We start from the raw sequence: 114989 nt of genomic DNA, 5'->3' as shown, positions 1-114989 counted from the left end.
GTTTGCCCCGCGCCTGATGCCGGTACAACTGGATAGTGACGGCGGTGCCGCACTCAAGGCGCAGATCGAGGCGCTGGGCGTCGGCGTGCATTTGTCACGGGCGACCCAGGAGATCGTCGCCGGCGAACAGTACCGCTACCGGATGAATTTCGACGGCGGCGAGTTTCTCGAAACCGACCTGATCGTCTTCTCCGCTGGCATTCGCCCGCAAGACCTGCTGGGACGCAACAGCGGCCTGGAGATCGCCCCGCGCGGCGGCATCGTCATCGACAGTCACTGCCAGACCAGCGACCCGGCCATCTCGGCCATCGGCGAATGTGCCTCCTGGAACGGCAGCGTGTTCGGCCTGGTCGCGCCGGGCTACAGCATGGCGCGCAACGTCGCCACGCGCCTGGCCGGTGACACCGCCGAGACCTTCAACGGTGCCGACATGTCGACCAAGCTCAAGCTGCTCGGGGTCGATGTCGGCTCCATCGGCGACGCCCACGGCGCCACCCCGGGAGCGCGCAGCTACCGTTTCATCGATGAGGCCAACTCGGCCTACCGGCGCCTGGTGGTCGATGCCGAAGGCAAGAAAGTCATCGGTGCGGTGCTGGTCGGCGACAACAGTTACTACGACACTCTACTGCAATACGTGCAGAACGCCATTGCCCTGCCCCAGGACCCGGCGGGCCTGATCCTGCCGCTGAGCGACGGTGCACCGGCTCTTGGCGCCGATGCGTTGCCCGAGACGGCGACCATCTGCTCCTGTCACAACGTCACCAAAGGCGCGATCTGCTGCGCGGTCGACGCCGGCTGCAGCGACCTGTCCGAACTCAAGGCACAGACCAGGGCCGCCACCGGCTGTGGGGGCTGTAGCGCGCTGCTCAAGCAGGTTTTCGAACACGAACTGGTCGCCCGTGGCGTAGCCGTCGACAAGAGCCTGTGCGAACACTTCGCCTATACCCGCCAGGAGCTGTACGCGATGGTGCGGGTGGGCGGCATCGAGACCTTCGAGGAACTGCTCGCCCGTCACGGCAAGGGCCACACCGGCTGTGATATCTGCAAACCGGCGGTGGGGTCGATTCTCGCCTCGTGCTGGAACCGGCCGATCACCGACAAGGCGCTGGTGCCGCTGCAGGACACCAACGACACCTTCATGGCCAACATGCAGAAGAACGGCACCTACTCGATCATCCCACGGATCGCCGCCGGCGAAATCACCCCGGACAAACTGATCGCCCTCGGCGCGGTGGCGAAGAAATACGACCTCTACACCAAAATCACCGGTGGCCAGCGTATCGACCTGTTCGGCGCACAATTGCACGAACTGCCGCAGATCTGGGGCGAACTGATCGAAGCCGGTTTCGAGACCGGCCACGGCTACGGCAAGTCCCTGCGCACGGTGAAATCCTGTGTCGGCAGCACCTGGTGCCGTTACGGCGTACAGGACAGCGTGGCCATGGCCCTGCTGCTGGAGAATCGCTACAAGGGCCTGCGCGCGCCGCACAAGTTCAAGCTGGCGGTATCCGGCTGCACCCGTGAGTGCGCCGAGGCGCAAAGCAAGGACATCGGTGTAATCGCCACCGAGAAAGGCTGGAACCTGTATGTCTGTGGCAACGGCGGCATGCGCCCACGGCATGCCGAACTGTTCGCCACCGACCTCGACGATGCGACGCTGATCCGTTATGTCGACCGTTTCCTGATGTTCTACATCCGCACCGCCGATCGCCTGCAACGCACCTCCGTGTGGCGCGAAAACCTCGAAGGCGGCCTCGACTACCTCAAGGCGGTGATCATCGACGACAGTCTGGGCCTGGCCGCCGAGCTGGAAGACCAGTTGCAACTGGTGGTCGATCGCTACGAATGCGAATGGGCCAATGCCATCAGCGACCCGGAAAAACTCAAGCGCTTCCGGACCTTCGTCAACGACCAGCGCAGCGACCCGGACATCCATTTCGTCAAGGAGCGTGCGCAGCGCCGGCCGGTGCGCGCCGATGAACTCAACCTGATTCCCGTCCACGAGGAGGTGCTCTGATGGCCCAGCCAACCGCACAACACCGTATTGCCGATGACGTTCAATGGCAGGCGGTCTGCCGCCGCGAAGACCTGGTGGAAAACTCCGGCGTGGTGGTCTGGTTCCACTGCGCCCAGGTCGCGCTGTTCTACCTGCCCGATGGCGCCCAGGGGCGCACCCTGTATGCGATCGACAACCATGACCCGCTGTCCGGCGCCAATGTGATCGGCCGCGGTATCGTCGGCCATATCAAGGGTCAGCCGGTTATCGCCTCACCGCTGTACAAGCAGCATTTCAGCCTCGAGGACGGCAGTTGCCTGGAATACCCGGAGCAGCAGTTGCGGGTCTGGCCGGTGCGCTGGACGGGCGACGCGGTGGAAATCGCGGTGATCTGACGTCTGTCGGGAAACCTGGCGAACTGTCAGAACTGACAGTAGCCAAAGTTGCCACAGCGACCTCTAATGGACGCTTGGCAGCTGTATCCATCCGGATTGCCAGTGAGACAGGTGTTGCCCAGGCAATACCTGCCACTTACCCGTCACGATGGAGATCACGACGATGGATCACGCCACACTCCCCGCCCCCCACATTCCAGCAGCGCTGGAGAACTTTCACTACCCGCAACACAACCTTCTGCCCATCGATGCCCTCACGTCCGGCCTCGCCCTGGACATCGAGACCGCCTGGCCCGATGCGGCACAAGGCGGCCAGGTCGATCACCTGACCCTGCTCCATACCTCGCCGGCCGGCAGACTCCACGAACTGCCCCTGCCAATGCCCGGACCAATCCACTTCCCGCTCAGGATATGGTTGCCCTATCAGTATCTGCATGAGGAAGGGATCGCCAAGGTCGCCTTCAAGGTACGCAACCATGCCGGCGCCCTCTTCGAATCGGAAACGGCGAGCTTCACCCTCGACGGGCGTGTACCCAATAACGGCCTGGCCGGCAGCAAGCCTGTGGTGGATGACGAGGTCAGCTCAGGGCCAGGTGTGACCCAGGAATACCTGCGCAAGCATTGCAATTGCGTGAAGTTTCGCATCGATCGTTATCCCGGGCAGACCATCGGCGACCGGATCGGCCTCAGGCTCGGCGGCGCCAATGAGCCGATCCAGAGCTATGCACTGGTGACCCGGGTCGATCACGACACCGTCATTCTGCTCGATGCAGAGTACTTTCTGGATAAGCCCGACGGCGTACACCTGGCTTACTACAAGCTGTTCAGCCGGGCCGGCAAGGCGGGAGACAATTCGAAGGGAACGTTTATCCGCATCGACCTCGGCCCGCGTAGCTGAAAGACGATCCAGGTGCCACCCGGTCCCAGTAGGGACGGAGGATGGCTCTTACTGAGCCGCCACCGGCCCGGTGGCACCGTCCCAGCCGCCACCGAGGGCAGCGATAAGCTGCACGCTGGCGAGCAGGCGGCTCTGCAGCAGGCTCAGCACGCTACGTTCGTTGCTCAGCGCGGTGGTCTGTACACTGACCACATCCAGATAGGCGATCAACCCGGCCTTGTACTGGTTTTCGGTCAGGCGCAACGATTCCCGTGCCGCCTCCAGCGCCTGTTGGCGTACCACCGCCTCGTTCTCCATGACCTTGAGCTGCACCATGTAGTTTTCCACCTCGCGGAAACCATCGAGCACGGTCTGCCGATACTTGGCAACGGTCTGGTCATACAGCGCCTCGCTCTGCTGCACTTGCGCCGAACGCTGACCACCGTCGAACAGGGTCATCGCCAGTTTCGGCCCCACCGACCAGAAACGGTTCGGCAGGCTGATCCAGTCAGCGTAGGTACTGCTGCTGTAGCCGCCGGACAGGCTCAGGGTCAGGTCCGGGTAGTAGGCGGCCTTCGCCACACCGATCTTGGCGTTGGCGGAGATCACCGAGCGCTCCGCCGAAGCCACATCCGGGCGCCGTTCGAGCAGTTGCGACGGCAGCCCAACCGGAATCTGCGGCAACGCCGGGACATCGCGGGTGGCCGCCAGCTTGAAGTCGGCCGGCGCCTGGCCGGTCAACACGGCAATGGCGTTCTCAAACTGGGCACGCTGCCAGATCAGGTCGATCAGATCGCCCTGGGCACTTTTCAGTTGGGTCTGCGCCTGGGCGATCGCCGCCTTGCCCGAAACACCGAAACGGTACTGGTTCTCGGTGGATTTCAGCGAACGCTCATAAGCTTGCACCGTGGCTTCGAGCAAGCGTTTCTGCTCATCGATCACCCGCAGTTGCAGGTAGTTCTGCACCAGCTCCGACTGCTGGCTCAGACGCATCGCAGCCAGGTCGGCGAAGCTCGCCTGGGCGCTGGCCTGGTCAGCTTCCAGGCCACGGCGCAGCTTGCCCCAGACATCGGCCTCCCAGCTCACACCCAATTGCGTGTTGTAGGTGTCACGAATCCCGCTCGAGGCACTGCTGAGGCTCGAGTTGCTGCTGCCGGTACCCTGGCTGGAACGGGTCTTGCCCGCGCTCAGGTCGACGCTGGGAAAGAACGCGCCACGGGAGCTGCGGACCAACGCCTGAGCCTGGCGGAATTGCGCCTCGGACTGCGCCACGGTCTGGTTGCCGCTGTTGAGCTTGGTCACCAGGTCGTTGAGCACCGGGTCACCATACAGCTCCCACCAGGCGCCACGGGCCAGCGAGTCGCTGGGCTGGGCCTGGCGCCAGCCGCTGGCTTCCTTGTACTGCGCGGGTGTGGTGGCTTGCGGGCGTTTGTAGTCCGGGCCGATCGCGCAGGCGCTGAGCAGCCCGCACAGGGCCAGGCTCAGCAGGCGCGAGCCACGCGCCAGTTCCAGGCGTTGCGCCGCCCGTGCGGTCGCATTGCAACGTGAATGGTCAGTCATAGCGGAGTTTCCAGAGCACCATCGGTACGTACGCCGCGCCAGGCATTGAAACGATGGCGCAGGCGGTCGAGATAAAGGTAAACCACCGGGGTGGTGTAAAGCGTCAGGACCTGGCTGAAGATCAGCCCGCCAATGATGGTCAGGCCCAGCGGCTGGCGCATTTCCGCACCTTCGGCAGTGCTGAGCAGCAGTGGCAAGGCACCGAGGATCGCCGCCAGGGTGGTCATCAGGATCGGCCGCAGGCGCAGCAGGCAGGCCTCACGGATCGATGCCAGCGGTTCGAGCCCCGAATGCCGCTCCAGTTGCAGAGCCAGGTCGATCATCAGGATCGCGTTCTTTTTCACCACACCGATCAGCAGGAACAGCCCGAGCAGCGAAATCAGGCTGAACTCGCCGCCCAGCAGGTAAATGCTGAGCAAGGCGCCGACCCCGGCCGAAGGCAGGGTGGAGAGAATGGTCAGCGGATGAATATAGCTTTCATAGAGAATCCCCAGCACCAGGTAAACCGCCACCAGTGCGCCAAGAATCATGAATGGCTGGCTTTTCTGGGTGGCGGCAAAGGCATCGCTGGTGCCGGCCATCTTGGCGATCACGCTTTCCGGCAAGCCAACCTTGGCCACCGCGCGTTCGATGGCGGCCGTGCCCTGCTCCACCGTCACCCCCGGGGCCATGTCGAACGACAGGCTTTGCGAGGCGAACTGCCCTTCATGGTTGACCTGGTCGTCCTGCAGGCTGTTCTCGTAGTGGGCGATGGCCGACAACGGAATGCGCTGGCCATTGCTGCCGATCACATTGACCTGGTTGAGGGTTTCCGGACTCTGGGCGTACTTGGGATTGACCTCCATCACCACCTCGTACTGGTTCAGGCTGTCGTAGATGGTGGAAATCTGCCGCTGGCTATAGGCGTTGTTCAGCACGGCAGTGACCATGCTCATGTCGACGCCGAGGCGCTTGGCAGTGTCGCGGTCGACCACCAGGGTGGTCTGCTGGGCGCCCCGGCCTTCACGGGCGTCGATGGCGGTCAACTCGGGCAACGCCTTGAACGCCGCGACTATCTTGGGGTACCACTCGCGCAGGGCCGCCAGGTCATCGCTCTGCAGGATGTAGGAGTACTGCGAGGTGGTCTGCTCGCGACCGCCGCCGAACTGCAGGTCCTGGTCGGCCATCAGCATCAGCCGCGCACCGGGGACCTTGGGCATCTCGTCACGCATGCGTTCGATGACTTTCTGCGCCGAGATATTGCGTTCCTTGATCGGCTTGAGGCGCACCAGCATGACGGCGTTGTTGGTGCCGTTGTTGCCACCGATGAAGCCAGCCACGCTCTGCACCGCCGGGTCGGCCAGGACCGCCTTGCGGAAGATATCCATCTTCGGTTGCATCACCCCGAACGACAGCCCGTCATCGCCGCGCACAAAACCGATCAGTTGCCCGGTGTCCTGCTGAGGCATGAATGTCTTGGGCACCACCACGTACAGGGCGATATTGACGCCGATGGTGATCAGCAGGCTGAGCAGGGTCAGCCGTCGATGCCGCAACACCCAGTCCAGGCTGTCGGCATAGACGCTGACCATCCGCTCGTTGACCCGTTCGCTCCAACGCTGCAGGCGCGTCTGCACGCCCTTGGCATGGGGCTTGAGCCAACGTGCGCAGAGCATCGGCGTGAGGGTCAGCGACACCACCAGCGAGACGATGATCGACGCCGCCAGGGTGATGGAGAACTCGCGGAACAGGCTTTCGATGATGCCGCCCATGAACAGGATCGAGAGAAACACCGCCACCAGCGAGACGTTCATCGACAACAGGGTGAAACCGACTTCCTTCGCCCCGAGATAAGCCGCCTTCATCGGCGCGATGCCCTCGTCGATGTGCCGGGAGATGTTCTCCAGCACCACGATCGCGTCGTCCACCACCAGGCCGGTGGCGAGGATCAGCGCCATCAGCGACAGGTTGTTCAGGGAAAAACCGTAGAGGTACATGATGGAGAAGGTGCCGATCAGCGACACCGGCACCGCCAGGGTCGGGATCAGCGAGGCGCGGAAGTTGCCGAGGAACAGGTAGACCACCAGCACCACCAGGGCCACGGCGATCAACAGGGTCATCTCGGCTTCATGGAGAGTCGCCTTGATCACCGGCGAGCGATCCATGGCCAGGTTGAGCTTGACGCTGGACGGCAACACCGCCTGCAACGCCGGCAACTGGGCCTTGATTTCGTTGACCGTCTCGATGATGTTGGCCCCGGCCTGGCGGTTGATCACCAGCAGCACTGCCGAATCATTGTTGAAAAAACCACTGTTGTAGCGGTCCTCGACGCCGTCGCTGATCTTCGCCACATCGCCCAGGCGCAAGGCCGCGCCGTTCTGATAATGGATGATCAGCGGCTCATAATCCTTGGCCTTCTCCAACTGGTCATTGGCCTGTATCTGCCAGTTGCGCTGGTCGTCTTCCAGCGAGCCCTTGGGCCGGCGCACGTTGGCGTTGGCGATGGTGGTCCGGACATCGTCCAGGGCCACGCCGTACTGGTTCAGTGCCTGCGGTTCGAGTTCGATCCGCACCGCCGGCAACGAACTGCCGCCGATCTGCACCTCGCCCACGCCCGGCACTTGGGACAGGCTCTGGGACAGAATGGTCGAGGCCAGGTCGTACAACTGGCCTTTCTGCAACACGTCGGAGGTCAGCGACAGCACCATGACCGGCGCCTGGGACGGGTTGACCTTCTTGTAGGTCGGCATGCTGCGCATACCACTGGGCAGCAGGTTGCGCGAGGCGTTGATGGCCGCCTGCACTTCCCGCGCCGCGCCGTTGATATCGCGGTCCAGGTCGAACTGCAGGATCACCCGGGTCGAGCCCTGGCTGGAACGGCTGCTCATGGTGTTGACGCCAGGGATCACCCCGAACGAGCGCTCCAGCGGCGTGGCCACGGTCGAGGCCATGACTTCCGGGCTGGCGCCCGGCAGGCTGGCCTGGACCACGATCACGGGGAAGTCCATCTGTGGCAGCGGCGACACCGGCAACAGGCCGAAGCTGACGCCGCCGAGCAGGACAATCGCCAGGCTCAGCAGCATGGTCGCTACCGGCCGACGGATAAAGGGTCCGGAAAGGTTCATGTGTCCGCCTGCTCCAGACGGCTCGGATGCCGACCCCAGCTCCGTCCCAGACGGTCAAAGAACAGATAGATCACTGGCGTGGTGAACAGCGTCAGCACCTGGCTGACCAGCAACCCGCCAACCATCACCAGGCCCAGGGGCTGACGCAGCTCGGCACCGGAGCCGGTCGCCAGCATCAGCGGCACGGCACCGAACAGCGCTGCCAGCGTCGTCATCAGGATCGGCCGGAACCGCAACAGCGCCGCCTGGTAGATCGCCTGCTCGGGCGCAACGCCCTGATTGCGTTCGGCGTCGAGAGCGAAGTCGATCATCATGATCGCGTTCTTCTTGACGATACCGATCAGCAGGATGATGCCGATGATGGCGATCATGCCCAGGTCATTACCGCTGAGGATCAACGCCAGCAAGGCGCCGACCGCGGCCGATGGCAGGGTCGAGAGGATCGTCACCGGATGAATGTAGCTCTCGTAGAGTACGCCAAGCACGATGTACATGGTCACCACCGCCGCCAGGATCAGCAGCAGCGTGCTCGACAACGAGGCCTGGAAGGCTTCGGCAGCCCCCTGGAACTGGGTCTGCACGCCGATCGGCATGCCGATGTCATGCTTCACCTGGTCGATGATCTCGACGCCCTGCCCCAGCGCGATGCCTGGTGCCAGGTTGAACGACATCGTCACCGCCGGGAACTGGCCGATGTGGGAGATCGCCAGTTGCGCCTGGCGCTCCTCGATCCGCGCCAGGCTCGACAAGCGAACCTGACTGCCGCTGGTGGTCTTGACGTGGATCTGGTCGAGCGCCGCCGGGCCGATCCTTTCCCCGGCCTGGGCCTGGAGCACCACGCGGTACTGGCTGGCCTGGGTGTAGATGGTGGAAATCTGCCGCTGGCCAAAACCGTCATACAACGCATCGGTAATGTCAGAGACCGCCACACCGAGCCGCGACGCGGCATCCCGGTCGATCACCAGGTACACCTGCAGGCCCTTGTCCTGCAGGTCGCTGGCGACATCGGTCAGTTCCGGCCGCTGGGCCAGGGCGTCGAGCAGCTTGCCGCTCCACTCGGCGAGCAGGTCGGCGTCTGGCGAGGACATGCTGAACTGGTACTGCGTGCGGCTGACGCGGTCTTCGATGGTCAGGTCCTGCACCGGCTGCAGGTACAGGCGGATGCCCACCAGTTTGTCCAAGTTCGGTTGCAGGCGCGCGATCACCTGGGTCGCGCTGAGATCACGCTCGCGATGGGGTTTGAGGTTGATCAGCAGGCGCCCGCTGTTGAGCGTGGTGTTGTCGCCATCGACACCGATATAGGACGACAGGCTCTGTACCGCCGGATCAGCCAGAATCACCTTGGCCAGTTCCTGCTGGCGCTGGCTCATGGCCGCGAACGACACCGACTGCGGCGCTTCGGAAATGCCCTGGATCACCCCGGTGTCCTGCACCGGGAAGAAGCCCTTGGGCACGATCAGGTAGAGGAACACGGTCAGCGCCAGGGTACCGACGGCGACCAACAGGGTCAGCGACTGATGCTTGAGCACCCATTGCAACTTGCGGCCGTAGGACTCGATCAGCCAATCGAGCCAGGCGCCGCTGGCGCGGTAGAAACGGCCCTGCTCTTCTTCCCTGGGTTCACGCTTGAGCAGGCGCGCGCACATCATCGGCGTCAGCGTCAGTGATACCACCAGGGAAATCAGGATCGCCACCGCCAGGGTGATGGCGAACTCACGGAACAGCCGCCCGACCACATCGGCCATGAACAGCAGCGGAATCAGCACCGCGATCAGCGACAGCGTCAGCGACACCAGGGTGAAGCCGATCTGCTTGGCCCCCTTGAGCGCAGCCTGCATGGGGCTGTCGCCTTCCTCGATGAAGCGCGAGATGTTTTCCAGCATGACGATGGCGTCGTCGACCACAAAACCGGTGGCGATGGTCAGGGCCATCAGCGTCAGGTTGTTGACCGAGAAGCCTGCCAGGTACATCACGCCGAAGGTACCAATCAGCGACAGCGGCACCGCCACCGAGGGGATGATGGTGGCGCTGGCTCGGCGCAGGAACAGGAACGTCACCATCACCACCAGGGCGATGGCGATCAGCAGTTCATGCTGCACGTCGGTGACCGACGCGCGGATGGTCTGGGTACGGTCGGTCAGCACACTGACATTGATGCCTGCCGGCAGGTTGTCGGTGATGCTCGGCAGCAGCGCCTTGATCCGGTCCACCACTTCGATCACGTTGGCCCCTGGCTGGCGCTGGATGTTGAGCAGCACCGCCTGGTTTTCATTGGCCCAGGCCGCCAGGCGTTCGTTCTCCGCGCCATCGACGATCTGTGCCACGTCCTTGAGACGCAACGGCGCGCCGTTCTTGTAGGCGAGGATCAGGTCGGCGTATTCCTTCGGCGAGCGCAACTGGTCGTTGGCATCGAGCATCGACACCCGGGTCGGACCGTCGAAGTTACCCTTGGGCTGGTTGACGTTGGAGGCGCCGACCAGCGTACGGACGTCGGACAGGTTCAGGCTGTTGGCTGCCAGGGCTTCGGGGTTGACCTTGATCCGTACCGCCTGGCGCTGGCCACCGGCGATGCTGACCATGCCGACGCCGCTGATCTGGGCGATCTTCTGCGCCATGCGCGTATCGACCAGGTCGTTGAGCTTGGGCAACAGCATGGTTTTCGAGGTAATCGCCAGGGTCAGCACCGGGGTATCGGCCGGGTTGACCTTGTTGTACACCGGCGGTGCCGGCAGATCCTTGGGCAACAGGTTGGTCGCGGCATTGATCGCAGCCTGGACCTGCTGTTCGGCGACATCCATGTTGATGTCGAGGTTGAAACGCAAGGTCAGCACCGAGGCGCCGCCGGAGCTGGTGGAGGCCATCTGGGTCAGCCCGGGCATCTGTCCGAACTGGCGCTCCAGCGGTGCGGTGACCGCACTGGTCATCACGTCCGGACTGGCGCCCGGGTACAGGGTCATCACCCGGATCGTCGGGTAATCGACCTGTGGCAGCGCCGACACTGGCAGCAAACGGTAGGCGATCATCCCGGCCAGGACGATCGCCAGCATGCTCAGGGTGGTCGCTACCGGGCGGAGAATGAACAGCCGCGAGAGATTCATGCGCCGACCTTTTTCGCCTTGGCCTCAGCCGGTGCATCCTTGGCGCCGTGCAGGTGCTCGGCCGGCGAGGTCGGGACCTGCTGGCTGTCATTCACCACTTCCACGTCACTGCCATCCTTGAGACGGTCGGTCCCTTCGAGCACCATCCGGTCGCCAGCGGCCAGGCCCTCGGTGACCACGGTGACGTTGCCGTCGCTGGAGCCGACCTTGATCGGACGGATCTTGACCTTCTTGTCGCCGTCCAGCGTATAGACGAAGGGACCATCGGTACCGAACTGGATCGCCGCGCTCGGCGCCAGCACCACGTTCTTCAGGGTATCGGCGAGCAGGTGCACGTTGACGAACTGGTTGGGGAACAGGGTCTGTTCCTTGTTTTCGTAGAGCGCCTTGAATTTCAGGGTGCCGGTGGTGATATCAATCTGGTTGTCCAGGCTTTGCAGTACGCCGGTGGCCTGCTGCTTCACGTCACCGCGATCCCAGGCTTCGGCTGGCAGATGCGCGCCGCTGCGGAAACGGGGCAGTACCACGTCGAGGTTGTTCTCCGGCAAGGTGAATACCACGCTGATCGGCTGGGTCTGGGTGATCACCGCCACGGCCTGGGTGTCGTTGGCCGCCAACAGGTTGCCGACGTCCAGTTGGCGCAGGCCCAGGCGTCCGGAAATCGGTGCACGGACCTTGGTGAACTCCAGGTTCAGTTTTGCCGCATCGACTGCGCCCTGGTTGTTCTTCACCGTGCCCTGGTATTGCAGCACCGTCGCCTCGGCGGTATCGAGGGTCTGCTTGGCGATACTGTCTTCGGCATACAGCCCGCGATAGCGCTGCAGGTCGACCTGGGCATTCTTCAACTGGGCCTGGCTCTGCAGCAAGGTACCCTGGGCCTGCAGCAGGGCGCTCTGGTAGCTGCGCGGGTCAATCTCGGCCAGCACATCGCCGGCCTTGACCATCTGCCCTTCCTGGAAGTTGATCTTGACCAGTTGCCCGGCCACCTGCGTGCGCACATTGACGGTATTGAGCGCAGTCACGGTGCCCAGCGCCTGGTAATAGAGCGGGAAGTCGCCAATGGTAGCCGGTGCCACACGCACCGGCACCGGGCCGGTGGCGGCGCCGAAGCCTGGGCGCATCATGCCTGTCTTGCCGGTATGCCCGGCCGGTTTGTGTTGGGCCTTGTTCGCACCCGCCGGCCAGAAATGCCAGCACAGCGCCGCGATGATCAACAAGGTGAGCAGGCCAAACAGCCAACGACGGGATTTGCGGGGAGCAGAGGATTGCATGGAGTGATCAACCATTGTGGGCGAGTGCTTCTTCCTTAGGAGCCTGAAAGATAAGCACTCAGAGGTTTCATGCAAAGGGCCTTTACCGGCAATTTACCTTTGCATGACGTTCTTCGACCAAGACACTGAAATGCAAATGAAAACGGCCTGGACAGGGACAGGCCGTCAAGCATTGCCAGGTCGCTTACTGCAAGACAGCGAGGGCGGCGGCGTAGTCGGGTTCCTGGCCCATATCGGCAACCAATTCGCTGTGCAGCACCTGGTCCTGTTCGTCGAGTACCAGTACGGCCCTGGCGGTGAGACCCGCGGTTGGGCCGTCGGCGATGGCTACACCGTAGTCTTGCATGAATCGGGCGCCGCGCAAGGTCGACAGGTTCTGGACATTTTCCAGGCCTTCGGCACCGCAGAAACGAGCCTGGGCGAACGGCAGGTCGGCGGAAATGCACAGCACCACGGTATTGCTCAGTTCATTGGCGTGGGCGTTGAAGGCGCGGACCGACTTGGCGCAGGTCGGCGTGTCGATGCTCGGGAAAATGTTCAATATCTTGCGCTGGCCGGCGAAGTCAGCCAGAGAGACGTCAGCCAGGTCCTTGTTCACCAGGGAAAACCCGGGCGCCCGGGTTCCGGGACGCGGCAGCTCACCGTTGACCTGCACCACTACGCCTCTGCGCGTCACTTGAGCCATGAAGTCTATCCTTTTGAACAGTTGCAGAAGAAAGGTTGAAGTTAACCACGATATGCCGCCGACACCTACGTCCGAACACAAATTGTCACAGCCACGCAAGGATCCCGAAGGCCCAGGCCAGAGCGGCCCATGACCAGGCACCGCAGTGTGACAGTTGAAACGGGGTCAAGGTTTCAGGCCCGCTTCGCGCGCCCGCGCGGGCAAGCCTGCTCGCCACAGGGTTCGAGTCCGGCACAAACAAAAACGGCCTGGACAATGCCAGGCCGTGGGTGACTTGCGTCGCCGCTTACTTCAATACAGCCAGGGCTGCGTCGTAGTTCGGCTCGTCAGCGATTTCACCGACCAGTTCGCTGTGCAGGACATTGTTGTTTTCGTCCAGCACCACCACCGCACGGGCGGTCAGGCCTGTCAACGGGCCGTCAGCGATGGCCACACCGTAGTTTTCGATGAACTCGCGACCACGCAGGGTCGACAGGTTCTGGACGTTTTCCAGGCCTTCGGCGCCGCAGAAGCGTGCCTGGGCAAACGGCAGGTCAGCCGAGATGCACAGCACCACGGTGTTGGCGACATCGTTGGCCTGGGCGTTGAACTTACGCACCGAGGTGGCACAGGTCGGGGTGTCGACGCTTGGGAAAATGTTCAGCACCTTGCGCTTGCCGGCAAAGCTTTCCAGGCTGACGTCGGCCAGGCCGGCGTTGACCAGGGAAAAGGCCGGAGCCTGGGTGCCGACCTGAGGCAGTTGGCCGTTGACCTTGACCGGGTTGCCTTTGAGGGTGACTTGAGCCATGAGCGAAATCCTTCCAGAAAATATTTGAAGAGGCCGAAGTTAAGCACGAAAGCGTCAGTCGACCTATGGGGGACCCACAAATTCGCACACCTTCGAGGGTGCGGCAAATCTGAAATACAACTTTTACTTGTAGGAGCTTGCGCGCAAAGCTGCCACCTATGTCCCGGGTACGCCCTAACGGGCGTCCTGTACCGGATAACGCTACAAACAGCCTATCCATGCTTCACAAAAACCCATATCAGTGCACCTCAGAGCGTGACAATACAGGATAAAAGCCTGATCCGTATGAATGAGACATTTCTGAGTCTGTTTTGTTTCTGCAGCAATTCCTACAGTCCTCCCCTGCCAGGCCAGGGTGGCCGGGCACGATCTGGCAACCGTGGAAGACTTGACCATGAGTACAGCAGCAAACGCAGAAGCCTATAACTACAAGGTGGTCCGACAATTCGTCATCGCCACCGTGTTCTGGGGCGTGATCGGCATGGCGATGGGGGTGCTGATCGCCTCGCAACTGGTCTGGCCCGAGATGAATCTGGACCTGCCCTGGACCAGCTTCGGTCGCCTGCGGCCGCTGCACACCAGCCTGGTAATCTTCGGCTTCGCCGGCAGCGCACAGTTCGCTGCCAGCTACTATGCGGTCCAGCGTACCTGCCAGGTGCGGCTGTACAGCGACACCCTGGCCGCGTTCACCTTCTGGGGCTGGCAGGCGGTGATCGTGATCATGTTCATCAGCCTGCCGCTGGGCTATACCACCACCAAGGAATACGCCGAGATCGAGTTCAGCGGCGCGGTGTGGATGGCGCTGGTCTGGGTCGTCTATGCCATCGTGTTCTTCACCACCGTGGTACGCCGCAAGACCCGGCACATCTATGTCGGCAACTGGTTCTTCGGCGCCTTCATCCTGGTGATCGCCATGCTGCACGTGGTCAATCACCTGTCGATCCCGGTGGACTGGTTCAAGTCCTACCCGGTCTACTCCGGTGCAACCGATGCCATGGTGCAGTGGTGGTATGGACACAACGCCGTGGGCTTTTTCCTCACCACCGGCTTCCTCGGGATGATGTATTACTTCGTGCCCAAGCAGGTCGGCCGGCCGGTGTATTCCTACCGCCTGTCCATCGTGCATTTCTGGGCGCTGATCACCCTGTATATCTGGGCCGGCCCGCATCACCTGCACTACACCGCCCTGCCGGACTGGGCACAGTCGCTGGGCATGGCCATGTCACTGATCCTGCTGGCTCCGAGCTGGGGCGGCATGATCAACGGCATGATGACCCTCTCCGGCGCCTGGCATAAGCTGCGCACCGACCCGATCCTGCGTTTTCTGGTGCTGTCTCTGGCGTTCTACGGCATGTCGACCTTCGAAGGTCCGATGATGGCGATCAAGACCGTCAATGCCCTGTCCCACTACACCGACTGGACCATCGGCCATGTGCATGCCGGGGCGCTGGGCTGGGTGGCGATGATCACCTTCGGTTCGCTGTACCACATGATTCCCAAAATCTTCGGTCGCGAACAGATGCACAGCGTCGGCCTGATCAACCTGCATTTCTGGCTGGCGACCATCGGCACGGTGCTGTACATCGCCTCGATGTGGGTCAACGGCATCACCCAGGGCCTGATGTGGCGGGCGGTAAACGAGGACGGCACCCTCACCTATTCATTCGTCGAGGCATTGGTGGCCAGCCATCCCGGGTTTGTCGTGCGGTTTGCCGGTGGTCTGTTCTTTCTCGGCGGCATGTTGTTGATGGCCTACAACACCTGGCGCACGGTGCGGGTCGCCGACCACACGGTAGCCCGGCAAGCGGCACAAATTGTCTGAATGCCCAGAGCGAGGAGGATCGTACGATGCTGGAAATCGGTTTGAATCTGATGGCGGTGGTTTCGCTGTATCTGGGCATCAGCTACTGCCTGCGGGACCAATCGGAAAAGAGCCTGGACGAGGCCAGCCTGATGCTGTTCTCCGACGATCCGGAGGTGGCGCAGCGGGTTGAGCAGGCGACGGGCAAGGTGGTGCCGGCGATGGTGGTTGAGGAAAGGCCGCCTGAGAGTTGGGCACACATGGATATGTAGATTCAAGGCTGTGGTGCCTGGGCGGGCCTGTTCGCGGGCAAGCCCTGCGCCTACACGGAGCCTGCCAGACGCCTGCGGTACTGCCCGGGCGTCACCCCCAGCACTTTGCGAAAGGCGCTGCCCAGGTGCGACTGCTGGGCAAAGCCACAATCGAGGGCGATCTGCGCCAGCGACCGCTCGCCACCCTCGATCATCCGCCGTGCCGCCTGCACCCGCACCTCCAGCAGATAGGCATGGGGCGTCATGCCAATGGCCCGGGTGAAGTCGCGCAGGAAACGTAGCTCCGACTGCCCCTGCCCCGACGCCAGTTGGGCCAGGCTCAAGGGCTGGGCGAAATCCTCGGCAAAACGACGCAGCACTGCCGTGAAGTTCGGCGGTGCTGGACTACCGAGCGGAACCAACTCGCCCAACCGGACAAACTCCAGCGCAACCGCTTCGAGCATCAGCGGATCGCAACCCGGCTCCAGCAACAGCCGGCGCAGCTGTCGCCCCAAGGCAAAACCCCGCGTGTGTCCGGGACTCTCCAGCCGCTGCTGGAGCGCCGGGCGATCATCTTCGAGCTGCCAGCGCACCAACAGGTACTCGCCCCCTTCAGCGGACTCGGAAAACACCTCGATACCCGGCGGCGTCAGTGCCAGGGTGCCGGGACGGGTGTCGAAATCCACGCGCCGGTCGGAGCCGATGGCATGGACACCGCGCTGAGACTCCAGGGCGATGCCCAAGGTCTGCCATTGCACTGGATCGCGCCCGCTATAGGCTGAGCGCGGCAAGAGTTGCAGGCACAGGCGCCCGTCCAGCAGGCGCCGGGCAGGCATCGCAAGCTCACCGACCGGTTGTTCGCGCATCTGAAATTTCCTGATAGATCACCATTGCCGCCAAGCCGCAGACTGCCTGCACACCCGTGATCGAAAGGAACACCACATGCGCACCATCGGCCTTATCGGCGGCATGAGCTGGGAGTCCAGCGCCGAGTATTACCGGATCATCAACCAGCAGGTCCGCTCCCGACTCGGCCCGCTGCGTTCGGCGGCATTGTTAATGTACAGCGTCGACTTCGGCCCTGTCGAACAGGCCCAGCACGCCGGGCGCTGGGACGATGCAGGGCTGATCCTGCAGGACGCCGCGCGACGCCTGCAAGCCGGTGGCGCCGAATGCGTGGTGCTGTGTACCAACACCATGCATCGGCTGGCGCAGCAGATCGAGGGCGCCGTGAGCATCCCCTTCCTGCATATCGCCACACCGACCGGCCAGGCCGCCCTCGCCCGCGGCGCAACGCGGGTCGGCCTGCTCGGCACGGCGTTCACCATGGAACAGGACTTCCTCAAGCAGCGACTGGTGGCCCAGGGACTGGAGGTACTGATTCCCGAAACGGAGCAACGCCAGGCCGTCCATCGAATCATCTATGACGAGCTGTGCGTGGGCGTGATCAACGAGCAATCGCGGCAGCTGTACCAACAAGTGATCGAGGGGCTGGCGGCGCGAGGCGCCGAGGCGATCATTCTCGGCTGCACTGAAATCGGCTTGCTGATCAAACCCGAGCACAGCCCGCTGCCCTTGCTCGACACCACCGAGCTGCACGCGCTGGCGGCGGTCGATTTCGCCCTGGGCAACTGAACCCCACAAATCTGTAGAACACCTTGCAGGAGCCGGCGTGCTGGCGATAGCGCCATACCAGCAGACAAAAACGTTGACTGACCGGTCGCTATCGCCAGCACTCAGGCTTCCACCAGAGGCCTGTGAAGTCAGTCCCGACCCCAACCGTTCAGCCCCGGTTCAGCTATAACCGGCAAAATCTGTTTAGTAATGAGTATCATTATGTTACAAATTACCATCCACTTTTACTAACGGGCGCGATTTCCGAATGCTGGTTCCCTTTCTGATCATGCTGCGCGAAGGTATTGAAGCCGCGCTCATCGTTGGCATCATTGCCAGTTACCTCAAGCAGACTGGCCGTGGCCAATGGATGCCTGCGGTGTGGATCGGGGTCTTTCTCGCCGCCGCGCTCGCGCTGCTGGTCGGTGGCGGCCTGGAGCTGGTCAGCGCCGAATTCCCACAGAAGCAGCAGGAACTTTTCGAAGGCATCGTCGGCCTGGTCGCCGTCGGCATCCTCAGTTCGATGGTGTTCTGGATGCGCAAGGTCGCGCGCTCCATCAAGCATTCCCTGCACGTGTCCCTCGACCATGCCCTCGCGGCCTCCAAACATCAGGTCTGGGCCCTGATCGCCATGGTGTTCTTCGCCGTCGCCCGCGAAGGCCTGGAAACGGTGTTCTTCCTGTTGGCGGTGTTCCAGCAGAGCGAAGGCCCGGGCGCACCGATCGGCGCCCTGCTCGGCCTGATCCTGGCGATCCTGGTCGGTTTCGCCATCTATACCGGCAGCATGCGCCTGAATCTGGCGCTGTTCTTCCGCTGGACCGGGTTGTTCATTCTGGTGGTTGCCGCCGGCATCCTGGCCAATTCGGTACAGGCCCTGCACGAGGCCGGCCTGTGGAATCACCTGCAGGATGTGGTCTTCGACATCAGCGCGACGTTGCCGATGGATGGCCCCGCCGGTTCGATCCTGGCCGGCATGTTCGGCTATCAGGATGCACCGACCGTCAGCGTACTGAGCGCCTACCTGCTGTACCTGGTGATCGCCCTGGTGATGTTCTTCATCCCGGCCGCCCCCCTGGCCCCCAAGCACACTTCTTCCGTTCCCAACCAGTAAGGTTAACCATGTCCAACCCTGCAACTGGCAAACCGCCCCAAGCCTTGCGCTGGGCGGTAGCCGGCTCGGTGATCGTGATGATCGCGGCCGGTGGACTGTTCTACTACGCCTCGCAACTGGCGGCGAGCAAGCGTCAGAGCCATCACAACGAAATCACCGTCAACATCCTAGCCCACAGTTGCGACCCGAACGCATTGACCGTGCCGGCCGGACTGAACAGCTTCCGCATCGTCAACCAGTCCGACCGCGCGGTGGAATGGGAAATTCTCGATGGCGTGCTGGTGCTCGAAGAGCGTGAAAACATCGCGCCGGGCCTGAGCCAGGTGATCAATGCCAACCTTGCCCCCGGCGATTACGCGATTACCTGCGGCCTGTTGAGCAACCCGCGCGGCACCCTGCATGTGACCCCCACCGCCGCGTCGGAAGCCGCTGCCAAGGCCCGGCCGTCGATGACCGCCTTCATTGGTCCGCTGTCGGAGTTCCGCGTCTATCTGAGCACCCAGGGCAGCGCGCTGATCAAGGCGGTCGACGCCCTTCAGCTGGCGATTGCCGCCGGCGATCTGGCCCAGGCCCAGGCGCTCTATGCCCCGGCCCGCGCCGCCTATCAGGGCCTGGCTCCGGCCGCCCAGCGCTTCTCCGAACTGGACAATGCCATCAACGCCCGCGCCGATTACTACGAAAAACGTGAGCAGGACCCAGGCTTCGGAGGTTTCCATCGCATCGAATACGGCCTGTTCCAGCAGCGCAGCGTCGACGGTCTGAAACCGGTGGTCGAACGCCTGCAAGCCGATGTGACCACCCTCAAGCAGCAATTGCTGGCCCAGTCGCTGCCACCGGAGCAACTGGTCAGCATCGTCGCCCGCAGCATGCGCAGTCTCGCCGACACCCGCGCCAGCAGCGGCGAAGAGGAACGCTACAGCCATGTCGACCTGAACGGTTTTGCCGGCAACCTGCAGGCCACGCGCAAGGTCATCGACCTGCTGCGGCCCCTGCTGGTGAAGTCGGCCGCCGACCTGCTGCCCCAGCTCGACAGCGCAGCGGTAGCCCTCGATGCGCAATTCAACAGCCTGCGCAGCGGCGACGGCTACGTCACCTATGACACCGTCAGCGCCGAAAAACGCAAGCAGATCAGCGACAAGGCCAAGGCTCTGGCCGATGCACTCGATGGAATCGATCCCGCCCTTGGCCTTTCCGGCCTTTAACCAGCAGACGAACCAAACATGAGCGATTCATCACAGCGCAACAACGAATTTTCCGCTGACCGCCGCCGCGTTCTGCTGGGCATGGGCGTGGCCGGTGCAGCCATCGCCGGCAGCGCCCTGAGCTGCCCGGCCATGGCTGCTGCGCAGGCACAGGTCACCCAGGCTCCGAGCAGCGACAAGACCCAGGACCACCACGATTTCCACGGCAAGCACCAGACCGGCATCGTCACCCCTCGCCCGGCCGCCGGCATGCTCGTCGCATTCGACGTCCTGGCCAGCGACCGCAAGGAGCTCGAGCGCCTGTTCCGCACCCTCAACGAGCGCATCGCCTTTCTGATGAGCGGTGGCGCGGTGAAACAGGTCGACCCGAAACTGCCACCGCTGGACTCCGGCATCCTCGGCCCGGTCGTGACCCCGGACAACCTGACCATCACCGTGTCGGTGGGCAATTCACTGTTCGATGAGCGTTTTGGCCTGGAATCGGTCAAGCCCAAGCGGCTGATTCAGATGGTCGGTTTTCCCAACGATGCACTGCAACCGGATCTGTGCCATGGCGACCTGAGCATCCAGTTCTGCGCCAACACCCCGGACACCAACATCCACGCCCTGCGCGATATCGTCAAGAACACCCCGGACCTGCTGCTGGTGCGCTGGAAGCAGGAAGGCAGCGTACCGCCGCAGGCACCGACCAAGCCGGGTGAACCGGCCCAGAGTGCACGCAACTTCCTCGGTTTCCGTGATGGCTCGGCCAACCCGGACTCCAACGACAGCAGCGCCATGGACCGCATCGTCTGGGTTCAAGCCGGTAGCGACGAGCCGGCCTGGGCCGCCAATGGCAGTTACCAGGCCGTGCGGATCATCCGCAACCTGGTCGAACGCTGGGACCGTACCCCGCTGCAGGAGCAGGAAAGCATCTTCGGCCGGGAGAAAACCACCGGAGCCCCTATCGGCGGCAAGACCGAAGCCGAAGTGCCGGACTACAGCAAGGACCCGGAAGGCAAACGGATCAGACTCGACTCCCACATCCGCCTGGCCAACCCACGTACCGCCGAAACCCAGCGCAACCTGATCCTGCGCCGGCCGTTCAACTACTCCAACGGGGTCAGCAAGAACGGTCAGCTGGAAATGGGCCTGCTGTTCATCTGCTACCAGTCAAACCTGGAGCAGGGTTTCATCACGGTCCAGACCCGGCTCAACGGCGAGCCACTGGAGGAATACCTCAAGCCGATCGGCGGCGGTTATTTCTTCACCTTGCCAGGAGTAACCGGCGATCAGGACTTCATCGGTCGTTCGCTGCTTTCTGCAACACAACAAAAAACCAAGGCTTAACCCTTAACTCACCTGGGAAATGCTCATGAAGAAGTCGCCTCTTGCTTTGTTGCTGGCCGTCGGCCTGCTCCACACCCCGCTTTCGGCTCTCGCGGCCACAGCCCCCCTGGACCTCGTCGGGCCGGTTTCGGATTACAAGATCTACGTCACCGAGCAGCTCGATCAACTGGCCAGCCAAACCCAGCAGTTCACCGACGCGGTGAAGAAAGGCGACCTGGCCACCGCCAAGAAGCTCTACGCACCGACTCGCGTCCACTACGAGTCGATCGAGCCGATCGCCGAGCTGTTCAGTGACCTTGATGCGGCCATCGACTCGCGCGTCGACGACCACGAAAAAGGCGTCAAGGCCGAGGACTTCACCGGTTTCCACCGCCTGGAGTACAGCCTGTTCTCCGAGAACACCACCCAGGGCCTGGGCGACCTCGCCGATGGCCTGGACAAGAACGTGAAAGACCTGCAGGCCCGCGTGGCCGGTCTGACCTTCCCACCAGAGAAAGTCGTCGGTGGCGCTGCCGCCCTGCTCGAAGAAGTGGCCGCGACCAAGATCTCCGGCGAGGAAGACCGCTACAGCCACACCGACCTGTATGACTTCCAGGGCAACATCGACGGCGCGAAGAAGATCGTCGACCTGTTCCGTCCGCAGATCGAGAAGCAGGACAAGGCGTTTGCGGCCAAGGTCGACAAGAACTTCGCCACCGTGGACAAGATTCTCGCCAAGTACAAGACCAAGGACGGTGGTTTCGAGACCTACGACAAGGTCAAGGACGCTGACCGCAAGGCCCTGGTTGGCCCGGTCACCACACTGGCTGAAGACCTGTCGACCCTGCGCGGCAAGCTGGGCCTGAACTGAGGTTCTGCTCCAGGCAGTACACTGCTGCCTGGAGCTGCACGTTCGTTCCATGGGCACTGCCCATGTGGGAGCCGGCTTGCTGGCGATCCGCCGAAGGCGGCCAGTCAGGAAGACTAGGGTGCCAGACGCCTAGCTATCGCCAGCAAACCGCCTACCCCACTGGATCAGAGCATCCGATAGAGCAACCGCTCGATCTTCACCCTGCTCACCCGCCGCAGGAACTTGCCCACCGCCTCAGGGTAGTCGAGCAGCGTCTCCAGATCACGGAAACTGCCGATCCGCCGGGTATTTTCCATGATCAACTCCAGCTCCCGGGCCCGTACATCCAGCAGTTCGCTGCGCGGATCATCGATCAGCAAGGCGTTTTCCAGATCCAGCCGGAACGCCCGCGGATTGAGGTTGTTGCCGGTCAGCAAGGTGTAGCGCTGGTCAACCCACATGCCCTTGAGGTGATAGGTGTTGTCACCGTCACGCCACAGATGCAGGTTGAGCAACCCCTTGTCGATCGCCGCCTGATGCCGCTTGGCGAAACGCCGCAGGCTGATTTCATACAGGTACGGCAGCGCCGCGATCACCTTGAACGGCTCGCTTGGCGGAATGTAGAAGTCGTTGGCGGTCTTGTCGCCGACGATGATGTCGATCTTCACACCACGCTCCAGCGCCCGGTTGATCTCCCGGGTCACCGCCAGCGGCAGGTTGAAGTACGGCGTGCAGAGGGTCAGTTGCAGTTGGCTGGCGCCGATCAGTTCGCAGATCACCCGACTCAACGGGTTGTTCTTGCCCAGGCCGAGCAACGGGCTGACCGACAGATTGAAGCTCGGCTCGCCGCCGGCACGGGTATCGTACTGGGCGCTTTTCAGCCGGCTGCGCAGGTCGCCGATACCGCCACGCAGGCTGCGGGTGGTCGGCAGGCTCGGCAGATCCAGGCGGCAGACCGCATGGGAAGCCAGCAACTCCTTTTGCACCAGCCCTTGCATCGAATCGGCCAGGGCCTGGTTGTGCAACAGGTGGTAACGGTCGAAACGGTACTTGTCGAACTTGTGCAGATAAACGTTATTCAGGCTCGCGCCGCTGTAAATCACGCAGTCATCAATGATGAAGCCCTTGAGGTGCAGCACGCCGAACAACTCGCGGGTCTGCACCGGTACACCGTAGATCGGTACCTCGGTGTCATGAGCGCGGGTCTGCGCCTGGTACCAGGCGCTGTTGCCCGGTTGCTTGGCCGCACCGATCAACCCGCGCTGGGCACGCAGCCAGTCGACCACCACCACGATCTCCAACTCTGGTCGGGCCGCCTTGGCCGCATGCAGGGCATCGAGGATTTCCTGCCCGGCCTCGTCTTCCTGCAGATACAGCGCCACCAGGGTGATGCGCTGCCGCGCCGCAGCAATCCGCTCCAGCAGACAACGCCGGAACTCGGCGGCCGAAGGCAGGATGGTCAAGGCATCGGCAGTCATTGGGAAGCTGCGCAGTTTGGGCAACAGGGAGCGTTTGAAGAGCAACGGCATAGGGCTCGCTAAGGGTCGAATGCGGAAGGCCCATGAGCTTACACCATGCCTTGCCTGTGACGCTCGTCTTCGAACAGGACATTACCGCCAACAGCGAGATATTCATCCCATTGCGGCGATAAATAAAACAAATGAGCTCTACCCCTTGTAACACGCTACAACTTCACCAAAATAATGGCCCTCTGATATCAATCCTGCGTTTACGCTAAGGAAACCTGAAATGCCCCGCTCTCTGACAATCGCCAAACGCCTTGGACTGGGCTTTGGGCTGGTGCTTTCGCTATTGACCCTGGTGACCCTGATCGGGGTCAATCGGGTCGGCCTGATCGACTCGACGTTGACCGATGTCAGTGACGACAGCGCGGTCAAACAACGTTATGCAATCAACTTTCGCGGCAGCGTGCATGACCGTGCCATCGCCATCCGCGATGCAGTGCTGGTGCGTGACAATGCCGGCCTGCAGAACCACCTCGGCAATATCGAGAAGTTGAACGCCGACTATCAGGCTTCGGCACAACCGATGGACGCGATTTTCGCCAAAATGGGGGCTTCGGACGCCGAACGTCGTCTGCTGGACGACATCAAGAGCACCGAGCGCACCACCCTGGCCCTCACCGCCCGCTTGATCGAGCTGCGCCGACAGGGCGACATGGACAAGGCCCAGGCCTTCCTGCTGTCCGATATTTCCCCGGCCTACAAGGAATGGCTCAAACGCATCAATGCCCTGATCGACTGGGAGGAAGCCTCGATCGGCAAGCAACTGACCGAAGTACGCACCACCGCCAGCCACTTCGCCACGCTGATGCTGCTGGTCACCACCATCGCCGTATTGCTCAGCGTGCTGGTCTCGGTGCTGATCATCCGCAACCTCAAGTCGACACTTGGCGCCGAGCCGGAAGTCGTCGCCGACGCGATCCGTCAGTTGGCCAACGGCCAACTCGACGGTGTGATCGAAACACGTCACCCCAACAGCGTCATGGGCGCACTGAAGACCAGCAACCGTCACCTGGCCGAAACCATCACCGAGGTTCGTGCCGTGGCCCATGATCTGATCGGCTCGTCCTCGCAACTGCAGGCCAGCTCCGACAGCAACAGCGAACAGATGCGCCTGCAAACCGGGGAAACCCAACGCATGGCCACGGCGGTCAACCAGATGGCGGCCACGGTGCATGAAATCGCCGCCTATGCGCAAAATGCCGCACAGGCCAGCAACGCCGCCGACCACGCGGTAGAAAGCGGCAAGCAGGTGGTGCAAACCACCGCCAGCGATATGCAGCGCCTGGCCGAAGTGCTCGATGAGGCCGCCGAATCCGTCGGGCGTGTGTCCCATGACAGCCAGGCCATCGAAAACGTGGTCGCAGTGATCAACTCGATTGCCGAGCGCACCAACCTGCTGGCGCTGAACGCTGCTATCGAAGCCGCCCGCGCCGGTGAGGCGGGACGAGGTTTTGCCGTGGTGGCCGACGAGGTCCGCTCGCTGGCGACCCGCACCCAGGACTCGACCCGGGAAATCCGCGAGATGGTCGGGCAGTTGCAGTCCGGCGCTGGCAAGACCGCCGAGATCATGCGCAACAGCCGCGAGATGGCCCAACACACCGTCGAGCAGACACGTATTGCGGAAAATGCGCTGATCCGCATTCGGCAGGAAGTCGGTGCGATCAACGACATGAACGCGCAGATCGCCAGCGCCTCCACCCAGCAAGGGGTTGCGGCCCAGGAAGTGAACCAGAACATCACCCGCATCCACGATGCGGCCATGGAAAGCTCGGTGGGCTCCAATCAGGTCGCCCTGTCCAGCCGGGAACTGTCGGCGCTGGCCGATAACCTGACGCGCAAGGTGAGTTTCTTCAAGGTCTGAACCCCGCCCTTTCGGTTGCCAGGGACGGCAACCCACCTGCCAAGGGTTTATTTCGACACAGGGATTGACCAGAGAGAACGATCGTTCTACTCTCTCTCCCATGAACGAAAATACGCCGAACCCGACCCGTGACACCCTTCTGGATACTGCCGAGCAGTTGATCTACCAAAGTGGCATCCACGCCACCGGAATCGATCTGCTGGTAAAGACTTCCGGTGTTGCGCGCAAAAGTATCTACAAGCACTTCGGTACCAAGGACGGCCTGACGGTCGAAGCCTTGCGCCGGCGTGACGTGCGCTGGATGCAGTGGTACCGCGACGAGGTCGACAAGGCCGCCACCAGCGGCGAACGCCTGCTCAACCTGTTCAGCGTGCTGACAGGCTGGTTCACGTCCGAGGGTTTTCGCGGCTGCGCCTTCATCAATACGGCTGGCGAAACCGGCGACCCGCAGGATCCGATCCGCCTGCTGGCCAAGGAACACAAACAGAAACTGCTCGACTACCTCGTCGAGCTCTGTGAAGCACATGGCATCGACGATCCGTTGGTGGTTGCCCGGCAACTACTTATCCTGATCGACGGCGCCATTACCGTGGCACTGGTCATGGGTGACCACGGTGCAGCCGATAATGCGCAATGCATGGCGCGGAAGTTATTGGCGCTGTAACAGCGACCTGCCGATCAAGGCCGAGGAACGCAAGTTCCACTGGCCGCTGGGGCGTCGTCCCGATGATCATCCAAGCCTGTCGGACCTCGGCCTGTAAGGCCGCAACGACTATCAGCGGTCGTTCGCATGCTCCGGCGTGTGAACGACCTGAAAATATTTCTACCGGCCCATGAATAAATCCGCAACCTGGCGTGTTCAATCAACAACCAGCGAGGCATGTTGTCCAGCGCTCGCCTGGAATCATTGACTGACATCCCGAATAAAAATCGACGCCCAGGCGTTCTCCTTGCTGCTGACATCGGAGCCTTACACCATGAGCCATCGCAAAAACATTTTCAGCGTTCCTTTCCTGATTGCCAGCTGCCTGGCGGCTTCGTTGTCGAGCACCCTGGCATTGGCTGCCGGCGATACTCCGCAGCCACCCAAGCCCAAGTGCACCAGCCAGCAGGTGTGGAACCCGAAAACCAACAAGTGCGAACCCCTGGTGAGCAGTCGCGCCAGTGATGACGACCGCGCCGACTATGCCTACAGCCTGGCCAAGAACCAGCAGTACCAGGAAGCGCTGAACGTACTCGACACACTGAACAACCCCAACACCGCCAAGGCGCTGAACTATCGCGGCTACGCGACCCGCAAGCTGGGGCGTACCGACGAAGGTATCGACTATTACCTGAGGGCGGTAAAGCTCGATCCAAACTACGCTCAGGTACGCGAATACCTGGGTGAGGCCTATGTGATCAAGGGCCGTCTGGATCTCGCCCAGGAACAATTGCAGACCATCAGGTCGCTCTGCGGCACCCAGTGCGAAGCCTATGAAGACCTGGCCGATGCTATCGCCCATCCGATCCAGGGCTGATCAGCGATAGACGCGGAGGCTGCCATCGCCAGCGACAAGGAAATCCGAGCCGAACTGGGCCAGCACCTGACACGCCTGTGGCGTTACGCCCTGCTGTTGTCCCGGCAACGACATCTCGCCGAAGACCTGGTACAGGCCACCTGCGTACGGGCGCTGGAGCGTGCTGAACAGTTCGTGGCCGGCACTCGCCTGGATCGCTGGCTGTTCAGCATCCTGCATTCGATCTGGCTCAACGAGATCCGCTCCCAGCGCGTACGCCGGGGTCAGGGCCAGGTCGATGCCGACGAAGTGCTGGCCTTCGACGGCGAGCAGGTGGTGCAAACCCATGTGCTCGCTGCACAGGTAATCCGGCGCGTCGATGCACTGCCCGAAGCCCAACGCGAAACCGTGTTCCTGGCCTATGTTGAAGGCCTGTCGTACAAGGAAGTGGCTCACATTCTAGAGGTGCCGATCGGCACGGTCATGAGCCGACTCGCCGCCGCACGCGCGAAACTGGCGGAGAACCCGCCGCTGCGTGCCGTGCCCACCTCAACCAGCGGAGAACGGCAATGACAGACCAGTTTTCTCACCACATGCCATCCGATGAGTTGCTGGTGGCGTTTATCGACGACCAGCTGGATGCCGAGGAACGGGCCAGGGTGGCCGTCGCCATTGCCGAGAACCCCGCGGTCGCCGCGCGTATCGACTGGCTGGGCCGCAGCAGCATGCCCTTCCAGCAAGCCTACGATGAGTTGCTGGAGCAAGCGCCGCACAGCCGCCTCGCCGACATGCTTGAAACGCTGGGCGCGCAGCCGGCAAGACCGTCGATGAGTCGCCGCAGGTTCCTCGCGGTCGCAGCCGGGTTCATGGTCGCGGGCGTTGCCGCCGACCGGTTGTTCCAGGTCTGGCAGGCACCGAAGGAACAGAGCGAGGCCACTTGGCGCAGTGTGGTCGCCGACTACATGACGCTTTATACCAAGCAGACCCTGGATAACCTGCCGAACGATGAAACCGCGCAGCGGGCGCAGTTACGCACCCTCGACAAGGACCTCGGACTGACGCTGGAACCCGATCAGGTGCTGCTGCCGGGGGCTCAACTCAAGCGTGCACAGATGCTGGAATACGACAGCGAGCCGATAGCCCAGTTGGCCTATATGGACACGCAATACGGGCCGCTGGCGTTGTGTATCACCCGGGCGCAGAAAGGTACGCGACCGCCGACCGAGGAAGTCCGCCGAGGCATGAACGTGGTGTTCTGGGTCGGCCAGACTCATGCCTATATGCTGATCGGACGCAACCCGGCAGCCGAACTGCATGTCATGGCCGATCTTCTTCGCCAGCGCTTCGCGACCTAGTGGCTTGTGCAGCCAACTCGCACACTCCACCATGCCCTGGGGCTTTTGCTCATGGCTGCGCAGCCAACAGCCTACCCCTGATGCCATGGAGCGCTTACGACATCCTGCAGTAGCTGCAGACACCCGTAGCTGCGCCATGCTTGTATGCTCGGTAGCCAATCGAATTCGACAGACGAGGACATGCCCATGCCCCATCCCGCCAGCCTGCCCCTGAACGACCCACGCTGCGCCCTGATCGTGATTGATGTGCAGAATGACTTCATCCCCGGCGGCCGCCTGGCCGTCACCGGTGGCGATGAGATCGTGCCGCTGATCAACCAGTTGGCCAGCCGTTTTCGCAATGTGATCATTGCGCAGGACTGGCACCCGGCCGGGCACGCCTCGTTCGCCAGCAGCCATCCGGGGCGCCAACCTTTCGAGATCGTGCAACTGGCCTATGGCACCCAGGTGCTGTGGCCCGACCATTGCCTGCAGGGCAGCCACGGCGCCGAACTGCATGCCGACCTGCAACTGCCCCATGCCCGGCTGGTGATCCGCAAGGGCTGCAATGCGCAGATCGACAGCTATTCGGCATTCGTCGAGGCCGACCGCCGCACGCCGACCGGGCTGGCAGGCTACCTGCGTGAATGCGGAATCGACACCGTGTATCTGGTCGGCCTGGCCCTGGACTATTGCGTCGCCTGGTCGGCGCTGGATGCACGGGCGGCGGGATTCACGACCACCCTGATCCCCGATGCCTGTCGTGCCATTGACCTGGATGGATCGCTGAAGCGGGCCATGGAGGAGATGGAGGCTGCCGGCGTGCAATTCATGAACGCCAAGGCGCTCATGTCCCTGTAAGGATGCTCAGGCCATGACGGCCTATTCACCACCGGGTATGCGTCGTGCACCTACTTCCCGTACGACACCTTTTCTGTAGGAGCGTGGCTTGCCCGCGGACAGGCCCGCAAGCCCAGCCCATCCGCCACAAGGGCTTACGGCGTGCCAGGCAGTGCCCTAGCCTTTTGCCGCATGGGCCTGCTGCACCGCCGCATGCACACTCAGCTCACTGAGGGTGACCGCAGACAAGACCTCCTCAGGCAACCCCAGCAGCGCCTGATGCGCCCCGTGCTTGAGCCGCGCCAACAGCAACTGCTTACCCTCGCCCTTGAAGCGCACGATAAAATCCTGCAAGGCCTCGATACTGGTCCCATCCAGATCCGGCGACTCCTCCAGACTCAGAATCACCGCGCGGACCTGCGATCCCTGCTGACGCGCCAGGCGCTGCACACTGCGCAGGATCCGTTCGGCATTGGCGAAAAACAGCGCCTCGCCCGGGCGCAGGATCAACACACCTGGCACCTGCCGCGCCTGCGGATGCAGTTGGCAGTCGACAAAATCGTGCCCGTCGGCCAGATGCCCGAGTACCTGCACCACCGCCGAGGACATCTGCCGCAGCATCAGCATCAGACTGATTGCCACCGCCGCCAGCAGACCATCCAGCACACCGAGCAACAACACCGCACCTACCGCACAGATCGCCAGGAAACGATCGCGCCGCCAGACGAAATAACGCTGCAGCGGTTCCAGGCTGACCGCCCGGGCCAGCGCATGGATGACGATCGCCGCCAGCACCGGCTCCGGTGTCAGCGCGATCAGTGGCAGCAGGGTCGCAACGATCACCAGTACCACCAGCGCGGCTACTACGCCGGCGCAACGTGAAGTCGCCCCAGCGGCTTCGTTGGCCGACGTCGCCGAATACCCGGCACCGGCCGGCATGCCGTGGAACAGTCCGGACAACAGGTTGGCGCCGCCAAGGACCAGCAGGTCGCGGTTGGAACTGACCCGATCACCATGCTTGAGGGCAAAGGCGCTGATGGAACCATAGGACTCGGCATACAGGATCATTACCAGGGCAAAGCCCAGCTCCACCAGCTTCAACCAATCGGAGAAACCCAGGCGCGGCAGCGACGGTACCGCCAGTTGCAGGTCGATGACGCCAATCAGGTTGATGCCATGGCTCGGCAGGTCCAGCCATTTGCCCGCCGCAACGCCCAGCATGACCACCAGCAGACCACCCGGCACACGCCGAAACCGTCCGAGCAGCGTCAGCAAGACCAGCGCCACGATCGCGACCGCCGCCCCTGCCCAGTTCCAATCGGGCAGTTGCCCGAGCAGCTCCGGAACGAAACGGATCAGGTCGCTGTGTTGCGGGTGCACATCGACAATGCTCGCCAACTGCTTGAGGATGATGGTCACCGCCAGACCGAAGGCAAAACCCCGCAGCACCGGTTTGGCGATGAACGAGGTCATGCTGCCCAGCTTGAACAGGCCGGCGAGCAGGAACATCAGGCCGGTGATCAGCACCAGGCCGATGGCCATGGTCAGGCGCAAGGCCATGTCGGGACCCGCCACTGACAGCGTCGCCGCCGCCAACACGGCAGCCGACGACGAAGTGGCCGAGACGATTGCAAAACGACTGGTGCCAAACAGGCCGTAGCAGAGCAGCCCGGCAAACAGGGCGATCACCCCGGCCTGGGGCGGCAGGTTGGCGATACTCGAATAGGCGACCGCCTCCGGCAACAGCAAGCCGGCAATCGACAGGCCGGCGACCAGATCGGGGCCCAGACGACGCGGTTGGACGGGTGCAGCAGCGATATTTTGCAGGGAGGGTTCACGCATCGATGGGCCCAGTCCATCCAGGCAGGCAGCGGGCATTTAGCTTGCGGGCGACCTCTTGCAGGCCGACGGTGACTGGGGTGAGGTGCAGTTTTTCCAGCTTGGCACTGATCAATTGCGGTCGTGCACGAACCATCGAGCGTCTCCTGACAAACGAACTGTCTGCAAGCTTAACGCCGATTCGTTTGAAGGACACCATCCTCCTGTGGCGAGCAGGCAAACCCGCTCGCCACCACTCAGCGCGCCGCCGCCAGTCTCCAGACGCGGGCGATATCTCGCGCCCGAGCCGACAGCAGCACCGCCGCATCGGCACAAGCCTGCTCCAGGCTCATCGGCCCGGAAGCCAGGGCGAAGGCCGCATCGACTCCGTGCTGATACATCTGCTCGTAACCTTCACCCAGGGTGCCCGCCAGTACGATCACCGGCACGCCATGTCGCTGGGCGATCCGGGCCACACCGAAAGGCGTCTTGCCACGCAAGGTCTGCGCATCAAAACGGCCTTCGCCGGTGATCACCAGATCGGCGCCCTGCACCGCCTGGTCCAGGCCGACCAGCTCGGCGACCACCTCCACTCCCGGCCGGAACTGCGCGCCGAAAAAAGCCTTGGCGGCAAACCCCAACCCGCCGGCCGCGCCACTGCCCGGTTCGTCACGGACATCTCTGGGCAACTGTTGGGCGCACAGATCGGCAAAGTGGCCGAGCGCGGCGTCCAACGCTTGCACCTGGGTGGGTGAAGCACCCTTTTGGGGACCGAAGATCGCCGACGCGCCGTGCTCGCCACACAAGGGATTGTTCACGTCAGCGGCGATATCGAAGCGCACTTCGGCCAGGCGTGGGTCGAGCCCCGCGGTCTCGATGCGCCCCAGCCCGGCCAGGGCCAGGCCGCCACGGGCCAGCGTGCGGCCCTGAGCGTCGAACAACCCCAGGCCGAGGGCCTGCAAGGCACCGGCGCCGGCATCGTTGGTGGCACTGCCGCCAATGGCCAGAATGATCCGCAGTGCCCCGGCATCGAGCGCCGCACCGATCAACTGGCCAGTGCCATACGTGCTGGTGATGCAGGCATCCCGCTGGCCTGGCGGCACCAACTGCAAACCGCTGGCTTCGGCCATCTCGATGATCGCCGTGCGGGTTTGCGGCAACCAGCCCCAGTGGGCCTGCACCCAGGCCCCCAACGGTCCCTGGACGCTCTCGGTGCGCAGTTCGCCCTGACAGGCGGCGAGTACCGACTCCACCGTGCCCTCGCCCCCATCGGCCATGGGATACTGCAGCAGTTGCGCCTGCGGCAGTACCTCGGCCAGCCCCTGGGCAATGGCCTTGGCGACACCGTCGGCACTCAGACTGTCCTTGAAGGAATCAGGGGCGATGATGATTTTCATGGGGGCTTCTCCGGTTCTTGTAGCGTCCATGCTGCCAGCAGCAACCGCGAATGACGCCTGTCCGCTGCACAAGCATTGGGCGGCTTTATTGGGCATTCACACAAACCCCAGGGCTCACGCCTGCGGCAGCAGTTGTACCCCCAGGTACAACGCCAACATGCCATCGAGCCGCATCGGATCGACGCCGCTGAGTTCGGCGATCCGTTCCATTCGGTAGCGCAGGCTGTTGCGATGGATGCCCAGGGCCTCGGCACAGGCCTGGCTCTGGCCGTCATGTTCGCACCAACTGCGCAGGGTCGAGAGCAACTGGCCGTTGCTGTCCTTGGCCAGCACCTTGTGCAACGGCTTGAGCAGTTCCTCCAGGGCATCGTCCGTGCGATAGCGCCAGAGCATCACCGGCAGTCGATAACGGTTGAGCGGCAACACGCGGCTGCTCGGCAGCACCTCACGGCCATAACCGAGCAGGTCGCTGACCCGCCGATAGCAGCGACGCAACCCTGCCAGACCATCGGCCTGTCCTCCCACCGCCACCCGCAAGACCTGCCAACCGAGGCCGTCGAGCTTTTCCAGCAGCCGCTGTTCATCCAGCACAACCGTCGCCGGGCGACACCAGAGTAGCGATACCGGCGAAGCACTGAAGCACCAACTGTCAGGGTAACGCGACTGCAGCCAGGCGATCAGCGCGTCAGTCGCCTGCCCCGGCTCCAGCTCGAACAGACAGGGAATGCGTGACAGTTGCGGCTTGAGCCCCAACTGCCGGGCCTCGTCGACCAGCCGGGGGGAGTCGCCACCGTCGCCGAGCAGCAACGCCAGCAGATCGTCGCAACGTTGACGCCGCCACTGCTGCTCGGCTTGCTGATGGCGTTGCCCCACCAGCATCTCGGCCGTCATGCGCACCAGTTCGGCATAGGTGCGTAACTGATCCGGATCGCCAGTGATGCCCAGCACACCGATCAAGCGCTGGTCATGCAGCAATGGCAGGTTGATCCCGGGCTGCACGCCCTTGAGGCATTTGGCCGTCTGTACGTCGATCTCGACGACCCGCCCATTGGCCAGGACCAACTGCGCACCCTCATGGCGGGTGTTGATCCGTTCCTGTTCGCCGCTGCCGAGAATCAGCCCCTGGCTGTCCATGACGTTCACGTTGTAGGGCAGGATCGCCATGGTACGGTCGACGATATCCTGCGCGAGGTCATGGTCCAGTTCGAACATGGAGGATGGATCCTTGGTCTGGATTGTTCAGTGGCACAGGGTACACCGACAAACCCTGTGCGTTGGCACAAAGACAGCGGCGCCGGGGTGGCCGAGACTCACAGGGCGAGCCACGTTACCCTTGCCTCGCGAAAAATCATAATAAAGAGAGACCGCCATGTCACAGAGCGCCGCGTTGCCCCAGGCCACCGCTGACTTGAAAAATGCCGTATACAAGCGCATCACCCTGCGCCTGATCCCCTTCATCTTCATCTGCTACCTGTTCAACTACCTCGACCGGGTCAACGTTGGATTCGCCAAGCTGCAGATGCTCGACGCCCTCAAATTCAGCGAGACGGTCTACGGCCTTGGCGCCGGGATCTTCTTCATCGGCTACGTCCTGTGCGGGGTGCCGAGCAACCTGGCGCTGAGCCGGTTCGGTCCACGCCGCTGGATCGCACTGATGATGATCACCTGGGGGGCGCTGTCGACCTGCCTGCTGTTCATCACCACCCCGACCGGGTTCTACACCCTGCGCCTGTTGACTGGCGCGGCAGAAGCCGGCTTCTTCCCAGGCGTCGTGCTATATCTCTCGCAGTGGTTCCCGAGCTTTCGCCGGGGCCGCATCATGGCCCTGTTCATGTCGGCGATTCCGGTTTCGGGCCTGCTCGGCAGCCCCTTCTCCGGCTGGATTCTCAATCACTTCGCCGCAGGCCAAGGCGGCCTTGCCGGCTGGCAATGGATGTTCCTGCTGCAAGGCATCCCCACCGTACTGCTGGGCGCGGCGGCGTTCTTCCTGCTCGCCGACACGTTCGCCCATGCCAAATGGCTGACCGCCGAGGAGCGCGCAGTACTGGAGGCCGACCAGGCCGAAGACGCGGCGAACAAACCCAGGACCGTCAGCGACTCGCTCGGCGAAGTGTTCAAGAACCCGGCGATCTGGGCGTTCGGCCTGATCTACTTCTGCATCCAGAGCGGCGTCTACGCGATCAATTTCTGGCTGCCATCGATCATCAAGAACCTCGGCTTCAGCGATAACCTGGTGATCGGCTGGCTCAGCGCGATTCCCTACTTGCTGGCAGCGGTGTTCATGTTGTTCGTTGGCCGCTCCGCCGACCTGCGCCAGGAGCGCCGCTGGCATCTTGTCGTACCGATGCTGATGGGCGCGGTTGGCCTGTTGATCGCGGTGAACTTCGCCAGTTCGCCGGCCATTGCCATTGTCGGCCTGAGTATCGCGACCATGGGCGCCCTCACCGGTCTGCCGATGTTCTGGCCGGTGCCGACCGCGCTGCTCAGTGCTGGCGCTGCGGCGGGTGGCCTGGCGCTGATCAACTCGATGGGCCAGATGGCCGGTTTCCTCAGCCCCTATCTGGTGGGTTGGATCAAGGACAGCACCGGCTCCACCAACGCCGCGCTCTACGTGCTGGCCGCCGTGATCGTCGGCGGCAGCCTGCTGGCCCTGCGCGTGACGCGCGGCCTGCGGGCGCAGTAACGCGCGAGATCGGCAGGAAAGGACTGGCAGGAAAATTGAGGGATTGCTCAACGGCGGGCTTCTGGTATCTGATTGACGACTTTCCCTCAGCGTAAAAGGACGTCAATCATGAGCTATCGCCTCCTCGGCCAGTCCGGGCTCAAGGTTTCCACCCTGACCCTGGGCAGCATGATGTTCGGCACGCAGACCGATACCGAGACCTCGTTGCGCATCATCGACAAGGCCTGGGACCAGGGTGTCAACTTCATCGATACGGCGGACGTCTACAATGCCGGGCGCTCGGAGGAAATCGTTGGCGAGGGCGTCGCCCGCCATCGCCACGACTGGATCATCGCCTCCAAGGTCGGTTTCGGGCCGGCGGACGGTACGCCGAACCGCAGCGGCCTGAGCCGCAAGCACATCTTCAATGCCATCGAGGCCAGCCTCACCCGGCTCGGCACCGATTACCTGGATATCTACTACCTGCACCGCGAGGATCACGACACGCCGCTGGAAGTCACGGTATCGGCCATGGGCGACCTGCTGCGCCAGGGCAAGATCCGCTACTGGGGCTTGTCGAACTACCGTGGCTGGCGAATCGCCGAGGTGATTCGCCTGGCCGAACGGCTCGGGGTCGACCGGCCGGTGATCAGCCAGCCGCTGTACAACATCGTCAACCGTCAGGCCGAAATCGAGCAGATCACCGCCGCCGCGGCCTACGGGCTGGGCGTGGTGCCCTACAGCCCATTGGCCCGTGGCGTGCTCAGCGGCAAGTACGCAGCGGATGTGACGCCGGATGCCAGCAGCCGTGCCGGTCGCCAGGACAAACGTATCCTCGAAACCGAATGGCGTCTGGAATCCCTGCAGATCGCCCGGCAGATCCAGCAATACACCCAGGCTCGCGGCGTGGGCATCGTCGAATTCGCCATTGCCTGGGTACTCAACAACGCAGCGGTCAGCTCGGCGATCGTCGGCCCGCGCACCGAGGAGCAGTGGGACGGCTACACCAAGGCACTGAGCGTGCAGATCAGTGCCGAGGATGAGGCATTCATCGACTCGCTGGTCACCCCGGGCCATGCCTCGACGCCTGGGTTCAACGATATCGGGCACTTCGTTTCCGGGCGACGACCGCTTGGGCGTTGAGTCCCTGTCGGGGCGAGAGACACACGCGTGCTCGCCCCTTGTACCCAAACGCTGGATAAATAGTGCCGAACGCGCCATCCTGCGCGCCTTTTTCAACGCGGTGAGCCGTTGCCGCGCCTGACACAGCAAGGACCCTCCCATGCAAGACCAGCCACTGAACGACGCCGACTTCGAATTCATCGAGGACATGCTGCTCAAATACGGCGACGACCACTCCGTCCTCAACCCTTCCGAACTGGACGGCTACCTGAGCGCCCTGGTGTCCGGCCCATTGCCGATCGATATCTCGGTCTGGTTCCCGGCCATCTGGGGCGATCAGAATCCGAACTGGGAAACCCCACAGGAGTGCAAGCGCTTCATCGACCTGAGCGTGCGTCACATGAACGCGCGGGCGACCCAACTGGCCACCGACGTCCAGGCGTTCAAGGCGCGCTTCGAGGAAACCGAGCACCAGGGCCAGCCACTGGTCCTGGCCGAAGAATGGTGCTTCGGCTACCTGCGCGGCATCGGTGTCAGCCAGTGGCCGGAACTGCCAGTGGCCCAGGCCCGATGGCTGGACGCGATCACCCTGTGCGCCGAACAGGACAACTTCGAACTGCCGGCCGACTTCGACGTGGTTCTGCATCGCCAGCGCGTGGCCGCCATCGAACCCGCTGTGCGTGGTTTGCATGATTATTGGCAGGCGCAGCGGTAACTCGCCAGCGCCGGATCAAGGCCTTGCCTCAGTCGTCGCAATTATCAGTTGATAGCTAAAAGCCACCAATTGATAATCCTGCCCCCACTCGACTCACGCAAGGAAATGCCGTGAAAAAAGCGCTACTGATGCTCCCCCTGCTGGCATTGCTGCTGCAGGGGTGTGGCATGACCATCACCCGTTACGACCCCAACTTCGATAACGTGCAGACGCTCAAGCAACACCTGCCTCTGCAATCGATCAGCGAAGCGAAGGTCACTGCCGCACCGGGCCAGGGGTCATTGACCGTTCGGACCAACCCTATTCGTTCACCCAGTGGCAGCATCAGCCAGCATGTTCAGGACGCAATCACCCAGGAACTGCGCCTGGCTGGCCTGATCGACCCGCAGGCGCAACGCCAGTTGAATGTACTGCTGGTCAAAAACGACCTGACGGCTGGCGCGGTCACCGGCACGGGTGTACTCGCGGCGCGCTTTACCCTGCTCAAGGTAGGTCAAGTGACCTACGATGCGACCCAGGAAGTCCACAGCGAATGGAGCAGCAACCCGATAGGCGCGGTTGCCATTCCAAATGCGGCGAACTCCTACAACCCGTTGGTACGTGACCTGCTCAAGGCACTGTATAGCGACCCGCTGTTTATCCAGGCCTTGAAATAAGAGGATCAGGCCCGAGGCGTGAAGCCCAGGGCCGAGTATTTGAGGTTGTTGCTCTCGACCAACTGCTTGAGCAACGCATTGACCTGGCGGCTGAAGGTGTCGTCCACCGCAGCCTTCGGCGTCTTGCCCGCCAGCGGAATGAACCAGATGCCGATCCAGGTGTTGATCGCATCATGGTTGCTGCTGTTGCTCAGGGCCTGCCCTTGTGGGTCAAGCACTTCGAGGCTCATGGTGTACTGGTCGGTCGCCAGCGCAGGGATGATGGTGAACGTGAACCCGCTGATGAATGCCATCGCCAACTGGCCACCGCCGGGTGGATGGTTGTAGACCTTCAGGCGCAGGTTGTAATCGCCAGGCTGCTTCTGGAACTCGTCCAGGGTCACCCGCCCGAACAGGCCGGAATCGGTCAATGCCTTCTGCAACTGCGGCTTCAGCGCGTCACGCGCTTGTGGAATTTCGATCGCCGACGCGTTCTTCGGCTCGCCCTGGTAGAAATCGAATTTGACGAACACATTCGGCTTGTTCGCATAGGCTGCCATGGACGGCATCTTGACCGGAGCCACTTCATCCTTCGTGAAACTGGCGCAACCACTCAACGTAAGCGCCAGGGCCAACCCCAGCATTTTCCCGATTTTCATTCCCGCGTCCTTAGTCAACTCTCAGAAACGGCTCCATCATCGGAGTCGCTGCGGCGGGATTCTAGAGAGTCAGAGGCAATATCAGAAGGCCATACGCGAGAAAATGTCGGAATGTTTCGTGGAGAAGCCAGACAGCGTACGCAGGCCAAACCCAAGCAAACGCTGTTCCACAACACCCGCGCGCTTGAATATTCATTGATGACATTATTTCTAAATATTTCTTCACTTAGCGATTCTGTCATCAGACAGAAATATTCCCGGCATTAAATCGCTGGCTATCTGACATGTGGAGTCTTCCACTCAACCCAGTGCCTCGAGGTATTGCCGTGATTGTGCTGAGCAAAAAACGTTTGTCGGTCCTGTTGGCCTCTCTCTGCCTGAGCGGCATCGCCCATGCCACTGACGTAACCGGTGCCGGCTCCAGCTTTGTCTATCCGGTGCTGGCCAAGTGGTCCCAGGACTACAGCAAGGTATCGAGCAATCGCATCAACTACCAATCCATCGGTTCGGGCGGCGGTATCGCTCAGATCAAGGCCGCAACTGTCGACTTCGGCGCCTCCGACGCCCCGCTGTCGGCTGACGAACTCAAGGCCGCCGGCCTCGGCCAGTTCCCCAGCGTGATCGGCGGTATCGTGCCGGTGATGAACATCGAAGGCATCGCGGCCGGCCAACTCAAGCTCGACGGCGAAAGCCTGGCGAAGATTTTCCTCGGGGAAATTACCACCTGGAACGATCCGGCCATCGCCGCCCTCAACCCGGGCCTGAAACTGCCCAGCGGCAAGATCACCGTGGTGCACCGTTCCGACGGTTCGGGTACCTCGTACAACTTCACCAACTACCTGACCAAGGCCAGCGACGCCTGGAAGTCCAAAATTGGTTTCGGCACCACCGTGCCTTGGCCGGTGGGTGTTGGCGGCAAGGGCAACGAAGGGGTTTCGGCCTACGTGAAGCAGATCAAGAACTCGATCGGCTATGTCGAGTACGCCTACGCCCTGCAGAACAAGATGACCCACGCCCAGTTGAAAAACGCCTCCGGCAAGTTCGTCCAGCCTGATGCCAAGGCGTTCCAGGCCGCTGCCGATACCGCCGACTGGGCCAACGCCCAGGATTTCAACCTGATCATGACCAACGCACCGGGTGACGCCGCCTGGCCGATCACCGCCACCACCTGGATCATCATGTACAAGCAGCCGAAGAACGCCGAGCAAAGCCAGGCCGCCTTCAATTTCTTCAAGTGGTCGCTGGAAAACGGCCAGCAGCAAGCCGCCTCGCTGGACTACGTGGCCTTGCCCGACTCGCTGGTCAAGCGCATCGAAGGCTACTGGACGTCTGACTTCGCCCACTGATCCGCCCGCCTGAAACCGCCCGTCATCCGCGCCTGCGGGTGACGGGACTTGAGCAGAGTACTAATGAACGACTCCGTGCAGCCTCTGGCCCTGGCCAGCTACAGCAGCGACGCGACCACTGAACAGCGGGCCGCCCGCGACCAGCGGCACGACCTGTGGTTCAAGCGAACCCTGTTCGGCGCCGCCATGCTGGTGCTGATCCTGCTGGCCAGCATCGCGGCCTCCACCCTGTGGGGTGGCAGCCTCGCCTTCAAGACCTTCGGTCTCGACTTCCTGACCAGCACCGAATGGGATGCGGTCAACAATCACTTTGGCGCGCTGGTACCGATCTACGGCACCCTCGTGACCTCGTTCCTGGCCTCGCTGATCGCGGTCCCCGTGAGTTTCGGCATCGCCATCTTCCTCACCGAAGTCGCGCCACCTTGGCTACGCATGCCGGTGGCCTCGGCGATCGAGTTGCTGGCCGGGATCCCTTCGATCATCTATGGCATGTGGGGCCTGTTCGTGTTTGGCCCGTTCATGGCCGAACACCTGGCCCCGTGGATCAACGACTACCTCGGTGCGCTCCCGGGGGTGGGCCCGCTGTTCCAGGGCCCGCCGCTGGGCATTGGCATGCTCACCGCCGGTATCGTCCTGGCGATCATGATCACGCCTTTTATCACCTCGGTGATGCATGAGGTGTTTCGCAGCGTGCCCACCACCCTCAAGGAGTCGGCCTACGCCCTGGGCAGTACCACCTGGGAAGTGGTCTGGGACATCGTCCTGCCGTACACCCGCTCGGCGGTGGTCGGCGGCGTGTTCCTCGGCCTCGGTCGGGCCCTGGGCGAGACCATGGCGGTGACCTTCGTGCTGGGCAACGCCCAACAGTTCTCTGCGTCGTTGCTGATGCCGAGCAGCTCCATTGCCTCGATCATCGCCAACGAATTCAGCGAAGCCTACACCGACCTGCACCGCTCGGCGCTGATCGGCCTGGGGTTCCTGCTGTTCATCGTCACCTTTTTCGTCCTGGCATTGGCGCGACTGATGCTCATGCGACTCTCACGCAAGGAAGGTCTATGACGGGCAACGAACGGCTGTACCAAACCCGCGCCCTCAAGAATCGCTTGGCGCTGATCCTGAGCTGCGGCGCCACGCTGTTCGGTCTGAGCTGGCTGGTGTGGATTCTGCTGACCACTGTCATCAACGGCTTCGCGGCGCTCAACCTGCGGTTGTTCAGCCAGATGACGCCGCCACCGGGCACTGAAGGCGGCCTGGCGAACGCGTTCTACGGCAGTGCGCTGATGTCGCTGATCGCCCTGCTGATCGGCACGCCGATCGGCCTGATGGCGGGTGTCTGGCTGGCCGAGTTCGCCCGGCATTCGCGCCTGGGCAGCGTGGTACGGTTCATCAATGACATCCTGCTGTCGGCACCCTCGATCGTGCTCGGCCTGTTCATCTACACCGGGGTGATTCTGCCGATGAACATCCTCAGCAACCACCAGGTCGGCTTCTCTGCCCTGGCCGGCGCGCTGACCCTGGCACTGCTGGTGATTCCGGTGGTGGTGCGCACCACCGACGAAATGCTCCAGTTGCAACCCTCGACCTTGCGCGAGGCCGCCCTGGCCCTGGGCGTGCCGCAGTGGAAGCTGACCGTGCAGATCGTTCTGCGCGCGGCCAAGGCCGGCGTGATCACCGGGGTGCTACTGGCCCTGGCGCGCATCACCGGCGAAACCGCCCCGCTGCTGTTCACCGCCTTCGGCAACCAGTTCTGGAGCAGTTCGTTGCTCAAGCCGATCGCCAGCGTGCCGGTGGTGATCTTCCAGTACGCCATGAGCCCGTTCGACGATTGGCACTCGCTGGCCTGGGCCGGCGCGCTGGTGCTGACCCTGTTCGTGCTGCTGCTCAGTTTGCTGTCCCGATTGATCCTTTTGCGTAATAGGCTGACCTGATGAAGATCCGTGACCTTGCCAGCGAGAACACCAAGATCCGTGTTCGTGGCCTGGAGTTTTTCTACAACAACCAGCGGTCGCTGAAGTCCATCGACCTGGATATCCCGGAGAAGCGCATCACCGCCATCATCGGCCCCTCGGGCTGCGGCAAGTCGACCTTGCTGCGGGTCTTCAACCGTATCTACTCGATGTACCCGAAACAGGAAGCCCGTGGCGAGGTGTTGCTCAATGGCGAGAACATCCTCGCCCCCGGCTACTCGATGAACCGCCTGCGCAGCCATGTCGGCATGGTGTTCCAGAAGCCGGTACCGTTCCCGATGTCGATCTACGAGAACATCGCCTACGCCGTGCGCCACCATGAGAAATTGTCGCGCCACGAGATGGACGAGCGGGTCGAGCAGGCCCTGCACGGCGCAGCACTGTGGAACGAGGTCAAGGACAAGCTCAAGCAGAGCGCGCAGGGTCTCTCCGGCGGTCAACAGCAACGCCTGTGCATCGCCCGCACCATTGCCCTGCGTCCGCAGGTGCTGCTGCTGGACGAACCCACTTCGGCCCTCGACCCGATTTCCACCGGCCGTATCGAACAGCTGATCACCGAGTTGAAGGAGCAGTACACGGTGATCATCGTCACCCACAACATGCAGCAGGCTGCGCGGGTGTCGGACTATACGGCGTTCATGTTCATGGGCGAACTGATCGAGCATGACATCACCGACTCGATTTTCATGCACCCGAAAATGAAGCAGACCGAAGACTACATTACCGGTCGTTTCGGCTGATCGAGCCCTCTCGTCGTCGACCCGGCGAGGGTTCCATGCCACGGCCAAAGGCTGCTTTAATGAGTCGATTGCGTTGATCCGGATCGCGAACACCACGGGTCAGCGCCTGAAACCACTCGAAAGGTAGCCCACGATGGAACGTCTCACCGCGAAAGACTTTGCCCCCGAACTGCTGGAGCTCTACGATTTTTACGTCCACGGCAAGATCAACCGCCGAGAGTTTATCGATCGTGCAGCCAGGTTCACCCTCGGGGCAATGGCCGCGACCAGCGTGCTGGCGGCGCTGAGCCCGAACTATGCGCTGGCCGAGCAGGTGTCGTTCACCGACCCGGATATCGTCGCCGACTACATCACCTACCCCTCGCCCAAGGGCCATGGGCAAGTCCGTGGTTATCTGGTGCGTCCGGCCAAGGTCACGGGCAAGGTGCCAGCGGTGGTGGTGGTACACGAAAACCGTGGCCTGAACCCCTATATCGAGGACGTTGCCCGGCGCGTGGCCAAAGCCGGTTTCATCGCCCTGGCACCGGATGGCCTGTCATCGGTCGGCGGCTACCCCGGCAACGATGAAAAAGGCGTGGCGCTGCAGAAGAGCGTCAACCCCGAAAAGTTGATGAACGATTTCTTCGCCGCCATCGAGTGGTTGAGCAAACATGACGCCACCACCGGCAAGGTCGGCATCACCGGTTTCTGCTACGGCGGTGGCGTCGCCAATGCGGCGGCCGTGGCCTACCCCGAACTCGGCGCGGCGGTACCCTTCTATGGCCGCCAGCCCAAGGCCGAGGATGTGGCGCGGATCAAGGCGCCGCTGCTGTTGCACTACGCCGAGCTGGACAAGCCCATCACCGATGGCTGGCCGGCCTACGAGCAAGCCCTCAAGAGCGCCGGCAAGACCTATGAGGTGCACATCTACCAGGGCGTCAACCATGGTTTCCACAATGACTCGACGCCCCGCTACGATGAAGCGGCCGCCCAACTGGCCTGGGACCGCACGATAGCCTGGTTCCGCCGCTACCTCGCCTGACCGCCCGGCTTCATCACAGTCGAAAGCGATCCACCGATTGCGACAGTTGCCCAGCCAGGCTGGACAACTGATCGGTGCTGGTCGCCGTCTCGCCAATGACCCGGTTGTTGCCGGCGGACATGGTGGCGATCATTTCCACCTGATGGGCGATTTCGTTGCTGGCCAGGCTCTGCTCGCCAATGGTCCGCGAAATGTCATTGACCAGTTGCCGGGTGCTGAGCGTCGCCTCGAGAATCTCGCTGATGGCGCGTTCGACCTCGGCGGTCACCGCCATGCCCTTGTCGACCTGGGCCACCCCGGCCTCCATGCTGTTGACCGCCTCACGCGTACTGCTCTGAATGCGCAGGACCATATCGGCGATTTCCTGGGTCGAGGCGCTGGTGCGCCCGGCCAGCCCGCGTACCTCGTCGGCCACCACGGCGAAGCCGCGCCCCTGTTCACCGGCGCGGGCGGCCTCGATGGCGGCGTTGAGCGCGAGCAGGTTGGTCTGGTCGGCAATGCCCTTGATCACCTGGATGATACTGAAGATCGCCTCGGACTCCTTGTCCAGCGTGCGAATGACCTGCGCCGAATGTTGCGCCGAGCGGGCGATATCGTCCATGTCGCGGACCACCTGGTGAATCACCCGCCCCCCATTCTTGGCCAGCGCCTCGGCCTGGTTGGCCATGTTCAGTGCGTGTTCGGCGTGGCGGGTGATTTCCTCGATGCTCGCGGTCATTTCGCTGGCCGCCGCGGCCATGGTACCCGCCGCCTCGCTCTGTTGCTGGCTGCTGCCGGCGACCTGGTGGCAACCGCCGCTCAATTGCTCGCTCATGTCATTGACGCCATGGGCATTGCTGCGCACCACCTCGATCATGCTGCGCAAATCGCGCTGCATGGTCGCCAGGTTGCTGATCAGCCGGCTGGCCTCGTCCTGTTGCCGGGGCTCGTCGATCCGGGTGCTCAGATTGCCATGGGCGATGTCGGCAGCGATGCGACTGGCCACCTGCAACGGGCCCATGATGCTGCTGATCACCCAGCGGCCCTGGAGCAGCAGCAACAGCAGGCCGGCGACCAGGACGCAGAGCAGGATCAGGTTGGCGTGGCTGATGGTCTGCCGGGTGCCATCTCCACTCGTTTTTGCGTTGGACTCGATCAGCTCGCTGAGGCTGGCCATCTCCTCCTCCAACTGGCTGAACGCACTGTTGAACGAGCCCAACTGCTGCTGGGCCCCGTCCGGGTTGGAAAGGGCCACGTCGACGATATGCTCGGCCGCGCCGACGTAGGTTTCCAGGCTCGGCTTGATCTTGCCCAGCGCCGCCTTGAGGGTGTCGTTGACCGGCAGTTTGAGGTTTTCGTCGAGCATCTCGCGAAAGTGCTTGGCGTGCTCGGCCAGCGCATCACGCACCTCGGCGCTGCTGCTGGCGCTCTTGCCCAGGCCCACCAGCATTGCCGACAACACATCGGCACGCAGGGCATCGTGCATCATGTCGGCTTCCAGATGATTGCGCAGCAAGGTCATGCTCACTTCGCTCTCATTCGTCGCCGACGCCATCCGCATGTTTCCCACATAACCCACCAGGCCCATGAGCAGGACGGTGAGCAAACCACTGCCGATCAGCAGGTACAGACGCAATCTAATGGACACGATACGGACCTCCGCCAGCACTCGAATACCGATCGGCGCACGAAAACAGAGGCGTGCCGACACTCTTTGAGGTATTTAAGCCTATTTTCGCGGTTTGGCCGACCCTCTCCTGCCATGAATCGTTCAACACCGAGTTATTTCGCTTTATCGTCACGGGGCTTATAGAAGAGGAATTTGCCGGTTTCGGCGGTGCAGATGTACTGCTTGGCCCAGTCCGGGCTGACACTACGATCATGGAAATACATGGCGCCGTGGGTGCGGTCCTTGAGTTGCTGGTTGAGCGCCTTGCGGGCAATTTCCTTGGCGAGCGCATAACGGTCTTCTTCCTGGACATCGTCCGAGCGGCCGTCGCACCACCAGGAAAACTGGCAGGCTTTCTTCTCCGAACCCTGCTTGACCACCTCGCAGATGGTCCCGGGAAAACCATCGTGGCCGAGACGGTTGAGCACGACACTGGCAACCGCCTCCATATCAGCGGGCTGGCCGCCCTTGGCTTCCCAGTAGATCGTTCGCGACAGGCAGGTGATGGTATCGGCCACCGCCGCATCACCGGCCGGATCGACCACCTGCGTCTCGACCTTGGTCAAGGTCGGCGCCTTGGGCTCCGCTGCCGGGCTCTCTTTCTCGGCGGCCTTGTGTTCCAGCGCCTCGGCCTTGTCGATGACGACCGCTGGCTGTGGATCGGAGGAAGCAGCGGCGGCCAGTGCTGCTTCGCAGGTAAAGGCAACAACGAGACACGCGGCTATCCAGTCGAGGCGCATGATCGAATCCTGTTGAATACACCCTGCCCGCAATGATTACCCTGCCACGGCCGGGCAGTCGATCCGGGGTGGGCTGGCAGGTTCGACAGCGCGCCAGGTCAATCATTCCACAACCGGTTTCACACAAAAGGCCTTGCCTGTACCGGGGGGCTATCGCGCATCATGTGCGCAGTTCGTTCGAGGAAGATGTCCATGCGCGCCCTGTTTTCCACTTTGCGTCTTACCCTTCTCGCACTGGGGCTGGCAGCCAGTGCCAATGCCCTGGCCGGCGATGAAACGCAATTGCTGCAATCGATCAACAGTTACCGTGGCCAGATACAGCGCTGTGGCGGCCAGGCCTCGCTGGAGCTGCCACCGTTGGCGGCCGACCCGCGCCTGATCCTGCCGCCCGACAGCCCGGGCGACCTGCAACAGGCGCTCACGCGCGCGGCCTATCCGATGGTCAATGTGCAGGCGATCAGCCTGTCCGGCCCACGGGATGCCGAGGCGGCGATGAAGGCGGTTCGGGAGAGTTTCTGCCGGGTGGTGCTGGATCCGCAGTTCGTCGACATCGGCGTCAGCCGCCAGGGCAACGACTGGCGGATCGTCCTGGCACGGCCGCTGCTGACCGCAAAACTGGCAGACTCCCAGGCCGAGGGCCAGAAGCTGCTGGAGATGATCAACAGCGCCCGCAGCCAACCGCACCAATGTGGCAGCCAGTCGTTTGCCGCCAGCGCACCACTGACCTGGAATGCCCTGCTGGCGAGCGCCGCCGAGGGGCATAGCCGCAACATGGCCAACAACAACTTCTTCGACCATCAGGATCGCGAAGGCCATACCCCAGGCGACCGGGCCGAACTGGCAGGTTATATCGCCCAGCAGATCGGCGAGAACATTGCCGCCGGCCAGGACAGCGGGCGCAAGGTGGTCGACGGTTGGCTGGCCAGCCCCGGCCATTGCGCCAACCTGATGAACCCGCAGTTCCACGAACTGGGCGCCGCCTATGCGATCGACCCGAAGAGCGATTCGGGCATCTACTGGACTGCGCTGTTCGGCACCCAGCAATAACGCCCCTTAACCGAGACGCGCCAGGACCAGTGCGCTGGCCTGGCGCGTCATCTGGTCGAGGTGACGGTCGCGCTTCTTCTCGGCCTCGGCCATCGCCTTGCGACCGTGCTGCTGCAGCAGATACGCATGGATCTGCCGGACCTCCTTCGAGGCGTAGATCGGCGCTACGTCGATAACCGCGATGAGCCCATCGGTGCCATGGTCACGGGTGTTCATCAGCACCTGTGGGCCACGGGCAGCCAGTACCTGGAAACCCATTGCTTCGAAATACGGCACCTTGCCTGCGGCGCAGGCCAGTTCGGCGTGAGAATAGTGCTCCAGCATCCGCCCCAGCATTGCCCGGGCGATACCCTTTCGACGGCGGTCGGCCTGCACGGCCATATAGGCCACGGCGCAGGCGTCGGGATCGTCCTTGGCCGGCAGGTACAACAGGAAACCGAGTACTCGCGAAGGGTCCTCGTCATCCAGCGCGACGATCAGTTCCGTCGGAATACCCGTGCTGCCGCCCATGGCCTCCAGATAGAGATGCACCTCGTAGCCGACCCCGTATTGATAGAGGTTGTACAACGGATTGCTCGGCGGCAGCGCGACCATGCTGATATCGGTGAAATAGTCGACCACCATTTGCAGGATCTGGCTCTTGATCGACTCTGGGGGCGGGGTTTGCAGGCGGGTAAGCGTGAACATCGACAATCGGGCTCCAGGCATAAGCGTGTCCGGGCTTGGCCCGGACCGCACAGTGTACCCCCTTTGTGGCGAGCGGGCTTGCTCGCGCCGGGTTGCGCAGCAGCCCCAAGCCCGGCGATTCATTCTGTCAGGCACAACGCGCTAAAGGATCCGGGCTGCTCTGCAGCCCAGCGCGGGCAAGCCCACTCGCCACATGAACCGGGTAGCGGCATCTAAGAACGAAAAGTAATTAATTCATAAATAATCAGTATTTATCGTTATTAAGGCAACCACGTACTCTCCGCTCATACCGACACTGGAGAGTCCCCATGCAGCCGACCAATACCGTCATTGACCTTGCCCGCTACCGCAAGCGCAAACAGGCGCAACAACTGGGCCGGGCGCTGTGGGAGCTGTATGCACGCAGCGCCGGCCAACAGGCCTTTCAATGGGCCCAGGGCGTTCGCGCCAGCGAGACCCGTCACGCGTGAGTGCCCAGGATCCTTCGCGGTTCCTGGCCAGCGTCGATGAACCGACCCTGGACCTGAACAGCCTGCCAACCCTCGACGAAGACCCGATCTGTGAACGGGTCGCCGAGAACCTGCAACGCCTGCGTGGCAAGCACCTCCTCTCCCTCGACGCCCTCGCCCGCCAATGCGGGGTCAGCCGGGCCATGCTCGCGCAGATCGAATCAGGGCGCAGCGTGCCGTCGATCAAGGTGCTGGCCAAGATCGCCAGGGGCCTGAAGGTCTCGGTAGCGGCCTTTCTCGAACACCGCGCCTTCGAGGGCGTTGCCGTCCTCCCGGCGAGCCGGAGCAAGCGCCTGGTCAGCGCCAATGGCACGTTTGTCAGCCGGGCGCTGTTTCCATTCGACGTGGCCCGCCAGTCGGAATTCTACGAACTGCGCCTGAGCCCACTGGGCGAGGAGGAATCCGCAGGCCATGGCGCCGGCGTCCAGGAAAACCTGGTGGTGTCCCAGGGGGTACTGGAAATCAGCGTCAACAAGGAGCGCTACCTGCTCTCCCCTGGCGACTCGATCCTGTTCTACGCCGACCAGCCGCACCGCTACCGCAACCCGGCCGACAGTGAGGCGGTGGCCTACCTGGTGGTGACCCACCCGGAACGCCTGGATTGAACGAACAGGCATGAAAAAGCCCGGCATGGATCGCTCCAGCCGGGCTTTTCTACGATCGTGCAGTCGATCAGCAGGTGCAGCACATCAACGGCATGCCGTTGCAGCTCATCATCATCGGCATGCCGCAATCGTTCATCAGCTTCATCATCAGGTTGCAGCAGCTTTTCATCATGTCCATGTTCATGCCGGCCATCGGCATGAGCTTGCAGATCATGTGGTCGCCTTGCATGGAGCATTCCATCACGCACTTCATCGATGGCATCGGCATCCCCATCATGGGCATACCCATCATCGGCATCGACATCATGCCGTTCATCATCGGCATCGCCATGGCGGCCTGGGACATGCACATCATGCTCATGTTGGCGCAATGCATCATCATCGGCATGCCGCAGTCCATCATCATCTGCATCATTTCAGCGTTGTTCCTGAACATCGCCATGTCCATGCCCGCCGCCGGCATCATCTTGCACAGCATGCCGTCATCCATCATTTCGCAGGTCATGGTCGCCATCATCATCGGCATCCCCATGGCCGGCATCATCGGCATGGCATTCATCGGCATTTGCATCTGCATGGCGTTCATCATGGTGAAACTCCCTGATCTTCGATAGTTGGATGAAGCTGATGGAGGCGGATTCTAGGGATTGCCGAACGCACGACAAGCCGTTGACCGAACAGCAGAACCGGCTGCCAGAACGGCTTTTGCGCTGTGCCTTGCAGGCAGACAACCGCTCTGGCAACAGTTCAATCACTCCAGCAGACGATCAGGAGAGTCCAGCAGCGCTTTATCAGCAATGGATATGCCTTCAGGCGCTATACAAATAACCGAAAGAAATAATCAGTCTAAGCAGTGGGAAAAATCTCAGCGTCGATGGGCCATCGAGCGCACCAGACGATCCCCCAGGCTCTGCACGCCCTGCACCAGAATAACCAGGATGACCACCGTGACGATCATCACCTCGTTATTGAAGCGCTGGTAACCGTAGCGGATCGCCAGGTCGCCCAGGCCGCCACCACCAATCACCCCGGCCATGGAGGAAAAGCCGATCAGCATCACCAGGGTCAGGGTGACGCCAGCGAGCAACGTCGGTAGCGCCTCGGGCAGCAACACCTTGAAGATCACATGACGGATATCACCCCCCATGGACAGGATCGCTTCGATCCGGCCCTTTTCGACCTCATCCAGTGCGCTCTCGACGAGGCGGGCAAAGAACGGAAAGGCGCCGATGGTGATGGGCACCACCGCGGCGGTACTGCCCAGGGTAGTGCCGACGATCAGCCGGGTCAGCGGGATCAGCGCAATCAGCATCACCACGAAGGGCAGTGACCGCCCCAGGTTGACCAGCGCCGCCAGGCCGCTGTTCAGGCGCGGCAGCGGATACAGGCCGTTGCGGCGGGTGATGAACAGCAACACCCCCAGTGGCAGACCGATCAGCAGGGTGAACACCCCGGCCAGCAGCACCATGTAGATCGTTTCGCCGGTGGCGCTGAGCACCAGTTGGAAAATCTCGTTCCAGTCGATCGTGCGGTTCATAGCATTGCCAGCCTCAGGCGCGGCGTGCGCACTTCTTCGTCGAAATGCGGTTGTACCGCCGGGCGCAACGAACGCCCCAATACCGACTCAGGGTCGGCCAGCAAGCGCGATAAAGGGCCGGCTTCAAGCAGCCGGCCGTGGGCCAGGGATGCGGCGTGATCGCAGATCGACCGAACCACATCCAGTTCATGGGTGATCAGCACGATGGTCAGGCCCAGGCGGCGGTTGATATCGCGCAGCAGTTGCAGGATCGACTCGGTGGTTTCCGGGTCCAGCGCGCTGGTGGCCTCGTCCGACAGCAGATACGCCGGGCGCGCCGCCAGCGCGCGGGCAATGCCCACCCGCTGTTTCTGCCCGCCGGACAATTGTGAAGGAAACGCCTCGGCCTTGTCCGTCAGCCCCACCAGTTCCAGCAGTTCGCTGACACGAGCCTCGCGCTCCGCCTTGAGGGTGCCGGCGATCTCCAGCGGCACTGCGACATTGTCGAAGACATTGCGCGAGTGCAGCAGGTTGAAGCCCTGGAAGATCATGCCGATGCGCCGGCGTTGTTGGCGTAGCTCACGCTCGGACAACGCGGTCAGGTCCTGGCCGTCGACCACCACGCGCCCGGCTGTTGGCCGTTCGAGCAGATTGAGACAGCGCAGCAAGGTCGACTTGCCGGCGCCGCTACGACCGAGGATGCCGTAGATCGACCCATCCGGAATACTCAGGGACACCTGGTCGAGCACCGACGGGTCATCGCCATAACGCTTGCTCAGTTGCTCGACGCTGATCATTGAGCGATGCCCACCACCTTCACCGGGATCACCGACCCCGAATAAGTATCGTTGATGAACTTCGCCACCTGCGGCGAAGCCAGGTCCTTGGCCAGTTGCCTGATGCGCGGGTCATCCTGTAACGCCGGCGTGGTCACCACGATGTTGGCGTATGGGTTGTTGCTGGCCTTCTCCAGCCCCAGGGCATCCTTGGCCGGCGACAACCCAGCCTCCAGCGCGTAATTGCCGTTGATCACCGCCAGGTCGACATCATCCAGGGCGCGAGGTATCTGTGGCGATTCGATTTCGAGGATCTTCAGCTGTTTCGGATTATCGGCGATGTCCTTGGGCGTGGCCTGGTCGGTGGCCGGGTCGTTGAAGCCGGGCTTGAGCCTGATCAGGCCATGGTCCTGTAGCAAGTACAGCGCACGGCTGAGATTGGTGACGTTGTTCGGTACGGCCACAGTCCCTTTTTGTGGTACCTGGTCGAAGCTCGTGTGCCGGTGTGAATAGATGCCCAGTGGCTCGATATGCACGGTCGCCGCCACGGCAAACTTCTGACCCAGGGCCTGCTCCTGGGAGTGCAGGTACGGCAGGTGCTGGAAGTAGTTGGCATCGACATCGCCGTGGGCCAGCAACTCGTTGGAGTTCACACCGTTGGGGATCTCGATGACCTTGAGATTCAGTTGCGGGTCGATTTTCTGCACATAGGCGAGGATCTGCGCGTGGGGCACCGGATCGGCTGCGACGCGTAACGGTTCGGCCGCCTGTATGGAGAAAGACGAAGATAGCCCGGCCCAGACCGCCAGGGTCAATGCGGTTTTTTTCAACATGCTGAGTGTCCTTGATCGAGTGACGGGTCAGGCACTGACGGCCTGGTTTGCCAGTGCATCGGCGTAGAAACGCTGGGCAACATCGGGGTGCGAGCGCAGGCGGCCCTTGAGGTAATTCCAGCCAACGTCGCGAAACAACGGGTTATCCGGGTCGCTGGCCGGACCGCGGGCCTCGCGCAACAAGGCGGTCGGCAGTGGATAGAGCGGCACCACCGCATCCAGTTGCGCACCGAGGAAGAAAGCGATCGACAGCCGCTCGCTGCCGGCCGGCGGTGACTGCACGCGATGTACCGTGGCACGAAGATAGCCGTTGGTGGCCAGTTCCAGCAGTTCGCCGATGTTCACCACCAGTGTGTTGTCCCGCGGCAGCGCATCGATCCAGCGGCCTTCTTCGACTTCCACCTGCAAGCCGGCCTGCCGGTCCTGCAGCAGGAAGCTCAGGAAACCGGAATCCTTGTGGGCACCGACCCCCTGCCTGCTCTCGTTCGCGGCGCGACCGGGGTAGCGGATCAGCTTGATGTGCTCGTTGGGTTTGTCGCCATACAGCGAATCGAAGGCGCCTTGTGGTAGCGAAAGTGCCTCGGCGAAGGCGCGTAGCAGGCGCAGCGACATCCGGGTCATCGCCTGCTGCCACTCCAGCAGCAGTGGCTTGAGCTGCGGCAAGGCCTGCGGCCACAGGTTCGGCCCTTGCAGACGCGCCCAGGTCGGTGTGTGTTCGTCCACTGCAAGGGCCTGGCGCTCGGCACCGACATCGAATTGCTCGCGAAAATCCGGCTGGCCCCGGGTGATCTCCGAGGCGGCGCGGTTGTAGCCTCGAAAATGTGGCGAATGGATCATGCCGACGGCGGCCTTGTCCTCCAGGGGCAAGGCGAAGAACTGCCGGGCATGCTCCTGGACCTGCCGCAGCAGGTCGCTGTCGACGCCATGGCCGGTCAGATAGAAAAAGCCGACATCCCGTGCGGCATGACGCAGTGCGTCGAGAAATGCCTGGCGCCGTTCGGCGTTGCCATCGAGCGCCGAGAGGTCCAGCAGCGGTAATGCAGTGATATCCAGCGGCTGCGGCATGTTTCACTCCCTGTGATCGGAACGGATTCATCGTTCAAATAAAACTATCTGATCTTAAAAAACCTCAATAAATACCTTTTTAGAATTAGCTTAGTTTCACTACAACCTGGCTGGTCGTAGCTCAGGTGAGTGCGTCTGTTTTGCTTCAGGTTCCCTCGGACGGCTCTGGCACGCGCGTTACAGAGATCCCCTGAAAAATCGACTTATTCCTAAAAGACCTTAATACATTCTTTTATATTCTTTTGTTGCCAAGCTGTTGGGCTGCAAGACTCAGCGCCGAATCATCCATCAAGTGTTGAGACCCTATGAAAAAACTGACTGCCCTCACTGCCCTCACCCTCGCGGTCCTTTCAGGCCTGGCCCACGCCGACCGCCTGGAAGACATCAAGAAATCCGGCGTATTGCGCGTCGCCGCGTTCGACAGCAACCCACCGTTCGGCTTCATCGACGCCAAGACCAAACAGATCGAAGGTCTGGACGTGGACTACGCCAAGGCCATTGCCGACAAGCTCGGCGTGAAGCTGCAACTGCAGCCGACCAACCCGGCCAACCGCGTGCCACTGCTGGTGGCGAACAAGGTCGACCTGGTCCTGGCCAACTTCACCATCACCCCGGAGCGTGCCGAACAGGTCAACTTCAGCACGCCCTACTTCAGTTCCGGCCAGCAGTTCCTGGTCAAGAAAGGCACCCTCAAGTCCCAGGACGAGCTGAACAAATGGCGTGTCGGCGTCGACAAGGGCACCGTCAACGAAGGCGTACTGCGCGAGAAATTCCCCGGGGCCAAGGTCGTCGCCTATGACGACACGCCGTTCGCCTTCACCGCTCTGCGCAACGGCAACGTGCAGGCCATCACCCAGGACGGTCCGAAACTGATCGGCCTGCTGGCCAACGTGCCGGACAAGGACAAGTACGAAGTGCCGCCCTTCACCATCTCCAACGACCTGATCGGCGTCGGCATTCCCAAGGGCGAAACCGCACTGACCAACGTGGTCAACCAGACCCTGCTGGAGCTGGAAGCCAAGGGCCAGGCGCAGAAGATCTACGACACCTGGTTCGGCCCCGACACCAAGACGCCGCTGGCCCGCCTGTACAAGATCGGCGACAAGAGCTGATCGTCCGCTGCGCGCACCCACAGCCTGCCCGGTTTACCGTGCAGGCTCTTTGTTTTCTGGATGGACACCCTGATCGATGTTTGGTGAATTGCTTGGCCCGCAGTACCTGAAATGGCTGTTCGATGGGTTTGTCCTGACCGTGGCGCTGTCCGTGGTGGTCTGCCTGGTGGCGACCGCCCTGGGCTTTCTGGTGTGCCTGGCGCGGCTGTCCGGCTCGCGCTGGCTGGCCTGGCCGGCACGCAGTTACCTGGCGCTGCTGCGTAACACCCCGCTGCTGGTGCAACTGTTCTTCTGGTACTTCGGTGTCACCGCAATGCTGCCCGAAGACCTGGTGAGCTGGCTCAACCTGCCCCATGACGTCAGCATCGCCGGTGTGACCCTCACATGGCCGTCCTTCGAGTTCATCGCCGGTTTCTGGGGGCTGACGCTCTATACCTCGGCCTTCATTGCCGAAGAATTCCGTGCCGGCGTCGCCTCGGTGCGTGCGCAACAACGCGAAGCCGGCCTCGCCATGGGCCTGCGCCCGGCGCAGGTGTGGCGTTACGTGGTGCTGCCGCAAGCCCTGCGTACCGCGCTCGGCCCCCTGCTGGGACAATACATGAACGCCCTGAAGAACTCTTCGCTGACCATGGCGATCGGCCTCGCCGAACTCTCCTACGCCTCGCGCCAGGTCGAAACCGAGACCTTCAAGACTTTCCAGGCGTTCGGCTTCGCCACCCTGCTCTACATCTTCAGCATTGCGCTGATCGAAGCGGCGGGTCAGTGGATCCGCCAGACCCGGCGTTATCGCCAGGGAGCGGCCTGAGCCATGGACTTTTCCGTCATCACCGACAATCTCGACTACTTTCTGCTCGGCGCCTACCCCGACGGCCCCTTGGGCGGCGCAGCACTGACCCTGGTGCTGAGCGTTCTGTCAGGCGTCAGTGCGGCCCTTCTCGGCCTGGTACTGGGCATTGCCCTGAGCACGCTCAAGGGCTGGCCCAAGGGTATCTTGATTGCGGTACTGGGTTTCCTGCGGGCCATCCCGGTCCTGATGCTGATCTTCTGGAGTTACTTCCTGCTGCCGATCCTCTTCCACTTCGATATTCCGGCGCTGTTCACCGTGGTCTGCGCCCTGTCGCTGATCGGCGGCGCCTACCTGGCGTACTCGGTCCACGCCGGCATCCAGAGCCTGCCGGCCGGCCAGTGGGCGGCGGCGCGAGCCCTGGGCATGCGCCCGGTGCAGGTCATGCGGCTGATCATCCTGCCCCAGGCCTTGCCGATCATGTTGCCGTCGTTTCTCAACCAGTGGATCTCACTGATCAAGGACACCTCGCTGGCGTATGTGATCGGTGTGGGCGAACTGTCGTTCGTGGCGACGCAGGTGAGCAACCGGGTGATGATTCATCCGACGGAGATTTTTCTGTTCGTGGCGTTGGTGTATTTCGTGTTTTGTACCGGGCTGGATCTGCTGGCGGGGGTGCTGACCAGGAATAGCTCAGAGGTAGGCCACCGCTAAGTGAGCACCTGCTGCGCGATGGCGTGATCTGCTTGGATGCAGCATGACGAAAACGACGTGCAGACGGCGAAATATTGCCTATCGTAAAAAAGTCTCCACTGGACGAAGAGAGCCTTACCATGGACATCGATACGCTGTTTTCGCAGTTGCACAGTCTTCCCAGCATTCCCCAGGTTGCCCTGGAATTGGTCCAGCAATTCGACAACCGTAACGAAAGCCTCGAAAACGTGGCGCGCAACATCGAGCGCGACCCGGTGATTGCCGCCAAGGTGCTGCGCCTGGCGAACTCGGCGCGCTTCAAGGGCGCACGCGAGTCGGCCAGCATCGAGGACGCCGCCATGCGCCTGGGCTTCAACGTGCTGCGCACACTGGTACTGGCTTCGGCCGTGACCGGGGCGTTCAAGTCGGCGCCGGGCTTCGACCTCAAGGTATTCTGGGGGCGCAGCTTTCAGGTCGCCAGCATCAGCCGGTTGCTGGCACGCCAGGCCGGACTCGACGCTGAAGTGGCGTTCACCTGCGGGGTGATGCACGACATCGGCGAGCTATTGATCCAGACCGGCGCACCGGACTACGCCGCACGTATCCGGGGCGCCAGCGGTACCACCAGCCGTGCGGCCAGCGAAAACCAGCAACTGGGCTTCGGCTACCCGGAAGTCGGCGCAGAACTGGGTAAGCGCTGGAACCTGCCGCTGACCATCCAGTCGGCCATCCGCCACCAGGCGCAGCCGCACCTGGCTCCAGAAGGCCAGCCCTATGCGCGGATCATGGCCCAGGCCATGGAAATCTGTGATGCGCTGGAACAGCACGGCGGTCCGAGTGCCGAGGCACGCAATACCCTGGGGGGCCCGCTGTTCGACGGCGTCGACCTCGACGCGCTATTCGACAAGCTGCCCCAGGTGCTGGAGCAGGACAAGGCCTTCGCCGACTTCCTCGCCTGACCGTCAGGCCAGGGCGGCTGGGCGGAAGCTCAATGCCCGCAACGAAAAAGGTGCCAGGCAGGGCTGGCACCTGCGCAAGGCCCGACGGCCAGGCTTTGTATCAACGTGCCACCCGCTCCGTCCTGGTAAACCGCCAGAACAGCCAGCGCCCGACACTCACCACCCAGACCAATGCGGCCACCAGCCCCACTCCCAGCAACATCCCCGCTACACCGGTATGGCTGATCAGTTTGCCGGCGATAAAGGGGAACCCGAACACCCCCATGAAATAGGACAGGCTGAACAGCAACAAGGCCTGGGCGGTCAGCCCCGGGGGCGCCTCGTTGGCCGCCAGGCCATTGATCACCGAGTAGTTCAGGCCATAACCGACGCCCAGCAGCGCAGCCGTCAGCAGGTAGCCAAGACTATCGTGCACCCACTCACCGAAGCCGATCACCGCGATCAGCATCAAGCTGGTCAACACACAGGAGGCCAAGAATGGGTTGCGCTGGACCACCCACTTGGCAATCAGCAATCGACAGACAATCGCGGCGCCCATGAAGCCGATGAAAAACAATGAGTAGTCCAGCCCGAGACTCGTCGCGTAACTGGTCTGGAAGCTACCCATCACGCCGAAGACCGCGCCACCCAGACCAACCATGAGAATCGACAGGCCAGAGGGCGAGCGCATCACCTGTGCCGTCGCTTTCAGGCTGATCTGTACCCGCTCGTTTGAGCGCATCCGCGTCTCTTCCCGGGCCCCAAGCCGCCAGAAGTACCACCCGCCCAGCACGGCGGCAACCGCAGCGAAGGCAAAGGCCGTCTGCACCGGCAGACCAGCGAATCCCGCCAGCTTGCCCAGCAAAGGCCCGCTGCCGATGCCGCTCAGCATGCTACCCGACAGCAGCGCAAAACAATGAGTACGACGCGACGGCTCGACCATCGCCGCCACCATGATCGGCCCTACCGTGTAGAACAGCCCCCAACCGACACCCAGGATGAAACCGCACGCCGACAAGCCAATACCGAGCCCCGGCACGACGGCAAATCCCGCTGAGGCGATGACCAGGCAGACCGCGCCAAGGGCAATGCAACGAGGAGCGCCCAAGCGCTGCAGCACATGTCCGGAGCCGAGCACGGCAATCAAGGTGCTGACCATGGCCACGGCAAACACCTGGCCCGCCTCCCGTTCGCTCGCACCGAAGGACCTGACCAATAGCGACAACAGGAACGTCGCCCCATAGGCAATGGACAGGAGAAAGCAGGCCACGCAAAACAGGCCGAAGCGGTGAGCCGACGTGCCGGTCGAGGGAGCAGTCATTGGCGTTTTCCAGACGTGAGGAGAACGTCTTTCTAGCACGGCAAGATTCAGGGATGGTTATGGGATTGCTGGAGTTGACTAAGACAATCCTGCATCTGAGCAGGAGGCGGCAGAGGCCACTCACTCAAACGTCAGCACGTCACAGCCCTTGGCCTCGAGCATCTCGGCAAACGTCGGCAGCCGGGCCACGAAATCCCGTTCGAAGGCCAGATAATGATCCTGAGCCGGCAGATAGCGTATGGTCGGTTCGACCCGCGGGATATCTCTGGACGACAGCTTGAGCACCTGGTTGCTGCTCTGGTTCCAGAACCAGGCGCGGGTCCGCGTGCCGAAGGTGTTGGATTGATAATTGAGCACCCACCAATCACCGTGCCCACGACAAGCCTGGACCTTGCCGTGGAACGTGCGCAACGTGATCGTGCGCTTGGGCTGCGTGACGAAATACTGCGTCTGCTGACGCACCTCACTGCCAAACCCGTCCAGTACCGCCTTCGCCGTGCGGCCGGTCACGAAATTGAAGCGCCACGCCTCCAGAACCCATTCCGCCCACCCCGAATCCTCGAGGTTCTGGCGCTGGCCCTGGTCGAACAACAGCACTTCATCATTCCCCAGATACAAGCAGGACGCCCAGTCTTGAGCACCTTTTGCCGGCATAGGCCGGGCAGGCATGGCCTGGCCCGGTCGATCCTCATCCCAGATCCAGCACGACGGCCCGTTGTATTGCATGAACAACAAACGGCGGGGGCCGATTTGCAGGATTGCCACATCATTCGGGTGTTCGAAAATGACTTCGCTGGACTCCTCGGTGATTCGCCAGATACGCGTCACAGACTCCGGCTCGTAAAGGCGTTGACGTTCGAATATCCGCCAGTCCATTACCAGGGTGGCCCCCTCGAATTGCGGCCAATCCCTCCCGGGAATGCCGAAAGGCTGGATCACATGCCCCCGGCAGGTTTCATAGCGGAACAGGTCTTCGCCGCTGCGATCACCGATCTTGACCCGCCGCTTCCATAGGCTGCATTCAGAGCTCGCATGGATGAGTTGCAGGTCCGCCCCGTCCGCACCATCGGTTCGATGCTCGAGCATGTCCTGCTCGGTCGGCGGCCACGGGTTGTAGTCAATCAGCAAGCACAATCCGCTTTCTTCGTCCTGCTCGGTGATCGAGGCCCAGCCGTTACGGTAGTGGTTCTCGTCAACATAGGTGGACCCGGGGTAGTTGTGCACCTGCGCCAGCCAATTCAGCTTGCGGCGTTTGGCTGGGGTCTTTTTAACCTCGGGTACGGTTGATTGTTGCGGCTCGATTAATGCCGCAGTGAGCCTGGGTTCACTGCGAGCCTTCTGCCAATACCGGGCGAAAGCCTTGCGCTGGTCGATGGGAATAATGACCGGCCGATAGTCATCGGCTTCGGCATCCAGGTTCCACAAGTCGTACCCCTGCTGCGCGAGGAGCGGTGCCAGAGCCTCCAGGCAGACCTCGACCATTTCGTTGGACAACTCGTCCAGCAGCGTCTCGAACTGTGCGCCTGCAAATACGCTGATCTCGGGATAGTAATGCTGGAACAGCGCGAGCAACTCGCCACCTGGTATTTTCCAATCGACATGAAGCCGCGGATCGAAGTCGAGTTGCATCTGCGGCCTTCCATTGCGATTGGGTAGTTGCGCATCTTAGCCAGACGCCCGCAGGCTCGCCTACCGGGTGAAGGCGACACCGTTCACAAATACCCGATGACACCCACCAGACCCGGGTTCACGGTGCGCCCCTTCCTCGCTCCGTGGCCGGCAACTCCCGGCTCGGCTCCTTGGGGCCGATAAAACACCAGAGCACCAGGCCCGCCAACGGCACCCAGATGAGCACGACGATCCAGAGCCCCTTGGTCCCGGCGCTACGTCCGCTCTTGAGCACACTTCTGATCGCCCACAGTTCGACCAGCAACAACAGCACCGCCAGAGCGATCCAGACATATTCGATTTGCATGGTTTTCCTCCCGTTTGTCTTGCGTTGGGTCGCAGCCATTGGCGAGGGTTCATTCGGATTTCGTGAGCGATTCAAACGTCTGTGCCACTTCAGTGCGAAAAACAACCTGCAGCAGCGGAATTTACAGCGCACCCGCAGAGAGATATCCTTCTGCCATCTATGAGAATCAGACTCATTTCTTTTAAGGCATTTCCTTGACTCGTCATCCCCACTCCCCCGCGCCTCTCTACAAGGACAGCGAAGCAGGTGCTTACTCCAAACCCCGCATTTTTCTGCACTGGCTATCGGCTGTGGTGATTCTGTGGGCAACCTTCAGTGGTTTTGGCGTGACATTCATGGATCGACAGGCCCCGTTAAGGCAATGGGTCGAGTCGCTCAACCCCCAGCTCACCAGCCTCTTCATTCCGTTTTTCGCCTGGCGTCTGTGGCTGGCGATAAAAGCTCCCGCGCGCCCTGCAAATGCTGGCCTGCAGGCACGCCTGGCGCGGCTCGCGCATGTGACGATCTATGCCACGGTGACGGCCGTGTTGGTCACGGGGGTGCTGATGATGAATCACCCGGTGGAAATGCTCGATCTGTTCGAGCTGCCGCAGTTGGTCCACTCCAGATCCGCGCTGGCGCAGTTGCACCAGGAACACCATGTGATGTGCGCGCTGCTCGGCGCCTTGGTTGCACTGCATCTGCTGGCGGTGGTGCAGCATCAGGTGATGGGACGGTCGGTATTGGGCAGGATGCTCAATCGCCAGGTTAGCGATCCGCAGGTGCGCTCGTAAGGTTTCGACACACCCCTTGCAGGTCGACAGGTATTCTCAGCCGTCTCTCATTCCAAACGCACTGGCCAACCCCTTGCTTCCCTTGGGCGTCAGGCTCAAGGCGCGGGAATCGAGATGGCGATTGACCCAGCCGCGCTTGAGCAGCAGTTCCAACAATGCAGCCCCCAGCGCACCGCCGATATGCGGAGAGCGCTCGCTCCAGTCCAGGCACGGATAGGCCAGGCGCCGACGCTGACGAGACACCGCCTCAACGTCGATCCCCAATCGGACAAAGGCACTGGCGCCCTGCTCCGTCAGGCAATAATCCTTGCCTGCGGCCTCGATCCAGTTTTCCCGCAATAGAGCGTCGTGCAGCCTGACGGCCACTTCTCCGGCAATATGGTCGTAGCACGTCCTGGCCTGTCGCAGGGCTGACGGGGTTGCCGGTTGAAACGGCGCCACATCACGGGCGCTGATCGCCAGCAGCGCCTCCAGGGCCCGGGCCACCTGAGGGTTGGCCAGGCGATAGTAGCGATGCCTGCCCTGGACCAGCATTTCGACCAGGCCCTGCTCGCGCAGACGCAGGAAATGCCCGCTGGCCGAGGAGGCGCCGATATCAGCCACTGCCGCCAGCTCCGTCGCCGTGCGCGCATGTCCATCGAGCAGGCTGCAGAGCATCCGCGCGCGGGCCGGGTCGGCAATTGCGCCAGCCACCGCCGCCAGCGATAGATCGGTCGCCTCTACATCCATAGTTCACTGCTCCACGAAGTATCCCTGTCAGTACTCATCATACTCGGCGCAAATCAATTGAAGGGATACATTCATGCAACCCGCGAATTTCTTTGGCCGAAAGGTCGTGGCGGCAACGTTCCTGATGGCGGTGTTCGGCTGGGGTATCGGCTTTTATGGTCCACCGATTTTCCTCCACGCGGTGATCCAACGCACCGGCTGGCCACTGCCGCTGTGTTCGGCGGCGGTCACGCTGCATTTCCTCGCGGGGATCCTGGTGGTAGTGAACCTGCCCAAGCTTTACAGGCGTCTGGGGCTGCCCGTCACCACCGTATCGGGTTCGGTGTTGCTGGGCGTCGGCATCTATGGCTGGTCCATCGCCGCACAGCCTTACCAGCTGTTTATCGCCGCCACCTTGAGCGGCCTGGGTTGGGTGACACTGGGCGCCGCGGCCGTGAACGCCATCATTTCCCCCTGGTTCGTGCTCAAGCGCCCAGCCGCCCTGGCGATGGCCTATAACGGTGCAAGTATCGGTGGCGTGGTGTTTTCGTCGGCCTGGGTGTACCTGATCGAGCGGATCGGCTTCAGTCACGCAGCGCTCGCGATCGCCATACTCTCGATCACGACCCTTGCAGTCCTGGCACTCACGGTATTCAGGTTCCGTCCGGAAATGCTTGGGCAGTATGCCGATGGTGCCGCACAACCGCCCGTGCAACCCACTGTTGCCCCGTTGGCCATCGATACCCCGCTGTGGCGCGATCGCCGCTTCGTCACCCTGGCTGCGGCCATGTCGCTGGGACTGTTCGCCCAGATCGGGCTGATCACTCATCTGTTCCTCATACTGGTCGAGCATGTCAGCGAAACCCGTGCCGGGCTGGCGATGGGCCTGGCGACGGCAAGCGCGATCGTTGGTCGGTCACTGGTGGGTGGGTTGATGCCAGCGGGAGCAAACCGCCGTAACGTCGCTTGCCTGAGCTACGGCTGCCAATTGCTCGGCTGCCTGTTGATGAGCGGATTGGGCGCCTTCCCCGAGTTGCTGTGGGCCGGTGTCATCCTGTTTGGCGCGGGCATAGGTAATGCCACCTCCTTGCCGCCGCTGATAGCACAGGTGGAGTTTCCAGGCCAACAGACCCAACGGGTGGTCACGCTGATTGTCGCCACGGCACAAGGCTGCTATGCCTTTGCTCCGGCATTGTTCGGTGCATTGAAAAGTCAGGTCGGTACGCAACAGGGTGAACTTGTCCTGCTGGGCAGCGCAGCGGCAATTCAGGGATTGGCGATACTGGCGCTGGTGTGGGGCAAGGCCAAGTCTGCGGCGTTATCCAGATGAATATCAGCGTTTTCTTAAAGAAAGAACGAGTGTCCTTTAGGCGATATCCACGGACTTATTGGCGTTAGTCGGCAAGCAGCATAACGGTTAAAGTGCCATGACTGTTTCTGCTTCCGGATAACGCCCGATGACCCGTCCTCGTTTCCTCCCCGACAACTTCACCCTGACCCTGATCGGCGTGGTGACCCTTGCCAGCCTCCTGCCCGCCAGTGGTCAGGTGGCGGTTGGCTTCGGTTGGCTGACCAACATCGCCATCGCCCTGCTGTTCTTCCTCCACGGTGCCAAGCTCTCCCGTGAGTCGATCATCGCCGGGGCCGGCCACTGGCGCCTGCACCTGCTGGTCTTCGGACTGACCTTCGTGCTGTTTCCACTGCTGGGCCTGGCGCTCAAGCCGCTGCTCTCGCCGCTGATTGGCGATCAGTTGTACATGGGCATGCTCTACCTCTGCGCCCTGCCCGCCACGGTGCAATCGGCGATCGCCTTCACCTCCCTGGCCCGGGGTAACGTCCCGGCGGCCATTTGCAGCGCCGCCGCGTCCAGCCTGTTCGGCATCTTCCTCACGCCGCTGCTGGTGACCCTGCTGCTGAACGTGCATGGCGACGGTGGCTCAACCATCGACGCCATCGTGAAGATCAGCATACAACTGCTGCTGCCGTTCATTGCCGGGCAGATCGCCCGACGCTGGATCGGTGCCTGGGTCGGCCGCAACAAGAGCTGGCTGAAGTTCGTCGACCAGGGTTCGATCCTGCTGGTGGTCTACAGCGCCTTCAGTGAGGCGGTAAATGAAGGCATCTGGCACCAGATCCCGCTCAAGGACCTGGCCGGACTGGTGGTGGTCTGCAGCGTGGTACTGGCCCTGGTCCTGCTGGCGTCGACCCTGCTGGGCAAGGCGTTTGGTTTCGACCAGGAAGACCGCATCACCATCCTGTTCTGCGGCTCGAAGAAGAGCCTCGCCACTGGCGTACCGATGGCCCAGGTGCTGTTCGCCGGCAGTACCATCGGCGTGCTGATTCTGCCGCTGATGCTGTTCCATCAGATTCAGCTGATGGTCTGCGCGGTGCTGGCCCAGCGGTACGCCAAGCGTCCGGAGTCGGTCGCGCAACTGATGGGCCAGGTCGATCCCTGAGTGCGGCCCCAGGTCGCCTGACTCACGACTCGAGTCAGGCAGGCCCTTGCCGAGTCGGCGACAGCAGCGCAGCATGTGCCGCATAAAACCCGCTGCCATGAGGAAATTCCATGCTCCTGCACCTGTCGACCTGGGCCGAGATCGGCCAGTTTCTCGAACGCAGCCGTACTATCGTCGTGCCCATCGGCTCCAACGAGCAGCACGGTCCCACCGGCCTCTTGGGAACCGACTGGATGTGTCCGCAAATCATTGCCTACGAGGCCGAGAAAAACGCCGATATCCTGATCGCGCCGACCTTCAACATCGGCATGGCCCAACACCACCTGGCGTTTCCCGGCACCATCTCGCTGCGACCGTCGACCTTCATCGCCGCCATTGGCGACTGGGTCCGCTCACTGGCCGGCCATGGCTTCGAGAAAATCCTCTTTCTCAACGGCCACGGCGGCAATATCGCTTCGATCGAAGCAGCCTTTTCCGAGTTGTATGCCGAAGCGAGCTTCGCCAAGCGCCACGCCGGCTACGCCCTGAAGCTGTGCAACTGGTGGGATCTGGAAGGTGTCGGTGAACTGGCCCGCGAGCAGTTCCCGACCGGGCACGGCAGCCATGCCACGCCGTCTGAGATCGCGGTGACGCAATGGGCTTATCCGGAATCGATCAAGTCAGCCGATTACTCGCCGCAGATCGGCAACACCGGTCCGATCCGCGAAGCGCTCGACTTTCGGGCACGCTTCCCGGATGGCCGCATGGGCTCCGATCCGGCCCTGGCCAGTGTGGAAAAAGGCGGCGAGCTGGTGCGCCTGGCCGCGCGAGGCCTGGTACGGGAAGTGGAAGCGTTCAGCCGCGAAGCACTTCCCAAATAGTATTCAGCTCGCTGGTTCCCCTCTCGCGCGGAGGTTAGTCAGCCGTCTCACCATAGCGGTCAAGCCTGCGAATCGACCACACAGGCCACTAAATAACGAAACGGGCGACCAGTGCGCTGAGGTCCACCGCCAGGCGCGACAATTCGTGGCTCGCGACGCTGGTCTGGTTCGCCCCGTCGGCCGACTGCGAGGCCAGGTCGCGGATGTTCACCAGGTTACGGTCGACCTCACGGGACACCTGCGCCTGCTCTTCCGAGGCACTGGCGATCACCAGGTTGCGCTCGTTGATCAGGTTGATCGATTGGGTGATCTGCTCCAGCGCCACACCCGCCGCGCGGGCGCGCTCCAGGGTGTCCTGGGTGCGCTGGTTGCTCTGCTGCATCGACTGCACGGCTTCGCCGGTGCCATTCTGGATACCCGCCACCATTTTTTCGATTTCGCGGGTCGACTGCTGGGTCCGGTGGGCCAGGGCCCGTACTTCATCGGCCACCACCGCGAAACCACGCCCGGCTTCGCCAGCCCGGGCCGCTTCAATGGCGGCATTGAGCGCGAGCAGGTTGGTCTGCTCGGCAATCGCCCGGATCACATCCAGCACCTGACCGATATCCCGTCCCTGAGTCGCCAGGCCTTCCATCAACGCCGACGTGCCCTGCACATCGTGGGTCATGGCCTGGATCGCCTCGACGGTTTCCACCACCCGGTCACGTCCCGCGCGAGCGGCCTGATTGGATTGCTCGGACGCCTCGGAAGTCGAAACCGCGTTGCGCGCGACCTCTTCCACGGCGCTGGTCATTTCGTTGACGGCAGTGGCGGCCTGCTCGATCTCGTTGTTCTGCTGCTGCAGGCCCCGCGAGGCTTCTTCGGTCACGGCGCTGAGTTCCTCCGCCGCCGAGGCCAACTGCGTGGCCGAACCGGAAATCTGCTCGATGGTCTTGCGCAGGTTGCCTTGCATGGTGGCCAAAGCCGTGAGCAAGCGCGCCGGCTCATCCGTGCCCTCGACCAGAATCGGCTTGGTCAGGTTACCGCTGGCAATGATTTCGGCGGTTTCGATGGCAGTCCTCAACGGCGTGACGATGCTACGGGTCAGCAACCAGGCCAACAACACGGTCAACAGCCCAGCAATGATCGCCACACTGATAATGCCAGTACTGGCTATATCATATTGCCTGCCAGCCTCGTCTGAGGCGGCCTTGGCAGCCGCCTTGTTGAAGTCCACCAATTGATTGAGCTGCAAGCCCATCTGATCGGTACCGGCCTTGATCTGGGTGTTGATCAGGTTGCGTAACTCATCGAGCTTGTTCTGCCGGGACAACTCCAGCATGCGGTTCTGGTCATTGAGGTAGGCCTCGAGCGTGGCGCTAAACTCCTTGTACTTGGCCAACTCCTCTCCCGCCGACGGCAGGTCGGCGTAGTTCTTCTGATCCTTGCGCAGCTTGTCCACCAGGAACGTAATGCGCGTTTCGGCTTCCTGCAAGGCCGCCGGCTCGCGATTGGCCAGGACACGAAAGGACAGGATACGCATACGCAGCACCCCCTCAGTCAGATTGCCGAGGTAGCCCACGCTGGGTAGCTGGTTGGTCTGCATATCGATCGATGCCTGACGGATCACGGTCATGCGGGTGTGCGCAAACACGCCCAGCACAATTACCAGCAAGGCGATAAAGGCAAAACCGAGAAAGGCCCGAGGGGCGATATTCATAGTGCGTAGCGACATGGGAAGCTCTCTTTCAGCAATGAAGCGATCCGCATCCATGCCATCTCTCTGCCGGGGGCTATCACCCGACAGTTTCAACGCCATCCGCTAGAACGCCATGGACTCTGATTAGCGATATCGGCAGGGCTCTAAGATTTATATAGGACAAAAATCAAAAATAGCCAAGTAATTACAACTAGCTGAGAACCGTTATCTATGACGTTGGAAATATGGCTACTTGAGGATAAAGAATCGATTCAGCCACTGTAACTAAATAACAAAACAAAGATGATTGGGATCCCACAAACGCGCTGCACCCTAGCCTCTCAAGCGAATAACCCAGACTCGGCAAGTCATGTATCTGCGCTTGCCATGTCTCCTTGAAAACCGCTCTTCGCTCGAAAACATTTCTGATAGACCCTAGCGTCCCTTCAGCGCTGCGGCCACCAGCGACAATGCCTATCTCGCCATTGGCCGATGAGTGGTGTATCTGAATGAAAGGAATCAGGCAACGAAAACGCGTCAATTTATCCTTGGCCCCTCGGCTGGCTTAGAGCGCGCCGGGGTTTTACCGTGATGGGTCATACTCAAGTAGTGAAGCGTTACCCACAACAACTCGGACGCGGTGCAAAGAGCGAAAGCCCTCATTAATCATTGTTTCTAAATTTTTTTATATTTAGAATTTAAAACCCTGCATCGAAAACCCACAGCCTCTCCTGCTGCAGAACGTTGTCGTCGAACAAGGAGTGTTCGCCTGAGCAAGAGTTACGACATCAGTCAAGCTACAGAAAAAACAATCGTCGACCGGGCTGAAAAAACGCTTCTGGCGGTGACAGGCGAATGCTATTTTTAGCACTCGGCCTTCAGCACAAGGCCAGGTTGGACCATGAGGTCCTTCCGTTCCTACCCGCGAGCAAAAGGAAGCGCTCAATGACACAGGTGGGCACCATGAGCACATTTTTCAGCAAGGTCACGTTTCCCAATGCCTGCCAATTGATGCGCTGGCATTTCCATCCGTTGGGTTTCGAAGCCAGCATGGATGCTCCGCGCAGCATGATTGCCCGGTTATTCGACCGAGCCAGCGGCGAGACGTTGATCGCCATTGCCGGCATCCCCTGTGCGACGGTGATGAATGCGGCCGATGTGGAGCGCATCATCGAAGCGATCGAAGCCGAACTGGAGTCCTTCGTGCCACCCCAGAACCTGCAGATACTGGCCTGAACCGACGCTGCGCAAGCCGGCGGGCTGGCGCCGTCGTTCACTTCGTCCGTAAATCAGCAAAAAATGCCTTGCCCGTGGCAATTCGGTCAGATGCCTTGGGCGCATTGGCTGCCTGGGCATCCACCCCCTCCAGGTACCAGTAGCAGTGCTTCACCGCCCGGGTGATCCCGACATAGGCCAGGCGCAGAATCTCGTCCTTCTGCGCGCTGTCGTAAGGCTCGGCATCACCATCCTTGCCCAGCCCGGCCATCCGGTAGACCTGGTTCTTGTAGGGAGAGCGCGTCAGGTGCAGACAGTCACCCAACAGGAACACCGCATCGGCCTGCAAGCCCTTGGCGCTGTGATACGTCAGTAGCTTGAGCCGCCGCTGTTCGAACGGCAAGCTAGAATCAACATTAATTACAGGCTGAATATATTTTTCAATCAATAACTTATCGATACTTTTTCGAAAAAGCATTAACACGCTATCGCCCTGTCGATAGTGCTCCGCCAGGCGCTTGCCCAACGCCTCGTCATCCCGATCCAGAATGTTCACCGGCAGCAGCTCCTTCGGTTCACCGGCAGCCTTGGCTTTCTTCCCGGCGATGGCTGGTGCGGCGCGCACAATGTGCTCGGCGGCATCGATGATGTGCTGGTGGCTGCGGAAATTTTCACTGAGCATCACCCGGGTGGTCGATGGCGACGCAAACTCCTTGCCGAACTCCATGAAGTACTGGGGCGAACTGCCGCGCCAGCCGTAGATCGACTGCCAGTCATCACCCACGCACAGCAGCGAAGAATGCTGGGCACCACGACCGACATGCAGGGCCGGGCCACGACGCCGGATCTCGCGCAGGCTGGCGCGCAACCAGGAGACAATCTGCGGTGAAACATCCTGGAATTCGTCGATCATCAGATGCGAGAGCGGCCGCAGCAACTCGTCGCTGAGCAGCGCCTGGTTTTCCGGGTTGTTTTCGCCGAACAGCGAGAACATCCGGTTGTAGCTCATGATCGGCGGTGACTGCGCCAACAGGTGCGCTTCCAGCGCCTTCCAGAACAGGCTCAGGGCCTCAAAGAAGAACCGGTCCGGATCGTCCTTGGCGAAACTCATCTGGCCAACGGCCACACTGACATCGAGACCAAGGTTCTCGATGAACCCGGCCGCCATGACAAAACAGTCGAGCAATGGCGCCGAGGCGAGTTCACCCTTGACCCGATAATCAAACCCCGGACCCGCCGTGGCGTCACCTCCAAGGGAAGATAAAACCCGCTTCGCCGACTCATAACTATCAAGCCATATCAATGGTTTACGACAGAAAGCTTGAAACAGTGTGCGCTTTACCGCCCACTCCGCCCGCACCGAAAGACGTGAGCCCGGTCGGCTGATCTGCGGATTCTCACGCGGATCGAAGCCCAGGACCACCCAGGCGTCCAGCTCGGGGATGTAACCATGGCAATGAAATGGCGAGCCGTTGATCTCCAGCGCCTCGCGGTTCGGCTCGATACCCTGGATCGGCCAGGCGCCGGCGCGAAACCACAGGTCTTCAATGGTGTCGCACAGCTCCTCGTCACGCCGCGAGGCCAGCTCGGTCACAGCCATGCGCTTCTGCACATCCGGGTGATCCTGCTCCAGCTCCTTGAGTTGCAGGGCATGCTTGTACAGCGGCGTGAGGAGCTCGCGAAAACGCGGATTGTCGCGGTGCAGACGGTGGTAGCAGGCGTTGAGCTGCTGACGCTGGGCATCGTTGATCCGCAGATCGAAGGGGTTGCTGTCACCTCCGTCATCGTCACCCACGCTCCGGGCGCCAAGGTTCTCGAACGCCTGCAACTGGGCAAAACCCGGCAGTCCCCGAACCATCGGCAGAATGCGCGAGTGGAAGGTCCGGACCACCTCCCTGGCTTCGCGCAGGCCGAGCGGACGCCCCCACAAGGCAAAAATCTCGATCAGCTTGGCGATGAAGTCCTTGCACGACTCACGGGTAAAGGTCACGACGGTCAGCGAGTCGAGTTCAAAACCCAGGTAATGGGTCAGCAACAGGATGCGCAGCACCAGCGAAGTGGACTTGCCTGCACCGGCCCCGGCGATCACCGACGTTGAAGGGGTATCACTGAAGATCATTTTCCACTGCGCCGCGCTCGGCTGCGCATGGGCGGGCAACAATCGGGCGACGTCGGCCTTGATGCGCTTCTTGAGGTCAGCGCCCAACGGCAGACGCCAGTCATCGAACAGGTTGTCATCGACCCCGGGAGCCCGGTGCTCCACCGGGCGGGTATCGCGGATCAGCAGGACCTGGCGACCTTCCTCCAGGCCTTCGGCGTGCCCTTCACGGTAGCCGTACTCCACGCCGGCACTGTGACCGCTGCGAAAACCATCCGCCTGGCCTTGCAGCCAGGAGGCCACATGCTGCGCGCGCAAACGACTCAGGCCACCGCCCAGCAGGCGGGCCATCAGCCGCTTGAACAGTGGCAACTGTGCCAGGGAGGAAAGTTCGGCAGGCGGTTCGGGGTCGTATTGCGACACGCTGGCTCCAAGTCTGGGACGGTCCGGGTGAAAGGCTTATGGTCGCCTGATTAGCCACACAGTTCTAGTCAATTGCTTTTCAATCAGCCATTTAGATGACGAACTGAAAGTGCGGACATCACTCTGCCATCGCCCATACATCTACTAATTAGATGATAACGAGGAATAATTTACGCTTTTTATCGATATTGATCTGACAGATCATGACCCCATCAACCCACGATCAACGTCCTGCCCTGGCCCGGCGCCAGCCCATGACGAACCTGAACAGGAGAAGAATCATGCTGCAACTTCGACCCTTCAACAGCCTGGGCGGCGCTCATCATGGCTGGCTGGACGCTCACCACCACTTTTCGTTCGCCGAGTACTACGATCCGCAACGCATGCACTGGGGCAACCTGCGAGTCTGGAACGATGACGTGATCGCCCCTGGCACCGGTTTCCCGAAACACCCGCATCGGGACATGGAGATCATCACCTATGTGCGCGAAGGGGCGATCAGCCATGAGGACAATCTGGGCAATAAAGGTCGTACCGAGGCCGGCGATGTGCAGGTGATGAGCGCAGGCACCGGGATCGCCCACAGCGAGTACAACCTGGAAGCGACGCCGACCAGGATCTTTCAGATCTGGATCATTCCGGAACAGGCCGGTGCCGCGCCTTCCTGGGGTACCCGACCGTTTCCCAAAGGGGAACGTGGCGAAGGCTTCGTGACCCTGGCCAGCGGCAAGGCTGGCGATGAACACAGCCTGCAGATTCGCGCCAATGCCCGATTGGTGGCGGCCAACCTGAAGGCTGGCGAAAGTGCCGAATATCACCTGGGCAGCGACCGCCGGGCTTATCTGGTGCCAGCCAGCGGAGTGATCGAGGTCAACGGCCTGCGGGCCGAGGCACGCGATGGTGTGGCCGTTGAGAAAGAAGAGGTGTTGCGGGTCACTGCCGTACAGGACAGCGAGATCATTCTGGTGGATGTGGCTTGAGGTAGGCGAGAGGTGGATTGGGGCTAGAACACCGGAATCAGGATTAGAGCCGGGATTGTGGCGAACGGGCTTGCCCGCTCACCACAACAGCCCGCACCAGGCACCTCAGCACCAGCACCAGCACCAGCACCAGCACCAGCCATCATCAAGCCGGGGAAATCGCTCCGTCCACCAGTACCTGGGCTTCTTCCACCAGGCGCTGGAGGTGATCGGCGCCGATGAAGCTCTCGGCGTAGATCTTGTAGATGTCCTCGGTGCCCGATGGGCGCGCAGCGAACCAGCCATTTGCGGTCATGACCTTCAAGCCGCCGATCGCCTGTTCGTTGCCCGGCGCGTGGCTGAGGACCTGCTGGATCGCCTCTCCCGCCAGTTGCGTCGAACTCACCTGCTGGGGCGACAGCTTGCCCAGCAGCGCTTTCTGCGCCGGCGTGGCAGCGGCATCGACCCGCACGGAGAACGGCTCGCCCAACTCGTCGGTCAGACCACGGAAGATCTGGCTCGGATCACGACCGGTACGCGAAGTCATCTCCGCCGCCAGCAGCCCCGGAATCAGGCCGTCCTTGTCGGTGGACCAGACGCTGCCGTCCTTGCGCAGGAACGACGCACCGGCACTCTCCTCCCCCCCAAAACCCAGGGAGCCATCGAACAGGCCATCGGCGAACCACTTGAAGCCCACCGGCACTTCGTACAACCGGCGACCCAGGCGTGCCGCCACACGATCGATCAGGCCGCTGCTGACCACGGTCTTGCCGACAGCCGCATCGGCGCGCCATTGCGGACGGTTCTGGAACAGGTAGTCGATGGACACCGCCAGATAGTTGTTCGGCGCCAGCAGACCACCGGACGGGGTAACGATGCCATGGCGGTCATGGTCGGGGTCGCAGGCGAAGGCCACGTCGAAGCGTTCCTTCAAGCCGATCAGGCCCTGCATGGCATGGCTGGAAGATGGATCCATGCGGATCTTGCCGTCCCAGTCGACGCTCATGAAACGGAATGTCGGATCGACCTGGGTGTTCACCACTTCCAGGTTCAGCTTGTAGTGATCGGCGATCGCCGACCAGTAGCGCACACCGGCACCGCCCAGTGGATCGACGCCCAGGCGCAGGTTGGCGCTGCGGATGGCCTCCATGTCGATGACGCTAGCCAGGTCGGCGACATAGCGGTTGAGGTAGTCATGCCGGTGGGTAGTTGCAGCCTTGAGTGCACGCTCGTAGCTGATGCGTTTCACCCCGGCCAACTGGTTGCCCAGCAGTTCGTTGGCCTTGGCCTCGATCCACTTGGTGATATGGGTATCGGCCGGACCGCCATTGGGCGGGTTGTATTTGAAACCGCCACTTTCCGGCGGGTTGTGCGACGGGGTGATCACCACGCCGTCCGCCAGGCCGCTGGTACGACCCCGGTTGTAGCAGATGATGGCATGGGATATCGCCGGCGTTGGCGTGTACTCGTCACCCTCGGCGATCATGGTTTCCACGCCGTTGGCGGCGAATACTTCCAGGGCACTGGCACCGGCCGGAGTGGACAACGCATGGGTATCGATGCCGACGAACAACGGGCCGTCGATGCCCTGGGCCTGGCGGTACAGGCAGATGGCCTGGCTGATGGCCAGAACATGCCACTCGTTGAAACTCAGTTCGAAGGAACTACCCCGATGTCCCGACGTACCGAAGGCGACACGCTGGGTGGAGATCGTCGCATCGGGTTGGCCGGTGTAATAGGCCGATACCAGTCGCGGGATATCTACCAGCAACTGTGCCGGTGCCGGTTTGCCCGCAAAAGGACTGAGTGTCATGCAAAACCTCTGGAAATGAAGGGTACGGGGAAAAGCGCGCAGTTTACTGGCAGTTCGACACCGCCGGTAAGCTATCTATCCCATGGCGGGAAAGATTTTTATGCCGGACGCCCCCTCCGGGAAAGGGAGCGCGAGAGGGAGAGTCGGGCGGCAAAGCGCTGGCGTCAAAACGCCCGCGCCCGCACCTGGTCATGGCTGGCGCCTTGCCCCTGTACCAGGTCATGACGAAGCTTGGCGATCAGTTCGGAAATGGCCCGGCTACTGTCGAGCTTCGAAGCTCGGATGCCGGTGACCAGCAGGTCCACCCGCTCGGACTTCCTGTCGAACACCCTGACGGTGAGGGACTCATCCGCCCCGACGCTGCACTGGCAGCGCGTGGGCAGAAAACTGCTTTCGATGATATTGCGTAATTCCAGCGACGATAGCGATAGCATGGCGACTCTCTCCGTTATATGAGACTGCCAGTTTCTTGACCGGGACGGTCATCGACCGCCTGCGGGTTCCTCAATACAGCACAAGCCCTGCACGGGCCATCGCCTTGTCCTATCCTGAAAGGCGAAGACCTCATCACAGACTAAGCCGTTTACCCGGGCACGTAAGCACTGTTCGTCCGACAGGCACACCGCTGGTCGAATTAATAGCGAAATGCCGCTATCCAGCTGACAAGAAAAACCCTTTGCCGAGACGCCATTTGCCCTTATCTTCGCCAGTTGTTTGCGGATCCGCCGTGAGCACATCACGGACCACCCCAGTTGTACCATTCCACCGAGGGAGCGATCCCTCCTGACCAGGGCACAGAAAGCTCATGAATTCGACGACTCTCGCCGCCACACTCCTGCTGGCCATGACCACTGCCGCCGGTGCGGTCGCCGCCGACAAATCGGACCTGGCGCCCTTCCCCAAGGCGCAGGACGGCTTCACCCGCACGGTGATCCGCGTACCGAAGATGACCAAGGACTCCGATCACCGGGTCGAAATCATCGCTGGCAAGGTCATGCCCGTTGATTGCAACCAGAAACGTCTGAGCGGCAACCTCGACGAGAAAAACCTGGAAGGCTGGAGCTATTCCTACTATCGCCTGGAAAGCGTCAGCGGCCCGGTTTCCACTCTGATGGCCTGCCCACCCGGCACCAAGCCGAAGAAGGACTTCGTCCCGGTCGTCGGCACCGGCTACATGCTGCGCTACAACAGCAAACTGCCGCTGGTGATCTACGCTCCGGACGACGTGCAGATCCGTTATCGGATCTGGACCCCATCCAAGCTGATCAAGAAAGCCGTCAGCGAGTAATCCAGGCACTGTCATGCGGGAACCGCCTGCGGCCTGACCAGGGCCGCACGTTCGACGACGTGACGCAGGCTGTCGAAGTTGATGTTGGCACCGGAGTTGATCGCCACCAGTGTCTGCCCCTTGACCGCACCCAGCGCCACGTACTTCTTGATCCCCGCCACTGCCAATGCACCCGACGGTTCGGTGATCGAGCGGGTGTCGTCGTAGATATCGCGAATGGCCGCGCACAGTTCGTCGTTGCTGACGGTGATCACCTCATCGACATGCCGCCGACAGATCTCGAAGCCATAGGCGCCGATCTGCGCCACCGCGACCCCGTCGGCGAAGGTTCCAACCTGGGGCAGCACCACCCGCTCGCCGGCCAGCAAGGCCATCTGCAAGCAGTTGGAATGTTCCGACTCGACGCCGATGATCCGCACCTGCGGCCGCAGGTATTTGACGTAGGCGGCGATTCCGGCGATCAGCCCGCCGCCACCGACCGGCACGAAGATCGCATCCAAGGGCCCTGGATGCTGGTTGAGCAGCTCCATCGCCACCGTACCCTGGCCGGCGATCACGTCAGGATCATCGAAGGGCGAGACGAAGGTAGCGCCCTGCTCCTGCGCCAGAGCCAGGGCATGCGCCAGAGCGAAAGGGAAACTCTCGCCATGCAGTACGGCGGTGGCGGCGCGACTGCGTACGCCCTGCACCTTCAGTTCCGGCGTGCTGGTGGGCATGACGATTGTCGCCTTGATCCCCAGGGTGCGCGCCGCCAGGGCCACGCCCTGGGCATGATTGCCCGCCGAAGCGGTGATCACGCCGCAGTTGCGCTGGGCTTCGCTCAGTTGCACCAGCTTGTTGTAGGCGCCACGGATCTTGAAGGAAAACGTCGGCTGCAGGTCTTCACGCTTGAGCAGCACCTGATTACCCAATACTTCGGACAAGGCCGGAGCTTGCTGTAATGGCGTACAAATCGCCTGATGGTAGACCGGGGCCGAAAGGATCTTGCGCACATAGCGGCCCAACAGTTCGGTATCGGGGTCACAGGCTTGGCGGGCGGTATCGGTATTCATCAGGCTCTCCGGGTTGGGCAGTGAACCTCGGAGACAGAAACAACAAACCCGCCTCGGAGGCGGGTTTGGGTAAAGAGATGCAGCTCAGCCCGCCGGATAAGGAATGGCGATAATAATGATGCTTGGCTGAGGCAGAACGTGGGCGTAGGTCATTGTTCGAAATTATCCGGGCGTGACGGACAAGTCAATGCCGAACATTCACTGCGGCTTGTCTGACATATACGAAACATATACGCTTCGTATATCAATTTTCCGTGAGAAGCCCATGGGTATCGTCAAGATCTCCGATCAACTGCATGAGCAGATCCGCATGGCCAGCGCCGCCATGGACCGCTCGATCAACGCCCAGGCCGAGTTCTGGATCAAGCTCGGCCTGCTGGCCGAACTGAACCCGCAACTGGGCTACAACGACCTGGTCAATCGCCTGCTGCTGAACAAGGATGATCTGATCCGGGGGCGCAGCTGATGTCCGTCGGCCTGATCAAGAGCGAAGCCGAACTGGCACTGATGCGCGAATCCGGGCGCCTGCTGGCGCAGGTCTTCAGCCTGCTCGATGGCCTGGTGCTCACCGGGATGTCGACCCTGGAACTGGATCGACGGGTCGAGGCCTTTATCCGCCAGGAGTTGCTCGCCCGTCCGGCCAGCAAGGGCCAGTACGACTACCCCTACTCCATCAATACCTCGATCAACGAGGTGGTCTGCCACGGCATGCCCGATGCCCGGGCGATCCTGTGTGACGGCGATATCGTCAATATCGATATCACCCTGGAAAAGAACGGTTTCATCGCCGACTCCAGCAAGATGTATCTGGTCGGCGCCGTCAGCCCCAAGGCCCGGCGCCTGGTGGACAAGACACTCGAAGCGCTCTGGGAAGGTATCCGCGTGGTCAAGCCCGGTGCGCGCCTGGGCGATATCGGCCACGCGATCCAGAAACACGCCGAAGCCAATGGCTACAGCGTGGTCCGCGAATACTGCGGCCACGGCATCGGCCGGCAGATGCACGAAGAACCGCAGGTGCTGCACTTCGGCCGGCCGGGTACCGGCATGATTTTGCGCGAAGGCATGGTCTTCACCATCGAGCCTATGCTCAACCAGGGCAGCGCCCGCACCCGCGGTCTGAAGGACGGCTGGACCGTGGTGACCCGAGACGGCAGCCTGTCGGCGCAATGGGAACACACCGTGGCCGTCACCCGCGATGGCTTCGAAGTGCTGACCTTGCAACCCCCTGATACCTGATGCTTGATGCCTGGCACGATCCCTGTAGGAGCCGGCCAGGCACGGGGCCCAGGTGCCCTACTATGCCCAGACCACCGAGTTCACCTGCGGTCCGGCCTGCCTGTTGATGGCGATGGCCGCCTTGCAACCTGAGCGCAAGGCCACACGGCGCGAGGAGGTACAGATCTGGCGCGAGGCGACCACCATCTTCATGACGTCCGGGCATGGCGGCTGCCGCCTCACCCATTCCAAGGCCCCGCACTGGGTGATCGTCACCGACTGCGACGAGGAGTTCGTCTACCTCCATGACCCGGATGTCGACCATAGCCAGCACCGCTAGCCGCTGGACTGTCAGCACCTGCCGGTGAGCCGCAGGGAGTTCGACAAGATGAGCGCCTTCGGCCACCGCAAGCTGCGGGCCGCAGTGATCCTCTACTCCAGACCCACCTTGTAGAGAGCGCCGTCCTCGGCGTCGGTCAACACATACAGATAACCATCCGGCCCCTGGCGGACGTCGCGCACCCGCGACTTAAGGCCACCGAGCAGGCGCTCTTCATGGATGACCTGGTCGCCATCGAACTGCAGGCGGATCAGTTCCTCGGCGGCCAGGGCGCCGACGAACAGGTTGTGCTGCCATTTCGGGAAGCGGTCGCTGTCATAAAAAGCCATGCCGCTCAATCCAGGCGACTTTTCCCAGACATGATGCGGCGCCACCGTGCCCTTGACCGTCTTGCCCTGGGCTTCGGGGATGGGCAGCAACGAGTAGTTGATACCGTGGGTCGCCAGCGGCCAGCCGTAATTCTTGCCACGCTCGATGATATTGATTTCGTCGCCGCCACGGGGCCCGTGCTCGTGGGTCCACAGGGTGCCGGTCCAGGGATTGAGGGCGGCGCCCTGCTGGTTGCGGTGCCCGAAAGACCAGATTTCGGGACGCACGCCGGGCTGGCCGACAAAGGGGTTGTCGTCGGGAACCCGACCATCGGGGAAGATCCGCACCACCTTGCCTTGCAGCTTGTCCAGGTCCTGCGCGGTCGGCCGCTCATTGTTTTCGCCCAGGGCGATGAACAGGTAGCCATCGCGGTCGAACACCAGTCGCGAGCCGAAATGGTTGCCGGTCGACAGTTTGGGCTCCTGCCGGAAGATCACCTTGAAATCGACCAACCGCGTCCGATCTTCCGACAGCCGCCCGCGCCCGACCACGGTACCGGCCTTGTCACCCTCGCCACCGCCCTCGGCATAGGACAGGTAGACCAGACGATCCTCCTTGAACGACGGCGACAGCACCACGTCCAGCAATCCCCCCTGGCCCTTGGCCCAAACCTTCGGAACACCACCCAGTGGTGCCGAGAGCTTCCCATCGGCACCCACCACCCGCAGATTCCCCGGTCGCTCGGTCACCAGCATGCCCTGTCTGTCCGGCAGAAATGCCAGCGCCCAGGGGTGCTTGAGGCCGCCGACGACCTCGGTCGCGGTGACCGGCCCCAGCTCCGAGCTGAACGTCTGCGGCGCAGCGAACGCCGCCTGTAACGGCAGGCTCAACAAGGCGCTGGCACAGAGGGTCGCTATCAGATTTTTTCGCAACATGGACAATTCCTTATGGACATAAAGCGGGCCACGGCAACGATCATCGCTGCGGGTTCGGAGTACGGGTACCTGGCTGGATCGGCACCGCCATCGGCGCCTGCTGTTGACGCGGGTAACCGTTGCCGATCGCCCCGTTCTCCAGGGTCGAGGGGCGTGGCGTCGGCACGGTATTGGGCCCGCGAACCGGCGGGGTAGCAGGTTCCGAACCCTGCCGGCTGTTCGGGTTGGCACGGCGGATCGGGCTGTTGTAAGGGTTGTCGGTGTTGGGCAGGTTCTGCGCCAACAGCAACGCGGCAGAGCCGGGCGCGTCGCCGGCAACGTCCAGCGGCGCGGCGCCGACGGGAATGGCGACGGCCAGAAGGCCGGCGGCCAGCAAAGGGGTCAGACCCGGTATTGGGCTGTTCATGAGGCCTCTCCTGCAAATCGGATTCATCCGCGACGGGCGGACATCTCACTCCTTTTCTTGGATAACACCCTAGTGCCCGGGTTCGAATCTGAGGAAAATTTCATATGACAGAATGCTTCAGCACTGCCCCCGGCTCGCTGTCATCGAAAAGCCTCGCTGAAAAGCCTCGCTCAAACCCTCCAGCCTACGCGCCTTTTACCCAGCGCATAACCTGTCATTGTTGACAGTTATCCCGGCAATTTTTTTCCGTTATAACGCCAATGACAACACCCATTCCGAGCGCATGGGGCCCTCGGAATGCGTCGTGGTGACTTTGCCCTGTCCTTTTTTAAAGGATGAACGCAATGACCCGACGTCAACTCGTCCACCACTGCGCCCTGCCCCTGCTGATGCTGGTACTGCAGGACTCCCGAGCCGCCTGCGACCTGACTCCGACCGCCGGCGACGACCATTTCGTCTGCGACAGCGGCACCGCACCCGGCGTCGTCGACACCCAGGGCAACAACAGCCTGGGCATGCCTTATCCGGGCACTGGGACCATCACCGGCAACGTGGTGTTCGGCAACGGCAACGACAGTGCAACGATCGCCAGTGGCACCCTCGAAGGCAACCTCGACCTGGGCAGTGGCAACAACCGCTTCAACATGAGTGGCGGGATCATTCGTGGCACCCTGACCGGCAGCGCCCAGGCGACCATGAGCGGCGGCTCGATCGGCCAGGTCGACCTGATCAATGACAATAACCGCTTCCAACTGCAAGGTGGCGCCATCCTCGGCAACCTGGTCAGCGCCGGGGCCAATGACGTGGTCATGGTCACCGGCGGCACCATCGGTAGCGTGACCCAGTCCGCCGACATCATCACCTCGGGCGGCAACAACCAGGTATTGATGAGCGATGGCACGGTCTATGGCGAAATCCATACCAGCAGTGGCGATGACTTTTTCAACTGGCGCGACGCCGGCATCATCCATGGCGCCATCCTCATGGGCTCCGGCAACGACCGCGCACTGATCCAGAACCTCCCCGAGGCCGCGCTCTCCAGCACGCCCTCGCTCGACGGCGGGCTGGGCAACGACAGCCTGGTGTTCGAGAACAGTAATCCGGGAACCGGAGGGCGCTACGTGCACTGGGAGTCCGTGGCGCTGACCGATCACTCGGCCATGATCCTCAACGACAGCCTGGTGCTGGGCGACAGCGGCACGGGCAGCGGCCACCTGGACATTGACGCCAGCAGTAGCCTGAGCAGCAGCACCGGCCTGATCAGAGCTTTCGACAGCAACCAGAACGCCACCCTGAACAACAGCGGTACGATCTACCTGACCGCTGGCGGCGCCCAGGCCTCCGACCGGCTGACGGTCATCGGCAACTATGTCGGTAACGGCGGCAGCCTGAAGCTGCACAGCGTCCTCGCTGGCGACGACTCGCCCTCGGACCGGTTGGTGGTGTCGCGGGGCAGCCTCTCGGGGAGTACCGAGATCAATGTCGCCAATCTCGGCGGCAACGGTGCCGAAACCCTGCAAAACGGGATACAGGTGGTGGAGGCCAACCAGGGCGCGACCAGCAGCGACGGTGCGTTTCATCTCGGCGGCACGGTCTCGGCCGGCGCCTTCGACTATTTCCTCTACAAGGGCGGCGTCACCCCAGGCACCCAGAACAACTGGTATTTGCGCTCCAGCGTGACCGGACCGGTGGTGCCGTTGCCCGAGCCGGAAGGCCCGGTGACCCCGCTGCCCGGACCGGAAGGCCCTCTGCTGCCGGACCCGGAACCAGGCGAAACCATTCCCTTCTATCGACCCGAGGTCGCCGTCGATGCGTTGGCCGGCCCTGCCGCCGCCCTGCTGGACCAGGCGGTCCTGGGCAACTTTCACCAGCGTCAGGGCGACCAGGCGCTGCTCAGGAACAACGATCAGAGCAACGCCGGCTGGCTGCGCACATTCGCCAGCGACGTGCGCCAAGGCTGGTCGGGCGACGTCGCGCCAGGCCTGGAGGGCCACGTCTGGGGACTCCAGGCCGGGCACGACCTGTACGCCACCAGCGATGATCGCGGCAACCGCTACACAACCGGGCTGTTTGTCAGCCATGCACGGCTCCAGGGCAGCGCGCGCGGCTTCGTCGATGGTTTCCAGAACACCCGGGCCGGTACTCTGCGGCTCAACAGCGACAGCCTGGGGGTCTACTGGTACCTGATCGCCCCCAACGACGCCTACCTCGACGCCGTGGCCATGGGCAGCCGCTACCACGGCAGCGCGCGCTCGGACCGCCAGTTGAAATTCGATATCGCCGGCCATGGCCTGACCTTCTCGCTCGAAGGCGGTTATCCCTATCCCTTGACGACCGGCTGGGTGCTCGAACCCCAGGCGCAGTTCATCGTCCAGAAGGTTTTCCTGGACAACGACAACGATGGCATCTCACAGATCAGGCCGGACTCCCGGGACTACTTCAAGGGCCGCCTCGGCGTACGCGCCAAGGGCGCGATACAAACGGGCGGCGTACCTCTGGAACCCTATGTGCGCGCCAACTTGTGGCACACCTTCGGCGGCAGCGACACGCTGAGCTTCGATGGCTACCCGATCAGGACCGAGCACGGCGCGAGCAACCTGGAGCTGGGCGGCGGCATTCTGGCCCGACTGAGCCGGGACCTGAGCGTGTATGGCGGTGTCGACTACACCAGCCATATCGACAGCCACCAGCAGGAAAGCCTTTCGGCCAACCTGGGTGTCAGGCTGGACTGGTAGTGCACACCCTGGCAAGACCGATGGGCCTTCCGTACGTCGCAATTACAGGGCCTGCAACGCAAGAATGCCGATATCGGTTGTGTTGGCTTCCTGAGTCCATCAGGATAATGGTGTTACGACATTTATCGCCGCAAGCCTGCTGGAACCACCGAGAGACGCCTGAGCGGCGCCATCGGCGGGCACCGCCACCTTTCCGGATGATGAGCACATCAGACCCAAATGTGGAGACTGCCCCATGTATGACCGCTCGATGGAAGCGCATGAATTCCTATCGCCCGAAGAACGCTCGGCCATTGCGGAGATCGAGGCGAGCACCAGCGTGCTGCGCCTGGTCACCCGAATGACCCAGATGAGATTCGCCGCCATCGCGAAATTCACCGACACCGAATGGGTCACCTCTCCGTCTACGACCCGGAACACCTGGGAATCGAGCCCGGCGAGTGTGCCCTGGTCGAAACCACCATCTGCAACGAGTTCAAATTGAACCCGCAAGCACTGCTGATCCCCGAAATCAGCAAACATGAGCGTTTTGCCGTCAAGCCGATAGTGAAACGCTTCGAGCTGGAAAGCTACGCCGGCGTGCCGATCTTTCTGCCAGACGGCAGGATGTACGGCGCCCTGTGTGCCCTCGACTCCCGCTCGGTACCCCTTGAAGACCCTGATATCGGGGAAACGCTCGGGCTGTTCGCGCGCCTGATCGGTTGCATCTTTTTCGCCAACCTGACGGGACATGGGCCCGTGCAGAGCCGCTGAGTGGCACTGCCGTGAACCGGGGTGGCGCTGGAGTTTCTGCCGATCAATAGGTTTACGGCAATGAACTGCCGTCCTACTTATGCGACAATAGGCTCAATGTCCGGCTTCAATCCCGCATTTATCGCCCAACCGCTGGGTCACAGCATGCAGATGCTGCTGTCGACCTGTGCGCGTTGGCTCAACTCGGGCTCCGACTGGCAGGCGCCTGAGACGCTGAAGATTGATCCGAAATGGATCCGCATCTGCGAAGACGAAACGCAAGTTATTGATAGGTAAAGTAATTGATCTCCACAGCTAACATCACCATGCAGTTCGGCGCCAAGCCGCTCTTCGAGAACGTTTCGGTCAAATTCGGCGGCGGCAACCGCTACGGCCTGATCGGCGCCAACGGTTGCGGCAAGTCGACGTTCATGAAAATCCTCGGTGGCGAACTCGAGCCGTCCGGCGGCCAGGTCATGCTCGAGCCGAACGTGCGCCTGGGTAAACTGCGCCAGGATCAGTTCGCCTACGAAGAATTCAGCGTGATCGACACCGTGATCATGGGTCACGAGGAACTGTGGAAGGTCAAGGCCGAGCGTGATCGCATCTACTCGCTGCCGGAAATGACCGAAGACGACGGCATGGCCGTCGCCGAGCTGGAAACCGAGTTCGCCGAGATGGACGGCTACACCGCCGAATCCCGCGCCGGCGAGCTGCTGATGGGCCTGGGCATTCCGCTGGAACAGCACTTCGGCCCGATGAGCGAAGTTGCACCCGGCTGGAAACTGCGGGTATTGCTGGCCCAGGCACTGTTCTCCGATCCGGAAGTGCTGTTGCTCGACGAACCGACCAACCACCTGGACATCAACACCATTCGCTGGCTGGAAAACATCCTGACCCAGCGTAACAGCCTGATGATCATCATTTCCCACGACCGGCACTTCCTCAACAGCGTCTGCACGCACATGGCCGACCTGGACTACGGCGAGCTGCGCCTGTTCCCGGGCAACTACGACGAGTACATGACCGCGGCCACCCAGTCGCGCGAGCAACTGCTGTCGGACAACGCCAAGAAAAAAGCCCAGATCGCCGAGCTGCAGACCTTCGTCAGCCGCTTCTCGGCCAACGCCTCGAAAGCCAAGCAGGCCACCTCCCGCGCCAAGCAGATCGACAAGATCCAGCTGGCCGAAGTCAAGCCATCGAGCCGCGTCAGCCCGTTCATCCGCTTCGAACAGACCAAGAAGCTGCACCGCCAGGCCGTGACCCTGGAGAACATGTCCAAGGGTTTCGACGGCAAGACCCTGTTCAAGAACTTCAGCTTCACCATCGAAGCCGGCGAGCGCGTGGCGATCATCGGTCCCAACGGTATCGGCAAGACCACCCTGCTGCGTACCCTGGTGGGTGAACTGGCACCGGATGCCGGCAGCGTGAAGTGGACCGAAAGCGCGGAACTGGGTTACTACGCCCAGGATCACGCCCACGACTTCGAGGACGATGTCAGCCTGTTCGACTGGATGGGCCAGTGGACCCAAGGCGAGCAAGTCATTCGCGGCACCCTGGGCCGCATGCTGTTCTCCAACGACGAGATTCTCAAGTCGGTCAAGGTGATTTCCGGTGGTGAACAGGGCCGCATGCTGTTCGGCAAGCTGATCCTGCAAAAGCCCAACGTACTGGTGATGGACGAACCGACCAACCACCTGGACATGGAATCCATCGAAGCCCTCAACCTGGCCCTGGAAAACTACCCGGGCACGCTGATCTTCGTCAGCCACGACCGCGAGTTCGTTTCGTCCCTGGCCACCCGCATCATCGAACTGAGCCCGAACGGCGTGGTCGACTTCAGCGGCACCTATGACGACTACCTGCGCAGCCAAGGCGTGGTGTTCTAAAAACGGGCTCCAGTCGCAAGCAGTCTTGTGGCAGGCCCGCCCGCCACAAACTGCCTATATCCATCAGGCCCAGCTCTCACCCACCAGGCCCTCTTCTCCCCATATGGCAGGAGAAAATTAGTTAGCCTGCTTTCCTTTATCCTGCCATCCCGCCATGATGAAGCTCTCCAACCGCCTGCCCGCGAACGAGCCTTCATGCCTGCCCAGCCACCACCCCGCCAGCCCGGCAATGTGACCGTTACCCTGCAAATCATCTCCATCGTCTTCTATACCTTCATTGCCTTCCTCTGCATCGGCCTGCCGATCGCGGTGCTGCCCGGTTATGTGCATGAACAGTTGGGCTTCAGCGCCGTGATCGCCGGCTTGACCATCGCTTCGCAATACCTCGCCACCCTGCTCAGCCGGCCCATGGCCGGGCGCATCGCCGACAGCATCGGCACCAAGCGCGCGATCATCTATGGCCTGACGGGGATTTTCCTCAGTGGCGGGTTGACCCTGCTGTCGACGCTGGTCGAGCAACTGCCCCTGACGAGCCTGATCATCCTGATCGTCGCGCGCCTGCTGCTGGGCATCGCCCAGGGCCTGATCGGCGTCGGCACCATCAGTTGGGGGATCGGCCAGGTCGGTGCCGAGCAGACCGCGCGGGTGATTTCCTGGAACGGCATCGCGTCCTACGGCGCCATCGCCATCGGGGCACCACTGGGGGTGCTGATGGTGAGCGAATATGGTTACGCCAGCCTCGGCATCGCCCTGTCGCTGCTGTCTGCAGGCGCCCTGCTGCTGATCCGCAACAAGCCTTCGGTGCCGGTGATCCGGGGTGAGCGCCTGCCGTTCTGGGCGGTGTTCGGCCGCATTGCGCCCTACGGCGCCAGCCTGACCCTGGCCTCTATCGGCTATGGCACGCTCACCACCTTCATCACCCTGTTCTATCTCAGCCGTGGCTGGACTGGCGCCGCCTACTGCCTGACGGTATTCGGCAGTTGCTTCATTCTCGCGCGGTTGCTGTTCATCGGCAGCATCAACCGTTTCGGCGGTTTCAAGGCCGCCATTGTCTGCATGAGCATCGAAACCCTGGGGCTGATCCTGCTCTGGTTGTCGCCGTCCACCGGCGTCGCCCTGGCCGGTGCCGGCCTGGCGGGATTCGGCCTGTCGCTGGTATATCCGGCCATCGGCGTGGAGGCCATCCGGCAAGTGCCGACCAGCAGCCGTGGTGCGGGGTTGAGTGCCTACGCGGTATTTTTCGACCTGGCACTGGCCATCGCCGGCCCATTGATGGGGGCGGTCGCCTTGAACCTGGGGTATTCGTGGATTTTCTGTTGCGCCGCGCTGTTGTCGATCATTGGCCTGTCGGTCACCGTGCTGCTGGCACGGCGCCCGACAGGCCAATGACTCACTGATCGGCGGTCTGCATGCCGCCGCGGTTCGGCACGCTGAGGGTCTTGCTGAAGAAGCGCCCGGCCTCGGAGATCAGGTCGCGATGGATATCCGCGCGATTGACGCCCTCGGGGTCGGTACACAAGCCCGGCGTGGCGTGCAATTGCTCCTCACTGCACGGCGCCATGAACACGAAGTGTCCAGCACCGGCGATCAGCTTGAACTGCGGTGCCACCGGCAGCTTGCGCGCCAACGCTGCAGCGTTCTTCTCGGGGAACACCAACTTGTCGCCATCACCGCTGTACATCAGCACCGGCACATGCACGTCCGCCAGCGTATGCCGCCCGAACATCAGGCCCAGCGGCGCCATCAGCATCAGCGCATGCACGCGGTGGTCGGCGACCGGCTGCAGGTCATCACGGTCGACGATCAACTCGCCCTTGGTCGTGCAGGCGTCCTTGTCGTCGGGAAACTCCTGGCAGTAACGCCGCAGGCGATCGAGGTTCGGCTGGGCTCCGGAAAGGATCAGGGCGGTCTCGCCACCGGCCGAATAACCAATCACTCCAACCTCATCGGCTTCCACGAACGGCGACAGCATCGGGTCGCCCAGGGTCGCGGTGATGGCCTCGGAGATCTGCATCGGCCGACCGTAGAGATTGCTCAGAGTGCCCAGACGGCTATGGTCCTTGTAGTTGTCGCCAGGATGCAGCACCGCGACCACAACGAACCCCTTGCGCGCCAGCGACGTGGCCAGGTCGTGCAGGGCCAGCGGCGTGCCCGTGTTGCCGTGGGACAGCATCAGCAGCGGATAGCGACCGATGGCGACCCGCGAATCTTCACTGGCCTGGACGGTATAACCACCGATCCGGCTCCACTGCTCACGCGCAGTGGAGGGATAAAAGGCAATCGCCTTCATCGGCTGTTGATCCAGCGGGTCGAGAAACGTCAGGCGATGAAACCCGACGCTCCAGTGCGCTGCAGGGGCCGCCTGCACCGTCATGAGGCTGCTGCCCAGACAAATAAGTAGTACTGCACAAAGACGCATCATGAGGATGCCCACCTTTGCTGCGTGATTAACACACCAATTCTCTGCAATTCCTTGAGACTGAGGCCTGTACACCTGACCCCGACCAATTCTTCAGTGTTTTCCAGAGCGCCCTTGCCGATAGCATCTGCACAAGCCGAGCCAAAACACGACCCGCCAACGCAAAAAAGCAAAAAACTCCGTACTCCGATCACTGCTTAATGATCAGAGTACAGAGTTTAGTGTTTGTTACCGGAAGTTTCTTGCCCGTTTACGAAAGCTTTACGCAGCAGCGAACAACGTGCCACTGATCAGCGCCTGCGCGTCGCTCATGGCCTTGGTACGCACTTCTTCACCATAACCCAGACCGTGAGCACGGACGAACTCGATGTCGGTGATACCGAGGAAACCGAACAGTACCTTCAGGTAGTCTTCATGACCCACGCCGGTTGGCAGGCCGACATGCAGACCACCCGCAGTGGAGACGATCACGACTTTCTTGCCAGCGGCCAGGCCTTCAGGGCCATTTTCGGTGTAGCGGAAGGTCTTGCCGGCGACCACGATACGGTCGATCCAGGCCTTGAGCTGGGTCGGCACACTGAAGTTGTACATGGGCGCGGCGATAACGATGGCATCGGCGGCCAGGAACTCTTCCAGGGTCGAAGCGCTCAGTTCGGCTTCGTGGCGCTGGGCTGCATCGTGCAGCTCAGCGGCGGTGCCGCCGGCGGCCAGGGTCAGGCTGGAAAAGTGGCTGATGGCATCGGCTGCCAGGTCACGGTAGGTCACCACGTTCGAAGGCTCGGCGGCCTGCCAGGCCTTGACCACGCTTTGGCTCAGTTGGCGCGAAGCCGAGTTGTCGCCCAGGATGCTCGAATCGATATGCAAGAGTTTCATGTGGGATCTCCAGGTGAGGATCGCCACCCGGCGATCGAATTGGGATAATCCTACGTGCATAACGAATAAATGATTAGCTGCTCTAAATGCGATAGATTGTCCTATAAATAGAACGACTGGATTTTCACACGATGCAAGACCTCAACGATCTCTACTACTTCGCCAAGGTCGTGGAAGCCGGTGGTTTCGCCGCCGCCGGGCGGCTGCTGGGGATTCCCAAGTCGCGGCTGTCGCGACGCATCGCCGAACTGGAGGAACGCCTCGGCGCCCGCCTGCTGCAACGCACCACCCGACAGTTGAAGCTGACAGCGGTGGGCGAACGTTATCTGCGCCATTGCCAGGCCATGCTGCTGGAGGCGGAAATGGCCGACGAGGCCGTCGCCAGCATGTCCAGCGAGCCCCGAGGGCGGCTACGGGTCTCCAGTCCGATCGGACTGGCGCAGGAACTAATGCCCTGGGCCATCTCCAGCTTCCTCGCGGCGCACCCACTGGTGCAACTGGAGATGGTCATGGTCAACCGCCGAGTCGACCTGATCACCGAGGGTATCGATGTGGCCCTGCGGGTTCGCGAACACGGTGATGAAGACCCCCTGCTGGTCACGCGCCGACTGCGCCAGGCACAGACGTTCATGATCGCCACGCCGGATTTTCTCCGCGAACACCCGATCAACAGCCTTGAAGACCTCAAGGGGGCGCCCGTCCTCGGCGCCCTGGAGGCGGATCGGCTGGTACACCTGAGTCTGCTGGATGAACGCGGGCAAAAACGCGAACTGGCCCTCGAAGCGCGGCTGGGCGTCGACGATTTTGTCGTACGCAAGGCCTGTGCCCTCGCCGGACTGGGCTTCACCGTACTGCCCATGCTGTACTGCGAGGAAGAACTGGCCAATGGCACCTTCATCCGTATCCTGCCGCAGTGGTCGTTGCCGGGAGGCTGGTTGCAGGCGGTCTATCCCCATCGACGCGGGGTGTTGCCGGCCCTGCGGGCCTGGCTCGATCATCTGGCCGAAGCATTCAACGGTTGTGGAGACAGGGCGCTATGAAGGCATCAACGATGGACGCGGAGGCAGTGGCACGCTTGTGCCTCGAACTCCCCGGTGCCAGGGAAGACTACAAATGGGGCGGTGTACGGGTATTCTCGGTCGCCGGGACCAAGATGTTCGCGCTGCTCAACCTGAGCGGCGACACCTTGTCGTTCAAGGTCGACAAGGAACTGTTCCTCGGCCATGTCGACCGACCTGGAATCCGCCCTGCGCCCTACCTGGCGCGGGCGTTCTGGATCACCATGACGGCGCCCTACCCGCTGGGCGCCGAGGAACTGCGTGAGTTGTTGCGTCGCTCACATCAACTGGTGGTCGCCAAGCTGCCCAAGCGCAGCCAGGTGGGCCTGCTGCTATAGCACTGTCAAAAAAAGGACAGGTGAGCCCCGAGAAACAGCCAATCGATCCAGAACACCTGGTGCAGCAGGACAATCAGCCAGAACACCAGTTGGAACGACAGCTTGCGGGTCTTATGGCGGAATATCTGCTGGGCGAGCAACGCACCTGGCCAACCGCCCAACAGTTCGGCGCCGTGCAGGATTTTCTCGGGTATGCGCCAGGCGTCGTTGCGAGCCTTGCGCTTGTCGTTCCAGTAGAGAACGAACGCCAGCAGGCTGGCGCCGCCGTAGCCCCATAACGGCCAGCTCGTCCCGCTAGCCAGCCACAGGCGCACCATGCCGAAACCAGGCAAGACGCACAACAACAGCCCGGCCGCGATCTTGAGCCTGAGGTAACGTACCCGCCCGGCAGGAACCGGTCGAGCGTTATCGCGATTGCCCGGCTTGCTCATCCCTTGGTCGACCAATCGACCCAGCCGAACTGCCAGGTCGCCAGGATCACCAGGCCGAAGACGATACGGTACCAGGCAAACGCCGCGTAGCTGTGACTGGCAATGAACTTCAGCAGGCCCCGTACCGCGATCATCGCGAACACGAAAGACGTCACGAAGCCCAGCGCAAACACCGGCAGATCGGTCATCTGAAACTGATGGCGGAAACCGTAGCCGGAATAGACTGCGGCAGCGACCATGGTCGGCATGGCCAGGAAGAACGAGAACTCGGTGGCGGTCTTGCGCGACAGGCCGAACAGCAGGCCGCCGATGATCGTCGCGCCCGAACGGGAAGTCCCCGGAATCATTGCCAGACACTGGGCAAAACCGACTTTCAAGGCGTCCTGCCAGCGAATCTCATCGACCGTTTCAGCATGCACCGTATGCTCGCGACGCTCGGCCCAGAGAATGATCACCCCGCCCACCACCAGCGCCGAAGCGACAGTGATCGGGTTGAACAGGTAGGTGGCGATCACCTCCTTGAACAACACCCCGAGGACCACCGCCGGCATGAACGCCACCAACAGGTTGACGGTAAAACGCTGGGCACTGCGCTGCTTGGGCAAGTCCCGGACCACGCTGAAGATCTTCTGGCGAAACTCCCAGACCACCGCGAGGATCGCGGCCAGTTGGATGATGATGTTGAAGGCGATTGCCCGCTCACCACCAAAACCGAGCAGATCCGCGACAATGATCTGGTGGCCGGTACTGGAAATCGGCAGGAACTCCGTCAAACCCTCGACAATACCCAGTATCAACGCCTGGGCGGCGGTCCAAAGATCCATCACTCCCCCTCAAGGCCCGCTTCTGCGGGGCCCTACAAAAATCGAAAACCGCGAATCGCTGCTCTGGCGATACGCTTGCAAGTCTGTCCTGCAACCGTCGGTAAAACCTGAAAATGCCTGAAAAATCAAACATCAACTCAGGTTTTCCGAGATTGGGCCGAAATCCTATCAGACATGTCTGTTTATCGCTGCCTCGATAGTAGCCATCAGGAGGCTGGGCAGCGACGGCAAAACCTGTTGGTATGGGCTTGCGGCAGTACGACAACAAAAAAAGGGAATGGTGGTTTATGAAAAGCTTGCGCAGCGTGTCAATCAGCCGGCGTTTGTGGCTCATCCTGGTTCTGGCGGTGGCGCTTCTGCTGACCCTGGGCCTGTTGATGCTCAAGCAGATCCACGACGACCTCTATCAGGCCAAGGCGCAGAAGACCCAGCACGTGGTCCAGACCGCCAGCGGTATCCTCGATTACTACCATGGCCTGGAAACCGCCGGCACCCTCGGTCGCGAGGCCGCGCAGAAGCAGGCACTGAGCGCGATACGCGGCCTGCGCTACGACAAGAACGATTATTTCTGGATCAATGACCTTCGGCCCGTGATGGTCATGCATCCGGCCAATCCCAAGCTCGAAGGCCAGGACCTGTCCGGGGTCAAGGACCCGGACGGTTACGCACTGTTCAACGAAATGGTGACCCTCGCCAAGGCCAAGGGCGGCGGCATGATCAACTATCGCTGGCCGAAACCCGGGGCCAGCGCTCCGGTACAGAAGACCTCCTATGTGCAACTGTTCGAACCATGGGGCTGGATCATCGGTTCCGGCGTCTATATCGATGACCTGCAGGCCGAGTTCTACGACCAGGTTCGCGACGCCTCGCTGATCGGCACGGCCATCGCCCTGCTGCTGGCCGTGCTGGTGTGGCTGATCGGTCGCAGTATCGTCAGCCCGTTGCAGGAAGCGGTACAGGCCATGGCCAACATCGCCAGCGGCGAAAGCGACCTGACCCGCACCCTCGACACCCACGGCCAGGACGAAGTGACGCAACTGGCCCGCCACTTCAACGCGTTCACCAACAAGCTGCGCGGCGTGGTCAGCCAGTTGCAGGCCTCGGCCAGCGAACTCGGCCAATCCTCCGGCGACCTGGGCAGCAACGCCCTGCAGGCCCAGGCACGCAGCCAGCAGCAGTCACAGCAGATGGAAATGGTCGCGACGGCCATCAACCAGGTCACCTATGGCGTGCAGGATGTCGCCAAGAACGCCGAGCAGGCCGCCAGCGAGGTACGCGATGCCGAAAACCAGGCCCGCCAAGGCCAGTTGAACATCGACAACAGCCTGCAGCAGATCGACCAATTGTCCGCCACCATCGCCCAGGCGGTCGAAGTGATGCGCACCCTGTCCGCCGAAAGCACGCAGATCGGCGGCGTGCTCGAAGTGATCCGCTCGATTGCCGAACAGACCAACCTGCTAGCCCTGAACGCCGCCATCGAGGCTGCACGGGCCGGGGAACAGGGGCGCGGTTTCGCGGTGGTGGCCGATGAGGTGCGTCTGCTGGCCCAGCGGACACAGAAGTCCACGGCGGAGATCCAAGCGATGATCGAACGCCTGCAAAACCACTCCGAGGCGGCGGTGAAAGTCATCGGCGAGAGCAGCCGCGCCTCGCAGCAGACCATCGAGCAGGCCGGGCTGGCCGGTGAAAGCCTGACAGCCATCGGCCAGGCACTGCGCAACCTCAATGGCCTGAACGCGTCTATCGCCAGCGCCACCCTGCAACAGTCCCACGTGGCCGAAGAGATCAACCAGAACGTCACCGAGGCAGCGAACCTGTCCCACAGCAACGCCGTCGCGGCCGAAAAGTCGAGCGCCGACAGCGACCGGCTCAGGGGGCTGAGCGAACAACTCAACGAGCTGCTGCGCCAGTTCCGGATCTGATCAGGTCATGGGCGGAGCCTGTTCGCGGATGAATCCGCGAACAGCGCCCTGAAACCCAGTGCACCGCCCAAGGCATCCCTCCAGGAATCCTCCCTTCCCTTGCCTACTCTGGGTACAATCCGCCCCTTTCCTGTCGATCCAGAGGTATCCCCATGTCCGGGCTTGAACTGTTTGCCGCCGCCCTCGGCGTGATCGCCGTCTGGTTGACGGTCAAACAGAATCCCTGGTGCTGGCCCATCGGCCTGGTCATGGTGCTGCTGTACACCTGGATCTTCTTCGATGTGAAACTCTACTCGGACATGCTGCTGCAGGTGATCTACGCCGTGCTGCAACTCTATGGCTGGTGGCAATGGACCCGCGGCGGCAACGTACGCAACGGGCTTGAGGTGTCCAGCCTCGGCCCGCAAGCGTTGTTGACCGGGCTCGCAATGGGCGTACTGGGCAGCCTGTTGCTCGGCGCGGCCATGGCCACCTGGACCGATGCCGCGCAACCCTGGCTCGATGCCGCGCTGACGGCCTTCAGCCTGGTCGCGCAGTGGTGGATGGCACAGAAACGTATCCAGTGCTGGCCCTTGTGGATCGCAGTCGATGTGATCTTCGTCGGCCTGTTCATCTACAAGGACCTCTACCTGACCGCCGCCCTCTACGGCCTGTTCACCCTACTGGCCGTGCAGGGCTGGCGCGAATGGCGTACCCATCCGGTGCCGCAGGCATGAAGGTCGTGGTACTGGCGGGGCCCGAGTCCAGCGGCAAGAGCTGGTTGTCCGAGGCCCTGCAGGCACAGTTTGGCGGTCTGCTGGTGGGGGAATACGTGCGCCACTTCATCGACCACCAGCAGCGTGACACCTGCCTGGCCGACATTCCCGCGATCGCACGTGGGCAGTTGGCCTGGGAAGACGAAGCCCGCGCGCAACAACCGTCATTGCTGATTCTCGATACCCACCTGCTGAGCAATATCCTCTGGAGCCAGACCCTGTTCGGCGACTGCCCGACCTGGCTGGAACCCGCCCTGCTCGCCCGGCATTACGACCTGCACCTGCTGCTCGACCCCGAGGGCATCGACTGGACCGATGATGGTCAACGCTGCCAACCTGGCCTTGAGGAACGTCGCGCCTTCTTCGAAGCCAGCCGGCAATGGCTGACACGCCACCAGCAGGTGGTCAAGGTCATCGGCGGCGACTGGCAGCAACGACACCAGCAGGCCATGCAGGCGGTAGAGCAACTGTTGGCGCAGTGACCACAGGCGTCCCGCCCCACGCCGCAAACGTGGTGGTTTGCCCCGCACAGTGTCCTTCATGCCCCCCAGCACCGCTGTAGGCAAGCAATCTCAGTGGCTGTGAACCATTCCCCGGGCCGCGCTGGCACGTCATGCCAAAGGCGCGACCCAATGTCACCTGTACGTGAGAAACGTCAAAGGGCAAAGTCAGCCAATCATCGTCGTGCGCCGAAGCCTGGTTGAAGTCGATGAAAAAAAGTTGAAAAAAAATTTATTTCCTGTGTGACCTGATACCCCTCAGCGGGCATCAGTACAAGTAACCAGCCGCGACGGTGCGCCCAGCCGACGGTTGACCACATTGTTTGGGCATACTTGAGAGAAGACCCCCATGAACGCCCCGCTCCGTTTCAACGAAGCACTCCTGATGGCCGGCAACGCTTTCAAACCTTTCCAGTGCGTAGCCTGGACGGCACAAGACAAAGGCGACCTGAGCCTGACCGTCATCGATCGCACCAACAACAGCATCGACCGCCGGCAGATCTCCTGCAGCGACTACTCGAACCTGACGCAGTTGAAATCCCTGCTGGAACAGGCACGTGCCGAGCTGAGCAAGAAAGGCTACGACTTGCAGCCCTGGACGTTCTCGGCCTGAGATCGTTAAAAGCTTCGCGGACAAACCCTGCGCCTACAATGACCAAGTCAGACGTACATCTTCATGTACGCCGCCATCTCTGTAGGAGCAGGGCTTGCCCGCGAAGACGAACGAACAGGCACCACAGTCGTCACTGCAGTCAAAGCCTCTCGATATGCCGATAATCGGCCCCCAGTTCATGGGCCAGTTGTTGCGCCCGCCCCAGCCGAATAGGCCCCTTTTCCAAATCGACCAATAGCACCGGACAATTGAAAGGCGCCAATCCGGTCCAGGCTTTCAAACGCCCATCGGTCAACACCAGTACTCGCTGCTGCTCCTGGGCAAAACGTTTCTGCCGTACCGCCAGCCAACGACCGGCCTCCTGCAAGGCCGCGAGCAATGGCGTTCCTCCGCCCGCCCCCAGGCCGTCCAACCACTCCGCCATGGCGCTGGAGGCCTTCAGCCCCTGCACCTGCCACTGCGGCCGACTGCCACTGGCTGTCAATAACGCCAGTCGCGCACGCTGGCGATAGGCGTCATCGAACAACTGCGCCAAAAGTCCCTTGGCATCGCTCAAGGCCCGATGCCGACGAGTAGAAGCCGAAGCATCGACGATCACCAGCCACAACTCATGGGGCGAACTGCTGCGCAGATGAAAACGCAGGTCGCGGCGGGTCTGGGGGCGCCCCCCGAGCAAGGTCTCAACCCAATTGATTGCCCCGCTCATCGCCGCCCGGGCCGCGCCCTGGCGCCCTCTGGGAACCTCACCTGCAGCGTTTCTGGCATTCGCCCCCGGCTTTAATCGAGGGCGAATGCCTAGGGCTTTTTTGGCCAGTTCGGAATGTCCCGCCGAGCACCTACCACCATGGCCTTGGCTGGCAACTCACCCCATTGCCCTTGAGGCTGCTCCGTACCCTGGGCCGGATCGGGCTGAGTTTCAGGCGTGCTGGCAGGACTGCTCGCCGAGGTCGCTGGCGAAGGCTCACGACGCCGGTGACGCAAGGCAAACTCGGCAACCGCCTCGATGTCCTCATCGGCGATCTGCCGCGCGCCACGCCAGGCGGCATGGGCCCGCGCCGCGCGCAGCCAGACCAGGTCAGCCCGCAGGCCATCGACCCCGGCGGCAAAACAGCGTTCACTGATCGCCGTCATCGCCCGCTCATCCAGGTCAATGACCGGCAACAGCGCCCGCGCCCGCTCGCAACGCTCGCGCAACGCCTGTTGTTGCGTCTCCCACTGGACACAGAAAGCTTGCGGGTCGCTGTCGAAATCCAGCCGACGACGAATGATCTGCCTGCGCTCGACCGGTTCGGGCTGGCCACTCAAGGCGACATTCAGGCCGAAACGGTCGAGCAATTGCGGCCGCAACTCGCCTTCCTCGGGGTTCATCGTGCCAATCAGCACGAAGCGCGCCGGATGGCGATGGGAAATGCCGTCGCGCTCCACCAGGTTGGTGCCACTGGCCGCCACATCGAGCAGCAGGTCCACCAGGTGATCGGCCAGCAGGTTCACTTCATCGACGTACAACACACCGCCGTCGGCCTTGGCCAGCACGCCGGGAGAAAACTGAGCCCGCCCCTCGCCCAGCGCGGCATCCAGATCCAGGGTGCCTACCAGGCGTTCCTCGGTGGCGCCCAGCGGCAAGGTGACGAACTGTCCGCTGGCCAACAGGTCGGCCAGGCCACGGGCCAGGGTCGACTTGGCCATGCCGCGCGGACCTTCGATCAGCACGCCGCCGATCTTCGGGTCGATGGCGGTCAGGCACAGCGCCAGTTTCAGCGCATCGGCAGCGACCACTGCCGACAGCGGGAAATGCGGGGTGTCACTCATGGTGCATGTACCTCAGGAATCTTCTTCAATATCCAGCAGCAGGTTTTCCAGCGCCTCGCGGTACTTCCCCGGCTCGCTCCACAGCCCACGCTGCTGGGCTTCCAGCAGACGCTCGGTCATGTCACGCAGCGCATGGGGATTGTGCTCTCGGACGAATTCGCGGGTCTGGGCATCCAGCAGATAGGCATCGGCCAGCAACGCGTACTGGTGATCGTCGATCAGGTGGCTGGTGGCATCGAACGCGAACAGGTTGTCGACCGTCGCCGCCAGCTCGAAGGCGCCCTTGTAGCCATGGCGCTTGACCCCGTCGATCCACTTCGGGTTGGCTGCCCGGGAGCGGATCACCCGGTTCAACTCTTCCTTGAGCGTACGGATCTTCGGCAGGTCGGGCTGGCTATGGTCGCCATGATAACTGGCGGCGGTTTCGCCACTGAGGCTTTCCACGGCGGCCAGCATGCCGCCCTGGAACTGGTAGTAATCGTTGGAATCGAGCAGATCGTGCTCGCGGTTGTCCTGGTTCTGCAACACAGCCTGAACCTGGCTCAGACGCCGGGCGAACAACTCCCGGGCCGCCGTGCCCTCGTCGGAGCCGCCGTAGGCATAGCCGCCCCAGTTCAGGTAGACCTCGGCCAGATCCTCACGGCTCTGCCACAGACGCCCGTCGATGGCGTTCTGTACGCCAGCGCCATAGGCGCCCGGCTTGGCCCCGAAGATCCGCCAGCCGGCCTGGCGCGCGGCCTGCTCGGCATCCAGCCCGTCGTTCTGCAATTGCTCACGTTCCTGACGCACGCGGGCGGCCAAGGGGTTCATGTCCTCGGGCTCGTCCAGCGCCGCCACCGCCTGCACCGCCGCGTCGAACAGCCGAATCAGGTTGGCGAAAGCATCACGGAAGAAGCCGGATACCCGCAAAGTCACATCCACCCGAGGGCGATCCAGCAGGCTCAGTGGCAGAATCTCGAAGTCATCGACCCGTTGGCTGCCGGTGGCCCAGACCGGGCGCACGCCCATCAAGGCCATGGCCTGGGCAATGTCATCGCCGCCGGTGCGCATGGTCGCCGTGCCCCAGACCGACAGGCCGAGCTGGCGCAAATGATCGCCGTGATCCTGCAAGTGCCGCTCGAGAATCAGGCTGGCCGACTGGAAGCCGATGCGCCAGGCCGTGGTGGTCGGCAGGTTGCGCACGTCCACGGAAAAGAAGTTGCGCCCGGTGGGCAATACGTCCAGCCGCCCACGGCTCGGCGCGCCGCTCGGGCCGGCCGGGACGAAGCGCCCGTCCAGAGCCGCGAGCAGACCGTGCATTTCCGCCGGGCCACAGGCATCGAGCCGTGGCGCCACCTGTTCGAGCAGACCCGCGATAATGCTGCGCACCTCGGCCCACGCCTCGTTCTGCGGCAACTCGGCAAGCCCGGCCAGGGCCTGTTCGATCAGCGTCGCAGCATACAGTTCCAGGCGCTCGCGACTATCGCCAGCGGTGCGCCAACTGGCCTCGCTGATGGAGACCAAGGCCTCAGGACGGGGTCCAGCCCAAGGCTCGGCCAGGGCACAATCGAGCGGGTCGAAGCCCAGTTCGAAAGCCTTGGCCAGCGCCCGCAACAGGCTCGATTGGGCGCCGCGTCCATCACCACGGGGAATGCGCAGCAGGGCCAGCAAGGTATCAATGCGCAAACGGCCCTGCGGCGACTCGCCAAACACGTGCAGACCGTCACGGATCTGCGACTCCTTGAGGTCGCAGAGATAGGTGTCCAGGCGCGGTAGCCAGATGGCTGCGTCGGCGTCGCTGTCGAGCCCCACATCCAGTTGCAGCTCACGGTCGATCTGCGTGTCGCGCACCAGTTTGAGAATGTCTCTCTGCAATTCGCGGGCGCGGCGCGGGTCGAGCAGTTGCGCCTCGTAGTATTCGTCGGCCAGCAGTTCCAGGTCGCGCAGCGGACCGTAGGTTTCGGCGCGGGTCAGCGGCGGCATCAGGTGGTCGATGATCACCGCCTGGGTCCGACGTTTGGCCTGGGCACCCTCGCCCGGGTCGTTGACGATGAACGGATAGATATTCGGCAGCGGCCCCAGCAGTGCATCCGGCCAGCAGTTTTCCGAAAGACCGACGCCCTTGCCCGGCAACCATTCGAGGTTGCCATGCTTGCCGACGTGGATCACGCCATGGGCGCCATACTGCTGGCGCAGCCAGAAATAGAACGCCAGGTAGCCATGGGGTGGTACCAGGTCCGGGTCGTGGTAGACCGCACTCGGGTCGACCTGATAACCCCGGGCCGGCTGGATGCCGACGAACGTCAGGCCCAGACGCAACCCGGCGACCATCATCCGCCCGTCGCGAAACATCGGATCGTTTTCTACAGCGCCCCAACGGGCCAGGACCGCCTGGCGATTGGCCTCGGGCAGTCGTTCGAACTCTGCCTGGTATTCCGCCAATGCCAGGCTTTGTTTGCAGGGGCGCAGGTCAAGGCTGTCGAGATCGTTGCTGACCCCGCCGAGCAGTTCCTGGATCAGAGCGGTGCCGCTCGCCGGCAGCTCGGTCCCCACCGGATAGCCCTGTTTCTGCAGTGCCCGCAGGATGTTCAGCGCCGCCGCCGGGGTGTCCAGGCCGACACCGTTACCGATGCGCCCATCACGGGTCGGGTAGTTGGCCAGGACCAGGGCAATACGTTTGTCGCCATTGTCCAACCGGGCCAGATCGACCCAGCGCCGGGCCAGGGCGGCGACGAAGTCCATGCGCTCGGGCTGGGCACGGTAGCAGACCACGTCACTCTGGCTGCGCTCGCTGCGCCAGGCCAGGTCCTTGAAGCTGATCGGTCGGCTGATGATCCGCCCGTCCAGTTCCGGCAAGGCGATGTGCATCGCCAGGTCCCGCGGCCCCAGGCCCTGCTCGCTGGCTTGCCAGCCGGGCTCGTTGTCCTGGGCACAGATCGCCTGGATTACCGGGATGTCGCGCCGGAACGGTCGCAGGTGCGGCGCCTCGGGAGTCGACTGGGCAAAACCGGTGGTATTGAGGATCACCGCTGCCGAAACCTCGTCCAGCCAGTCCTCGACCACCGCCAGACAGCCGGGCTCCTTGAGACTGGCCACGGCGATTGGCAACGGATTCAGGCCGGCCGCCTGGAGCCGCTGGCAGAACACATCGACAAAGGCGGTATTGGCCGCCTGCAGGTGCGAACGATAGAACAGCAGCGCCGCCACCGGCTGCCCGGTTTGCCACTCGGCGCGCCAGTCAGCCAGTTGCGCATCGACCCGCTGCGGGTAATAGATCGCCGTACGAGGCAACGCCCGGGGCTCCTGCCAGGGGTAATCGCGCCCCAGCCAGCCGCTGGCCAGGCAGCGAAACAACTGCAGCGCGTTGCCCAGGCCGCCCTGACGCAGGAAGTGCCAGAGCCGCTCGGCCTCGGCTGCCGCCACATTGCCCAGGGCGCTCAGTTCCGGGTCGGGCCGATCATCGCCCGGGACCAGGATCAGCGTCACGCCACGCTCGGCCAGTTGCACCAGGCGTTCGATACCGTAGCGCCAATAGCCGATACCGCCATGCAATGACAGCAGGATCACCTTGGCGTGTTGCAGCACCTGGTCGACATAGAGGTCGACCGAGGCATGATTCTGGACCTGCATCGGGTTTGCCAGACGCAAGCTGGGATAATCGGCCGGCAGTTGTTGCGCGGCTTCGGCGAGCAAGGCCAGGCTGGAATCGCCGCTGCACAGGATCACCAGCTCGGCAGGGGTTTGGCCAAGGTCGGCAATGTTGTCGTCCGACACGAAACCGCCGGGCTGGGTCCTGAGCAGGTGCATGGGGTCAAGCCGTCAGCGCGGCGCGCAGGGTCGATTCGAGCAGCGTGGCGTCGAGTTCCTGGCCGATCAGCACCAGGCGGGTGACGCGCGGCTCGTCAGCGCCCCAGGCGCGGTCGAAGTGCTTGTCGAAACGGCTGCCTACGCCCTGGATCAGCAGGCGCATCGGCTTGTTCGGAATCGCCGCGAAACCCTTGATCCGCAGAATGCCATGCTTGATCACCAGTTGCGTCAGGGCATCGAGCAGCAGACTTTCGTCAGCTTGTGGCAGGTCGATGGAGATCGAGTCGAAGGCATCGTGATCGTGGTCGTCATGATCGTCGCCGTCGTGGTGATGATCATGGTGACTGTGGCGACCGTCGATGTGCTCTTCGGAGCCGGCTCCCAGACCGAGCAGCACGTCCAGCGGCAGGCGACCGCTGCTGGCCTCGACGATTTTCACTGCTGGCGGCAGTTCCTCGGCGACTTCCAGGCGCACCCTGGCCAGGTCTTCGGCGGCGATCAGGTCAGCCTTGTTGAGGATCACCAGGTCGGCGCTCGACAACTGGTCGGCGAACAGTTCGTGCAGCGGCGACTCGTGATCCAGGTTCGGATCGAGTTTGCGCTGGGCGTCCACCTGGTCGGGGAACGCGGCGAAGGTGCCGGCGGCCACGGCCGGACTGTCGACCACGGTAATCACCGCATCGACCGTGCAGGCGCTGCGGATTTCCGGCCACTGGAAAGCCTGGACCAGCGGCTTGGGCAGCGCCAGGCCGGAGGTTTCGATGAGGATATGGTCAAGATCGCCACGCCGAGCCACCAACTCGCGCATCACCGGGAAGAACTCTTCCTGCACGGTGCAGCACAGGCAACCGTTGGCCAGCTCGAACACACGGCCAACCGCCTCTTCTTCGGTACAACCGATGGAGCATTGCTTGAGGATTTCGCCGTCGATGCCGAGTTCGCCGAACTCGTTGACGATCACGGCGATGCGACGGCCCTGGGCATTGTCCAGCATATGGCGCAGCAAGGTGGTCTTGCCCGAACCGAGGAAGCCGGTGACGATGGTGACGGGAAGCTTGGCCAGTGTTTTCATCGGGATGCCCCTTGGCAAAATAGCGGGCATACGGGACGAGAACCGCCGCCCGGAACAGGCGCGGATAGGTTCGCCACCGGATCACCCCGCCCGGTTTAAGTGAAATTCTGTGACGAGGCAGGTCTCCTGGCTCGCGGTTGGGTGTCGGCAGTCGCTCGATCACCGGGTCTTGCGCCTTCCCACCCCGAGGGGCAGTGGCCAGGCAAGACACTCGTACCGCTTACAGTTGCGGGGGCAGCCGCGGCTTGCCGCGTTCCCATCTTAGCTTCGGCCGGACGCCGAAGAACCTCGAAGCTGCAAGGCTACGCAGTGCGCGGGAACAGGTCAATCTCGACGGCCGCTGTGGTTTAATTGCGCCCCTTTCTCCCGCCCTGCCCGTTTCAAGGAATCGCTGCCCATGAGTGCCACCGACACCACCACCGTCCTGGTCATCGGTTATGTCTGGCCCGAGCCCCGTTCCTCGGCTGCGGGTGGGCACATGATGCAGATTCTCGAGAGTTTCCTCGCGGCGGGCTGGCACATCACCTTCGCCAGCCCGGCCAGTGTCGGCGAACACAAGGCCGACCTGCGCAGCCTGGGCATCGACGAACAGGCCATCGAACTCAACAACAGCAGTTTCGACACGTTCATCAGCGCCCTGCGCCCGGACGTGGTGCTGTTCGACCGGTTCATGATGGAGGAGCAGTTCGGCTGGCGGGTCGAAAAGCACTGCCCCGACGCCCTGCGCGTGCTGGAAACCGCAGACCTGCAAAGCCTGCGCGATGCCCGCCAGCAGCAGCTCAAGGAACGCCTGAAGGCCGATCAGGACCCGAATGACTTCAGCGCGCTGTTCGCCCCGGACCTGCCGGAAGTCTTCGAGTTGATGAGCTATACCGACCAGGCCCAACGGGAAATCGCGGCGATCTACCGTTCGGACCTGAGCCTGATGATTTCCGATGTCGAGATCCGCTTGCTGACCGAGCAGTTCCGACTACCGCCAGCGCTGCTGCACTGGTGCCCGCTGATGCTCGAGCCACCTGCTGCGTTCCGCCCCTTCGAGGAGCGCGCGCACTTCCTGAGCATCGGCAATTTCCGTCACGCGCCGAACTGGGATGCGGTGCTCTGGATGAAAACCACCCTCTGGCCGTTGATCCGCCAGCAGCTGCCAAGCGCACAATTGCATGTCTATGGCGCCTATACACCGCCCAAGGCCACCGCACTGCATAACCCGGCCCAGGGTTTTCACGTGCTGAACTGGGCCGAAGACGCCCTGGAGGTGATGAGCGCGGCACGCATCTGTCTGGCACCGCTACGCTTTGGTGCGGGGATCAAGGGCAAGCTCGCCGATGCGATGCTCTGCGGAACGCCAAGTATCACCACGCCGATCGGCGCCGAAGCCATGCACGGTGATCTCCCCTGGCCCGGTGCTATCGAAACCACTGCCCAGGACCTGGCCCGCGCCGCTGTCCGGTTGTACCAGGACCCACAGGCCTGGCAACAGGCCCAGGCCGACGGCCAGACGCTGCTGGCCGATCGCTACGAGCGACGCCAGCACGGCCCGGCGCTGATCGAGCGCATCCAGCAATGCCAGCAGCAGTTGGCCCGGCATCGGCGCGACAATTTCACCGGGGCGATGCTGCGTCACCATCACCACAAGAGCACCCAGTACATGGCCCAGTGGATCGAGGCGAAGAACCGCAACGCCTGAGACTCAGCTCGGCGGCGCAAAAAGCCTGGCGACCTCGATCAGTTGCAGGACCTGGCCCGGCGCCAGGACCAGAGCCGATCGCGGCGGCAATAACCGGCCTTCCGGCGAGCGCGCGGTTTTCCGGGAGAAGTTCACGGTGATCAACGTGCCGTCGCTGAACGCGGTGCGCTGCACCTGACGATCGTCCGAGAGCACCTGGAAATCACTCAGGCGTTCGGTGAACAACCGCTCGTGCAACGGCCGGAACACCTTGTCATAGGCACGGATGAACGGCAGGTCGCGCGCCAGCACCTGCGCATTGAGGTGATACAACGGCGGCACCATGTACAGCAACTGCAACAGGGCGGTGGTTTCCTTCTCGCTGGAGAACTTCAGCGAGCCATATTCCCAATGGTGCGTGCTGACCAGGCTGTCGTGGAACACCAGTTGATACAGCGGCAGGCGAAACTGCGCCGAGGTGACGATGCGGGCCAGCGACGGTTTGAGTGGCACCGGCTTGAAGTACAGATCCGGGGTTTCCGGCGGCCAGTAACCGCCCCGGTAAAAAGGCGATTGCTTGTTCTTGCCGACATCCGGGTCCATCCAGGCAAAAGGCTGGGTGGCGATACCATGGCTGTAGGCGATGCCAGGCACATAGAAGGCTATCCCGCCCTCGCTGCCCGTCACCAGGTCCAGTTCATCGCTGGGGAAGCGCAACCGGCGCCAACGCGCCTCGGCATCCTCGCGCTCGCTGGTCTCCTGCCCTGGCGTGTAGTCCTTGAGTTCGGGGCCGGCGGCATCGACATCGAGGAAATAACTGTTCAAGCGTGCCGCGCGCGCAACCGCACTGATGCGTTTTTGTGCATAAGGTTCGACGGCGCGGGAATTGACATAGACGCCTCGGCCATTGAAACCGCGAATCTTTTCACCCCGACTGTCGCGATACCCCGCCGCCGCCAGCTCGTCGCCCATCTGCGCCGTGGCCCAGGTCGCCCGCAGGTTGGAGGGGTGCGCGCTGCCATAGCTGTCATACACCGCCACCAGATAACCCGAGGCCTTGGCCGCCGCCACTGCCTCCGGGTGCCAGAGCGCATCGCGCCAATCGTCCGCACCCAGCCAGGCTTTGCTCAGGCCGGCCTTGCGCAACGCCTCCACGGTATCGAGCGACAGACCGCCACCCCAACGACGCGGTTCGGCCAGCCAGGGGCCGAACGCCTCGACCAGGCGTACGCGGATCATCTGCCCCCAGGCCACATTGGCCGCCGGATCATGGTTGCCGGGCAACGGCTCGACCGGTTTCAGCGGTAGCACCGCCTGCAGCGCGGCGTTGAGGGCGCGGGTCAATTCGAGCCGGCGGAAGGCCGAGACACCAGCCTGCCAGTTCGCGACCTCCTGCAACGCCGATTCGAAGCTCTCCCGTGCCGACGGATCGAATCCGGCCCACAGCTTCGACGCCAGATGCCGTTCGTCCTGTCGGCGCGCGGCGAAAAACCTCAGGAACGCCGGCCAGTCGGTGATATCCGCGGCCTTCAGCGGCCCGGCATCCCACAGGTAGATATGCGGCGCACCGCCAAGCCTCGCGATCTGCGGCTGGCGGGTGATCTTCTGCTTCAGCGAGAGTAATCGGTCATGGGTTTGCAGCCACTGGCGATAGAACCGCGCCCCGTACAACGGGTCTGCGGGTCCGACCTTGATGGTGACCGTGAACGGCGCGCCCTTGGCCAGCCGATTGAACTCATGGCTGATCCGCGGCAAGGGGCGCGAATCCTGCTCGAACAGGCCGAAACGGGTATCGAAGGGGGTCTCGATCAACCAGGTAATCGAATGATCAGCCCGCAGTTCGCTCCAGAAGGGCATCGACAGCAATGCGTTCAAGGCATCGGGTTCATAACGCCGCACCAGCCAGTCCAGCCACTGGCTGTCGTCAGTGGGCACATAGGCGCCCTCGCCGAACGGCAACGCATAGGCCTCGATAGCCTTGGCCTCAACCGGCCGTGGCCACTCCAGCAGGCCCGGCTGGTCGGCGCGGATGGATAGGCGCAGGGCATCCTGCTCGATGCCGGCCTCGACCTGGAATCGATCGTCGCCGTTGCTGATGTGCCAACGCAGCCCCCTGCGCGCGCTGGCCCGTGCGGTATCGGGAAAGGCCGCGGCACTCAGCAACGAGACTTGCCCATCGGCACGACGCAAGGTCACTGCCAGGGTTGCCGGATCGACGCTGAACACCCCGCCACTGTAGGGCAGTTCGACCAGCGACTGCGCGAAAGCCCAGGGACTGGTCAGGCACAAGACCAGGGTCAGGCACAGACAGCGAAATCGATCAATTTCCAGTAAAGGGCGCATGGCATTCCACGGAGGACTCTCAAAAGTGTTCAGAGCCTGCGGACACTAAACGACAACGCCCTCCTTCTCCGTAAGAACGTTCTCTTAGACGCACCGGAAATATCGCCAAATCACTGCCACCGCGCTCTATCCTACGAATTCAGCGGACGGCGCAGCAGGTAAGTGTCCATGATCCAGCCCTTGCGTTGCCGGGCCGCCTCACGCAACTCACGGATCTGTCCCTGCACCTCCTGCAGCTTGCCGCTGACCAGCAACTCGTCCTCGGTGCCGAGATAGGCGCCCCAGTAGATATTCAGAGTCTGATCGGCGAACTGACCGAACGCGCAATGGGCATCAAGCATCACCACCACGTTGTCCAGATCTTCTGCCTGCAGGCGCCGGCCCGTGGTGATACGAATCGGCTCGCCGATCCGATTCAGCGGGACCCGGTGGCGGGCCGCCAGCGCCTGTACGCTGCTGATGCCGGGAATGACCTCGACTTCGAACGCCGGGCCGCCCAGCGCCATGACCCGTTCCAGGACCCGCAGGGTGCTGTCGTACAGGGCAGGGTCGCCCCAGACCAGAAAGGCGCCGCACTCATCCTCGGCCAACTCCTCATCGATCAGCCGGGCGAACAGAGCGGCACGCTGCACATGCCAACGTTCGACACCCGCCTCGTAGGCGTCATCCTGACCTTCGCGCAGCGGATCACTGACCTGCACCAGGCGATAACCCGGCTGTTCGATATAGCGTTCGCAGATATCCTTGCGCAGCCGCACCAGTTCCTCCTTGGCCCGCCCCTTGTTCAGCAGGAAAAAGACCGAGGCGCGGTTCAAGGCCTTGATGGCCTGTATCGTGATCTGCTCCGGGTGGCCGGAACCGATGCCAATCAATAGAACGCTCTTCACCGTTTCGCTCCTGGAATAGGGCTCAAAGACGCAGGCCAGAGTGCCTCAGCTTATCCGAAGCCTGGCGCAAGGCTGGTAGCCAGCCGACGAAGGAGGCATTATCGGCTCGCGATAATAATAAAAGCGCTTGCCATGACTCGAACAGCCCGCATCACCGATCCCTCCTATGAGTTGATGGACGACCACAACGGTCTTTCCATCATCTACCGTCAGCATGGTTTTCCCTGCCCGCTGGTGCGTTGGCATTTCCACAAGGAATACGAACTGCATCTGATCGTCGCCAGCTCCGGCAAGGTCTTCATCGGCGATTACATCGGCAACTTCTACCCGCAGTCGCTGTTTCTCACCGGTCCCAACCTGCCCCACAACTGGATCAGCCAGGTGGCCGAGGACGAGGTGGTGCCCAAGCGCGACATGCTGGTCAACTTCACCGATGAGCTGTTCGAGGAGGGTCATCAGATCTTCGCTGAACTCAAAACCCTGGCGCCGCTGCTGGAGCGCGCCCAGTACGGCATCGAGTTCCGCTGCAAGGACACCATCGGCCAGGCCGCGCAACTGATGCATCGCATCGCCGACTCTCAGGGCGTGACGCGCCTGGGACACTTCCTGATCCTGCTGGAACTGCTCAGCAGTTGCGACGATTACCAGTTGCTCTCCGGTGTCACCACCCCGCAACTGGCCGACGAACACAATATCGACCGCACCAACCGCGCCGTGGACTACATCTTTGCCCATTACGCCCGGGAGCTGCCACTGGAAGAAGTCGCCGACTACCTGGGCATGAAACCCACCTACTTTTCCCGGGTGTTCAAGCAGGCCACGGGGCGCTGCTTCGTCGAGTTCGTCAATCGCCTGCGTATCAGCAAGTCCTGCGAACTGCTCGCCGATGGCGACAAGCCCGTGACCGATGTGTGCTTCGAATCCGGGTTCAACAACATTTCCAACTTCAATCGGCGCTTCCAGCAACTCAAGGGCATGACACCGTCGCATTATCGCCGCCTGGCGGTGCAACGTCTGACCGAACAGAACCTCGGCTGAACCCTCCGGGCGTCCCACCGGGGGCGCTCACAACAGATTTTTCCGGAAAATCTGTACTGATTTACCCCCACCACCTCTCCCACGCTTGCGCCCACACGCGGCGCTACCGCTGTTTTGCGCGCTATCACGAACCCCATCGAGTGCAAAAAAGTATCGATTGCAGTGTCATCAAGGATTTGTCTGCGCGGCGATTGAGGGCTGTAATCAGCCACAGATTCTTCCTCGACACCGGAAGAGACAAAAACAATAAACCGACCTTCGATCGCCACCGCGCGCAAGAAGAGGAGTGTTCGATGAAAGCCATTGCAAAAGCTCTGCTCGTCTCCACCTGCCTGACCATCAGCGGCGTCAGCCTGGGTGCCCAGACCCTGACCATCGCCACCGTCAACAACAGCGACATGATCCGCATGCAGAAGCTGTCGAAGACCTTCGAGGCCGAACACCCGGACATCAAGCTGAACTGGGTGGTACTGGAAGAAAACGTCCTGCGCCAGCGCCTGACCACCGACATCGCCACCCAGGGCGGCCAGTTCGATGTGCTCACCATCGGCATGTACGAAGCGGCACTGTGGGGCGCCAAGGGTTGGCTGGAACCGATGAACAACCTGCCCGCCGCCTACGACATCGACGATGTGTTTCCCTCGGTACGCGACGGTCTTTCAGTCAAGGGCACCCTATTCGCCCTGCCGTTCTATGCCGAAAGCTCCATGACCTACTACCGCACCGACCTGTTCAAGGACGCTGGCATCAGCATGCCCGAGCGGCCGACCTGGGAGCAGATCGGCGAATTCGCCGCCAAGCTCAATCATCCGGACAAGGAACAATACGGCATCTGCCTACGTGGCAAGGCCGGCTGGGGCGAGAACATGGCGCTGATCACCACCGTTGCCAACGCCTATGGCGCGCGCTGGTTCGACGAGAAATGGCAGCCGGAATTCACCGGCCCGGAGTGGAAGAATGCCCTGAACTTCTACGTCACCACCATGAAGAAATCCGGACCTCCCGGCGCGTCTAGCAACGGTTTCAACGAGAACCTGGCGCTGTTCAACAGCGGCAAGTGCGCGATCTGGGTCGATGCCAGCGTCGCCGGCTCATTTGTCACCGACAAGACCCAGAGCAAGGTCGCCGACCATGTCGGCTTCACCTACGCGCCGCACCAGGTCACCGAGAAAGGCTCGGCCTGGCTCTACTCCTGGGCGCTGGCGATTCCCACCAGTTCCAAGGCCAAGGACGCAGCGAAAACCTTCAGCAGTTGGGCCACGTCCAAGGAGTACGCTGCGCTGGTGGCCAAGGCAGACGGGATCGCCAACGTGCCACCGGGCACCCGAGCCTCGACCTATAGCGAAGCGTACATGCAGGCCGCACCGTTCGCGAAAATCACTCTGGAATCGCTCAAGGCCGCCAACCCGAAAGACCCGAGCGTCAAGCCGGTGCCCTACGTCGGGATTCAACTGGTGACCATTCCCGAGTTCCAGGCCATTGGCACCCAGGTCGGCAAGCTGTTCTCCGCCGCGCTGATCGGCCAGACCACGGTCGACCAGGCCCTGGCAGCAGCCCAGCAGAGCACTGAGCGCGAGATGAAGCGCGCGGGCTATCCCAAGTAGACGCTGACCTGCAGTAGCAGGACTTACCCGCGAAGACCTCGGCCCAGGCAACACGCTATGCCGGGAACACCGAGTCGCCCCCTTCGCGGGCAAGCCCTGCTCCTGCGGCAAGACCTGCTCCCTGCCTCCAAGCGGTTTTGAACACCATGAATAGCACCTCTGCAAAAGCCCATATGGACATTCCCCAGCCGCTGCGCAAAAGCCGTCTGCGCAACCCCGGCTGGTTTCTGGTCAGCCCCTCGGTCGCCCTGTTGCTGCTCTGGATGATCGTACCGCTGGGCATGACCCTGTACTTCTCGCTGATCCGCTACAACCTGCTCTATCCCGGCGAAAACCAGTACGTCGGCCTGGAGAACTTCAGTTACTTCCTGACGGACTCGGGCTTCCTGCCCGGCGCCGCCAATACCCTGTTGCTGGTGGGCAGTGTGCTGCTGATCAGCGTGGTATTCGGCGTACTGATCTCGGCCCTGCTGGAAGCCAGCGAGTTCCTTGGCCGGGGTATCGTCCGGGTGCTGCTGATCTCGCCGTTCTTCATCATGCCCACCGTCGGTGCGCTGATCTGGAAAAACCTGCTGTTCCATCCGGTCTCAGGCGTGCTTGCTGCGCTCTGGCGGCTGTTCGGCGCCGAGCCGGTGGACTGGCTGGCGCACTACCCGTTGCTATCGATCATCATCATCGTCTCCTGGCAGTGGCTGCCCTTCGCCATCCTGATCCTGATGACCGCCATGCAATCGCTCGATCAGGAACAGAAGGAAGCCGCACGCCTGGACGGTGCCGGCGCCGTCGCGATCTTCTGGCACCTGACCCTGCCGCACCTGGCCCGGCCCATCGCCGTGGTGGTGATGATCGAAACCATCTTTCTGCTGTCGGTGTTCGCCGAGATCTTTACCACCACCAACGGCGGCCCCGGCTATGCCTCGACCAACCTCGCCTACCTGATCTACAACCAGGCGCTGGTGCAGTTCGATGTCGGCATGGCCTCCGCCGGCGGGCTGATCGCCGTGGTCATTGCCAATATCGCCGCGATCATCCTGGTGCGGATGCTCGGCAAAAACCTGACAGACAAGCCTTGAGGCCCGCGCCATGACTCTGACCCTCAAACAATCGCGCCGCCTGCAGAGCGTGCTGCTCGGCATCCTGGCCTGGGCCCTTGCCCTGCTGATCTTCTTCCCGATCTTCTGGATGGTGCTGACCAGTTTCAAGAGCGAAATCGACGCCTTTGCGACGCCGCCGCAGTTCATCTTCAGCCCGACCCTGGAGAACTACCTGCATATCCAGGAGCGCAGCGACTACCTGCGTTTCGCCTGGAACTCGGTGGTGATTTCCTTCAGCGCCACCGCCCTGTGCCTGCTGATCGCGGTGCCGGCGGCCTACTCCATGGCGTTCTACGAAACCCAGCGGACCAAGCGCACCCTGTTGTGGATGCTCTCGACCAAGATGCTGCCGCCGGTGGGCGTGCTGATGCCGATCTACCTGCTGGCCAAGTCCTTCAACCTGCTCGATACACGCCTCGTGCTGATCGTGATCTACACCCTGATCAACCTGCCGATCGTGGTCTGGATGGTGTACACCTACTTCAAGGACATTCCCCGGGACATCCTAGAAGCCGCCCGCCTCGACGGCGCCACGCTGTTGCAGGAAATGCTGCGGGTGCTGCTGCCGATCAGCAAGGGCGGCCTCGCCTCGACCCTGCTGCTGTCGCTGATCCTGTGCTGGAACGAGGCGTTCTGGTCACTGAACCTGACCTCCTCCAACGCCGCGCCACTGACCGCACTGATCGCCTCCTACTCCAGTCCCGAGGGGCTGTTCTGGGCCAAGTTGTCCGCCGTATCGACCCTGGCCTGCGCGCCGATCCTGATCTTTGGCTGGATCAGCCAGAAACAGCTGGTACGCGGCTTGTCCTTCGGCGCCGTGAAATGAACAGCACCCCTTGCGGGCGCCGGCTTGCTGGCCACCTGTCACCGCCAGGCTCGCTGGATGGCCGCCTTCGGCAGCCCCCCGGCTCCTACAGGGCCAAGAACATCCGGGAACACGCGGCAAACATCTATTCAAGAGGAGCCACAGCATGGCCAATCTGAAAATCAAGCATCTGCAAAAGGGCTTCGAAGGTTTCTCCATCATCAAGGGGATCGACCTGGAAGTACGCGACCGCGAGTTCGTGGTCTTCGTCGGCCCGTCCGGTTGTGGCAAGTCGACCCTGCTGCGGCTGATCGCCGGCCTGGAGGAAGTCACCTCCGGAACCATCGAACTCGATGGCCGCGACATCACCGAAGTCAGCCCGGCCAAGCGCGACCTGGCAATGGTATTCCAGACCTACGCCCTGTACCCGCACATGAGCGTGCGCAAGAACATGTCCTTCGCCCTGGACCTGGCCGGGGTGGCCAAGGCCGAGGTCGAGCGCAAGGTCAACGAGGCCGCGCGCATCCTTGAACTCGGCCCCTTGCTGGAACGCAAGCCCAAGCAGCTCTCCGGCGGCCAGCGCCAACGGGTCGCCATCGGCCGGGCGATCGTGCGCAACCCGAAGATCTTCCTGTTCGACGAACCGCTGTCCAACCTCGACGCCGCCCTGCGGGTGCAGATGCGCCTGGAACTGGCACGCCTGCACAAGGAATTGCAGGCGACCATGATCTACGTGACTCACGACCAGGTCGAAGCCATGACCCTGGCCGATAAGGTGGTGGTGCTCAACGGCGGGCGCGTCGAGCAGGTCGGTGCGCCGCTGGAGCTGTACCACTCGCCGGCCAACCTGTTCGTCGCCGGCTTTCTCGGTACCCCGAAGATGGGCTTTCTCAAGGGCAAAGTCAGCCGTGTCGACGGCCAGGGCTGCGAGGTAGAACTGGACGCCGGTACGCGCATCAGCCTGGCACAGAGTGGCGCCAGCCTCAGTGTCGGTAGCCCGGTGACCCTGGGCATTCGCCCGGAACACTTGGAGATCGCCAAGCCCGGTGACTGCGTGCTGCGGGTCACCGCCGATGTCGGCGAACGCCTGGGTAGCGATACCTACTGCCACGTCCGCACCCATTCCGCAGAAGCGCTGACCATGCGCATCCGTGGCGACCTGGCCAGCCAGTACGGCGAAACACTCGAGCTGCACCTGGACAGCCGCCATTGCCACCTCTTCGATGCCGACGGCATTGCAGTGCCCCGCGCACTGCAGGCCGCAGCCTGATTGCCGAGACCCCGACACCATGAACCTGAACAAACAGAACCTGCACAACCTGTCCGCAGACATCGCCCTGCCCCAGTACGCAGCGGCCAATACCCGGCAAGGCATCGCCCACATCGGCGTCGGTGGTTTCCATCGCGCCCACCAGGCCTACTACACCGATGCCCTGATGAACCTCGGCGAAGGCCATGACTGGAGCATCTGCGGCGTCGGTCTGCGCCCTGAGGACCAGGCGGTGCGTGACGCCCTGGCGGCCCAGGACTACCTCTACACCCTCTACGAGTTGGGTGACGGCGATGACACCGAGACCCGCGTCATCGCCGCCATCAGCGGCATGCTGCTGGCCCAGGACGATGCCCAGGCGCTGATCGACAAGCTGGCCTCGGCCGAGATCCGTATCGTTTCGCTGACCATCACCGAGGGCGGCTACTGCATCGACGACAGCAACGGCGAGTTCATGGCCCACCTGCCACAGATCCAGCACGACCTGAACCATTCCGACGCCCCGCAGACGGTCTTCGGCTTTCTCTGCGCGGCCCTCGCCAAGCGCCGGGCCAACGGCATCCCGGCCTTCACCCTGATGTCCTGCGATAACCTGCCGCACAACGGCGCCGTGACCCGCAAGGCCCTGCTGGCCTTCGCCGCGCTACGCGACGCCGAGCTGCATGACTGGATCGCCGCCCACGTCAGCTTCCCCAACGCCATGGTCGATCGCATCACGCCCATGACCAGTTCCGCCCACCGCCTGCAACTGCACGATGAACACGCTATCGACGATGCCTGGCCGGTGGTCTGCGAGCCTTTTGTGCAGTGGGTGCTGGAAGACAAGTTCGTCAATGGCCGACCGGCCTGGGAAAAGGTCGGTGTCCAGTTCACCGACGACGTCACGCCCTACGAGGAAATGAAGATCAAGCTGCTCAACGGCAGCCACCTGGCCCTCACCTACCTGGGTTTCCTCAAGGGCTATCGCTTCGTCCACGAGACCATGAACGACCCGCTGTTCGTCGCCTACATGCGTGCCTACATGGACCTGGACGTGACCCCGCAACTGGCGCCGGTGCCGGGCATCGACCTGACCGTGTACAAGAACACCCTGGTCGAGCGCTTCTCCAACCAGGCGATTGCCGACCAGTTGGAGCGGGTCTGTTCCGACGGCTCGTCGAAATTCCCCAAGTTCACCGTGCCCACCGTCAACCGGCTGATCGCCGATGGCCGCGAGACCGAGCGCGCAGCGCTGGTGGTGGCGGCCTGGGCGCTGTACCTCAAGGGCGTCGACGAGAACGGCGTACGCTACCGTATTCCCGACCCGCGGGCCGAGTTCTGCCAGGCGCTGGTCAGCGATGACAGCCTGATCGTGCAACGCCTGCTCGGCGTGGAAGAAATCTTCGGCACGGCGATTCCCAAATCCGCAGCCTTTATCAGCGCCTTCGAGAACGCCTACAACAGCCTGCGGGACGTCGGTGTGAGCAAAACCCTGGAGCGCCTGCTGGCGCGGATCTGAGCCATGCGATACGACTTGCTTGTGTTTGCTCAATGCTTCCAGGCGGACCTTTTGTAGGAGCAGGGCTTGCCCGCGAAGCTTCAGCGATCTCACGGGCGCATTCGCGGGCGAGCCCTGCTCCTACAGGATTGTGTTGAAACGATAACCGTACGATCCAGCCCCAACCGCCAGGCACTACCATGAACCAGAAACTCTACCTCGGCATCGACTGCGGCACCCAAGGTACCAAGGCGCTTGTCCTCGACAGCGTCAGCGGCCAGGTGCTGGGTCAGGGCTCCGCTCCCCATGAGCTGATCAGCGGCGCCAACGGCCGCCGCGAGCAGGACACCGGGCAATGGCTGGAGGCTTTCATCCAGGCCACCCGCCAGGCCTTGCACGCTGCGCAAGTCGACGGCCAGGCCATCCTCGGCCTCGGTGTTTCCGGCCAGCAGCACGGGCTGGTGCTGCTCGACGCACAGGGCCAGGTTCTGCGCCCGGCCAAACTCTGGTGCGACACCGAAAGCACCGCCCAGAACCAGCGATTGCTGGACCACCTGGGCGGCGAACAGGGCTCGCTCGAACGCCTCGGCCTGGTGATTGCCCCCGGCTACACCGTGTCCAAGCTGCTCTGGACCCGAGAAAACCACCCGGATCTGTTCGCCCGCATCGCCCATGTCCTGTTGCCCCACGACTACCTCAACCACTGGCTGACCGGTCGCGCCTGTGCGGAGTACGGCGATGCCTCGGGCAGCGGTTACTTCGATGTGCGCCAGCGCACCTGGGACCTGCCGCTGCTGCACCACATCGACCCCAGCGGCCGTCTCCAGGCCGCCCTACCGGAACTGCTAGAGGCCCACCAGCCGGTCGGCCGGATACGACCCGAGATCGCCCGGCAGTTGGGTATCAATGTCCAAGCGGTAGTGGCCAGCGGCGGCGGCGACAACATGATGGGCGCCATCGGCACCGGCAATATCCAGCCGGGCGTGATTACCATGAGCCTCGGTTCTTCAGGCACCGTCTATGCCTATGCCGAGCAGCCACTGATCAGCCCGGATGCCTCGGTCGCGGCGTTCTGCTCTTCCAGCGGTGGCTGGCTGCCACTGATCTGCACCATGAACCTGACCAATGCCACTGGCGCCGTGCGCGAACTGTTCAAGCTCGGACTCGACGAGTTCAATGCGGCGGTGGCGCAAGCGCCGATCGGCGCCGACGGCGTCAGCATGCTACCCTTTCTCAACGGCGAACGGGTTCCACCCCTGCCCCAGGCCAGTGGCAGCCTGCTGGGACTGACCCTGAACAACCTGAACCCGGCCAACCTGTGTCGTGCCGTGGTCGAGGGCACCACCTTCGGCCTGCGCTATGGACTCGACCTGCTACGGGGCAACGGCCTGCACAGCCAGAGCATCCGCCTGATCGGCGGCGGCGCGAAGAGCCCGGTATGGCGGCAGATGGTCGCCGATATCATGGATACTTCGGTGATCTGCACCGAACAGAGCGAGGCCGCCGCCCTCGGCGCGGCGATCCAGGCGGCCTGGTGCGAGTCCGGCGGGCTTCACGACCTGGCCGAACTGTGCGAGCGTTGCGTCAGCCTCGATACGGGCAGCGAAACCCGGCCGATCCCGGCCAATGTCAGCGCCTATCAACCGATTTATCACCGCTACCGCCAACAGGTCGCGGCCCTTCAAGAGTGAGCATCCATGTATCTGGTCTGTGGTGAAGCACTGTTCGATTTCTTCAGCGAGCCTGACGCGAGCGGGCAAGCATCGAAGGTGAACTTCAAGGCGATTGCCGGCGGCTCGCCGTTCAATGTCGCGGTGGGCCTGCGCCGCCTGGGAATCGACTCGGCGTTGCTGGCCGGGCTGTCCAACGACTATCTGGGCCGGCGTCTGCGCCAGGTTCTGGGCGAGGAAGGCGTGCGCGCCGATTACCTGCTGGACTTCGACGCCCCCACCACCCTGGCGATGGTCGCCGTGGGTGCCGACGGCTCGCCCCATTACAGCTTCCGGGGTGAAGGCTGCGCCGACCGCCAGTTGCAGCCCGAACACCTGCCCACGCTGGGCGACGAAGTCCGTGGCCTGCATGTCGGCTCCTACTCGCTGGTGGTGCAACCGATCGCCGATACCCTGCTGGCTCTGGTCCGCCGGGAAAGTGGCCGCAGACTGATCACCCTCGACCCCAACGTGCGGCTCAACCCGCAACCGGATATCGGCTTGTGGCGCCAGCGCATCGCGGAACTGGCCGCACACGCCGACATGATCAAGGTCAGCGACGAGGACCTGGGGTTGCTCTACCCTGATCGCGAGCCACAGGACATCGCCCGGCAATGGCTGGAGCAGCGCTGCCAACTGGTGTTCCTGACCCGTGGCAGCCAGGGCGCCAGCGTCTACAGCCGACATCATGGACATTGGTCGGTACCGGCCCGCGAAGTGCGTACCGCCGATACCGTCGGCGCCGGCGACACCTTCCAGGCCGCACTGATCGCCTGGCTGACCGAGCAGCAACTGGACTCGGTAGACTGCCTGGAACGTCTGGAGAAAGTGCAGATCGAGGCCATGCTGAACTTCGCCGTCAGCGCCGCCGCCATCACCTGCGGTCGCGTCGGGCCGGACCTGCCTTACCGTCACCAGGTGGTTTGAAGACCCAAAGACGACAAACAGCGCCTTGAACGGTCATTGCCGACAGCAGACCGGCCCGGCCGTGGTGCAAGGCGCCTGAACAGTCAGCCGGTCACTGAGCCGGTGTATCGATGTCGTCGACCAGGCCCCAATCCTTGGTATCCAGCTCCTGTGCCGCCACGGGAGGGGCCGGTGGGGTTTTCTGCTGGATCGCCGCGCCGTCCTGGTGCAATTTCAGCCGCAGACGCAGGTTGTTCACCGAGTCGGCATTCTTCAGTGCCTCGTCCTCGTCGATCGCGCCCTCCACCACCAGGTTGAACAGCGCCGTATCGAACGTCAGCATGCCGCTGACTTCGGACTTCTCCATGATGCCCTTGAGTTCAGAGAACTCGTTGCGCTTGATGAAGTCGCGAACGGTCGGCGTCCCCAGCATCACCTCGACCGCCGCCCGGCGCTTGCCATCGGTGGTACGGACCAGCCGTTGGGAGACGAAGGCCTGCAGGTTGTTGCCCAGGTCGTTGAGCAACTGCGGACGGCGGTCTTCCGGGAAAAAGTTGATGATCCGGTCCAGCGCCTGGTTGGCGTTGTTGGCGTGCAGGGTCGAA

103 protein-coding genes, 6 pseudogenes and 1 riboswitch (2 of these 110 only partly in view) are annotated in these 114989 nt (G+C 62.4%); of the genes and pseudogenes, 63 read left to right on the top strand and 46 right to left on the bottom strand.

All coding sequences use genetic code 11. The annotated features are described in order from the left end of the window. The 3 genes from nirB to BLU37_RS20790 all read left to right on the top strand — a co-directional run. A protein-coding gene (gene nirB, locus BLU37_RS20800; RefSeq protein ID WP_090208376.1) for a nitrite reductase large subunit NirB crosses the window boundary here: on the top strand, positions 1-2017 show its 3' portion. The gene continues 542 nt to the left of window position 1, outside the view; the window shows 2017 of its 2559 coding nt (coding positions 543-2559); its start codon lies beyond the left edge, outside the window; it ends in the stop codon at positions 2015-2017. Beyond that, entirely contained in the window at positions 2017-2391 is a 375-nt protein-coding gene (gene nirD / locus BLU37_RS20795) for a nitrite reductase small subunit NirD (RefSeq protein WP_090208372.1), read from the top strand. The genes nirB and nirD overlap by 1 nt, the downstream gene beginning before the upstream one ends. A gap of 163 nt (positions 2392-2554) precedes the next feature. Next, positions 2555-3289, top strand: a complete 735-nt coding sequence (locus BLU37_RS20790) for a hypothetical protein (RefSeq protein WP_090208369.1) — start codon at positions 2555-2557, stop codon at positions 3287-3289. 48 nt (positions 3290-3337) lie between these two features. Here the strand turns inward: BLU37_RS20790 and BLU37_RS20785 are convergent, their stop codons facing one another. The 6 genes from BLU37_RS20785 to tpx (BLU37_RS20760) form a co-directional block, all read right to left on the bottom strand. Continuing rightward, on the bottom strand, positions 3338-4828 hold the full coding sequence (locus BLU37_RS20785) for an efflux transporter outer membrane subunit (RefSeq protein WP_090208365.1): 1491 nt from the start codon (positions 4826-4828) through the stop codon (positions 3338-3340). After that, positions 4825-7932 carry an efflux RND transporter permease subunit gene (locus tag BLU37_RS20780; RefSeq protein ID WP_090208361.1) on the bottom strand — a complete coding sequence of 1036 codons (3108 nt, stop codon included), beginning with the start codon at positions 7930-7932 and terminating at the stop codon, positions 4825-4827. Before BLU37_RS20780 ends, BLU37_RS20785 begins: the two co-directional genes overlap by 4 nt. Then, a complete protein-coding gene (locus tag BLU37_RS20775; RefSeq protein ID WP_090208358.1) occupies positions 7929-11030 on the bottom strand; it encodes an MdtB/MuxB family multidrug efflux RND transporter permease subunit in 3102 nt (1033 codons plus the stop codon). The genes BLU37_RS20780 and BLU37_RS20775 overlap by 4 nt, the downstream gene beginning before the upstream one ends. Then, the gene (locus BLU37_RS20770) at positions 11027-12316 is read right to left on the bottom strand and encodes an MdtA/MuxA family multidrug efflux RND transporter periplasmic adaptor subunit (RefSeq protein ID WP_090208355.1); all 1290 of its coding nucleotides are present in this window, start codon (positions 12314-12316) and stop codon (positions 11027-11029) included. The genes BLU37_RS20775 and BLU37_RS20770 overlap by 4 nt, the downstream gene beginning before the upstream one ends. Positions 12317-12485: 169 nt before the next feature. Beyond that, positions 12486-12986 carry a thiol peroxidase gene (gene tpx / locus BLU37_RS20765; RefSeq protein WP_090208351.1) on the bottom strand — a complete coding sequence of 167 codons (501 nt, stop codon included), beginning with the start codon at positions 12984-12986 and terminating at the stop codon, positions 12486-12488. Positions 12987-13272: 286 nt separating this feature from the next. Next, positions 13273-13773 carry a thiol peroxidase gene (tpx, locus tag BLU37_RS20760; RefSeq protein WP_010451559.1) on the bottom strand — a complete coding sequence of 167 codons (501 nt, stop codon included), beginning with the start codon at positions 13771-13773 and terminating at the stop codon, positions 13273-13275. A gap of 394 nt (positions 13774-14167) precedes the next feature. Between tpx (BLU37_RS20760) and ccoN the strand changes: the two genes are divergently transcribed. Further along, positions 14168-15595 carry a cytochrome-c oxidase, cbb3-type subunit I gene (gene ccoN, locus BLU37_RS20755; protein ID WP_090208348.1) on the top strand — a complete coding sequence of 476 codons (1428 nt, stop codon included), beginning with the start codon at positions 14168-14170 and terminating at the stop codon, positions 15593-15595. Positions 15596-15621: 26 nt separating this feature from the next. After that, a complete protein-coding gene (locus BLU37_RS20750) occupies positions 15622-15846 on the top strand; it encodes a hypothetical protein (protein ID WP_029533770.1) in 225 nt (74 codons plus the stop codon). Between the two features lie 50 nt (positions 15847-15896). Here the strand turns inward: BLU37_RS20750 and BLU37_RS20745 are convergent, their stop codons facing one another. Then, positions 15897-16691, bottom strand: a complete 795-nt coding sequence (locus BLU37_RS20745; protein WP_090208346.1) for an AraC family transcriptional regulator — start codon at positions 16689-16691, stop codon at positions 15897-15899. Between the two features lie 76 nt (positions 16692-16767). Here BLU37_RS20745 and BLU37_RS20740 point away from each other — a divergent pair, with 76 nt between their 5' ends. From BLU37_RS20740 to efeO (BLU37_RS20720), 5 genes are all read left to right on the top strand, one after another. Continuing rightward, on the top strand, positions 16768-17460 hold the full coding sequence (locus BLU37_RS20740; RefSeq protein WP_090208343.1) for an aspartate/glutamate racemase family protein: 693 nt from the start codon (positions 16768-16770) through the stop codon (positions 17458-17460). Between the two features lie 247 nt (positions 17461-17707). Then, a complete protein-coding gene (gene efeU / locus BLU37_RS20735; protein WP_010451547.1) occupies positions 17708-18550 on the top strand; it encodes an iron uptake transporter permease EfeU in 843 nt (280 codons plus the stop codon). Positions 18551-18558: 8 nt separating this feature from the next. Beyond that, positions 18559-19752: an iron uptake system protein EfeO gene (gene efeO / locus BLU37_RS20730; RefSeq protein ID WP_090208339.1), complete on the top strand. Its 1194-nt coding sequence runs from the start codon at positions 18559-18561 to the stop codon at positions 19750-19752. An 18-nt stretch (positions 19753-19770) separates the two neighbouring features. After that, positions 19771-21081 carry an iron uptake transporter deferrochelatase/peroxidase subunit gene (gene efeB / locus BLU37_RS20725; protein ID WP_090208335.1) on the top strand — a complete coding sequence of 437 codons (1311 nt, stop codon included), beginning with the start codon at positions 19771-19773 and terminating at the stop codon, positions 21079-21081. A gap of 25 nt (positions 21082-21106) precedes the next feature. Beyond that, a complete protein-coding gene (gene efeO, locus BLU37_RS20720) occupies positions 21107-21931 on the top strand; it encodes an iron uptake system protein EfeO (RefSeq protein WP_010451542.1) in 825 nt (274 codons plus the stop codon). 164 nt (positions 21932-22095) lie between these two features. Here efeO (BLU37_RS20720) and pssA read toward each other — a convergent pair whose 3' ends face one another. Beyond that, positions 22096-23439: a CDP-diacylglycerol--serine O-phosphatidyltransferase gene (pssA, locus tag BLU37_RS20715; RefSeq protein WP_090208331.1), complete on the bottom strand. Its 1344-nt coding sequence runs from the start codon at positions 23437-23439 to the stop codon at positions 22096-22098. Positions 23440-23659: 220 nt separating this feature from the next. On the opposite strand from pssA, the gene BLU37_RS20710 reads away from it, so the two are divergent. The 7 genes and pseudogenes from BLU37_RS20710 (at position 23660) to pncA (ending at position 28991) form a co-directional block, all read left to right on the top strand. Then, positions 23660-25297, top strand: a complete 1638-nt coding sequence (locus BLU37_RS20710; RefSeq protein ID WP_090208328.1) for a methyl-accepting chemotaxis protein — start codon at positions 23660-23662, stop codon at positions 25295-25297. A 100-nt stretch (positions 25298-25397) separates the two neighbouring features. Then, the gene (locus BLU37_RS20705; protein WP_090208325.1) at positions 25398-25961 is read left to right on the top strand and encodes a TetR/AcrR family transcriptional regulator; all 564 of its coding nucleotides are present in this window, start codon (positions 25398-25400) and stop codon (positions 25959-25961) included. A gap of 1 nt (position 25962) precedes the next feature. Further along, positions 25963-26058: pseudogene (locus BLU37_RS20700) on the top strand (DUF1348 domain-containing protein); the annotation flags it as partial. A 216-nt stretch (positions 26059-26274) separates the two neighbouring features. Continuing rightward, positions 26275-26817 carry a tetratricopeptide repeat protein gene (locus BLU37_RS20695; protein ID WP_090208322.1) on the top strand — a complete coding sequence of 181 codons (543 nt, stop codon included), beginning with the start codon at positions 26275-26277 and terminating at the stop codon, positions 26815-26817. A gap of 54 nt (positions 26818-26871) precedes the next feature. Then, positions 26872-27369, top strand: coding sequence for an RNA polymerase sigma factor (locus tag BLU37_RS20690; RefSeq protein WP_197678412.1), 498 nt, complete (start codon positions 26872-26874; stop codon positions 27367-27369). Next, positions 27366-28151, top strand: coding sequence for an anti-sigma factor family protein (locus tag BLU37_RS20685; RefSeq protein WP_090208318.1), 786 nt, complete (start codon positions 27366-27368; stop codon positions 28149-28151). The genes BLU37_RS20690 and BLU37_RS20685 overlap by 4 nt, the downstream gene beginning before the upstream one ends. 186 nt (positions 28152-28337) lie before the next feature. Further along, positions 28338-28991, top strand: coding sequence for a bifunctional nicotinamidase/pyrazinamidase (pncA, locus tag BLU37_RS20680; RefSeq protein WP_090208315.1), 654 nt, complete (start codon positions 28338-28340; stop codon positions 28989-28991). Between the two features lie 156 nt (positions 28992-29147). On the opposite strand, the gene BLU37_RS20675 is transcribed toward pncA, so the two are convergent. The 4 genes from BLU37_RS20675 to BLU37_RS20665 form a co-directional block, all read right to left on the bottom strand. Continuing rightward, positions 29148-30812, bottom strand: a complete 1665-nt coding sequence (locus BLU37_RS20675; protein WP_010451526.1) for a SulP family inorganic anion transporter — start codon at positions 30810-30812, stop codon at positions 29148-29150. Beyond that, positions 30805-30945, bottom strand: a complete 141-nt coding sequence (locus BLU37_RS29085) for a hypothetical protein (RefSeq protein WP_232000365.1) — start codon at positions 30943-30945, stop codon at positions 30805-30807. The genes BLU37_RS20675 and BLU37_RS29085 overlap by 8 nt, the downstream gene beginning before the upstream one ends. Positions 30946-31045: 100 nt before the next feature. Then, entirely contained in the window at positions 31046-32185 is a 1140-nt protein-coding gene (locus tag BLU37_RS20670; RefSeq protein ID WP_090208312.1) for a glycerate kinase, read from the bottom strand. A 114-nt stretch (positions 32186-32299) separates the two neighbouring features. Beyond that, positions 32300-33397, bottom strand: coding sequence for a sugar diacid recognition domain-containing protein (locus tag BLU37_RS20665; RefSeq protein ID WP_090208309.1), 1098 nt, complete (start codon positions 33395-33397; stop codon positions 32300-32302). Positions 33398-33554: 157 nt separating this feature from the next. Between BLU37_RS20665 and BLU37_RS20660 the strand changes: the two genes are divergently transcribed. From BLU37_RS20660 to BLU37_RS20645, 4 genes are all read left to right on the top strand, one after another. Beyond that, complete coding sequence (locus BLU37_RS20660; RefSeq protein WP_090208305.1) at positions 33555-34868, top strand: MFS transporter; 1314 nt, start codon at positions 33555-33557, stop codon at positions 34866-34868. A 108-nt stretch (positions 34869-34976) separates the two neighbouring features. Next, positions 34977-35990, top strand: coding sequence for an aldo/keto reductase (locus BLU37_RS20655; protein ID WP_090208301.1), 1014 nt, complete (start codon positions 34977-34979; stop codon positions 35988-35990). 139 nt (positions 35991-36129) lie between these two features. After that, positions 36130-36684: a UPF0149 family protein gene (locus BLU37_RS20650; protein ID WP_090208298.1), complete on the top strand. Its 555-nt coding sequence runs from the start codon at positions 36130-36132 to the stop codon at positions 36682-36684. 110 nt (positions 36685-36794) lie between these two features. Then, positions 36795-37340, top strand: a complete 546-nt coding sequence (locus BLU37_RS20645) for a hypothetical protein (protein WP_090208295.1) — start codon at positions 36795-36797, stop codon at positions 37338-37340. A 5-nt stretch (positions 37341-37345) separates the two neighbouring features. Here the strand turns inward: BLU37_RS20645 and BLU37_RS20640 are convergent, their stop codons facing one another. Then, positions 37346-37978, bottom strand: a complete 633-nt coding sequence (locus tag BLU37_RS20640; protein ID WP_090208292.1) for a hypothetical protein — start codon at positions 37976-37978, stop codon at positions 37346-37348. A gap of 329 nt (positions 37979-38307) precedes the next feature. Between BLU37_RS20640 and pstS the strand changes: the two genes are divergently transcribed. The 5 genes from pstS (at position 38308) to yghX (ending at position 43052) form a co-directional block, all read left to right on the top strand. After that, on the top strand, positions 38308-39324 hold the full coding sequence (gene pstS / locus BLU37_RS20635; protein WP_029533778.1) for a phosphate ABC transporter substrate-binding protein PstS: 1017 nt from the start codon (positions 38308-38310) through the stop codon (positions 39322-39324). Between the two features lie 63 nt (positions 39325-39387). After that, positions 39388-40383 (top strand): phosphate ABC transporter permease subunit PstC, encoded by a 996-nt coding sequence (pstC, locus tag BLU37_RS20630; RefSeq protein WP_090208290.1) that lies wholly within the window; start codon positions 39388-39390, stop codon positions 40381-40383. Further along, entirely contained in the window at positions 40380-41252 is an 873-nt protein-coding gene (gene pstA / locus BLU37_RS20625; RefSeq protein ID WP_090208287.1) for a phosphate ABC transporter permease PstA, read from the top strand. The genes pstC and pstA overlap by 4 nt, the downstream gene beginning before the upstream one ends. After that, positions 41252-42031, top strand: coding sequence for a phosphate ABC transporter ATP-binding protein PstB (gene pstB / locus BLU37_RS20620; RefSeq protein WP_010451508.1), 780 nt, complete (start codon positions 41252-41254; stop codon positions 42029-42031). The genes pstA and pstB overlap by 1 nt, the downstream gene beginning before the upstream one ends. A gap of 133 nt (positions 42032-42164) precedes the next feature. Beyond that, positions 42165-43052, top strand: coding sequence for a YghX family hydrolase (gene yghX / locus BLU37_RS20615; RefSeq protein WP_010451505.1), 888 nt, complete (start codon positions 42165-42167; stop codon positions 43050-43052). A gap of 13 nt (positions 43053-43065) precedes the next feature. Here the strand turns inward: yghX and BLU37_RS30000 are convergent, their stop codons facing one another. The 3 genes and pseudogenes from BLU37_RS30000 to BLU37_RS20605 form a co-directional block, all read right to left on the bottom strand. Further along, a complete protein-coding gene (locus BLU37_RS30000) occupies positions 43066-43791 on the bottom strand; it encodes a methyl-accepting chemotaxis protein (RefSeq protein ID WP_408003682.1) in 726 nt (241 codons plus the stop codon). Between the two features lie 132 nt (positions 43792-43923). Next, positions 43924-44679: pseudogene (locus BLU37_RS29995) on the bottom strand (MCP four helix bundle domain-containing protein); the annotation flags it as partial. A 134-nt stretch (positions 44680-44813) separates the two neighbouring features. Beyond that, positions 44814-45440, bottom strand: a complete 627-nt coding sequence (locus tag BLU37_RS20605; RefSeq protein WP_090208283.1) for a cell wall hydrolase — start codon at positions 45438-45440, stop codon at positions 44814-44816. Between the two features lie 192 nt (positions 45441-45632). On the opposite strand from BLU37_RS20605, the gene BLU37_RS20600 reads away from it, so the two are divergent. Beyond that, on the top strand, positions 45633-46487 hold the full coding sequence (locus BLU37_RS20600; protein WP_090208280.1) for a CAP domain-containing protein: 855 nt from the start codon (positions 45633-45635) through the stop codon (positions 46485-46487). Positions 46488-46493: 6 nt separating this feature from the next. On the opposite strand, the gene BLU37_RS20595 is transcribed toward BLU37_RS20600, so the two are convergent. Beyond that, complete coding sequence (locus BLU37_RS20595) at positions 46494-47174, bottom strand: GNAT family N-acetyltransferase (RefSeq protein ID WP_090208276.1); 681 nt, start codon at positions 47172-47174, stop codon at positions 46494-46496. 308 nt (positions 47175-47482) lie between these two features. Here BLU37_RS20595 and BLU37_RS29265 point away from each other — a divergent pair, with 308 nt between their 5' ends. After that, entirely contained in the window at positions 47483-47644 is a 162-nt protein-coding gene (locus tag BLU37_RS29265; RefSeq protein WP_019363380.1) for a hypothetical protein, read from the top strand. After that, the gene (locus BLU37_RS20590) at positions 47641-48288 is read left to right on the top strand and encodes a helix-turn-helix domain-containing protein (RefSeq protein WP_090208273.1); all 648 of its coding nucleotides are present in this window, start codon (positions 47641-47643) and stop codon (positions 48286-48288) included. The genes BLU37_RS29265 and BLU37_RS20590 overlap by 4 nt, the downstream gene beginning before the upstream one ends. 67 nt (positions 48289-48355) lie before the next feature. On the opposite strand, the gene BLU37_RS20585 is transcribed toward BLU37_RS20590, so the two are convergent. From BLU37_RS20585 to BLU37_RS20565, 5 genes are all read right to left on the bottom strand, one after another. Beyond that, a complete protein-coding gene (locus BLU37_RS20585) occupies positions 48356-48877 on the bottom strand; it encodes a hypothetical protein (RefSeq protein WP_090208270.1) in 522 nt (173 codons plus the stop codon). Between the two features lie 276 nt (positions 48878-49153). Beyond that, complete coding sequence (locus BLU37_RS20580) at positions 49154-49825, bottom strand: methionine ABC transporter permease (protein WP_019363379.1); 672 nt, start codon at positions 49823-49825, stop codon at positions 49154-49156. Further along, positions 49822-50601, bottom strand: coding sequence for a methionine ABC transporter ATP-binding protein (locus BLU37_RS20575; RefSeq protein ID WP_090208268.1), 780 nt, complete (start codon positions 50599-50601; stop codon positions 49822-49824). The genes BLU37_RS20580 and BLU37_RS20575 overlap by 4 nt, the downstream gene beginning before the upstream one ends. Further along, positions 50598-51413 (bottom strand): MetQ/NlpA family ABC transporter substrate-binding protein, encoded by an 816-nt coding sequence (locus tag BLU37_RS20570; RefSeq protein WP_090208265.1) that lies wholly within the window; start codon positions 51411-51413, stop codon positions 50598-50600. The genes BLU37_RS20575 and BLU37_RS20570 overlap by 4 nt, the downstream gene beginning before the upstream one ends. A 27-nt stretch (positions 51414-51440) precedes the next feature. Beyond that, positions 51441-52478 (bottom strand): isopenicillin N synthase family dioxygenase, encoded by a 1038-nt coding sequence (locus tag BLU37_RS20565; RefSeq protein WP_090208263.1) that lies wholly within the window; start codon positions 52476-52478, stop codon positions 51441-51443. Between the two features lie 305 nt (positions 52479-52783). On the opposite strand from BLU37_RS20565, the gene BLU37_RS20560 reads away from it, so the two are divergent. From BLU37_RS20560 to BLU37_RS20545, 4 genes are all read left to right on the top strand, one after another. Further along, complete coding sequence (locus BLU37_RS20560) at positions 52784-53590, top strand: ABC transporter substrate-binding protein (protein WP_090208260.1); 807 nt, start codon at positions 52784-52786, stop codon at positions 53588-53590. A 76-nt stretch (positions 53591-53666) separates the two neighbouring features. Beyond that, positions 53667-54395 (top strand): amino acid ABC transporter permease, encoded by a 729-nt coding sequence (locus BLU37_RS20555; protein WP_090208256.1) that lies wholly within the window; start codon positions 53667-53669, stop codon positions 54393-54395. A gap of 3 nt (positions 54396-54398) precedes the next feature. Continuing rightward, positions 54399-55088 (top strand): amino acid ABC transporter permease, encoded by a 690-nt coding sequence (locus tag BLU37_RS20550; protein ID WP_090208254.1) that lies wholly within the window; start codon positions 54399-54401, stop codon positions 55086-55088. A gap of 119 nt (positions 55089-55207) precedes the next feature. After that, complete coding sequence (locus BLU37_RS20545) at positions 55208-56026, top strand: HDOD domain-containing protein (protein WP_090208251.1); 819 nt, start codon at positions 55208-55210, stop codon at positions 56024-56026. 100 nt (positions 56027-56126) lie between these two features. Here BLU37_RS20545 and BLU37_RS20540 read toward each other — a convergent pair whose 3' ends face one another. From BLU37_RS20540 to BLU37_RS20530, 3 genes are all read right to left on the bottom strand, one after another. Beyond that, the gene (locus BLU37_RS20540) at positions 56127-57326 is read right to left on the bottom strand and encodes an MFS transporter (protein ID WP_090208248.1); all 1200 of its coding nucleotides are present in this window, start codon (positions 57324-57326) and stop codon (positions 56127-56129) included. Positions 57327-57446: 120 nt separating this feature from the next. Next, positions 57447-58955, bottom strand: a complete 1509-nt coding sequence (locus BLU37_RS20535) for a hypothetical protein (RefSeq protein ID WP_090208244.1) — start codon at positions 58953-58955, stop codon at positions 57447-57449. A gap of 118 nt (positions 58956-59073) precedes the next feature. Further along, entirely contained in the window at positions 59074-59301 is a 228-nt protein-coding gene (locus BLU37_RS20530) for a PLD nuclease N-terminal domain-containing protein (RefSeq protein WP_026007648.1), read from the bottom strand. A 194-nt stretch (positions 59302-59495) separates the two neighbouring features. Between BLU37_RS20530 and BLU37_RS20525 the strand changes: the two genes are divergently transcribed. Continuing rightward, positions 59496-60074 (top strand): cytochrome b, encoded by a 579-nt coding sequence (locus BLU37_RS20525; protein ID WP_408003615.1) that lies wholly within the window; start codon positions 59496-59498, stop codon positions 60072-60074. 36 nt (positions 60075-60110) lie between these two features. On the opposite strand, the gene BLU37_RS20520 is transcribed toward BLU37_RS20525, so the two are convergent. Then, the gene (locus BLU37_RS20520) at positions 60111-60803 is read right to left on the bottom strand and encodes an ArsR/SmtB family transcription factor (protein WP_090208241.1); all 693 of its coding nucleotides are present in this window, start codon (positions 60801-60803) and stop codon (positions 60111-60113) included. Between the two features lie 73 nt (positions 60804-60876). On the opposite strand from BLU37_RS20520, the gene BLU37_RS20515 reads away from it, so the two are divergent. From BLU37_RS20515 to BLU37_RS20505, 3 genes are all read left to right on the top strand, one after another. After that, positions 60877-62112, top strand: coding sequence for an MFS transporter (locus BLU37_RS20515; RefSeq protein WP_090208239.1), 1236 nt, complete (start codon positions 60877-60879; stop codon positions 62110-62112). Positions 62113-62239: 127 nt separating this feature from the next. Next, the gene (locus BLU37_RS20510) at positions 62240-63238 is read left to right on the top strand and encodes a bile acid:sodium symporter family protein (protein ID WP_090208236.1); all 999 of its coding nucleotides are present in this window, start codon (positions 62240-62242) and stop codon (positions 63236-63238) included. A gap of 110 nt (positions 63239-63348) precedes the next feature. After that, a complete protein-coding gene (locus BLU37_RS20505; protein WP_090208233.1) occupies positions 63349-64098 on the top strand; it encodes a creatininase family protein in 750 nt (249 codons plus the stop codon). A gap of 88 nt (positions 64099-64186) precedes the next feature. On the opposite strand, the gene BLU37_RS29990 is transcribed toward BLU37_RS20505, so the two are convergent. Then, positions 64187-65050: a methyl-accepting chemotaxis protein gene (locus BLU37_RS29990; protein WP_397428761.1), complete on the bottom strand. Its 864-nt coding sequence runs from the start codon at positions 65048-65050 to the stop codon at positions 64187-64189. After that, positions 65045-65797 (bottom strand): annotated as a pseudogene (locus tag BLU37_RS29985) (MCP four helix bundle domain-containing protein); the annotation flags it as partial. The gene BLU37_RS29990 and the pseudogene BLU37_RS29985, both read right to left, overlap by 6 nt. A 924-nt stretch (positions 65798-66721) precedes the next feature. Between BLU37_RS29985 and BLU37_RS20495 the strand changes: the two are divergent. Beyond that, positions 66722-67012 carry a DUF1652 domain-containing protein gene (locus BLU37_RS20495; protein WP_010451453.1) on the top strand — a complete coding sequence of 97 codons (291 nt, stop codon included), beginning with the start codon at positions 66722-66724 and terminating at the stop codon, positions 67010-67012. Between the two features lie 37 nt (positions 67013-67049). Here BLU37_RS20495 and BLU37_RS20490 read toward each other — a convergent pair whose 3' ends face one another. Beyond that, entirely contained in the window at positions 67050-69512 is a 2463-nt protein-coding gene (locus BLU37_RS20490) for a UvrD-helicase domain-containing protein (RefSeq protein WP_090208227.1), read from the bottom strand. Between the two features lie 281 nt (positions 69513-69793). Here BLU37_RS20490 and BLU37_RS20485 point away from each other — a divergent pair, with 281 nt between their 5' ends. Beyond that, positions 69794-70492 carry a pirin family protein gene (locus tag BLU37_RS20485; protein WP_090208224.1) on the top strand — a complete coding sequence of 233 codons (699 nt, stop codon included), beginning with the start codon at positions 69794-69796 and terminating at the stop codon, positions 70490-70492. A 145-nt stretch (positions 70493-70637) separates the two neighbouring features. Here BLU37_RS20485 and pgm read toward each other — a convergent pair whose 3' ends face one another. Next, a complete protein-coding gene (gene pgm, locus BLU37_RS20480) occupies positions 70638-72284 on the bottom strand; it encodes a phosphoglucomutase (alpha-D-glucose-1,6-bisphosphate-dependent) (RefSeq protein ID WP_090208221.1) in 1647 nt (548 codons plus the stop codon). 164 nt (positions 72285-72448) lie between these two features. Then, the gene (locus BLU37_RS20475) at positions 72449-72718 is read right to left on the bottom strand and encodes a DUF1652 domain-containing protein (protein WP_010451443.1); all 270 of its coding nucleotides are present in this window, start codon (positions 72716-72718) and stop codon (positions 72449-72451) included. A gap of 371 nt (positions 72719-73089) precedes the next feature. On the opposite strand from BLU37_RS20475, the gene eco reads away from it, so the two are divergent. Beyond that, entirely contained in the window at positions 73090-73572 is a 483-nt protein-coding gene (gene eco, locus BLU37_RS20470; RefSeq protein WP_010451442.1) for a serine protease inhibitor ecotin, read from the top strand. 11 nt (positions 73573-73583) lie between these two features. Here eco and ilvA read toward each other — a convergent pair whose 3' ends face one another. Next, on the bottom strand, positions 73584-74624 hold the full coding sequence (gene ilvA / locus BLU37_RS20465) for a threonine ammonia-lyase, biosynthetic (protein WP_090208218.1): 1041 nt from the start codon (positions 74622-74624) through the stop codon (positions 73584-73586). A gap of 265 nt (positions 74625-74889) precedes the next feature. Between ilvA and BLU37_RS20460 the strand changes: the two genes are divergently transcribed. The 3 genes and pseudogenes from BLU37_RS20460 to BLU37_RS20450 all read left to right on the top strand — a co-directional run. Continuing rightward, positions 74890-75090: a ParD-like family protein gene (locus BLU37_RS20460; RefSeq protein WP_010451437.1), complete on the top strand. Its 201-nt coding sequence runs from the start codon at positions 74890-74892 to the stop codon at positions 75088-75090. After that, a complete protein-coding gene (gene map / locus BLU37_RS20455; protein WP_010451436.1) occupies positions 75090-75860 on the top strand; it encodes a type I methionyl aminopeptidase in 771 nt (256 codons plus the stop codon). The genes BLU37_RS20460 and map overlap by 1 nt, the downstream gene beginning before the upstream one ends. Positions 75861-75912: 52 nt before the next feature. Next, a pseudogene (locus BLU37_RS20450) lies at positions 75913-76293 on the top strand (peptidase C39 family protein); the annotation flags it as partial. On the opposite strand, the gene BLU37_RS20445 reads toward BLU37_RS20450, so the two are convergent. Then, the gene (locus BLU37_RS20445; RefSeq protein WP_090208213.1) at positions 76272-77423 is read right to left on the bottom strand and encodes a PQQ-dependent sugar dehydrogenase; all 1152 of its coding nucleotides are present in this window, start codon (positions 77421-77423) and stop codon (positions 76272-76274) included. The pseudogene BLU37_RS20450 and the gene BLU37_RS20445 sit on opposite strands and share 22 nt — an antisense overlap. A gap of 40 nt (positions 77424-77463) precedes the next feature. Next, complete coding sequence (locus BLU37_RS20440) at positions 77464-77829, bottom strand: hypothetical protein (protein ID WP_090208210.1); 366 nt, start codon at positions 77827-77829, stop codon at positions 77464-77466. A gap of 344 nt (positions 77830-78173) precedes the next feature. On the opposite strand from BLU37_RS20440, the gene BLU37_RS20435 reads away from it, so the two are divergent. The 5 genes and pseudogenes from BLU37_RS20435 to BLU37_RS20415 all read left to right on the top strand — a co-directional run bounded on the left by BLU37_RS20435 (position 78174) and on the right by BLU37_RS20415 (position 84574). After that, entirely contained in the window at positions 78174-80564 is a 2391-nt protein-coding gene (locus tag BLU37_RS20435; protein ID WP_090208208.1) for an autotransporter family protein, read from the top strand. A 235-nt stretch (positions 80565-80799) separates the two neighbouring features. Then, positions 80800-81317: pseudogene (locus tag BLU37_RS20430) on the top strand (GAF domain-containing protein). 96 nt (positions 81318-81413) lie between these two features. Continuing rightward, entirely contained in the window at positions 81414-81593 is a 180-nt protein-coding gene (locus tag BLU37_RS20425) for an integrase (protein WP_408003614.1), read from the top strand. Positions 81594-81598: 5 nt separating this feature from the next. Continuing rightward, positions 81599-83185 carry an ABC-F family ATPase gene (locus BLU37_RS20420; protein ID WP_090208205.1) on the top strand — a complete coding sequence of 529 codons (1587 nt, stop codon included), beginning with the start codon at positions 81599-81601 and terminating at the stop codon, positions 83183-83185. 195 nt (positions 83186-83380) lie between these two features. Beyond that, entirely contained in the window at positions 83381-84574 is a 1194-nt protein-coding gene (locus BLU37_RS20415; protein WP_090208202.1) for an MFS transporter, read from the top strand. A gap of 1 nt (position 84575) precedes the next feature. Here BLU37_RS20415 and BLU37_RS20410 read toward each other — a convergent pair whose 3' ends face one another. Together BLU37_RS20410 and BLU37_RS20405 are read right to left on the bottom strand one after the other, a co-directional pair. Further along, positions 84576-85607, bottom strand: a complete 1032-nt coding sequence (locus BLU37_RS20410) for an alpha/beta hydrolase family protein (RefSeq protein WP_090208199.1) — start codon at positions 85605-85607, stop codon at positions 84576-84578. Positions 85608-85865: 258 nt separating this feature from the next. Next, positions 85866-86477 carry an FMN-dependent NADH-azoreductase gene (locus BLU37_RS20405; RefSeq protein WP_090208196.1) on the bottom strand — a complete coding sequence of 204 codons (612 nt, stop codon included), beginning with the start codon at positions 86475-86477 and terminating at the stop codon, positions 85866-85868. 131 nt (positions 86478-86608) lie between these two features. On the opposite strand from BLU37_RS20405, the gene BLU37_RS20400 reads away from it, so the two are divergent. Together BLU37_RS20400 and BLU37_RS20395 are read left to right on the top strand one after the other, a co-directional pair. After that, positions 86609-87517, top strand: a complete 909-nt coding sequence (locus tag BLU37_RS20400) for a LysR substrate-binding domain-containing protein (RefSeq protein ID WP_090208192.1) — start codon at positions 86609-86611, stop codon at positions 87515-87517. Between the two features lie 11 nt (positions 87518-87528). Next, a complete protein-coding gene (locus tag BLU37_RS20395) occupies positions 87529-87873 on the top strand; it encodes an MmcQ/YjbR family DNA-binding protein (RefSeq protein ID WP_090208189.1) in 345 nt (114 codons plus the stop codon). Positions 87874-87878: 5 nt separating this feature from the next. Here the strand turns inward: BLU37_RS20395 and BLU37_RS20390 are convergent, their stop codons facing one another. Both BLU37_RS20390 and BLU37_RS20385 read right to left on the bottom strand, forming a co-directional pair. After that, positions 87879-88304: a DUF1294 domain-containing protein gene (locus BLU37_RS20390; protein WP_090208186.1), complete on the bottom strand. Its 426-nt coding sequence runs from the start codon at positions 88302-88304 to the stop codon at positions 87879-87881. Then, positions 88301-89128, bottom strand: a complete 828-nt coding sequence (locus BLU37_RS20385; RefSeq protein ID WP_090208182.1) for an undecaprenyl-diphosphate phosphatase — start codon at positions 89126-89128, stop codon at positions 88301-88303. The genes BLU37_RS20390 and BLU37_RS20385 overlap by 4 nt, the downstream gene beginning before the upstream one ends. A gap of 287 nt (positions 89129-89415) precedes the next feature. Between BLU37_RS20385 and BLU37_RS20380 the strand changes: the two genes are divergently transcribed. The 3 genes from BLU37_RS20380 to BLU37_RS20370 all read left to right on the top strand — a co-directional run bounded on the left by BLU37_RS20380 (position 89416) and on the right by BLU37_RS20370 (position 92287). Then, positions 89416-91050: a methyl-accepting chemotaxis protein gene (locus BLU37_RS20380; protein WP_090208180.1), complete on the top strand. Its 1635-nt coding sequence runs from the start codon at positions 89416-89418 to the stop codon at positions 91048-91050. Between the two features lie 152 nt (positions 91051-91202). Then, positions 91203-91766, top strand: a complete 564-nt coding sequence (gene pnuC, locus BLU37_RS20375; RefSeq protein WP_090208177.1) for a nicotinamide riboside transporter PnuC — start codon at positions 91203-91205, stop codon at positions 91764-91766. After that, positions 91763-92287 carry an AAA family ATPase gene (locus tag BLU37_RS20370; RefSeq protein WP_090208174.1) on the top strand — a complete coding sequence of 175 codons (525 nt, stop codon included), beginning with the start codon at positions 91763-91765 and terminating at the stop codon, positions 92285-92287. The genes pnuC and BLU37_RS20370 overlap by 4 nt, the downstream gene beginning before the upstream one ends. A gap of 109 nt (positions 92288-92396) precedes the next feature. Here BLU37_RS20370 and BLU37_RS29980 read toward each other — a convergent pair. Further along, a pseudogene (locus tag BLU37_RS29980) lies at positions 92397-92483 on the bottom strand (hypothetical protein); the annotation flags it as partial. 171 nt (positions 92484-92654) lie between these two features. Here BLU37_RS29980 and BLU37_RS20365 point away from each other — a divergent pair. Next, entirely contained in the window at positions 92655-92918 is a 264-nt protein-coding gene (locus tag BLU37_RS20365; RefSeq protein WP_029533940.1) for a hypothetical protein, read from the top strand. A 139-nt stretch (positions 92919-93057) separates the two neighbouring features. On the opposite strand, the gene BLU37_RS20360 is transcribed toward BLU37_RS20365, so the two are convergent. The 4 genes from BLU37_RS20360 to cobW form a co-directional block, all read right to left on the bottom strand. Continuing rightward, on the bottom strand, positions 93058-93624 hold the full coding sequence (locus BLU37_RS20360; protein ID WP_090208170.1) for a vWA domain-containing protein: 567 nt from the start codon (positions 93622-93624) through the stop codon (positions 93058-93060). Positions 93625-93713: 89 nt separating this feature from the next. Further along, positions 93714-94727, bottom strand: a complete 1014-nt coding sequence (locus BLU37_RS20355) for an ATP-binding protein (RefSeq protein ID WP_090208165.1) — start codon at positions 94725-94727, stop codon at positions 93714-93716. A gap of 12 nt (positions 94728-94739) precedes the next feature. Further along, positions 94740-98513 (bottom strand): cobaltochelatase subunit CobN, encoded by a 3774-nt coding sequence (gene cobN, locus BLU37_RS20350; protein ID WP_090208161.1) that lies wholly within the window; start codon positions 98511-98513, stop codon positions 94740-94742. A gap of 4 nt (positions 98514-98517) precedes the next feature. After that, a complete protein-coding gene (cobW, locus tag BLU37_RS20345; protein ID WP_090208159.1) occupies positions 98518-99585 on the bottom strand; it encodes a cobalamin biosynthesis protein CobW in 1068 nt (355 codons plus the stop codon). 99 nt (positions 99586-99684) lie between these two features. Next, positions 99685-99891: riboswitch (cobalamin riboswitch) on the bottom strand. A 91-nt stretch (positions 99892-99982) separates the two neighbouring features. Here cobW and BLU37_RS20340 point away from each other — a divergent pair. Next, entirely contained in the window at positions 99983-101272 is a 1290-nt protein-coding gene (locus BLU37_RS20340; RefSeq protein WP_090208156.1) for a glycosyltransferase, read from the top strand. A gap of 3 nt (positions 101273-101275) precedes the next feature. Here the strand turns inward: BLU37_RS20340 and BLU37_RS20335 are convergent, their stop codons facing one another. Together BLU37_RS20335 and cobF are read right to left on the bottom strand one after the other, a co-directional pair. Beyond that, the gene (locus BLU37_RS20335; RefSeq protein WP_090208151.1) at positions 101276-103594 is read right to left on the bottom strand and encodes a glycoside hydrolase; all 2319 of its coding nucleotides are present in this window, start codon (positions 103592-103594) and stop codon (positions 101276-101278) included. A 131-nt stretch (positions 103595-103725) separates the two neighbouring features. Then, a complete protein-coding gene (gene cobF, locus BLU37_RS20330; RefSeq protein WP_090208148.1) occupies positions 103726-104481 on the bottom strand; it encodes a precorrin-6A synthase (deacetylating) in 756 nt (251 codons plus the stop codon). Positions 104482-104613: 132 nt separating this feature from the next. On the opposite strand from cobF, the gene BLU37_RS20325 reads away from it, so the two are divergent. From BLU37_RS20325 to BLU37_RS20290, 8 genes are all read left to right on the top strand, one after another. Next, a complete protein-coding gene (locus BLU37_RS20325; protein ID WP_010451359.1) occupies positions 104614-105519 on the top strand; it encodes an AraC family transcriptional regulator in 906 nt (301 codons plus the stop codon). A gap of 293 nt (positions 105520-105812) precedes the next feature. Next, positions 105813-107123: an ABC transporter substrate-binding protein gene (locus BLU37_RS20320; protein WP_090208146.1), complete on the top strand. Its 1311-nt coding sequence runs from the start codon at positions 105813-105815 to the stop codon at positions 107121-107123. Positions 107124-107269: 146 nt separating this feature from the next. Next, positions 107270-108196, top strand: a complete 927-nt coding sequence (locus BLU37_RS20315; protein ID WP_026007394.1) for a carbohydrate ABC transporter permease — start codon at positions 107270-107272, stop codon at positions 108194-108196. A gap of 10 nt (positions 108197-108206) precedes the next feature. Then, on the top strand, positions 108207-109043 hold the full coding sequence (locus tag BLU37_RS20310; protein WP_010451356.1) for a carbohydrate ABC transporter permease: 837 nt from the start codon (positions 108207-108209) through the stop codon (positions 109041-109043). A gap of 145 nt (positions 109044-109188) precedes the next feature. Then, positions 109189-110292: an ABC transporter ATP-binding protein gene (locus BLU37_RS20305; protein WP_090208143.1), complete on the top strand. Its 1104-nt coding sequence runs from the start codon at positions 109189-109191 to the stop codon at positions 110290-110292. Between the two features lie 19 nt (positions 110293-110311). Then, positions 110312-111790 carry a mannitol dehydrogenase family protein gene (locus tag BLU37_RS20300; protein WP_090208139.1) on the top strand — a complete coding sequence of 493 codons (1479 nt, stop codon included), beginning with the start codon at positions 110312-110314 and terminating at the stop codon, positions 111788-111790. Between the two features lie 179 nt (positions 111791-111969). After that, positions 111970-113460: a xylulokinase gene (gene xylB / locus BLU37_RS20295; protein WP_090208137.1), complete on the top strand. Its 1491-nt coding sequence runs from the start codon at positions 111970-111972 to the stop codon at positions 113458-113460. A gap of 6 nt (positions 113461-113466) precedes the next feature. Next, complete coding sequence (locus BLU37_RS20290) at positions 113467-114405, top strand: carbohydrate kinase family protein (RefSeq protein WP_090208133.1); 939 nt, start codon at positions 113467-113469, stop codon at positions 114403-114405. Positions 114406-114496: 91 nt separating this feature from the next. Here BLU37_RS20290 and BLU37_RS20285 read toward each other — a convergent pair whose 3' ends face one another. Next, positions 114497-114989 carry the final stretch of a PilT/PilU family type 4a pilus ATPase gene (locus BLU37_RS20285; protein WP_010451351.1) on the bottom strand. The gene runs 674 nt beyond the window's last position, so only the last 493 of its 1167 coding nucleotides appear in the window; the start codon falls outside the window, past its right edge; its stop codon occupies positions 114497-114499.

The sequence above is a fragment of the Pseudomonas asplenii genome (genome assembly GCF_900105475.1).
Classification (GTDB): domain Bacteria; phylum Pseudomonadota; class Gammaproteobacteria; order Pseudomonadales; family Pseudomonadaceae; genus Aquipseudomonas; species Aquipseudomonas asplenii.
The sequence above is the reverse complement of the archived record's forward strand: the minus strand, read 5'-3'. Positions and strand labels throughout refer to the sequence as shown.

Bases quoted from the DNA above. Each gene is read 5' to 3' on its own strand.
- BLU37_RS20585 (WP_090208270.1), bottom strand. From the start codon at position 48,877: ATGATGAACGCCATGCAGATGCAAATGCCGATGAATGCCATGCCGATG.
- BLU37_RS20560 (WP_090208260.1), top strand. From the start codon at position 52,784: ATGAAAAAACTGACTGCCCTCACTGCCCTCACCCTCGCGGTCCTTTCA.
- BLU37_RS20305 (WP_090208143.1), top strand. From the start codon at position 109,189: ATGGCCAATCTGAAAATCAAGCATCTGCAAAAGGGCTTCGAAGGTTTC.
- BLU37_RS20650 (WP_090208298.1), top strand. From the start codon at position 36,130: ATGCAAGACCAGCCACTGAACGACGCCGACTTCGAATTCATCGAGGAC.
- BLU37_RS20790 (WP_090208369.1), top strand. From the start codon at position 2,555: ATGGATCACGCCACACTCCCCGCCCCCCACATTCCAGCAGCGCTGGAG.
- BLU37_RS20485 (WP_090208224.1), top strand. From the start codon at position 69,794: ATGCTGCAACTTCGACCCTTCAACAGCCTGGGCGGCGCTCATCATGGC.
- BLU37_RS29085 (WP_232000365.1), bottom strand. From the start codon at position 30,945: ATGGTTCGTGCACGACCGCAATTGATCAGTGCCAAGCTGGAAAAACTG.
- BLU37_RS20460 (WP_010451437.1), top strand. From the start codon at position 74,890: ATGGGTATCGTCAAGATCTCCGATCAACTGCATGAGCAGATCCGCATG.
- BLU37_RS30000 (WP_408003682.1), bottom strand. From the start codon at position 43,791: ATGGCCGCGGCGGCCAGCGAAATGACCGCGAGCATCGAGGAAATCACC.
- ccoN (WP_090208348.1), top strand. From the start codon at position 14,168: ATGAGTACAGCAGCAAACGCAGAAGCCTATAACTACAAGGTGGTCCGA.
- BLU37_RS20660 (WP_090208305.1), top strand. From the start codon at position 33,555: ATGTCACAGAGCGCCGCGTTGCCCCAGGCCACCGCTGACTTGAAAAAT.
- BLU37_RS20310 (WP_010451356.1), top strand. From the start codon at position 108,207: ATGACTCTGACCCTCAAACAATCGCGCCGCCTGCAGAGCGTGCTGCTC.
- BLU37_RS20505 (WP_090208233.1), top strand. From the start codon at position 63,349: ATGCTCCTGCACCTGTCGACCTGGGCCGAGATCGGCCAGTTTCTCGAA.
- BLU37_RS20705 (WP_090208325.1), top strand. From the start codon at position 25,398: ATGAACGAAAATACGCCGAACCCGACCCGTGACACCCTTCTGGATACT.
- BLU37_RS20565 (WP_090208263.1), bottom strand. From the start codon at position 52,478: ATGCCGCAGCCGCTGGATATCACTGCATTACCGCTGCTGGACCTCTCG.
- BLU37_RS20325 (WP_010451359.1), top strand. From the start codon at position 104,614: ATGACTCGAACAGCCCGCATCACCGATCCCTCCTATGAGTTGATGGAC.
- BLU37_RS20580 (WP_019363379.1), bottom strand. From the start codon at position 49,825: ATGAACCGCACGATCGACTGGAACGAGATTTTCCAACTGGTGCTCAGC.
- BLU37_RS20385 (WP_090208182.1), bottom strand. From the start codon at position 89,128: ATGGATCTTTGGACCGCCGCCCAGGCGTTGATACTGGGTATTGTCGAG.
- BLU37_RS29265 (WP_019363380.1), top strand. From the start codon at position 47,483: ATGCAGCCGACCAATACCGTCATTGACCTTGCCCGCTACCGCAAGCGC.
- BLU37_RS20355 (WP_090208165.1), bottom strand. From the start codon at position 94,727: ATGAGTGACACCCCGCATTTCCCGCTGTCGGCAGTGGTCGCTGCCGAT.
- cobN (WP_090208161.1), bottom strand. From the start codon at position 98,513: ATGCACCTGCTCAGGACCCAGCCCGGCGGTTTCGTGTCGGACGACAAC.
- BLU37_RS20475 (WP_010451443.1), bottom strand. From the start codon at position 72,718: ATGCTATCGCTATCGTCGCTGGAATTACGCAATATCATCGAAAGCAGT.
- BLU37_RS20320 (WP_090208146.1), top strand. From the start codon at position 105,813: ATGAAAGCCATTGCAAAAGCTCTGCTCGTCTCCACCTGCCTGACCATC.
- BLU37_RS20530 (WP_026007648.1), bottom strand. From the start codon at position 59,301: ATGCAAATCGAATATGTCTGGATCGCTCTGGCGGTGCTGTTGTTGCTG.
- BLU37_RS29990 (WP_397428761.1), bottom strand. From the start codon at position 65,050: ATGCAAGGCAACCTGCGCAAGACCATCGAGCAGATTTCCGGTTCGGCC.
- BLU37_RS20595 (WP_090208276.1), bottom strand. From the start codon at position 47,174: ATGTTCACGCTTACCCGCCTGCAAACCCCGCCCCCAGAGTCGATCAAG.
- BLU37_RS20495 (WP_010451453.1), top strand. From the start codon at position 66,722: ATGACACAGGTGGGCACCATGAGCACATTTTTCAGCAAGGTCACGTTT.
- yghX (WP_010451505.1), top strand. From the start codon at position 42,165: ATGGAACGTCTCACCGCGAAAGACTTTGCCCCCGAACTGCTGGAGCTC.
- BLU37_RS20695 (WP_090208322.1), top strand. From the start codon at position 26,275: ATGAGCCATCGCAAAAACATTTTCAGCGTTCCTTTCCTGATTGCCAGC.
- BLU37_RS20605 (WP_090208283.1), bottom strand. From the start codon at position 45,440: ATGCGCCTCGACTGGATAGCCGCGTGTCTCGTTGTTGCCTTTACCTGC.
- BLU37_RS20535 (WP_090208244.1), bottom strand. From the start codon at position 58,955: ATGCAACTCGACTTCGATCCGCGGCTTCATGTCGATTGGAAAATACCA.
- BLU37_RS20390 (WP_090208186.1), bottom strand. From the start codon at position 88,304: ATGAGCAAGCCGGGCAATCGCGATAACGCTCGACCGGTTCCTGCCGGG.
- efeB (WP_090208335.1), top strand. From the start codon at position 19,771: ATGAGCGATTCATCACAGCGCAACAACGAATTTTCCGCTGACCGCCGC.
- BLU37_RS20785 (WP_090208365.1), bottom strand. From the start codon at position 4,828: ATGACTGACCATTCACGTTGCAATGCGACCGCACGGGCGGCGCAACGC.
- BLU37_RS20415 (WP_090208202.1), top strand. From the start codon at position 83,381: ATGCCTGCCCAGCCACCACCCCGCCAGCCCGGCAATGTGACCGTTACC.
- eco (WP_010451442.1), top strand. From the start codon at position 73,090: ATGAATTCGACGACTCTCGCCGCCACACTCCTGCTGGCCATGACCACT.
- BLU37_RS20425 (WP_408003614.1), top strand. From the start codon at position 81,414: ATGTCCGGCTTCAATCCCGCATTTATCGCCCAACCGCTGGGTCACAGC.
- BLU37_RS20290 (WP_090208133.1), top strand. From the start codon at position 113,467: ATGTATCTGGTCTGTGGTGAAGCACTGTTCGATTTCTTCAGCGAGCCT.
- BLU37_RS20435 (WP_090208208.1), top strand. From the start codon at position 78,174: ATGACCCGACGTCAACTCGTCCACCACTGCGCCCTGCCCCTGCTGATG.
- BLU37_RS20315 (WP_026007394.1), top strand. From the start codon at position 107,270: ATGAATAGCACCTCTGCAAAAGCCCATATGGACATTCCCCAGCCGCTG.
- BLU37_RS20685 (WP_090208318.1), top strand. From the start codon at position 27,366: ATGACAGACCAGTTTTCTCACCACATGCCATCCGATGAGTTGCTGGTG.
- BLU37_RS20750 (WP_029533770.1), top strand. From the start codon at position 15,622: ATGCTGGAAATCGGTTTGAATCTGATGGCGGTGGTTTCGCTGTATCTG.
- BLU37_RS20575 (WP_090208268.1), bottom strand. From the start codon at position 50,601: ATGATCAGCGTCGAGCAACTGAGCAAGCGTTATGGCGATGACCCGTCG.
- pstB (WP_010451508.1), top strand. From the start codon at position 41,252: ATGAAGATCCGTGACCTTGCCAGCGAGAACACCAAGATCCGTGTTCGT.
- BLU37_RS20740 (WP_090208343.1), top strand. From the start codon at position 16,768: ATGCGCACCATCGGCCTTATCGGCGGCATGAGCTGGGAGTCCAGCGCC.
- tpx (WP_010451559.1), bottom strand. From the start codon at position 13,773: ATGGCTCAAGTCACCCTCAAAGGCAACCCGGTCAAGGTCAACGGCCAA.
- pnuC (WP_090208177.1), top strand. From the start codon at position 91,203: ATGTCCGGGCTTGAACTGTTTGCCGCCGCCCTCGGCGTGATCGCCGTC.
- pstA (WP_090208287.1), top strand. From the start codon at position 40,380: ATGACGGGCAACGAACGGCTGTACCAAACCCGCGCCCTCAAGAATCGC.
- BLU37_RS20365 (WP_029533940.1), top strand. From the start codon at position 92,655: ATGAACGCCCCGCTCCGTTTCAACGAAGCACTCCTGATGGCCGGCAAC.
- BLU37_RS20440 (WP_090208210.1), bottom strand. From the start codon at position 77,829: ATGAACAGCCCAATACCGGGTCTGACCCCTTTGCTGGCCGCCGGCCTT.
- efeO (WP_090208339.1), top strand. From the start codon at position 18,559: ATGTCCAACCCTGCAACTGGCAAACCGCCCCAAGCCTTGCGCTGGGCG.
- BLU37_RS20335 (WP_090208151.1), bottom strand. From the start codon at position 103,594: ATGCGCCCTTTACTGGAAATTGATCGATTTCGCTGTCTGTGCCTGACC.
- BLU37_RS20370 (WP_090208174.1), top strand. From the start codon at position 91,763: ATGAAGGTCGTGGTACTGGCGGGGCCCGAGTCCAGCGGCAAGAGCTGG.
- BLU37_RS20340 (WP_090208156.1), top strand. From the start codon at position 99,983: ATGAGTGCCACCGACACCACCACCGTCCTGGTCATCGGTTATGTCTGG.
- BLU37_RS20780 (WP_090208361.1), bottom strand. From the start codon at position 7,932: ATGAACCTTTCCGGACCCTTTATCCGTCGGCCGGTAGCGACCATGCTG.
- BLU37_RS20775 (WP_090208358.1), bottom strand. From the start codon at position 11,030: ATGAATCTCTCGCGGCTGTTCATTCTCCGCCCGGTAGCGACCACCCTG.
- BLU37_RS20745 (WP_090208346.1), bottom strand. From the start codon at position 16,691: ATGCGCGAACAACCGGTCGGTGAGCTTGCGATGCCTGCCCGGCGCCTG.
- map (WP_010451436.1), top strand. From the start codon at position 75,090: ATGTCCGTCGGCCTGATCAAGAGCGAAGCCGAACTGGCACTGATGCGC.
- BLU37_RS20405 (WP_090208196.1), bottom strand. From the start codon at position 86,477: ATGAAACTCTTGCATATCGATTCGAGCATCCTGGGCGACAACTCGGCT.
- BLU37_RS20400 (WP_090208192.1), top strand. From the start codon at position 86,609: ATGCAAGACCTCAACGATCTCTACTACTTCGCCAAGGTCGTGGAAGCC.
- BLU37_RS20510 (WP_090208236.1), top strand. From the start codon at position 62,240: ATGACCCGTCCTCGTTTCCTCCCCGACAACTTCACCCTGACCCTGATC.
- BLU37_RS20570 (WP_090208265.1), bottom strand. From the start codon at position 51,413: ATGTTGAAAAAAACCGCATTGACCCTGGCGGTCTGGGCCGGGCTATCT.
- tpx (WP_090208351.1), bottom strand. From the start codon at position 12,986: ATGGCTCAAGTGACGCGCAGAGGCGTAGTGGTGCAGGTCAACGGTGAG.
- BLU37_RS20710 (WP_090208328.1), top strand. From the start codon at position 23,660: ATGCCCCGCTCTCTGACAATCGCCAAACGCCTTGGACTGGGCTTTGGG.
- BLU37_RS20655 (WP_090208301.1), top strand. From the start codon at position 34,977: ATGAGCTATCGCCTCCTCGGCCAGTCCGGGCTCAAGGTTTCCACCCTG.
- BLU37_RS20300 (WP_090208139.1), top strand. From the start codon at position 110,312: ATGAACCTGAACAAACAGAACCTGCACAACCTGTCCGCAGACATCGCC.
- BLU37_RS20445 (WP_090208213.1), bottom strand. From the start codon at position 77,423: ATGTTGCGAAAAAATCTGATAGCGACCCTCTGTGCCAGCGCCTTGTTG.
- BLU37_RS20410 (WP_090208199.1), bottom strand. From the start codon at position 85,607: ATGATGCGTCTTTGTGCAGTACTACTTATTTGTCTGGGCAGCAGCCTC.
- BLU37_RS20600 (WP_090208280.1), top strand. From the start codon at position 45,633: ATGCGCGCCCTGTTTTCCACTTTGCGTCTTACCCTTCTCGCACTGGGG.
- pstC (WP_090208290.1), top strand. From the start codon at position 39,388: ATGAACGACTCCGTGCAGCCTCTGGCCCTGGCCAGCTACAGCAGCGAC.
- pssA (WP_090208331.1), bottom strand. From the start codon at position 23,439: ATGCCGTTGCTCTTCAAACGCTCCCTGTTGCCCAAACTGCGCAGCTTC.
- BLU37_RS20520 (WP_090208241.1), bottom strand. From the start codon at position 60,803: ATGGATGTAGAGGCGACCGATCTATCGCTGGCGGCGGTGGCTGGCGCA.
- efeU (WP_010451547.1), top strand. From the start codon at position 17,708: ATGCTGGTTCCCTTTCTGATCATGCTGCGCGAAGGTATTGAAGCCGCG.
- cobW (WP_090208159.1), bottom strand. From the start codon at position 99,585: ATGAAAACACTGGCCAAGCTTCCCGTCACCATCGTCACCGGCTTCCTC.
- xylB (WP_090208137.1), top strand. From the start codon at position 111,970: ATGAACCAGAAACTCTACCTCGGCATCGACTGCGGCACCCAAGGTACC.
- BLU37_RS20675 (WP_010451526.1), bottom strand. From the start codon at position 30,812: ATGCGTGAACCCTCCCTGCAAAATATCGCTGCTGCACCCGTCCAACCG.
- BLU37_RS20515 (WP_090208239.1), top strand. From the start codon at position 60,877: ATGCAACCCGCGAATTTCTTTGGCCGAAAGGTCGTGGCGGCAACGTTC.
- pncA (WP_090208315.1), top strand. From the start codon at position 28,338: ATGCCCCATCCCGCCAGCCTGCCCCTGAACGACCCACGCTGCGCCCTG.
- BLU37_RS20360 (WP_090208170.1), bottom strand. From the start codon at position 93,624: ATGAGCGGGGCAATCAATTGGGTTGAGACCTTGCTCGGGGGGCGCCCC.
- BLU37_RS20395 (WP_090208189.1), top strand. From the start codon at position 87,529: ATGGACGCGGAGGCAGTGGCACGCTTGTGCCTCGAACTCCCCGGTGCC.
- pgm (WP_090208221.1), bottom strand. From the start codon at position 72,284: ATGACACTCAGTCCTTTTGCGGGCAAACCGGCACCGGCACAGTTGCTG.
- BLU37_RS20380 (WP_090208180.1), top strand. From the start codon at position 89,416: ATGAAAAGCTTGCGCAGCGTGTCAATCAGCCGGCGTTTGTGGCTCATC.
- BLU37_RS20555 (WP_090208256.1), top strand. From the start codon at position 53,667: ATGTTTGGTGAATTGCTTGGCCCGCAGTACCTGAAATGGCTGTTCGAT.
- BLU37_RS20540 (WP_090208248.1), bottom strand. From the start codon at position 57,326: ATGACTGCTCCCTCGACCGGCACGTCGGCTCACCGCTTCGGCCTGTTT.
- BLU37_RS20545 (WP_090208251.1), top strand. From the start codon at position 55,208: ATGGACATCGATACGCTGTTTTCGCAGTTGCACAGTCTTCCCAGCATT.
- BLU37_RS20640 (WP_090208292.1), bottom strand. From the start codon at position 37,978: ATGAAAATCGGGAAAATGCTGGGGTTGGCCCTGGCGCTTACGTTGAGT.
- BLU37_RS20670 (WP_090208312.1), bottom strand. From the start codon at position 32,185: ATGAAAATCATCATCGCCCCTGATTCCTTCAAGGACAGTCTGAGTGCC.
- BLU37_RS20550 (WP_090208254.1), top strand. From the start codon at position 54,399: ATGGACTTTTCCGTCATCACCGACAATCTCGACTACTTTCTGCTCGGC.
- efeO (WP_010451542.1), top strand. From the start codon at position 21,107: ATGAAGAAGTCGCCTCTTGCTTTGTTGCTGGCCGTCGGCCTGCTCCAC.
- BLU37_RS20770 (WP_090208355.1), bottom strand. From the start codon at position 12,316: ATGGTTGATCACTCCATGCAATCCTCTGCTCCCCGCAAATCCCGTCGT.
- BLU37_RS20665 (WP_090208309.1), bottom strand. From the start codon at position 33,397: ATGTTCGAACTGGACCATGACCTCGCGCAGGATATCGTCGACCGTACC.
- nirD (WP_090208372.1), top strand. From the start codon at position 2,017: ATGGCCCAGCCAACCGCACAACACCGTATTGCCGATGACGTTCAATGG.
- ilvA (WP_090208218.1), bottom strand. From the start codon at position 74,624: ATGAATACCGATACCGCCCGCCAAGCCTGTGACCCCGATACCGAACTG.